General features: G+C 63.1%; 111 protein-coding genes, 1 tRNA gene and 2 pseudogenes (2 of these 114 only partly in view). 41 read left to right on the forward strand and 73 right to left on the reverse strand.

The window, feature by feature from the left end:
- Window positions 1–263, forward strand: the end of a protein-coding gene (locus CCOS191_RS17635) for an NAD(P)/FAD-dependent oxidoreductase (protein ID WP_046856329.1). 802 nt of this gene lie to the left of the window's left edge; 263 of the gene's 1065 nt are visible here — the last part of the coding sequence; its start codon lies off the left edge, out of view; it ends in the stop codon at window positions 261–263.
- 20 nt (window positions 264–283) lie between these two features.
- Here CCOS191_RS17635 and CCOS191_RS17640 read toward each other — a convergent pair whose 3' ends face one another.
- Window positions 284–1360 carry a hypothetical protein gene (locus CCOS191_RS17640; RefSeq protein WP_046856330.1) on the reverse strand — a complete coding sequence of 359 codons (1077 nt, stop codon included), beginning with the start codon at window positions 1358–1360 and terminating at the stop codon, window positions 284–286.
- A gap of 494 nt (window positions 1361–1854) precedes the next feature.
- Window positions 1855–2586, reverse strand: a complete 732-nt coding sequence (locus tag CCOS191_RS17645) for a hypothetical protein (protein WP_046856331.1) — start codon at window positions 2584–2586, stop codon at window positions 1855–1857.
- 456 nt (window positions 2587–3042) lie between these two features.
- On the opposite strand from CCOS191_RS17645, the gene CCOS191_RS28770 reads away from it, so the two are divergent.
- From CCOS191_RS28770 to CCOS191_RS17660, 3 genes are all read left to right on the forward strand, one after another.
- On the forward strand, window positions 3043–3546 hold the full coding sequence (locus CCOS191_RS28770; RefSeq protein WP_442963680.1) for a hypothetical protein: 504 nt from the start codon (window positions 3043–3045) through the stop codon (window positions 3544–3546).
- A gap of 138 nt (window positions 3547–3684) precedes the next feature.
- Window positions 3685–3942, forward strand: coding sequence for a DUF3077 domain-containing protein (locus CCOS191_RS17655; protein WP_046856333.1), 258 nt, complete (start codon window positions 3685–3687; stop codon window positions 3940–3942).
- Between the two features lie 386 nt (window positions 3943–4328).
- Window positions 4329–4829, forward strand: coding sequence for a hypothetical protein (locus CCOS191_RS17660; RefSeq protein ID WP_046856334.1), 501 nt, complete (start codon window positions 4329–4331; stop codon window positions 4827–4829).
- A gap of 228 nt (window positions 4830–5057) precedes the next feature.
- On the opposite strand, the gene CCOS191_RS28045 is transcribed toward CCOS191_RS17660, so the two are convergent.
- Complete coding sequence (locus tag CCOS191_RS28045; protein WP_156177654.1) at window positions 5058–5213, reverse strand: hypothetical protein; 156 nt, start codon at window positions 5211–5213, stop codon at window positions 5058–5060.
- Between the two features lie 709 nt (window positions 5214–5922).
- Here CCOS191_RS28045 and CCOS191_RS17665 point away from each other — a divergent pair.
- The gene (locus tag CCOS191_RS17665) at window positions 5923–6510 is read left to right on the forward strand and encodes a hypothetical protein (protein ID WP_046856335.1); all 588 of its coding nucleotides are present in this window, start codon (window positions 5923–5925) and stop codon (window positions 6508–6510) included.
- A complete protein-coding gene (locus CCOS191_RS17670; protein ID WP_046856336.1) occupies window positions 6511–7578 on the forward strand; it encodes a DUF262 domain-containing protein in 1068 nt (355 codons plus the stop codon). It abuts the gene before it with no gap.
- 231 nt (window positions 7579–7809) lie between these two features.
- On the opposite strand, the gene umuC is transcribed toward CCOS191_RS17670, so the two are convergent.
- On the reverse strand, window positions 7810–9081 hold the full coding sequence (umuC, locus tag CCOS191_RS17675) for a translesion error-prone DNA polymerase V subunit UmuC (protein WP_046856337.1): 1272 nt from the start codon (window positions 9079–9081) through the stop codon (window positions 7810–7812).
- Window positions 9071–9499, reverse strand: coding sequence for a LexA family protein (locus tag CCOS191_RS17680; RefSeq protein ID WP_046856338.1), 429 nt, complete (start codon window positions 9497–9499; stop codon window positions 9071–9073). The genes umuC and CCOS191_RS17680 overlap by 11 nt, the downstream gene beginning before the upstream one ends.
- Window positions 9500–9606: 107 nt before the next feature.
- On the opposite strand from CCOS191_RS17680, the gene CCOS191_RS17685 reads away from it, so the two are divergent.
- Window positions 9607–10284 carry an SOS response-associated peptidase gene (locus tag CCOS191_RS17685; protein WP_046856339.1) on the forward strand — a complete coding sequence of 226 codons (678 nt, stop codon included), beginning with the start codon at window positions 9607–9609 and terminating at the stop codon, window positions 10282–10284.
- Between the two features lie 477 nt (window positions 10285–10761).
- On the opposite strand, the gene CCOS191_RS17690 is transcribed toward CCOS191_RS17685, so the two are convergent.
- The 33 genes and pseudogenes from CCOS191_RS17690 to CCOS191_RS17850 form a co-directional block, all read right to left on the reverse strand.
- Window positions 10762–11556, reverse strand: a complete 795-nt coding sequence (locus CCOS191_RS17690; protein WP_046856340.1) for a DNA adenine methylase — start codon at window positions 11554–11556, stop codon at window positions 10762–10764.
- Window positions 11557–11707: 151 nt separating this feature from the next.
- Window positions 11708–12250, reverse strand: coding sequence for a lysis system i-spanin subunit Rz (locus CCOS191_RS17695; RefSeq protein ID WP_046856341.1), 543 nt, complete (start codon window positions 12248–12250; stop codon window positions 11708–11710).
- On the reverse strand, window positions 12250–12801 hold the full coding sequence (locus CCOS191_RS17700) for a glycoside hydrolase family 19 protein (protein WP_046856342.1): 552 nt from the start codon (window positions 12799–12801) through the stop codon (window positions 12250–12252). Before CCOS191_RS17700 ends, CCOS191_RS17695 begins: the two co-directional genes overlap by 1 nt.
- Before the next feature lie 23 nt (window positions 12802–12824).
- Window positions 12825–13883, reverse strand: a complete 1059-nt coding sequence (locus tag CCOS191_RS17705; RefSeq protein ID WP_046856343.1) for a phage late control D family protein — start codon at window positions 13881–13883, stop codon at window positions 12825–12827.
- A 57-nt stretch (window positions 13884–13940) separates the two neighbouring features.
- Complete coding sequence (locus CCOS191_RS17710) at window positions 13941–14147, reverse strand: tail protein X (protein ID WP_046856344.1); 207 nt, start codon at window positions 14145–14147, stop codon at window positions 13941–13943.
- On the reverse strand, window positions 14122–14964 hold the full coding sequence (locus tag CCOS191_RS17715) for a phage tail protein (protein ID WP_046856345.1): 843 nt from the start codon (window positions 14962–14964) through the stop codon (window positions 14122–14124). The genes CCOS191_RS17710 and CCOS191_RS17715 overlap by 26 nt, the downstream gene beginning before the upstream one ends.
- 9 nt (window positions 14965–14973) lie before the next feature.
- A complete protein-coding gene (locus CCOS191_RS17720; protein ID WP_046856346.1) occupies window positions 14974–17574 on the reverse strand; it encodes a phage tail tape measure protein in 2601 nt (866 codons plus the stop codon).
- Window positions 17575–17705: 131 nt separating this feature from the next.
- A complete protein-coding gene (locus tag CCOS191_RS17725; RefSeq protein WP_046856347.1) occupies window positions 17706–18002 on the reverse strand; it encodes a phage tail assembly protein in 297 nt (98 codons plus the stop codon).
- Window positions 18003–18029: 27 nt separating this feature from the next.
- A complete protein-coding gene (locus tag CCOS191_RS17730; RefSeq protein ID WP_046856348.1) occupies window positions 18030–18539 on the reverse strand; it encodes a phage major tail tube protein in 510 nt (169 codons plus the stop codon).
- A 12-nt stretch (window positions 18540–18551) separates the two neighbouring features.
- The gene (locus tag CCOS191_RS17735; protein ID WP_046856349.1) at window positions 18552–19718 is read right to left on the reverse strand and encodes a phage tail sheath subtilisin-like domain-containing protein; all 1167 of its coding nucleotides are present in this window, start codon (window positions 19716–19718) and stop codon (window positions 18552–18554) included.
- 109 nt (window positions 19719–19827) lie between these two features.
- On the reverse strand, window positions 19828–20208 hold the full coding sequence (locus CCOS191_RS17740) for a phage tail assembly chaperone (RefSeq protein ID WP_046856350.1): 381 nt from the start codon (window positions 20206–20208) through the stop codon (window positions 19828–19830).
- A 1214-nt stretch (window positions 20209–21422) separates the two neighbouring features.
- Window positions 21423–22484: pseudogene (locus CCOS191_RS28605) on the reverse strand (phage tail protein); the annotation flags it as partial.
- A complete protein-coding gene (locus CCOS191_RS17750; RefSeq protein ID WP_046856351.1) occupies window positions 22477–23085 on the reverse strand; it encodes a phage tail protein I in 609 nt (202 codons plus the stop codon). The gene CCOS191_RS17750 and the pseudogene CCOS191_RS28605, both read right to left, overlap by 8 nt.
- Window position 23086: 1 nt before the next feature.
- Window positions 23087–23968, reverse strand: coding sequence for a baseplate assembly protein (locus CCOS191_RS17755; RefSeq protein ID WP_046856352.1), 882 nt, complete (start codon window positions 23966–23968; stop codon window positions 23087–23089).
- Window positions 23965–24291 (reverse strand): GPW/gp25 family protein, encoded by a 327-nt coding sequence (locus CCOS191_RS17760; RefSeq protein ID WP_046856353.1) that lies wholly within the window; start codon window positions 24289–24291, stop codon window positions 23965–23967. Before CCOS191_RS17760 ends, CCOS191_RS17755 begins: the two co-directional genes overlap by 4 nt.
- A gap of 2 nt (window positions 24292–24293) precedes the next feature.
- Window positions 24294–24509, reverse strand: a complete 216-nt coding sequence (locus CCOS191_RS17765; RefSeq protein ID WP_046856354.1) for a hypothetical protein — start codon at window positions 24507–24509, stop codon at window positions 24294–24296.
- Window positions 24510–24553: 44 nt separating this feature from the next.
- The gene (locus tag CCOS191_RS17770) at window positions 24554–25135 is read right to left on the reverse strand and encodes a phage baseplate assembly protein V (protein WP_046856355.1); all 582 of its coding nucleotides are present in this window, start codon (window positions 25133–25135) and stop codon (window positions 24554–24556) included.
- The gene (locus tag CCOS191_RS17775) at window positions 25132–25662 is read right to left on the reverse strand and encodes a hypothetical protein (RefSeq protein WP_046856356.1); all 531 of its coding nucleotides are present in this window, start codon (window positions 25660–25662) and stop codon (window positions 25132–25134) included. The genes CCOS191_RS17770 and CCOS191_RS17775 overlap by 4 nt, the downstream gene beginning before the upstream one ends.
- Complete coding sequence (locus CCOS191_RS17780; RefSeq protein ID WP_046856357.1) at window positions 25655–26317, reverse strand: hypothetical protein; 663 nt, start codon at window positions 26315–26317, stop codon at window positions 25655–25657. Before CCOS191_RS17780 ends, CCOS191_RS17775 begins: the two co-directional genes overlap by 8 nt.
- Window positions 26314–26628: a head-tail joining protein gene (locus tag CCOS191_RS17785; RefSeq protein WP_046856358.1), complete on the reverse strand. Its 315-nt coding sequence runs from the start codon at window positions 26626–26628 to the stop codon at window positions 26314–26316. The genes CCOS191_RS17780 and CCOS191_RS17785 overlap by 4 nt, the downstream gene beginning before the upstream one ends.
- Window positions 26629–26630: 2 nt before the next feature.
- Window positions 26631–27626 (reverse strand): major capsid protein, encoded by a 996-nt coding sequence (locus CCOS191_RS17790; RefSeq protein ID WP_046856359.1) that lies wholly within the window; start codon window positions 27624–27626, stop codon window positions 26631–26633.
- A 61-nt stretch (window positions 27627–27687) separates the two neighbouring features.
- Entirely contained in the window at window positions 27688–28035 is a 348-nt protein-coding gene (locus tag CCOS191_RS17795; protein WP_046856360.1) for a head decoration protein, read from the reverse strand.
- Window positions 28032–29183 carry a head maturation protease, ClpP-related gene (locus CCOS191_RS17800; RefSeq protein ID WP_046856361.1) on the reverse strand — a complete coding sequence of 384 codons (1152 nt, stop codon included), beginning with the start codon at window positions 29181–29183 and terminating at the stop codon, window positions 28032–28034. Before CCOS191_RS17800 ends, CCOS191_RS17795 begins: the two co-directional genes overlap by 4 nt.
- The gene (locus CCOS191_RS17805) at window positions 29180–30661 is read right to left on the reverse strand and encodes a phage portal protein (RefSeq protein WP_046856362.1); all 1482 of its coding nucleotides are present in this window, start codon (window positions 30659–30661) and stop codon (window positions 29180–29182) included. The genes CCOS191_RS17800 and CCOS191_RS17805 overlap by 4 nt, the downstream gene beginning before the upstream one ends.
- Window positions 30658–30864, reverse strand: coding sequence for a phage head-tail joining protein (locus CCOS191_RS17810; protein ID WP_046856363.1), 207 nt, complete (start codon window positions 30862–30864; stop codon window positions 30658–30660). Before CCOS191_RS17810 ends, CCOS191_RS17805 begins: the two co-directional genes overlap by 4 nt.
- A 1-nt stretch (window position 30865) precedes the next feature.
- The gene (locus tag CCOS191_RS17815; protein ID WP_046856364.1) at window positions 30866–32899 is read right to left on the reverse strand and encodes a phage terminase large subunit family protein; all 2034 of its coding nucleotides are present in this window, start codon (window positions 32897–32899) and stop codon (window positions 30866–30868) included.
- Window positions 32900–32903: 4 nt separating this feature from the next.
- Window positions 32904–33485 (reverse strand): hypothetical protein, encoded by a 582-nt coding sequence (locus CCOS191_RS17820; protein WP_046856365.1) that lies wholly within the window; start codon window positions 33483–33485, stop codon window positions 32904–32906.
- 160 nt (window positions 33486–33645) lie between these two features.
- Window positions 33646–33993, reverse strand: a complete 348-nt coding sequence (locus tag CCOS191_RS17825; RefSeq protein WP_046856366.1) for a phage holin family protein — start codon at window positions 33991–33993, stop codon at window positions 33646–33648.
- A 208-nt stretch (window positions 33994–34201) separates the two neighbouring features.
- Complete coding sequence (locus CCOS191_RS17830; RefSeq protein ID WP_082120454.1) at window positions 34202–34750, reverse strand: hypothetical protein; 549 nt, start codon at window positions 34748–34750, stop codon at window positions 34202–34204.
- Window positions 34751–35075: 325 nt separating this feature from the next.
- Window positions 35076–37853, reverse strand: a complete 2778-nt coding sequence (locus CCOS191_RS17835) for a bifunctional DNA primase/polymerase (protein WP_046856367.1) — start codon at window positions 37851–37853, stop codon at window positions 35076–35078.
- Complete coding sequence (locus CCOS191_RS17840) at window positions 37850–38053, reverse strand: TraR/DksA C4-type zinc finger protein (RefSeq protein ID WP_046856368.1); 204 nt, start codon at window positions 38051–38053, stop codon at window positions 37850–37852. Before CCOS191_RS17840 ends, CCOS191_RS17835 begins: the two co-directional genes overlap by 4 nt.
- Window positions 38046–38534, reverse strand: coding sequence for a phage regulatory CII family protein (locus tag CCOS191_RS17845; protein ID WP_046856369.1), 489 nt, complete (start codon window positions 38532–38534; stop codon window positions 38046–38048). Before CCOS191_RS17845 ends, CCOS191_RS17840 begins: the two co-directional genes overlap by 8 nt.
- Window positions 38535–38750: 216 nt before the next feature.
- A complete protein-coding gene (locus CCOS191_RS17850) occupies window positions 38751–38987 on the reverse strand; it encodes a transcriptional regulator (RefSeq protein ID WP_046856370.1) in 237 nt (78 codons plus the stop codon).
- 98 nt (window positions 38988–39085) lie between these two features.
- Between CCOS191_RS17850 and CCOS191_RS17855 the strand changes: the two genes are divergently transcribed.
- From CCOS191_RS17855 to CCOS191_RS17895, 9 genes are all read left to right on the forward strand, one after another.
- Entirely contained in the window at window positions 39086–39736 is a 651-nt protein-coding gene (locus CCOS191_RS17855; protein WP_046856371.1) for a S24 family peptidase, read from the forward strand.
- Between the two features lie 297 nt (window positions 39737–40033).
- Window positions 40034–40543 carry a hypothetical protein gene (locus CCOS191_RS17860; protein WP_046856372.1) on the forward strand — a complete coding sequence of 170 codons (510 nt, stop codon included), beginning with the start codon at window positions 40034–40036 and terminating at the stop codon, window positions 40541–40543.
- The gene (locus tag CCOS191_RS17865; protein ID WP_046856373.1) at window positions 40540–40785 is read left to right on the forward strand and encodes a pyocin activator PrtN family protein; all 246 of its coding nucleotides are present in this window, start codon (window positions 40540–40542) and stop codon (window positions 40783–40785) included. The genes CCOS191_RS17860 and CCOS191_RS17865 overlap by 4 nt, the downstream gene beginning before the upstream one ends.
- An 85-nt stretch (window positions 40786–40870) precedes the next feature.
- Entirely contained in the window at window positions 40871–41362 is a 492-nt protein-coding gene (locus CCOS191_RS17870; RefSeq protein ID WP_046856374.1) for a hypothetical protein, read from the forward strand.
- Window positions 41359–41604 (forward strand): AAA family ATPase, encoded by a 246-nt coding sequence (locus tag CCOS191_RS17875; RefSeq protein WP_046856375.1) that lies wholly within the window; start codon window positions 41359–41361, stop codon window positions 41602–41604. The genes CCOS191_RS17870 and CCOS191_RS17875 overlap by 4 nt, the downstream gene beginning before the upstream one ends.
- Complete coding sequence (locus tag CCOS191_RS17880) at window positions 41601–42644, forward strand: DHHA1 domain-containing protein (RefSeq protein WP_231867448.1); 1044 nt, start codon at window positions 41601–41603, stop codon at window positions 42642–42644. The genes CCOS191_RS17875 and CCOS191_RS17880 overlap by 4 nt, the downstream gene beginning before the upstream one ends.
- A gap of 189 nt (window positions 42645–42833) precedes the next feature.
- Window positions 42834–43019, forward strand: coding sequence for a hypothetical protein (locus CCOS191_RS17885; protein WP_046856376.1), 186 nt, complete (start codon window positions 42834–42836; stop codon window positions 43017–43019).
- The gene (locus tag CCOS191_RS17890; RefSeq protein ID WP_046856377.1) at window positions 43016–43531 is read left to right on the forward strand and encodes a hypothetical protein; all 516 of its coding nucleotides are present in this window, start codon (window positions 43016–43018) and stop codon (window positions 43529–43531) included. The genes CCOS191_RS17885 and CCOS191_RS17890 overlap by 4 nt, the downstream gene beginning before the upstream one ends.
- A 186-nt stretch (window positions 43532–43717) precedes the next feature.
- Complete coding sequence (locus CCOS191_RS17895) at window positions 43718–43978, forward strand: pyocin activator PrtN family protein (protein ID WP_046856378.1); 261 nt, start codon at window positions 43718–43720, stop codon at window positions 43976–43978.
- 33 nt (window positions 43979–44011) lie between these two features.
- On the opposite strand, the gene CCOS191_RS28050 is transcribed toward CCOS191_RS17895, so the two are convergent.
- On the reverse strand, window positions 44012–44989 hold the full coding sequence (locus CCOS191_RS28050) for a DUF6602 domain-containing protein (RefSeq protein WP_156177657.1): 978 nt from the start codon (window positions 44987–44989) through the stop codon (window positions 44012–44014).
- Window positions 44986–46107, reverse strand: a complete 1122-nt coding sequence (locus CCOS191_RS17900; protein WP_046856379.1) for a site-specific integrase — start codon at window positions 46105–46107, stop codon at window positions 44986–44988. Before CCOS191_RS17900 ends, CCOS191_RS28050 begins: the two co-directional genes overlap by 4 nt.
- Window positions 46108–46238: 131 nt before the next feature.
- Between CCOS191_RS17900 and dusA the strand changes: the two genes are divergently transcribed.
- The 3 genes from dusA to CCOS191_RS17915 all read left to right on the forward strand — a co-directional run bounded on the left by dusA (window position 46239) and on the right by CCOS191_RS17915 (window position 50351).
- The gene (dusA, locus tag CCOS191_RS17905; protein ID WP_269451422.1) at window positions 46239–47219 is read left to right on the forward strand and encodes a tRNA dihydrouridine(20/20a) synthase DusA; all 981 of its coding nucleotides are present in this window, start codon (window positions 46239–46241) and stop codon (window positions 47217–47219) included.
- 213 nt (window positions 47220–47432) lie between these two features.
- On the forward strand, window positions 47433–48353 hold the full coding sequence (tal, locus tag CCOS191_RS17910) for a transaldolase (protein WP_046856381.1): 921 nt from the start codon (window positions 47433–47435) through the stop codon (window positions 48351–48353).
- A gap of 144 nt (window positions 48354–48497) precedes the next feature.
- Complete coding sequence (locus tag CCOS191_RS17915; RefSeq protein WP_046856382.1) at window positions 48498–50351, forward strand: alkaline phosphatase D family protein; 1854 nt, start codon at window positions 48498–48500, stop codon at window positions 50349–50351.
- Window positions 50352–50454: 103 nt separating this feature from the next.
- On the opposite strand, the gene rssC is transcribed toward CCOS191_RS17915, so the two are convergent.
- On the reverse strand, window positions 50455–50937 hold the full coding sequence (gene rssC / locus CCOS191_RS17920; protein ID WP_023631332.1) for an anti-sigma factor antagonist RssC: 483 nt from the start codon (window positions 50935–50937) through the stop codon (window positions 50455–50457).
- Entirely contained in the window at window positions 50934–52118 is a 1185-nt protein-coding gene (rssB, locus tag CCOS191_RS17925) for a two-component system response regulator RssB (RefSeq protein ID WP_046856383.1), read from the reverse strand. The genes rssC and rssB overlap by 4 nt, the downstream gene beginning before the upstream one ends.
- Window positions 52119–52387: 269 nt before the next feature.
- Between rssB and CCOS191_RS17930 the strand changes: the two genes are divergently transcribed.
- Window positions 52388–52687, forward strand: coding sequence for a PilZ domain-containing protein (locus tag CCOS191_RS17930; protein WP_046856384.1), 300 nt, complete (start codon window positions 52388–52390; stop codon window positions 52685–52687).
- 145 nt (window positions 52688–52832) lie between these two features.
- Here the strand turns inward: CCOS191_RS17930 and CCOS191_RS17935 are convergent, their stop codons facing one another.
- Complete coding sequence (locus tag CCOS191_RS17935; protein WP_046856385.1) at window positions 52833–53540, reverse strand: MlaA family lipoprotein; 708 nt, start codon at window positions 53538–53540, stop codon at window positions 52833–52835.
- A 344-nt stretch (window positions 53541–53884) separates the two neighbouring features.
- On the opposite strand from CCOS191_RS17935, the gene CCOS191_RS17940 reads away from it, so the two are divergent.
- Together CCOS191_RS17940 and CCOS191_RS17945 are read left to right on the forward strand one after the other, a co-directional pair.
- Complete coding sequence (locus CCOS191_RS17940; protein WP_046856386.1) at window positions 53885–54436, forward strand: hypothetical protein; 552 nt, start codon at window positions 53885–53887, stop codon at window positions 54434–54436.
- 123 nt (window positions 54437–54559) lie between these two features.
- Window positions 54560–54823 (forward strand): DUF4404 family protein, encoded by a 264-nt coding sequence (locus CCOS191_RS17945; protein WP_031315272.1) that lies wholly within the window; start codon window positions 54560–54562, stop codon window positions 54821–54823.
- Window positions 54824–54942: 119 nt separating this feature from the next.
- Here CCOS191_RS17945 and queF read toward each other — a convergent pair whose 3' ends face one another.
- A complete protein-coding gene (gene queF / locus CCOS191_RS17950) occupies window positions 54943–55773 on the reverse strand; it encodes an NADPH-dependent 7-cyano-7-deazaguanine reductase QueF (protein WP_046856387.1) in 831 nt (276 codons plus the stop codon).
- Between the two features lie 68 nt (window positions 55774–55841).
- A complete protein-coding gene (locus CCOS191_RS17955) occupies window positions 55842–56360 on the reverse strand; it encodes a cupredoxin domain-containing protein (RefSeq protein ID WP_046856388.1) in 519 nt (172 codons plus the stop codon).
- Between the two features lie 158 nt (window positions 56361–56518).
- On the opposite strand from CCOS191_RS17955, the gene CCOS191_RS17960 reads away from it, so the two are divergent.
- Both CCOS191_RS17960 and CCOS191_RS17965 read left to right on the forward strand, forming a co-directional pair.
- Window positions 56519–57199 (forward strand): heavy metal response regulator transcription factor, encoded by a 681-nt coding sequence (locus CCOS191_RS17960; RefSeq protein ID WP_038705756.1) that lies wholly within the window; start codon window positions 56519–56521, stop codon window positions 57197–57199.
- Complete coding sequence (locus CCOS191_RS17965; protein WP_172670899.1) at window positions 57199–58542, forward strand: heavy metal sensor histidine kinase; 1344 nt, start codon at window positions 57199–57201, stop codon at window positions 58540–58542. Before CCOS191_RS17960 ends, CCOS191_RS17965 begins: the two co-directional genes overlap by 1 nt.
- Window positions 58543–58573: 31 nt before the next feature.
- On the opposite strand, the gene CCOS191_RS17970 is transcribed toward CCOS191_RS17965, so the two are convergent.
- The 3 genes from CCOS191_RS17970 to CCOS191_RS17980 form a co-directional block, all read right to left on the reverse strand.
- Window positions 58574–59818, reverse strand: coding sequence for a lipoprotein-releasing ABC transporter permease subunit (locus tag CCOS191_RS17970; RefSeq protein WP_046857854.1), 1245 nt, complete (start codon window positions 59816–59818; stop codon window positions 58574–58576).
- A gap of 62 nt (window positions 59819–59880) precedes the next feature.
- The gene (gene lolD, locus CCOS191_RS17975; RefSeq protein WP_172670900.1) at window positions 59881–60564 is read right to left on the reverse strand and encodes a lipoprotein-releasing ABC transporter ATP-binding protein LolD; all 684 of its coding nucleotides are present in this window, start codon (window positions 60562–60564) and stop codon (window positions 59881–59883) included.
- 7 nt (window positions 60565–60571) lie between these two features.
- Window positions 60572–61822, reverse strand: coding sequence for a lipoprotein-releasing ABC transporter permease subunit (locus tag CCOS191_RS17980; RefSeq protein WP_046856390.1), 1251 nt, complete (start codon window positions 61820–61822; stop codon window positions 60572–60574).
- A 93-nt stretch (window positions 61823–61915) separates the two neighbouring features.
- Here CCOS191_RS17980 and CCOS191_RS17985 point away from each other — a divergent pair, with 93 nt between their 5' ends.
- The gene (locus CCOS191_RS17985) at window positions 61916–62500 is read left to right on the forward strand and encodes a PilZ domain-containing protein (protein ID WP_046856391.1); all 585 of its coding nucleotides are present in this window, start codon (window positions 61916–61918) and stop codon (window positions 62498–62500) included.
- Window positions 62501–62530: 30 nt separating this feature from the next.
- Window positions 62531–63247 (forward strand): glycerophosphodiester phosphodiesterase, encoded by a 717-nt coding sequence (locus CCOS191_RS17990; RefSeq protein WP_038705752.1) that lies wholly within the window; start codon window positions 62531–62533, stop codon window positions 63245–63247.
- 48 nt (window positions 63248–63295) lie between these two features.
- Here the strand turns inward: CCOS191_RS17990 and sthA are convergent, their stop codons facing one another.
- From sthA to CCOS191_RS18005, 3 genes are all read right to left on the reverse strand, one after another.
- Complete coding sequence (gene sthA / locus CCOS191_RS17995; RefSeq protein ID WP_023631920.1) at window positions 63296–64690, reverse strand: Si-specific NAD(P)(+) transhydrogenase; 1395 nt, start codon at window positions 64688–64690, stop codon at window positions 63296–63298.
- A 203-nt stretch (window positions 64691–64893) separates the two neighbouring features.
- Window positions 64894–65928, reverse strand: a complete 1035-nt coding sequence (locus CCOS191_RS18000) for an FAD:protein FMN transferase (protein WP_442963650.1) — start codon at window positions 65926–65928, stop codon at window positions 64894–64896.
- Window positions 65929–66079: 151 nt separating this feature from the next.
- Window positions 66080–67543: a glyceraldehyde-3-phosphate dehydrogenase gene (locus CCOS191_RS18005; RefSeq protein ID WP_046856393.1), complete on the reverse strand. Its 1464-nt coding sequence runs from the start codon at window positions 67541–67543 to the stop codon at window positions 66080–66082.
- 167 nt (window positions 67544–67710) lie between these two features.
- Here CCOS191_RS18005 and mfd point away from each other — a divergent pair, with 167 nt between their 5' ends.
- The 3 genes from mfd to CCOS191_RS27545 all read left to right on the forward strand — a co-directional run bounded on the left by mfd (window position 67711) and on the right by CCOS191_RS27545 (window position 75046).
- On the forward strand, window positions 67711–71160 hold the full coding sequence (gene mfd / locus CCOS191_RS18010) for a transcription-repair coupling factor (protein ID WP_046856394.1): 3450 nt from the start codon (window positions 67711–67713) through the stop codon (window positions 71158–71160).
- Between the two features lie 9 nt (window positions 71161–71169).
- Window positions 71170–71730 (forward strand): CsiV family protein, encoded by a 561-nt coding sequence (locus tag CCOS191_RS18015; protein WP_046856395.1) that lies wholly within the window; start codon window positions 71170–71172, stop codon window positions 71728–71730.
- 415 nt (window positions 71731–72145) lie between these two features.
- Window positions 72146–75046, forward strand: coding sequence for a DEAD/DEAH box helicase (locus tag CCOS191_RS27545; RefSeq protein ID WP_442963674.1), 2901 nt, complete (start codon window positions 72146–72148; stop codon window positions 75044–75046).
- Between the two features lie 67 nt (window positions 75047–75113).
- Here CCOS191_RS27545 and nagZ read toward each other — a convergent pair whose 3' ends face one another.
- Both nagZ and CCOS191_RS18030 read right to left on the reverse strand, forming a co-directional pair.
- Window positions 75114–76112 (reverse strand): beta-N-acetylhexosaminidase, encoded by a 999-nt coding sequence (nagZ, locus tag CCOS191_RS18025; RefSeq protein WP_172670930.1) that lies wholly within the window; start codon window positions 76110–76112, stop codon window positions 75114–75116.
- Window positions 76113–76292: 180 nt separating this feature from the next.
- On the reverse strand, window positions 76293–76997 hold the full coding sequence (locus tag CCOS191_RS18030) for a TetR/AcrR family transcriptional regulator (RefSeq protein WP_046856397.1): 705 nt from the start codon (window positions 76995–76997) through the stop codon (window positions 76293–76295).
- A 209-nt stretch (window positions 76998–77206) separates the two neighbouring features.
- Between CCOS191_RS18030 and lexA the strand changes: the two genes are divergently transcribed.
- Both lexA and sulA read left to right on the forward strand, forming a co-directional pair.
- A complete protein-coding gene (gene lexA, locus CCOS191_RS18035; RefSeq protein WP_023632613.1) occupies window positions 77207–77815 on the forward strand; it encodes a transcriptional repressor LexA in 609 nt (202 codons plus the stop codon).
- A 13-nt stretch (window positions 77816–77828) separates the two neighbouring features.
- Window positions 77829–78305 carry an SOS-induced cell division inhibitor SulA gene (gene sulA / locus CCOS191_RS18040; RefSeq protein WP_038705746.1) on the forward strand — a complete coding sequence of 159 codons (477 nt, stop codon included), beginning with the start codon at window positions 77829–77831 and terminating at the stop codon, window positions 78303–78305.
- Window positions 78306–78356: 51 nt separating this feature from the next.
- On the opposite strand, the gene CCOS191_RS18045 is transcribed toward sulA, so the two are convergent.
- From CCOS191_RS18045 to CCOS191_RS18075, 7 genes are all read right to left on the reverse strand, one after another.
- Window positions 78357–78590, reverse strand: a complete 234-nt coding sequence (locus CCOS191_RS18045; protein ID WP_023630868.1) for a hypothetical protein — start codon at window positions 78588–78590, stop codon at window positions 78357–78359.
- A 51-nt stretch (window positions 78591–78641) separates the two neighbouring features.
- Window positions 78642–79163 (reverse strand): DUF6586 family protein, encoded by a 522-nt coding sequence (locus CCOS191_RS18050; RefSeq protein WP_046856398.1) that lies wholly within the window; start codon window positions 79161–79163, stop codon window positions 78642–78644.
- A gap of 109 nt (window positions 79164–79272) precedes the next feature.
- Complete coding sequence (gene topA, locus CCOS191_RS18055; protein ID WP_038705745.1) at window positions 79273–81882, reverse strand: type I DNA topoisomerase; 2610 nt, start codon at window positions 81880–81882, stop codon at window positions 79273–79275.
- 100 nt (window positions 81883–81982) lie between these two features.
- Window positions 81983–82234 (reverse strand): DUF1653 domain-containing protein, encoded by a 252-nt coding sequence (locus CCOS191_RS18060; RefSeq protein WP_046857856.1) that lies wholly within the window; start codon window positions 82232–82234, stop codon window positions 81983–81985.
- A gap of 78 nt (window positions 82235–82312) precedes the next feature.
- A complete protein-coding gene (fadA, locus tag CCOS191_RS18065) occupies window positions 82313–83488 on the reverse strand; it encodes an acetyl-CoA C-acyltransferase FadA (RefSeq protein WP_023629457.1) in 1176 nt (391 codons plus the stop codon).
- Between the two features lie 30 nt (window positions 83489–83518).
- On the reverse strand, window positions 83519–85666 hold the full coding sequence (fadB, locus tag CCOS191_RS18070; protein WP_046856399.1) for a fatty acid oxidation complex subunit alpha FadB: 2148 nt from the start codon (window positions 85664–85666) through the stop codon (window positions 83519–83521).
- A gap of 476 nt (window positions 85667–86142) precedes the next feature.
- Window positions 86143–86580 carry a hypothetical protein gene (locus CCOS191_RS18075; RefSeq protein ID WP_046856400.1) on the reverse strand — a complete coding sequence of 146 codons (438 nt, stop codon included), beginning with the start codon at window positions 86578–86580 and terminating at the stop codon, window positions 86143–86145.
- A gap of 110 nt (window positions 86581–86690) precedes the next feature.
- On the opposite strand from CCOS191_RS18075, the gene CCOS191_RS18080 reads away from it, so the two are divergent.
- The gene (locus tag CCOS191_RS18080; protein ID WP_046856401.1) at window positions 86691–87134 is read left to right on the forward strand and encodes a universal stress protein; all 444 of its coding nucleotides are present in this window, start codon (window positions 86691–86693) and stop codon (window positions 87132–87134) included.
- 81 nt (window positions 87135–87215) lie between these two features.
- On the opposite strand, the gene CCOS191_RS18085 is transcribed toward CCOS191_RS18080, so the two are convergent.
- Complete coding sequence (locus CCOS191_RS18085) at window positions 87216–89147, reverse strand: ATP-binding cassette domain-containing protein (protein ID WP_046856402.1); 1932 nt, start codon at window positions 89145–89147, stop codon at window positions 87216–87218.
- A 206-nt stretch (window positions 89148–89353) separates the two neighbouring features.
- Here CCOS191_RS18085 and CCOS191_RS18090 point away from each other — a divergent pair, with 206 nt between their 5' ends.
- Window positions 89354–91282, forward strand: a complete 1929-nt coding sequence (locus CCOS191_RS18090) for a transglycosylase SLT domain-containing protein (protein ID WP_046856403.1) — start codon at window positions 89354–89356, stop codon at window positions 91280–91282.
- Between the two features lie 347 nt (window positions 91283–91629).
- Here CCOS191_RS18090 and CCOS191_RS18095 read toward each other — a convergent pair whose 3' ends face one another.
- Both CCOS191_RS18095 and CCOS191_RS18100 read right to left on the reverse strand, forming a co-directional pair.
- Window positions 91630–92433: an MOSC domain-containing protein gene (locus tag CCOS191_RS18095; RefSeq protein WP_046856404.1), complete on the reverse strand. Its 804-nt coding sequence runs from the start codon at window positions 92431–92433 to the stop codon at window positions 91630–91632.
- A gap of 55 nt (window positions 92434–92488) precedes the next feature.
- Window positions 92489–93424, reverse strand: a complete 936-nt coding sequence (locus tag CCOS191_RS18100; protein WP_046856405.1) for a chemotaxis protein CheV — start codon at window positions 93422–93424, stop codon at window positions 92489–92491.
- A 338-nt stretch (window positions 93425–93762) separates the two neighbouring features.
- Between CCOS191_RS18100 and CCOS191_RS18105 the strand changes: the two genes are divergently transcribed.
- The 3 genes from CCOS191_RS18105 (at window position 93763) to CCOS191_RS18115 (ending at window position 96200) form a co-directional block, all read left to right on the forward strand.
- Window positions 93763–94275 (forward strand): hypothetical protein, encoded by a 513-nt coding sequence (locus tag CCOS191_RS18105; RefSeq protein WP_046857857.1) that lies wholly within the window; start codon window positions 93763–93765, stop codon window positions 94273–94275.
- Window positions 94276–94651: 376 nt separating this feature from the next.
- On the forward strand, window positions 94652–95548 hold the full coding sequence (locus tag CCOS191_RS18110) for a sensor histidine kinase (protein WP_046856406.1): 897 nt from the start codon (window positions 94652–94654) through the stop codon (window positions 95546–95548).
- Window positions 95538–96200: a response regulator gene (locus tag CCOS191_RS18115; RefSeq protein ID WP_046856407.1), complete on the forward strand. Its 663-nt coding sequence runs from the start codon at window positions 95538–95540 to the stop codon at window positions 96198–96200. Before CCOS191_RS18110 ends, CCOS191_RS18115 begins: the two co-directional genes overlap by 11 nt.
- Here CCOS191_RS18115 and yegS read toward each other — a convergent pair.
- Window positions 96184–97071, reverse strand: a complete 888-nt coding sequence (gene yegS / locus CCOS191_RS18120) for a lipid kinase YegS (RefSeq protein WP_046856408.1) — start codon at window positions 97069–97071, stop codon at window positions 96184–96186. The two genes, CCOS191_RS18115 and yegS, sit on opposite strands and share 17 nt — an antisense overlap.
- A gap of 273 nt (window positions 97072–97344) precedes the next feature.
- On the opposite strand from yegS, the gene CCOS191_RS18125 reads away from it, so the two are divergent.
- Together CCOS191_RS18125 and CCOS191_RS18130 are read left to right on the forward strand one after the other, a co-directional pair.
- Window positions 97345–98802 (forward strand): mannose-1-phosphate guanylyltransferase/mannose-6-phosphate isomerase, encoded by a 1458-nt coding sequence (locus tag CCOS191_RS18125; protein ID WP_046856409.1) that lies wholly within the window; start codon window positions 97345–97347, stop codon window positions 98800–98802.
- A 63-nt stretch (window positions 98803–98865) separates the two neighbouring features.
- Window positions 98866–100101: a glycosyltransferase family 4 protein gene (locus CCOS191_RS18130; RefSeq protein ID WP_046856410.1), complete on the forward strand. Its 1236-nt coding sequence runs from the start codon at window positions 98866–98868 to the stop codon at window positions 100099–100101.
- Here the strand turns inward: CCOS191_RS18130 and CCOS191_RS18135 are convergent.
- Window positions 100090–101277, reverse strand: coding sequence for a molybdenum cofactor synthesis domain-containing protein (locus CCOS191_RS18135; RefSeq protein ID WP_172670931.1), 1188 nt, complete (start codon window positions 101275–101277; stop codon window positions 100090–100092). The genes CCOS191_RS18130 and CCOS191_RS18135 overlap by 12 nt on opposite strands.
- Window positions 101278–101293: 16 nt before the next feature.
- On the reverse strand, window positions 101294–101833 hold the full coding sequence (moaB, locus tag CCOS191_RS18140) for a molybdenum cofactor biosynthesis protein B (RefSeq protein ID WP_046856412.1): 540 nt from the start codon (window positions 101831–101833) through the stop codon (window positions 101294–101296).
- 180 nt (window positions 101834–102013) lie between these two features.
- Between moaB and CCOS191_RS18145 the strand changes: the two genes are divergently transcribed.
- Both CCOS191_RS18145 and CCOS191_RS18150 read left to right on the forward strand, forming a co-directional pair.
- Complete coding sequence (locus CCOS191_RS18145; protein ID WP_023632528.1) at window positions 102014–102235, forward strand: YgdI/YgdR family lipoprotein; 222 nt, start codon at window positions 102014–102016, stop codon at window positions 102233–102235.
- An 82-nt stretch (window positions 102236–102317) separates the two neighbouring features.
- Window positions 102318–102394: transfer RNA gene (locus CCOS191_RS18150), tRNA-Pro, on the forward strand.
- 98 nt (window positions 102395–102492) lie between these two features.
- Here the strand turns inward: CCOS191_RS18150 and mqo are convergent.
- The 4 genes and pseudogenes from mqo to CCOS191_RS18165 all read right to left on the reverse strand — a co-directional run bounded on the left by mqo (window position 102493) and on the right by CCOS191_RS18165 (window position 107945).
- A complete protein-coding gene (gene mqo, locus CCOS191_RS18155) occupies window positions 102493–104058 on the reverse strand; it encodes a malate dehydrogenase (quinone) (protein WP_046856413.1) in 1566 nt (521 codons plus the stop codon).
- A gap of 311 nt (window positions 104059–104369) precedes the next feature.
- The gene (locus CCOS191_RS28775; protein ID WP_371919800.1) at window positions 104370–105137 is read right to left on the reverse strand and encodes a methyl-accepting chemotaxis protein; all 768 of its coding nucleotides are present in this window, start codon (window positions 105135–105137) and stop codon (window positions 104370–104372) included.
- A 165-nt stretch (window positions 105138–105302) separates the two neighbouring features.
- A pseudogene (locus tag CCOS191_RS28780) lies at window positions 105303–106082 on the reverse strand (methyl-accepting chemotaxis protein); the annotation flags it as partial.
- Window positions 106083–106181: 99 nt separating this feature from the next.
- Complete coding sequence (locus tag CCOS191_RS18165) at window positions 106182–107945, reverse strand: ABC transporter transmembrane domain-containing protein (RefSeq protein ID WP_046856414.1); 1764 nt, start codon at window positions 107943–107945, stop codon at window positions 106182–106184.
- Between the two features lie 246 nt (window positions 107946–108191).
- Here CCOS191_RS18165 and CCOS191_RS28245 point away from each other — a divergent pair, with 246 nt between their 5' ends.
- The gene (locus tag CCOS191_RS28245; RefSeq protein WP_172670901.1) at window positions 108192–108362 is read left to right on the forward strand and encodes a PA1571 family protein; all 171 of its coding nucleotides are present in this window, start codon (window positions 108192–108194) and stop codon (window positions 108360–108362) included.
- Window positions 108363–108455: 93 nt separating this feature from the next.
- Here CCOS191_RS28245 and pdxB read toward each other — a convergent pair whose 3' ends face one another.
- The 3 genes from pdxB to rlmM all read right to left on the reverse strand — a co-directional run.
- Window positions 108456–109598: a 4-phosphoerythronate dehydrogenase PdxB gene (gene pdxB / locus CCOS191_RS18170; RefSeq protein ID WP_046856415.1), complete on the reverse strand. Its 1143-nt coding sequence runs from the start codon at window positions 109596–109598 to the stop codon at window positions 108456–108458.
- Window positions 109599–109645: 47 nt separating this feature from the next.
- Window positions 109646–109888, reverse strand: coding sequence for a sulfurtransferase TusA (gene tusA / locus CCOS191_RS18175; RefSeq protein ID WP_023632607.1), 243 nt, complete (start codon window positions 109886–109888; stop codon window positions 109646–109648).
- Between the two features lie 107 nt (window positions 109889–109995).
- Window positions 109996–110489: the final stretch of a 23S rRNA (cytidine(2498)-2'-O)-methyltransferase RlmM gene (gene rlmM, locus CCOS191_RS18180; RefSeq protein ID WP_046856416.1), read on the reverse strand. Its footprint extends 571 nt past the window's final position; only the last 494 of its 1065 coding nucleotides appear in the window; its start codon lies off the right edge, out of view; the stop codon is at window positions 109996–109998.

The following is a 110489-nucleotide window of genomic DNA, read 5'->3' on the forward strand; positions in this document are numbered from 1 at the left end:
GAACCGCAGAGGCCATCAGAGCAGAGTTGCATGGCGCCGTTTCACTCAACATTGAAAACGCGTGTGTGGGTTTCAGGCCGATACCCAGCGATGGCGCACCGCTGGTTGGTTATCTGCCGGGTATCAGCGACGTCTACGTCTGTGTCATGCATCCTGGTGTCACCCTGGCCGCTACCGTGGGCCGCCTCGTGAGCATGGAAATCGCCAGTGGCAAGCCATCGCCCAATTTGGAGCCGTGCAGGCTTGGTCGCTTCAGCCAGTGAATAGGGGACCTGTCCCCTGCCTATTGTAACTTGATACCTAGGCTCACTAATGCGGCCAACTCCAGTGGGTTAAACTGGTTGAGGCTGGTGCTACGATCCGTGATGCTACGATCACCAGTGACTTTGAACTGCATATTAATATCGGGCATTTCAAGTTTCGCGCGAAGTAAACTGATCAGCTTGTCAGCCACGACCTCAGCGCGGGCCAGACGGCACAGGAGCTGATTATCATCATCGGCCTCTCCCACTAGCATGATAGCCGCCCCCACAACCTCATGTACCCGCTGACCGAAATGACCTTCTAGTTGCTCAAGAATCTTGTATGCCTCGTCAGCACCCAATTTATTTATATGCTCCTGAAACCCTTCGACAATGAAGCAACTTTGCGCTTCAGCATCCATCACCAGCTTGGAATTACTGGCTTTTTCGAACCAACGGCTTTCCTGCTCGTGTATGAATGCCACCAGTCCACCTAGAAAAACGCTTGTATTTGGACGCTGACTGGCCAAGTTCGCCAGTGTTGCCTTGATTGAAGGCTGATGGGAGTCAGTATCATGAGTCAAGCTCAACGCGAGGGTTCGCACCAACTGCAAGTCCCCACGGGTCTTCACCAACATCTCAATTTCTTTAAAATTTGCACTACCCTTGATAATCGCACCTTGCAAGTTATTAACCTGCTCGGCTTTCAGGGTTACATCGAAGCGGTTGTGATCAACTTGTGAGGCAGTAGTGAGCAGACTTACCGCATCCAGCACAGTCTTGAAGCCATTGCCAAAACCACGAGCGAAATGTGCTGCGTGGTCAGTCGGTTCGGCGTGCTGCATGCGGCGATCCTCCGACAACCCCTGAGCATCACCATCTCGACAGAGACGACTGAGCAACCGTTGGAGTAACTCCTTCAGCGGCTCTGTTATGGATACATTCAGGTGGTGGAGCAACCCCCTACCTGGGCTGTATTCGATTCGCTTGGCCAAACGATTGGCCTCTGGCGAGGTAGTGACCAATCGCACCTGCGCCTCAGCAACAGTACCGGAACGAGTCTGCTCGCCGATTTGGCTGGGCAGGTACTGGAAGCTCTGATAACCATTGATCAGCATAGGTAACTCCTTGGTTTAACCTAGCCATCACTGTATGACCCTAGGCAACGCACGGGCTATCAATGCTGATCGGTTTGTTTTAGGTGGTGCCTGTCCCCACACCCTGTTCCCGAAATGCGTCGATGTAGATCATCAACAATCAGATTTTATCCCTTCCTTGTAGTCCATTTCCCAAACATACTGCTGCCGCCTGTTTTCCGTTGCGGCTGCTCTGTGGGCGCTCTAGTCTCGGCCTGTCGTTGCACATCAACGACGCAGCTTTGACAGGCTGTAACGGTAGAATCACGCAGGCAGTCCCAGTCAATGGTGGTTGTACGTGTGGGCACGCTTGCGTGCGCCGGAACTTTTGCGTGATTTACCGCCGGTCTGTCAACCCACGTACAGCTGCCGCCTTTCTGTTTGACAGCAGGCTGGTGGTGGCACCAGGAAAATTACCGCCTAATAATAAAAGAGCCGCGCGGTGCGCGACTCTTTTATTTTAACTGATCGCCCTTCTAAAGTGACTGCAGAGAAATACTGGCGCTCGTAGAGTCTTGCTGACTATCAGCATCCATCCAGACCCACTGCGTGCCGTCGCCTTGCAAGTTATTACTGACACTTTGAATCTGAGTCGCAACGATGGTGACAGCGCCTTGTTCCGAAGCCGTAGGCCCAATATTGGTGACTTGACCTGACAGCAGACCATTGGAGGTTTCATTAACAACAAACACAGTAGCAGCCGCTTCTCGGAACTGGCACGAGATAAACTGGGTAATTTTGCTAACGATGGTCAAATTCATCCATTTTGACGGAGGCACCGAATAATAGCGATTATATTTGTTGAACGGATACTGCTCACCATTAGCCTGCAGCTGATTATTGTTCAGCCCGCTTGTATTGGTCGGCATGCTGGTACTGCCCAGCCACAGCTCGACCTGTGCGATGCCACTGTTGCTGGGCAGCGAAACCGAAATGGTCTGGGTATCGGTACCCGAAACAAAGCCCAGTGAGGCCAAGCCGGCATTGGCAGTGGTACCTGGAACAGTAATGCGTGCAGGGGGTTGGCTATTGCTCCATACCACATTGACAGTGGCATTGTTGTCACTACCTGCAGAGTTATAGATGAAAATCCCGTAAATCTGGCCAGGGCGCAACGTCGTACAGGTAGCCGTATCACCCGGAGTCAAAGTAATCCGTTGGCCACCGTTCCAGTTTATTTGTGAGGCTGCGATAGCGAAGCTTTCCATGGGATAGTCCTTTAGTAGATGCAGCATGATAGACGCGCGTACGTCCCTAACATCCGTTGCGCGTCTACGAGCTTAGTCATCACAAAAAAATATGCTACGGAGCAATTAGAACCATTGGCGATTAGCGAATAGTGGCTAAAAGCCATTTATCTTTCAGCGCAAACCTGAACACCACCTATACTAAAGTGAGTACTGGAATAGTACTTTCTACAACAGGCTGACACCCATTACTTTTTCAGCGCTCGTTGAAACACCAGACCATTTGGCTTTCACGATAGAAATATATGCGATAACGGTTGATCGTTTTATTCAGACCATCGTCCCGCCATAGATATCGCTTGGCGCTGTACGAAATCCCGAGAACGCCAATCGTCGTCCCTCGGCCGCTGAGATACTGTCAATTCCGTGCACGCCCTCACCTGGGCTGATAATTTTTGAAGGAAAACGGGGACAGACTTGTTTTTCTGCTATGCGCTTCAAACCTACAAGCGCAGGCACAACCAACGGTTGCCTGCCCCCAAGAGTCAAGCTCTCCTGCAAAGCGAACAGCCTGAAAAAGAGTCGATGAAGGTCATCAACAATCAGCTTTTACCCCTTCCTTGTAGTCCATTTCCCAAACATACTGCTGCCGCCTGTTTTCTGCGGCTGCTCTGTGGTCACTCTAGTCTCGGCCTGTCGTTGCACATCAACGACACAGCTTTGACAGGCTGTGACGAAAAATCGTGTATGGCTTGCCGTTTATGGCGGCTGTACGTGCGGGCACGCTTGCGTGCGCCGGAATTTTACGATTTTCGCCGGTCTGTCAACCCACGTACAGCTGCCACCCTTCTGAAGCCCAAGTCACCCGCCTCGATTCTGATGCTGGCCTCCATGCATGAGACGGAGGCACTCCGCGTGCTGCTTGAGTCGGCATTGATTCAGGTGCAGATGCCGAACGCGCAGCTGCGTACGTTGCACTAGGTCATACGGTATGTGGTGCCTGAGCTGACGTCATCGCGGGGCAAGCCCGCTCCCACGCCATTGCGTCCTGACGTGGGAGCGGGCTTGCCCCGCGATAGCGCCAGACCAGGCAGCAGAACACTTCAGGGAGATTCAACGATGACCACAGATACCACCCCGCCCCACACCACCGTGGGCAAGACCAAGTTCTACCAGACCGACCCGCTGTTCTGCATCGAACCCGGGATCCCTTGCCAGCATGCGCGGGACCAGGCTTCGGAATTGATGGGCTGCGTACGCGACCTGACCGTCACCGGCATCATGGAGGAAAAGCCTCAGCTGCTCTGGGCGTCGTATTACCTGAGCGCGCTGGCCAAGGCATTGATGGATGATGCGGAGTTGGGGATGAGTCGCTAGACAAAACGGCTGATTGGCCGGTGCCAGAAGCCAAGGCACCGGCTACCAGCAAGCCAGTTCCCACAGTTGCTGGGGAATGGTTTGCACAGGATGTTTGGTCTGGCGGACAAGCCCGCCTTGCCTTGCTGGCTAGACCAGTTCCTGGCGCACGTAGCGGGCAATGGCCTCCACGGTCGGGTGGATCCATATGAGCGCAGGCGGGGGCGGCAAACGCACAGCCAAACAATCAAATGAGTCACATTTGTCTCATTTGATTGATTTTAGATTCTTCGCCTTTTATCCTTGCGCCTCGACGCTGTTAACGCATGCCAGGCTGCGCGCTCCAAGCCGCCGCACTGCCTGCTGAAGTCCTTGAAACCCACATCACCCGCTCCGAGGAAATGGATATGCTGTTGCGCACTGTTGTCGCACTCCTGGCTTTTTGCAGCTTGCCGCTGATCGCCGCTGAAAGTGAAATGCCCACGGGCAAGGAGGTCATGAAACAGAACCAGGCGCTGATTCAAAACAATCTGGACGACGCTGACTACAAGCGTAAACAGATCGTCAAGGCCCACATGGACCTGGCGGGCGCGGAGAACGAAAAGTTCTGGCCGATCTACAACACCTATCGCGCCGAAGCGCTGAAGATCAACAAGGGCATTCTCGAAACCATGATCGACTACGGTCAGGCCTACAGCAAAGGCTATGTCACCGACGACCTGGCAACCGACCTGCTCAATCGCATTTACACCCTTCAGGAAGACCACATCCAACTGCGGGAAAAATACACGCGTCGCCTCGCCGATGAGATCTCCCCTAAGCGCGCCATGCGCTTCCTGCAGATCGAAACACAATTGGATGCCATGCTGGAAATAGATATCAGCCGGCAGGTCCCGCTGGCGGAATAGCCCCTCTCCTGGGCACGGCCCATGGCCAGAAAGACTCGCGCAACGCGCCCAGCCCTCATTTAGTTCCGAACGCGCACTTGTACTCGATGGCGGTGCCCGCTCGTAGCGCATCGTGCGCCCTTGGGTAACCTCTCGATGTCCACCAAGTCGCCATGGGCCGAGTGGATACCCGATCCTGCGGACAGATCAAAAGCCCAGCACGCAGCTGGGCTCGGCCTGACAACTCGCTCACTCAGGCCTGCGCGCCGGGTCGTCTGGATTGCGCTGCTGTCCCATGCCCTCGCCTTCCTCTTCCTCATCCATGAGCGGATCGTCCTCCACTGGGTCAGGCGTCGTGGGATCGTCTGGGTTGGTGCCACCCTGCTCTCTCGGATCGGTGCTCATCGCTGCATACCTCGGAAGGAATTGCTGGATACCACACCTGATTTGAAAAAGAGGCTCACGGGCTCGTTCGATTTTCCGTCGCGCCGCCGGTCGTCTTGGCGTCAGGCCCCGAAGTCGTAGGATTTTTTTCTTTGCCCCACCCATTGGTCATCATTGGCAAGAGGAAGAGCTGCCCATGCGACCGGTGGCGCGAAATACCGGTGTACACGTTCAGCGTAAGGCACCGGCCAGCACCTGATTGCCGATCAAACCGGACGAATCTCGCCATGCTTGGTAAACTGGCAGCCATTCATTCTTCACATTGCCTGCCAGCGCCCCTGCCGTCTGGCTTCGCTGAGTTCGTGCCCCTCACTTATGCATTCTCAAGCCGCTACCTCCACTGCACCACGCCCCGAGCCCTCCCGCCGCTTCTCCGTGGCGCCGATGATGGATTGGGCAGGTTTTTCCTGAAAGCCTTGATTCATGAGGCCTAGCGAACCTCTAACACGCAGGCGTACCAATTTTGTACCAACGACACCCTTAAGGTCTTCGCTGTGCGGTCCAGCAACCTACCCTCCACGCTCATCCCGATACGCTCTCCTCTTGATCATAAACGGCTGCTAGGTGACCATTGCCACCGAAAAGCGGGACGGGCCCACTGATGGGCTGGTGCCTGCAGCCAACAAGGAAAAGCGATGGCTGGACTTCAAGATATTGAAAGGAGCTAAAGTTGAAGCATATCGAGGCAATCGAGCGCTCACTTCGGGAAAGTGTTCCCTCGAATCTGATTGCCAGGAAAATCTTTTTAAGCTATCCCACAGCAGCATTCAAAGATGGCGAAGATCTCGAATTTGAGATTCTAAACAAAATCAAGGATTTTTTTGACATCCCATTTTCTGCCATCCAGATTGTAGGCTCCTCAAAAACTGAAAAGAGCCTTCACAAAGAAAACACTTTCACACCAAAAGTTTCAGATCTTGACGTAGCAATCATAGACCCCAGCCTTTTCCTCAAGTATGTTGACATTTCATACAAAGCAACAAATGGCTACTCCGACCTTACCAAGTTCAGGCGCGACTCAAACCAACGCCCAACATACCATTCATTTTTTAAATACACCACAAAAGGGATATTCAGGCCGGATCTAATGCCGCAGTGCAAGGAAGCGAGAGAGTGGCGAAAATTTTTTTCCAAAATCAGCGCCGACTACAGAAACACATTCAAATCAATAAATGCTGGACTCTACGCCTCGGAATACATTTTTGAGTCGAAGCACTCGCAACTTATTGAAGACTACAGAACATCAAAGGGAATTTAAATGATCGAATATCGAGTTCGCTCAGTATCATTGGTCACTCTCGTAAACGAAATCAAAGCAAAACGATTAATTCCAGATGCTTACTTTCAACGCAACCTAGTATGGCGAGAGATTCATAAAAAAGACTTTATCAAAACCATACTTCTGGGGTTACCCTTCCCTCAGATATTCATTTCAAAGGGAAAGGTTGACGTAGATACAATGCAGGCCACAGCATGCATTGTGGACGGCCAGCAGCGCACCAATGCGATCCTAGACTTCATCAATGGATTCTTTGAGGTGAGTGGCAAATATTATCAGGACCTCACAAATGAAGAAAAATCTGAATTTCTGAAATATGAAGTGGCTGTCATTGAACTCGACCTGGAAAATGACAACCCCAAAATCATCGAAATCTTCCAAAGAATCAACAGAACATCTAACTCGCTTACAACCATTGAAAAAGCCGCAACTCAATACGCTTCATCAGAGTACATGTGTGTCGCGAAGCTAATGACGGACGAACTGTACTTTCCTGAAGCTGTTGAATCTGAGCTTCACATAGACCCTAACGTTCCTTCCGAGTTTATAGACTGGGCAAAAAAACAAAAAGTACAAAAAATTCAGAAGCTGATGCTGGAAAAGGGAGTATTCACCCCTAGAGAACTTTCCAGGAAAGTCCATCTAATGCACGTACTAAACATAATGTCCGCCATTATCTCCGGATACTTCAACAGGAACGAAAAGACGAACGACCTGCTAGACGACTACGCATTTGAATTCGATGAAAAAGAAAGCATCGTCCAACTAATGAACAAGTCTGCAGAGATAATTCTGAGTACCAAATGGAATGCCAAATCCTACTGGCTCAATAAAGCTAACATTTTCACATTGATGGTTATTCTCTCTAATGCAATCAATGACGGTTTGAAAATCTCCCCGACAAAGCTTGTGGAAAACTTGAAAGACCTTGAAGAGAAGCTCCCCGACGATTACAAACTTGCGGCTTCAGAAGCCGTGAACAGCACGAGAGCTAGAAGCCTCAGGGCGCAATATCTCCAGCCGATTGTTAACGATTCGATTGCCTAAACTTAACTGACGACACCACGACTTTCTAGCGGAGTTCTAGACCTGGCCCAGGGCCAATACCCCAACACACCCCGATTGTGCTGGAGTATTGACGAGAAAATGCGCCCAAGCCCCATACGCAAAGGGCTTAGGCGCTTTTCTCTATCTGCCGATGAAGAGCCCAAAGGGCATAGAGGAGCATGGAATGGCGCTCAGTTGCCCCATTTTTGCCCCATGATCTGGACTGCCTTTCTACCGGACTCGCCATAACTGATCGATCCGCGTGGTGTACGAACGACTCATCATCTCGCGCCGCATCCCCCAGTCAGGGGTGTCGGGGACGCTGGCCGTGCGCATCGTTCCTCGGCCGTACTTGCCGTTGATTTCGTCCAGCATCGACATCAACCGATCACAAGCCGCCGGCTGCGTCACGGCGAACAGATCACCGCTAAACTCCCCCGGCTGCCGCAGATCCATCAGCAGAACCTCAGCCTTGCTATAGCGGAACCCCGAGCGGTAGACCTGCCCTGCCGCTTCGGTGGCGGCCCTGGTAAGCAGCAGCGTGTCATTGGTTGGGTATGGCAGCTCGACCAATGCGCCCTTGGCATACTTGGCTTCGTCCGGGTTGAACATCCCAGTACGGATGCTGACCCGCATGCGCTTGCATACCGATCCCTGGGCGCGCAGCTTTTCCGCCGCTCGCGCCGCGTAGGTGGCCACCGCCTGCTTGATCGGTGCCAGCTCCGTCAGCCGCTTGCCAAACATCCGACTGCAACAGATCTCCTGCTTCGGCGGGTCAGCCTCATCCAGCTCGAGGCACGGTGTGCCGGCGAGCTCGCGCGCGGTCTTCTCCACCACCACGCTGAATTTGTCGCGCAGCATCCGTGGGTCGGCCTTCGCCAGGTCCATGGCCATGCGGATGCCCATCGCCTCGAGGTGCGCAGTCATTCGCCGGCCGATGCCCCACACCTCTTTCACCTCCGTGTTGCGTAATACCCAATCGCGCTTGAAGTCATCGGTGATATCGACCACCCCACCCGTGTGTGCCTGCAGGCGCTTCGCGGTGTGGTTGGCGAGCTTTGCCAGGGTCTTGGTGCGGGCGATCCCCACACCCACTGGGATGCCGGTACAGCGCAGCACCTTGGCGCGCACCTCCCGGCCGAACTGGGTCAGGCTTCCCTGCATGCCGGTGAGATCAGCGAAGCATTCGTCGATCGAGTACACCTCGGCCGCCGGCACCATCGACTCGATCAACGACATGACCCGCTCGCTCATGTCGCCATACAGTGCATAGTTGGACGAGAACGCCACGATGCCATGCCGCCGCAGCTTCTCCTTGGCCTGGAAGTAGGGCTCGCCCATCTTCACGTAGGGCTTGGCGTCGTATGACCTGGCGATCACACAGCCGTCGTTGTTGCTCAGCACCACGATGGGTGTCTTGGCCAGATCCGGCCGGAACACCCGCTCGCAGCTCGCGTAGAACGAGTTGCAGTCGATCAGCGCGAACACTTGGTCACTGGGCATGGTCGCGCACGCTGTAGCGAACCACACCCCAGATGACCAGGTCGTCGCCCTCCATGACGTGCCGCGGAGGGTACGCGGGATTCTCCGACTGCAGGATCAGCACTCCGTCACGCCGGTACAGGCGTTTGCACACAGGCTCGGCGTTGATCGCGGCGATCACGATGTCGCCGTGCTCGGCCTCCTTGCTGCGGTCTACGATGAGAAGATCGCCCGAGAAGATCCCGGCCCCCTGCATGCTGTCGCCCTCCACCTGCACCAGGTACACGTGAGGAGCACGTAGGTCGAACAGCTCGTCAAGGGAGATATGGCGCTCCAAGTGATCCGCTGCCGGTGAAGGGAATCCGGCCGGTACACGGAACGAATAAACCGGCAGCAGCACAGGGCCGCCCGTCGGCGCGCCGAGGAAGGTGATGGTCATGGCAGATCAACTCGAATGAATAGCTGTATATTAATACAGTAAACTGTCAGACCTTTCCTGCGTCAATGCGCGGACACAATGTAGCCGACAAACGAGCGAGGTAGGTTATGTGTGGGAGGCTAAGCCAGTACCGCGGTATCCATGATTTCGTCGACACCCTGAGCATGCCGGAGGCCTGGAGGAACAACGTAGGTGACGCCCCCCTCGGCCGATACAACGTCGCGCCGACCACTCAAGTCGCCGTGCTTCGGGTAGATGACGCAGGCCCTAGGGTGGACCTGGTGAGATGGGGGTGGCGTCCCCACTGGGCGAAAGACCGAGCTGAACCAATCAATGCCCGGGTTGAGAAAGTGGCCCACGGCCCCTTCTTCCGTGCGATCTGGCCGCACCGGGCAATCACCCCGGTGGACGGCTGGTATGAATGGGTGGACGAAGGAGGACCGAAGAAGCAACCCTACTACATCCGTCGGCGAGATGGACGACCTTCCCTATGCGCCTCCATCGGCCAATTCTCCGGCAACGAGCACAACGGGTTCGTGATCATCACCGCGGACGCGCAGGGCGGGATGGTCGACGTACATGATCGACGGCCGGTCGTACTGTCACCCGACCTGGCTGTTGAATGGATCGCGGCCGCCATGCCCAGCGAGCACGCCGAACAGATAGCACTCAACCTTGGCGAACCAGCTCAAACCTTCGAGTGGTATCGGGTAAGCACAGCAGTAGGAAACGTACGGAACCAAGGCCCGCAATTAATTTTACCCATAACTGCCAGGGATACCTAACCAGTATCCTTCGAGTACTAAAAGGCTACCAAACTAGTACCCTTTGAATACTAGAAAGATATCCTTTAGGTATCTTCCGATAGCTAAAGATAACAAAAGATATCTAGAACCATGCTAAGCCATGCCCCTTGCAAAACTTACGCAAGTGAAGCAAGGTGCGCAGCCCACTTAAGTCACTCAGACTGCGTAACTTATACACCCCGCGATAGGTAACAGCATCGCTAACCTTTCGGCGAATAACCCCTTGACACCCATGGACTGCGGCTTAGAGACACACCCAATAAAATCAACGCGAGCAAGCATTGACAACTACTCGGAGCTGTAGCTTTAATCATCGAGCAGCACTAATTAACCTTCCACCCGGCGACTATAAACTGCCGGGCGGACCAACTCACCCAGGAGAATGCATATGACTATCGACCTCGCCCTAATCCTAGCCATCGAGATCGTAAAGTTACTTCAGATGTTAGTTCGTGATTAGAACAGCCCTCCCAATGATTCCGGGACCCAATTCAAAATCACCAGTTCACCGGTGACCTCGGCCTTGCCCTGCCGCTGGTTGGTGTTGCTGTAGCGGATATCCAGGTACTCGAAGTGGAAGCCGTCGAAGGCTCGACGGATGTCCGGGTGATCGTTGATGCTGACCATCACCCTGCCCTTACAGCGCCGCATGAAGTCGGCCATGCGCTCGTACTCCTCGAACGGGAAGTCGACGCCATAGCCGGCGGTCTGCCAGTAAGGCGGGTCCATGTAGAAGAACGTGTGCGCTCGATCGTAGCGCTCAGCGCAGTCGAACCAGGGCAGGTTTTCGACGTAGGTGCCGGCGAGACGCTGCCAGGCGGCCGAGAGGTTCTCCTCGATGCGCAGCAGGTTGATGGCCGGTCCCGTGGTGGCGGTACCGAACGTCTGCCCGGTGACCTTGCCGCCGAAGGCGTGTTGCTGCAGGTAGAAGAACCGGGCGGCGCGCTGGATATCGGTCAGCGTCTCGGGGCGGGTCATCTTCTGCCACTCGAAGATCTGCCGCGAACTGAGCGCCCACTTGAACTGGCGGACGAACTCCTCGAGGTGGTTCTGCACCACCCGGTAGAGCGTCACCAGGTCGCCGTTGAGGTCGTTGAGCACCTCGACCGGGGCGGCCTGGGGACGCATGAAGTACAACGCGGCACCGCCGGCGAAGACTTCGACATAGCATTCATGAGGGGGAAAGAGAGGGATCAAGCGGTCGGCCAAGCGGCGCTTGCCGCCCATCCAGGGAATGATTGGAGAGGTCATTGATTGCAAGTCTTTACTGTATGGATAGACAGGTGTTAGGCTCGCCGCGCTTTGTGCACAAGGCAGGGGCCACGGCTGGACTTGCAGGAAGGGTCTGCGGGTTCGGCGGGCCGGGCTGGATGTTGACGCATCCGCCCGGCTCGCCTCTTTACTACCTGATAACTTCGCGCACGTAGGCCTGACAGGCCTTCAGCGCAATCAGTCCTCGATCGCCTTCGTCGGTGATGGCGATAATTCGTCGAGCATGCGCTGGGTCAAGTTGGGCGCGTAGGGCTCCATCCACCACGCTTCCGGTGCCGGCGGGCGCTCGCCTCCTACCGTCACAACTCTGGGCGGCAACGGATCCGGCGTCGACCAGGACTGACAGCCGCAGATCAGCAGTAGCAAGCCGGTCGCGCAGGCGAGCCTGAGCTTGTTGAGCATCGTTCATCTCCTTCCAGTGGGTTTTATCTTGGGCCTGCAGGCGATCCTCCAGGGCACGCCTTGCCTTCTGCATCTGCTCGAGCTGGTCGAGCGCTGCCACCGCAGCCCCCTCCCGCTCTCGGCTATGCTCCAGATCCTTTGCCGCAAGCTGCTGCTCATAGCCCGCCGCCTGCGTGGTCAGCTCGTTGGCCTGCCACAACCAGGCAAGCCGTGCACCGATAACGGCCCCGAACACCAGGGCTAGCAGGGCGAGCCGCGATTCGAGGCCCATCAGATCAGCACCTGCTCGGCACGCCTGTAGATCGCCAAGCGATCCTCCAGGCCATTCAGGCCGCCGTTGATGCGCCGCGTGATGGCCTCGAACGCCGACGGCCCCTTGTCGGCCAGCGAGTTAAGCCCCGCCTGGTGCCAGAACCACCCGGCCGAGTCTGCGGCATGCTCAGGGCGCTCGAGGAGTTCGGGGTGGGCCAGCAGGTCCAGGCCCAGCGCCTCGCCACAGCGCTTGTAGTTGGCGCGCCCGGTGATCTGAATCAGGCCACGGCCACAGTACTTTTGGCCGTCGCCGTCGGCCTCGGGCGTGTTACCCAGGCGTGCAGCGAGCTTGCCGGTGTCGTACTTGCTCAGGTACTGGTAGCCGCCCAGCTCGCGAACGTAGCGCAGCTGGCCCGATTCATGGCCAACCTGGGCGAGCCACGCACGCTTGCGAAAGGGAGTGACGATCCCCCACTTCACCATCGCCGCGTTCAAGACAGGAAGAAAAACGCCGGCTTGGGTGCCGGCGTTGGGGAGGATCTGCTGCAGCTGCTTGAGTGTGACGGTCATCTTGAATCTCCTGTTGTGGCCGCTCAGGCCGGGTTCACCGCTACCACCCTCAGTGGCTGGTCGGATTTCTTTTTCTTGCCCTTACCTTTGGCCTTGGCCTTGCCCTTCTTCCCGCCGTTGCACTCCACCGCGGTCGACCAGCCAGAGGCATCGAACGTCTGCTCGACGCTGTCGACCAGGTACTGCCCATCCAGCCCATCCTTGAAGCCCTGGGCGGTGATCACCCGCTCAGCGAAGAGATCAGTTCGCCCGGGCATCTGCAGGCGCACGCTCGCCGTGCTGCGGTTGAATGCCGCGAGCTTGGCTTTGGCCGCCTGCTGGGCTGCCGACTTGTTCGGGTAGATGTGGCGATCGGTATGCACACCCGGCAAGCCGGAGGGGGCGTCGTCGTTGCTCAGCTCGATGACGGCCAACTCTCCAGTCTTCTTGTCCTGATGCGTGGTCTTCACGGCCGCCTGCGCGCTGCGATCGCCGAGTCGGAACTGCCACCGGCTCACATCCGCCGGGGTGACCGTGACCGTGCCAAAGGCCTTGCCGCTGGCACTCAGGCTGGCTTCACGGGGCATGACCAGCAGCTTTCCGTCGGCCACTTTCGCCGTGCAGTCGTACTGCTTGGCCAGGCGGGTGATGAAGTTGAAGTCGGATTCGTTGCGCTGGTCGACGCGATCGACCTTCGTCTGCACCGGGCAGACCGGCGTCCAGCCGTTGCGCGCGGCGAGGTCGCGGACGATCTGCGACAGAGGCACGCCCTCCCAGCTGCCACTGCGTGTGGTCTTGCCGGTGCCACGCATGTCGCTGGCCTTGCCACGGATCACCATGGTGCGGGGCGGCGCCGAGACCTCGATCTCGTCGACGGTGTATCGGCCCAAGCGAGCCAACGGCTGGCCAACGTAGCCCAGGTGAACCTCGATCCGCGCACCTCGAGCAGGCAAAGCCACCACTGCGTCGCGGTCATCGATTCGCAGCTCGAACTCGTCAGAGTCCATGCCGGGCTTGTCGGTGGTTCTCAGCAGGATCAGCCGGTCGTTGATCAGCATCGTGATGTCCCTGCCATCAGCGACGATGCGGAAAGTGGGTTGCATAGGCCCTCCAGAATGAAAAAGCCCCGCACTGGGCGGGGCTCGGAGTGTGGCGGTGGGTCATCCCCACAGCTCGATTGTCTCGATCGACGGTGCTGCCAGTTCGGGCAGCACGATGATCACCCCGGCGCGGTAGGGCTGTGGCTCATCCGCCAACCCAGGGTTCTCCTGCAGCACCAGCTCGACCGTGCCGTTGAGGTGCCCGTAATGCTGGTAGCACAGCGTGTCCAGCAGATCCCCGTCAGACGTTCTGCATGTCGTTGCCATACTTCACAAACTCCAGTGAGAAACCCTGCTTGCGCGGGATGCCGCCGGCCAGCAGCGCGCCCTGTTCTTCGTCCAGGTTGGTCAAACACCAGGTGCCCAGCACGTCGCCGTAACCGGTCACCAGGCTGACCGGTTGCAGTCGGCGGACGATGGTGCGCAGCGCATCCAGCTGCTTGATCCCGCCCCTGCTGGTGAAGATCACCCCCTTAAGCGTGATCTTGTCCTCGCCCTGCCCGACCGCCTGCTGCGCAATGGTTCGCGTCAGGCGCTCCTGGCCGGCCCAGCGCGCCGAGGTCTGCCGTCGCAGTTGGTCGAAGGCCGCGGTATCCAGGTTGAAGTAGTAAGGCTGCTGCTTGGCATCGAGCGGCTGCAGGATCAGCAGGTGTGGGAATGGCTTGATGGCATCGGCAGCCGGCGTGGCCAGCGGCGCGAGCGCACTGGTCGGCAGGATGTTGGCCAGCGTAGGGCTTGCCTGCCCAGCGATGCGGCTGATCGCCGCCGAGGCCCTGCCGGCCTGCTCCTTCAGCGAGCCGATGCGGTCTTGCACCGCTGCCGCTCCGCTAACCACCTGACTGTAGACTGATGCCACCTGCCCCACCGTGGACTGGGCCGCGTTGATGGCTCGCATCGTGCGCTGCAGCTTCTGGCCGAGGGCCGGGCCAAGGACTGGCAGGCTCTCAAGCTCCGAAGCGGCGCCGGTCATATCGCCAACGGCACCGGTCAGCGGGCCGAGCATACCGTCAAGGCTGGTACGGCCAGCCTCCCCCGCCGCAATCAACGACGACAGCGTCGATTGCATGGACGCCATGTAGGCCATGGCACCTCCTTAAACATGAGGTTGATCGAAGAGCTGACCAGCGGCCTGGCGAGCCAGGCTTTCCCGTGACCAGGTTTCCCAGCTGTTGCGGATCATCCCCTCAAGCGAGCGGAACACCTGCTGCGGGTCCTTGACGTCACCTTGCACCGTGATCGGCATGTTGGGCATGTAGGAGAACTGCTGGTCGACCTTGGGCGGGTCCGCTTTCGGCTTGGCCTGCTCGAGCGCCTGGGCCACGACGGGCGCCGTGGGAGCGGGCGCTGCGGCGGCGATCGATCGCGCGACATCCCCTGGCGCGGCTTTGTCCTTGTCGGACTTCGCCACCTGCTCGTCCTCGCCGAACAGCTTCTTGCCCAGCCAGCCGCCCAGGCCCTCACCGCCGAGGCCACCGATCGCAGCACCGATGGCTCCACCAATCGCCGTACCCAAGACCGGCACAACCGAACCGAGCGCCGCACCTGCAGCACCGCCCGCCAGCGCTCCGGCCAACCCGCCTGCCGCACTGCCGTAGCCCTCGGCCTTCTCGTCCTGGGTTTTCGCGTTCATGGCGGTCTCGACCACGGTCATACCCGCATCGAGCACCTTCCCGCCTGGGAGCCTGCCGACCACCTTCGACACTTTGCCGACGGCACCCAGCATTCGGCCCATCCGACCAACCTCGGAAACCGCCGACGCTGCAGCTATCCCGGTCGAGGTACCCGCGCGCGCCACTCGCCCGACTGCACTCGTAGGAGCGGACCGACGCGGCGCAAGCCCGCCACGCCCCTTGCGCTGCTGCCGGCGTCGGCGCCGACCGCCCGGTTCGCCGCCTCCCGTTGAGGATCCGAACCCGCCGAGGTCCTTGGCGTTGACGACAAATACACGCTGCGGCTCGCTCCCGAGGCCAACACGATCATCGTTCGCAGCACCCGCACCGAACACCTTGCCTAAGGCGCCGAGGCCTGCATCGACCATCGGGTTGCCCGTCTCCGGCAGCTCTCCCTCGCCACCGGCGCCACGCCCCATCCTGCGGCCCCGTGCGAGGTTGATCACCCCACGCCCAACCTTGATCGCACTGCGTGCCGTGAGGAACGCCATGGCCGCCGCAGCACCCCCCGAAATGCCCAACACCAGCCCAGGCAGCTTGTCCGACAGATAGGTGATGCCATGAGCGATCTTGGTCAACCCCGTCGCCAGCAGGTCAGTGGCCGGGCGGATCGCATCGCCGATGCTACGCATCGAGTCATCCACGGCCTGGCCCAACTCGCTCCACTGCTGCTTGGACGTTTCTCGACGCTCGGCCAGGTTCTTGTCGAGGATGCCCCCTACCTTTTTCGCATCAGCCGAATCGGCCTTGAGGGTGTTGTACAGCCCCCGGTTCTGCGCGTAGGCCGTAAGGGCTGCCTTGACTTGCATGTCGGCGAACACATCACCGGTGCGCAGGCTTCTTTCCAGCGCCTCGAGCGACGCCTTGACCTTCTCCGGGTTAGCCTCCTTATCGATGTTGGCCTGGGCGTCCTTCATCGCCTGGGCCTTCTTGGGGTCGGTCTTCTCGACGTACTGCATGGCCAGGCCCATGGACGCCTCGAAGACGTTCATGCCCTTTTGCAAACCGGTGTTCAGCGACTTCTGGTAGTCGATCCCCACCTTCTCGTAGTTCTTCTGGATGTCACCGGCGCCGATCTTCTCCATCCAGTTCTTGAAGTTGTTCGCCGCCTCGTCGGAGCTGCCGGCAGTCTTCATCTGCACCTGAAGCATTGCACCCAGCGAAGTGACCGCATCCAACCCCGTGACACCGCCCTTCTCCATGCCCGCCAACAGCTGCGGAAACCAGCGCGCCATGTCGCTGGCTTCAAAGCTACCGGCCTGGCCCTGGTAAGCGATGGCCTCGAGCGCCTGCTGCATAACCTTCGGATCGGTGATCTTGGCGTTCTGCTGCAGCGCCTGAATCATCGCCGCCGTGTCAACGCCCGAGGAGCCTTGGCCCACCGCGAATTTCGCCGCCGTCGGTGCATAGGCCATGGCCTTGTCCACCTCCATACCGGCGCCGACCAGCTGGTTGATCAGGTCCGCCACGTCGTTGCGCGACATTCCGGTATCACGCGCGGTATCGATTACCGCCCTGCTGAGCTGGGCCTCTTGCGGCTTGTTGACGATGTCCGACTTGATCGCGATGTCACGGATGATCGCTTGATAGTCCGCACTGATCTTCGTCGGGATCGCCGCCAGACCGGCGCCGACGACGGTGGCACCGATGTTGGACTTGAGCGACGACTTGCCCGCATCGATCTGTTGCCGGCCTTTCTGCTGCAGATCTGCAGCTTTCGCTTCACGCCCGAGTCGCTGGTACTCCTTGGACAGCCGGCCAACCTCGACGCCCTGTTTCTTCAGCGCATCGAGATTGCCCTCCAGGCGCCGCAGCAACCCGGAGGCCGCCGCCGCGCCGCTGTCGTGCGCTTTCTTCCATTCCTCCCGGAGCTTGATCGTTTCGCCGATGGTGTTCTTCAACACCTTCGCGCGGCTGCCGCTCTCTTCGAGCTTTTTGATATGACCCTTGGCGGTACCGAATGCCGAACCAAGCGATGCGGCAACGGCCCCGCCGATTTCCAGCGCGATCGCTAGCTTTGCCATGCGCTACCCTCCTGCAGGCTCAATCCGTGAGCCACCAGACGATGTCCATCCAGGGCATCGCAGAGATCTCTGCCGCCGAGAAACCCAACTCCTTCGCCAGCCGCTTGGCCAGCTGCTTCTGAGATCGCGGGTCAAAGCTCGTCGTCTTGCACCAGGCGAAAATAGCCGGCCTGCAAACGGCTGTAGTCCTTCAGGGTCAGGCCTTCGAGGTCCTTCAGGCCGACCTCGGCCAGCGAGGCGAACAGGTTCAGTTCGCGTTGTTCATCGTCACCATTGGTGAGCTGCTGTGCAGCACGGATGTCGCGCACCGTCGGCGCCCGCAGGTTCAGCTTGTCCACCTGCACGCCATTGCACTCGGCGGGCCTGCTCAAGGTGACGATGACGCGGTCGGTTTCAAGCTGCAGGTAAGCGGGGATCTTCTTGCTCATGAGGTGTTGTCCTTATCTGTGAGTACGTTAAAGGCCCAGGGCCTGGCGTTGCTGGGCGAGCTGGTCGACGCCGTCGATCACGCGCTTCATGCCCAGGGCATCAATCTCGTAGATCAGGCGCCCGTCGACCTCGAGCTTGTAGTAGGTCACCGCAACGTTGTGCTTGATCTCGGCCTTGTCGCCCGCCTTCCAGTCGCCCATGTCGACCTCCTTCAACGCGCCGCGCAGGGTAACGATCACTGGGGTGACCTTGCCCTTGAGGCCCTTGAAGGCGCCGCGGAAGGTGCCGTTGAAGGCGGTGCCATCGGCCAGGCCGAAGAACTTCAGCGACTCCCGGCGAACGCCGGTGGTGGTGAAGGCGGCCTCTTGCTTCTCCATGCCCTGCTCCATCTCGATGGGCATGTCCATGCCGCCCGGGCGGTGCTCTTCCATCTTCAGAGTGAGCTTGGGCAGGGTCAGGCTGGGCACATCGCCCTGGAAGCTGACGCCGTCGACGAACAGGTTCAGGTTGGCCAGTGTTTCGGGAATCATCGCCATGGGGTTCGCTCCTTATGCGTTGGCGTCGAGGACTTCGGTCAGCCATTGGTTGGTGACCTCGACGCGGAAGTTGGGGTTTTCTGCCGGCGGGACATCGGTGAAGCGGATGTTCCAGTACACCTTGCCCTGCTCCAGCTGGCTGGCGGTGTTCAGCTCAGGGTCAGCGAACACCTCGAAGTTGATGATCGCGCCCTGGTTCTTCAGGTCGCGCATGAAGGCCTGCAGGCCCTCGGTGACGTCCTTGACGTAGGTGGCCGTGATCGAGCGGTCGACGGCCCACTTGTGGCCGTAGAGGATCGCGTCCATGACGATGTCCATGGTCCGCACGCGGGTAACGAAGGCCCACTTCGGATCGCTGGACAGGGTGCGGTTGCCCCACAGGCGGTAGCCGTCGTCGCGGATGATGGTGGCGATGTTGGCGTTGTTCAGCAGGTTGGCCCGGCAGGTCTCATCGCCGTCGAGGAACTCGATCGGCCGCGAGGTCCCGGTGATGCCGACGAACTCCTTGTTTGACGGCGAGGCCCAGAACCCATACTCGCGGTCGGTCCAGGCAAACAGGCCGGCGACCCAGGCCGAGCTGGGGGCATTCACCGTCGTGCTTGCGTCGGTGTCCCAATACTGCATGCCGGGATCGACCAGGAACGCGCGCTTGGCGCCGAACTCGCCGGCATAGGCCGTAGCCGCTTCGTCAGTGGTGTTCGGCCCGTCGATGATGGCAATGCCACGCAGCTTGTCGGCCAGGGCCACCAGGGCGGTACCGACAGCCTGGGTGGCACTGTGCTTGGGCGCGACCAGCAGCCGCGGCTGAGCGTTGAACCGGCTCTTGCCGTCCAACAGTGCTTGCAGGCCGGTGCGCTTGCCGTCGGCCAGGGTGCCGCCGATGATCGCCGAGGTTTGCTCAGGGAGCGTTTCCAGCTTGGCCACGCCGCAGGCGACAATGACCGCCTTGGCGCGGGTGTAGATCGCCCGGCAGGCCTTGGTGATTGCCGCATTCGGGCCGAACGCGGCCACCGCCTCGCGCTCGCTGGTGATCATCACCAGGTCATTCGCCTTGGCCGTTGCGTCGGGGCCGGGGGTGAAGGTGTCGACCAGGCCGATGATCGAGGACGACGGCAGCGCGATGGTACGCGCACCGGTGTCGACGTTCGTTACGGTAACGCCGTGGAAAAAGCCACTCATGCAAAGTCTCCAGATGCGAAAAGGCCCCGCGCTTGCGAGGCCTGGGAAAGGTGCCGCCGGCAACTGCCGACACGCGCACAAAGAAAAGCCCCGGCAGTGCGGGGCTTCATCAGGTTTGTTCAGCGATCCAGGACGGCGCGACGGGACGGCGCTCGATCTCGGGAAACTGCGCTGACTGGGGCCAGTCGCGCAGGGACTGCAGGTAGGTGAGCAGCTCGGTGAATCGCTCGCCTGAAAGCGTGGTGCTGCGCTGCAGGTCCTGTTCGTCACGGTGACGCTCACGCAGCCAAAGCACCGTAGCCACAGCCGTATCGCGCCAAGCCCGCTCGGCGGCCTCTATCTGCTCCCGAGTCAGCGCCGGCTGACTCAAATGCGCTTCCACCTCGGCAGGATTCATGGGCACCAGATCCAGCCCGATGAACTCATCTTGGGAGCCGTCCGGTTCGAACGCAAAAACCTCACCCGTTACAAGGTTCCGAAAGTATTTCATCACCGAAGCTCCGACCACGCAGAAATAGTGATCCCCCCTGTGCCGTTAACCGAATAGGCATGGCCTGGGGGGACAATGAAAGCCAGAAAAGGAGGGGTGGCGTAGCCGGCGTTTGTAAAGTGCATCGCCGCAACAACGCCATTCACCACTGCCGTCAACGACACGCCGGCCGCGATGCTGCCCGTCACCGTGACCGCTATAGGCCTACCGGTGCTGTTGGTGTACGTCGTGCTAAGCGCTCGCCACGCCTTAACGTCTTGCCAGCTCTGACCCATCCCGAGCGTGAGCAACGCCGTATTGCGCACTGTGCCCTGCACAAACGCCGTCGTCGCGAGCCGTGTCGATTCGTCGCCACCGGGTGGAGTATCGGCACGGGGTAAGCCGGTAAAGATCGGGCTATCAAGCGTTGCCAAGGGCCTGCCCTGCCATTTCAGGACGCCAGTGACATCCATATGCAGCTTGCCGCCGTACTTGCCGGCCCAGTGGAACGCTATAGCGGGCCCCCATTGCTCGCCAGTCTGGTCTGGAGCCCACTCCCCCACTTGCTGCACTTCTCGAATTTCGAGCGCCGTAGAGTCCCAGTTTCCTGTATTAGTCGGCGAGGCCATCCGGGGGCGCTGCTGGCTGACCCCACCAACAAGCAACCGCTTACTCAGCTCGTCAGCCATGAGCTGGCCGTCAGCCTTGGTCGACAGGGCATCCGAAATGACCTTGATAGCCGCATCGACAACAGCCTTGGACGGTTGCTCGTCCCAGGTCGAGTACACGCCCGCCGTCGAAAAGCGCCGCCATGCTTTCGACCCGCTATAGAACTTCTGGATGGCCTCATTGCCTGAATTCGGCAAAACGTCCAAGTACCCGTAGGCCGTGCCAGGTGGTAGCCCGGTGCAGCCCGAGCCGATAAAAAACTGGCCACCAGTAAACATGGTTTTCAGGTCGGTATTAACCACGTCCGGCATGTTGTCAGTGCCGATCCCCCACCGGGACAGCTCTTGCGCCACCCACAACGCGGAAACGGCCTGAGCATCACGCGCGCCGGCTGGTGGCATCGGCACCACGGGCTTACCACTAAAGGCAGGGCTATCCAACGGCGCTTTCTTCGCCAGCTCGCTCAGCACCGTGGTCGAAAAGTTCGGGTCATTGCCTAGGGCCGCCGCCAATTCTTTCAGCGTATCGAGCGCCCCCGGCGCCGAATCGACCAACCCCAGGACCTCGGACAACACAAACGCGGTGGTCGCCAGCTGGCTGGTGTTCGTGCCCTTGGCCGGGGTCGGGGCCGTCGGGACGCCGGTCAGGGCCGGGCTCGCCAACGGCGCCTTAAAGGCCAGCGCCGCGTCGACCTGGGTCTTGGTGTACACGTCGGTCAACCCGTAGCCGGCGACTGTCGTCGGGTTGGTACCGGCCAGCACGCGACCATTAGCGTCCACCTGCACACTGCGATAAGTGCCAACGGCTACCCCAGTTCGGCCGAAAGCCATTTCGAAGGCCAAGCCCGTAACGCCCAGGGTGATCGGGGCGTCTGTGACCAACTGCCAAGCGCTGTCGGCATTGACAGTGCCGCGCTCGACCAGCACCAGCAAGCCGGGCGTGACCTTCGCGGCGGAGTCGGCATCGGTGCAGCGCGTCCAGGCGCTACCGGCGACCACGGTGTACAAGCCGTTATCCTTCGCGGCGTCCTGATTCTTGACCAGCACCCGCGCCCCGGCCGTCAGAGCCACCCCGTCGACCGTCTGCAGGCCGCTCAGGTTGATGGCAGCCGTCGTCGCAGCCAGCACCGTGTGCTTGAAGTCCTGGCGGGCCAGCTCCTCCAGCACAAACTCACGGGTGGCCAGCACGACACTGGGGTCAACTTTGAGCTGCACATTGCTGGAACTGCTCACCACCAGGTTCATGCGCACCACCTGGGTGCGCCCCGAGCCCTGCGACAGCAGGGGCTTATAGGTCGGCGCACAGTTGGCCACTGCCACCATGTCGCCGTCGGCGTCGTACAGGGCAATTTCGCGAATCCAGTGGCCGCCCACGTCCGCCGGAATCACCTGCTCCGCAACAATAATCGCGGGGTCTTTGTCGTCCACCTTCAACTGGTTCAGCGGCGCCCGGCGCCACTCATTGAGCAGGCTGGTTTGGGTCGCGTTCGGCGTTGGGTCGGTGCCGTTGGCATCGCCGACCGCCATCTGCGTGATTTTCCACGGCACGCCCAGGGCGTCCGCGTTCGCTTGCTTCGCCGCGCCCACATTCGTGAGGATCGCGTAGAACTGGGAATTTTGATCAACCATGTGCAATGTCCAGGGTGTCGATAGTGGTTTCACGGCCACCGCGCCCAATCGCGCCTGTGACCTCAATGTCCAACTGCACGGGCGGGTAAACGTCCAACACGTCGCCCTCGCTCAGTGCCCCGGCCAAGAAGAAAGCGCCGTTGCTCTCGAGACTGATCTGGAGGGCGGTAAGGTGTCGGCTTACAGGACGAGCGTCATCCAGCAGCGCGGCCAGCTCCCGGTAGGTTTCCTCATCGATGCCCCCATCCGAAACGCCGATCTTTAACCCGAAGGTGCCCGGCGTGGCCGGGGGCAGTTGCTCCCACCACTCGTTGATTTCGATCAGGTAGCCGAATGGCTCCACGACGCGGCGAAGCGCGCCAATCGTGCCCTTGTGCGCATGCACGAAGAACGCGGAGCGGATCACTGACCGCTTGACCGACTCCGGCCAGGTGTCGTCCCAACGGTCCACCGACCAGGCCCAGGCCAGCTGGTACAACAGATGCGCCGGACAGGTGTCGGGGTTGTACAAAGTCCGCAAGGGGATGTCGGTCAGCTCGTCCGTGGCGACCTCGACGGCGCGTTCCAGCTGGGTGCTGTTCACGGGGAGCAGGCTTTTCATGTCAGCCACCCCATGCCACGTCGATCGCCTCGCACCAGGCTGCCTGTTCCTTCGTGGGGCGGATGTCCATCCAACCCACCAGCTCCACGCGGCTCACGCCGTCAATGTGCAACTGGGCATCGATCCCCGACCGCGAAACCTCAAGGCCCAAGCGGCGCCGGGGGTTAACCCACGCCTGCAGCCGAGCCCGGCACGCCGCCAGGATGGCCTCGTTCTCCGGCCCCGCACCAGCCTTGTACAGCACGGCCTCGACTCGATACGGCAGGATCTCGGCCGCCTGGACGGTGAGACGGTCCGCCACCGGCCGCACATCGTCGTCGCTCAAGTGTGCGCGCACCGTCTCCAGCAACTCCGGCGGCGGCACGCCCATGCCCTCCAGATCCAGCACCGTGACCACCACCTCGGCCGGGGCCGGGCTTTCGGCTGTCGCGTCTGCTACCCGGCCGGAGGCATTGCGCGCGTGCAGGATGTAGCTGTTACGCGGGCCGGCAGTAGTCAGCCCCTCATAGACCAGCTGCACGCGCTCACGCAGCGCATCGTCCGCCTCAAGCACACGCTCAACCGGAGGCACCGCATTCAGGTCCTCGGCCTGCACCACGAGCCGCTGCAGGTTCACATTGGCGGCCAGCTGGTCAAGGTCAGCGCCGCGTGCATAGGCCAGCATCAAGGCCTTGGCCGCGTCGTTAACCCGCGCCCGGTTCTGCATACGCCGGTAGGCGCCCAGCTCGAGGAGCTTGGTGACCGGGTCACTCTCGAGCAGCGCGTCCCATTTGTCCCCCATGTACTGGCGAAAGCGCTGCAGCTCTTCGTCGTACACCCCTTCGAAATCGAGGCTCTCCAGCACCTGCGGCGCCGGGAGCTGCGACAGATCCACTACGCTCATGCACTCACCTCCAATACTGCACTGTCGCCCAGGTACATGCCGGTCAGTTGCAGGTCGATCCTGCCGTCGATGACCGCAAGCACCCGCACCCGCTCCAGCTGCAGCCGCGGTTCCCAACGGCCCAGGGCACGGGCGACCTCGGCTTGCACCGCACTTTTCCAGCCTTCGTTCACCGGCAGGTCGACGTAGCGGCGCAACTGGCAACCGTACTCAGGGCGCATCCGGCGGCTGCCTACCGTGGTAGTGAGGATGTCCTCGATGGACTGCCGCAGATGCCCCAGGCCGGAGACTGGCTGGCCCGTTCGACGATCCATGCCGATCACGATCAGGCTTCCTTGAAGTCGGACCGGTTGCGCATGTAGGCCAGGCCCACCGCGTCATCGCCGCTGATCGTGACCTGGCCCTGCACCACCTCAAGCTCCACCCAGTCGGGCAGGATCAACTTGCGGCGGGTGTACTCCTGATCGATGAAGGTCACCGGGCCGCGCGGCACCAGCGCTGCTTCGCCGCCTTCATCAGGCATTTGCTGTGTTCTGGCCATGCTTTCCTCCAGGCATGAAAAAGCCCGCACTCGGCGGGCTATAGTCAGTGTTTGTGGTTTGCCGTGTTGCCGGCGGTGTCGATGATGCGGCCCCCGCCGTTGATGTCGCCCGTGACCATCAGTGTTCCGTTGATCGTGACCGCGCCGCTAAGCGTGATCGTGTCACCCTGGGCGGTGATGCTCGAGGACTGTGCCGTGATGGCGTCGTCCGTCAGCACTGCCCGGGAAGCCCCGACCTTCACCGCAACCGTGCCGCTGGGCAGCTCGATCGTGTAGCTGTTGGCCTGCCAGTCGTAGACCAGAGAACCACCGTCGTCGAAACGCCAGACCTCGACATGGTCGCGGTTGTCCGGCGCCGGACCGGCGTTGCCGTACAACCCTGGAACGAACGTGCCCTGGGCAGGCTCACCACTGGGACTGATCAGTGCGCCCTGCTCGTCCAGGCTTGGCGCCCGCCAGTGGCGTGCCTTGCCGGCGGCCTGGCTGTGCCAGCGTACCCAGGCGCTGGTCCAGCCGCTGCCGTCCGACACCCGCACCATCGCGGCGACCAAGTCGACGGCGACCACCCGGCAGGGGATCACCAGACTGGCCAGCATGCGGTCGTGCATCGCGCTTGCGTAGCTCATTCCATGGCCTCCGGCGGCTGGTAGTTGCCTTCGCTGCCTGGCCCGGTGTCGGGGACGAAGCCCCAGACGATCGAGCCAGGCGGCTGATTCGGCCAGGGCCATTCCTCCTCGCCGAGGTAGATGACTTGGGTCCACTCGACCACCCAGACGGCGTATCCGTCCAGCTCCGGCCGGGTCCAGTCCTGGGCAGCCCGGACAAACTTGGCCGGTTCGACTTCGATGCCCCATGTCTGCATACGCAGCAACACGGTCAACTGAGCCGCCGAGAACGCGGCGATACGGAGGCTAAAGTCTTCCTCCCCCGCGACAATAACTCGCGCCTCGAATCTCGCCTCCACCCCAACCTCGCCAGTACCAGGGTCCGGCCCCGGCTCCCACTCGACCAACTCGATCACCACTGCGGGGATCGCAATCCGATCAAGCCGGTCAGGCATGGTGCCGACGTATTCCAATGCAGGCAGCGCCTCGGCGATGTGCGCCTCGATCGCGGCGTACAAACGATCAAGTGGGATCGGATCCTCAGCCATTACCAACCCTCCCCAACAGTTTCTGCAGCTCGTAGTTGAGCTCTTGCCTCATGACCTCCAGCAGCCGCTGGTGAGCCTTCTGTGTCCACGACTCGAAGTGCGGCTTCACGTCTTCCAGGGAGATCATCGCCTTGGCCAACGGGAAGCGACTGCCGTTCTCGGCGATCCAGCCGGAGCTGGCCCCACCGGCCCCTGATACTTCGCTGGCCGGGTAGTCGCTCGCCTTGAAATGCTTGCTGGCCGTGCGGATCCAGATATCGGGGTTGCTCCCGTAGACCGCTTTGAAGAACGCGCCCTGGTAGCGGCGCCCAGCCACCGAGACCCCGTTGCGGGTTTGCCGTGGCCGACCCGCGCGACTTGCCGCGATCGGATCAAGGCCGAACCACAGCTTGCCGCGACCATCACCGCCCACCGGATAGGCCCGCAGGCGCTGACGAACCGAGGCCACAGCGATCCGCTCCTGCACAGCGACCGCCCTGCCCACGTGGGTGCGCAGCCAGCGCAGGGTCTTGTTGATCGCTCGACGCTGAGCTTTGGCGATGGCCTTGGGAGCCAAGGCCACAAACTCATCGAACCGTGCGACCTGCTGGGGCACCGCCTGCAGGGTGATCATCCCGGTGCTGGAGGACACCTTGTGATAGCTGCCGACGCTCATGGCGTCTTCCTCAGCACCAGGGCAACCAGTCCGTCACCGCCTGGCTCGACGCTAGCGATCGTGTACGAGCCGCCGCCGTCCTCCGCCGACAGGTCGATTTCTACCCGCTGCCGGGCTTCGACCCCGGCGTTGTCCTTCACACGGATAACCAGATGCGGCTCCCGCAGCGACGTAGTGATGCGGCCGAGCTTCGGCTGCAGCCACGGTGCAGAGAACATCCCCTGCACTTCGCGCCCATCGATCAGGGCGCGATCGCCCAGGACATCGAACACCGTATCGTCCACTTCATCAATCAGGTCCCGGAAGGCCATGATCAGAGCGTCAGCCGGATTACTGCACGGGGACGAGTGCAGATGTGCAGCGGGTTGGACTGCGCCTCGCCGTCGACACCTTTGCCGAACGGCATCTCCTCGATCTTGCTGTAGTACGGCAGGCCTTCGGTGTTAACCGTCTCGATGTAATCCGCCGGTGCGTAGATCGAAAGGAACAGATCCGAGACGCCCTCGGGCACCAGGCGGGCTTCGTCGTCGGCAACGTAGGCCTTGCCACCCACCTTGCCGCGATAGCGCTCCCAGCTGATGCCGCCAAATTCGAACGACGCACGCCCGTCACCCCGCAGGGATGCGGCCTGCTCGCTGCCCTTGTAGGTCTCAACCACCGAATTGTGAGCGATCAACTTCTTCCAGAACGTCTTGCCGCAGAAGGCACGTGCACCAGTGGTGGTGACGTTGCCGAGCGCGTCTTCCTGCATGTCCAGCGCATCGACGCACTGGGCCTGGACGTTGGCGTTCTGATCGTTGAGGCCCATCGACATCGTCTGCCGGGAAACACCAAAGGTTTTGTAGATGTCCAGCAGCACCGAGGTGCCGTCGGCGTCCAGCACCTGGCCATTCACAGCACCCATGCGGTGATACTCATGGGTGGCATCCAGCTGGCTGCGCACCTTGCTCAGGCGTTTGTTCACCACTGCCTGAACGGCCTGGAGCTCGGTGGTGGTACCAAACGCACGAATGCCCTGAATCTCGTCAGCCTTGATCGAGAAGCGCTGCGGCAGGTGGATGGTATTGAACGGGATCAGCTTGCGCTTGCTGCCGCCGACCACAAGGCCAGAGGTCCCACGTTCACCTGCAGGAACCAAGGCCAGCGTATCGCCGTCCTTTTCGATCTGAACGGTCAGGGTCGGTACCCCCTCCTCGCGGAACAGGCCGAGGGCGGCCAGACGGCCCGGCACGTACTCCTGCTCGTTGATGGCGGCGGTCAGGGCCGCAACGCTGAAGGCATCGTCTTGAAAAATGGCAATCTCAGCCATGGGGTACTCCAGAAAGTAAGAACCCCGCACAAGGCGGGGCTGGGAGAAAGAGAGGGTTGGGTCAGCGCAGGATGATGAACTGCTTAGCCAGGGACTTTTCGGCATCAGCATCGACGCCCGTCAGCAACGCCTCGGTAACCTCGGCCAGCCGCACGACAGCGCGCCCCCGGCGCGAGATGTCCGACTCACCGAGCGGGGCGAAGAGGATGCAAACGGCGTTTTCAGTACCGTCTTCAGCCGCAGGGGCGTAGGGCGCGAACTCGCCGGTTGCAGTGATCAGGCCGAGCAACTGCCCAGCGACCAGGGCCGGGCCAGCGGCAATGTTGATGGCTTCGCGGGAGATCTTCCCCGCGCCCTCGGAAAGCAGGAACTCACCCGCGTGGACTGGTTCCTCTTGAATGCTGCTCATGGTCGTGCTCCTTTGTTGGCGGCCTGCCGACGGGCAGCCCAGATGCTGGATGGGTTGGGGAGTTGCGCCTTGACCTTCTCCGGCTCGTCGTCGGCCGGTGGCAGGCTGTTGTCGATCTCAAATCCTTTGCCGGAGCTGACCAGCTTTTCGAACAGGCGCGCTCGCACCGCATCAGGCTCCAGGCCGGTGTTGACGTACTCCGCTGTAAGCTCGGGCAAACGCGCCGCGACGCAGAGGTCGTGAACACCCTTGGCCCGTGTCAGCGCGGCCTGCACCGTGGCCTGGTCGATCAGTTTGGTGGAGGCGATCAGGGTCTCGGCCAGGTTGCTGATACCGGCCTTGGCGCAGCCCTGGGTGATCATCAGCGCCAGCGCCGTGGAGGCTGCTGGATCTGGCGGGGTTACTTCAGGTGGAGTTGCTGGGTCATCGTCCGGCGCCTGACCGGCCAGTTGATCCAGCAGCGCCTGCGGCGTCTGGCGGTACCGCTTCATCGCTGCGCCCTGCGCGAGGCAGGCTTTGACCTCGACCCCGTTGCCCACCTCATCAGCCAGGCCCAGCGCCAGGGCTTCCTGAGCCGTCAGCCAGGTCTCATCGTTGACCATGCGGCGCAGCTCGACGTCGTCGATGTCTGGGGCCTTGGCCCGGTATGCCGCGATGATGGCTTCGAAGGTCTGGTCGAGGACGTCAGCGACGCGGCGCAGGTCCTCGGCATCACCGCTGGTCCAGGTCCAAGGGTTGTGCACCATCAGCATGGCGTTGGAAGCCATGACCAGGCGGTGGGCGCCACAGGCCGCGACACTGCCGGCACTGGCGGCCAGCGCATCAATACGCGCGGTGCAGCGCTCACCGAGGCGATTCAGCGCGTTGTGAATGGCCAGGCCGTCAAACAGATCACCACCAATGGTGTTGAACGCCACCACGACTGGCGATACACCGTCGTCGATCGCCTTCAAGTCCTTGATGAACTCGTTCGCGGTGATGCCCCACCCACCGATCTCTCCATAGATGTAGATCTCGATTGGGGCAGGCTCGGTGTTGGCTGTGCCTTCGCCTTCGGCCGCTGCGCTGATCTTGTACCAATGCTGGTCTTCGACCTTCGGCGCTGAGGGCACCTTGTTGAAGATGCGGAATGGCATCAACGGTTTCATGATTTCTCCTTCTCGTCGGGATCGTCATCGATCGCCGACAACGCGCTGTAGGTGAGGCCCAAGGACTTCGCCCGGGCGAGATCGGCGGCGTTCTCTTCGTCCACCACCTCGGCATCGGTACCGCCTCGCAGGCAAACCTCGCTGCGTGACGCGAAGCCCGCGGCGATTTCCATGGTGCGCGACTGGACGTCCTGCACCGGGTGGATGTAAGCCCAGCCCTGCGGAACCCAACGGGTGCGCTGGTAATCGCGGCGGCGCTGCGAGTAGTTCGGCAGGTCGAGCGCACCGGCGAGTACCGACATGTCCATCCAGGCCTTACGCACCGGCCGACACAGCTGATGGACGTAGACCTGGAACTGCAGTTGCTCCAGCCTGCGACGGAACTCAGTCAGCACCACGCGGATCGCGCGATCGTTCACGCCCTGCATGTCACCGGTCATCAGCTCGTAAGGCAGCCCCGAGCCGGCGGCAGCGGCCATCAGCTGCTGCCGCATGAAGTCGGGGTAGTTGTTGCCGGCATCGGGCGGGTCCGAGAACTCGACCTGCTCACCGGGTAACAGCTCCTGCATCGTGCCGGGCTCCAGCCCCACCATCGGTGTGAAACCGTCACGGTCGTATTTCACCGGTGCGCCAGTGAGCGGGTCTATCTGCGGCGGACCGTCCGGGGTGGGTTTGCGAACGAAGCCTGCGAAGAGGTTGGCCACTTCTTGGCGGAACAGCACCGCATCGTCGAAGTTGTCCAGGCTGCGCAGACGCTTCAGCACCGGCGCCAGGCGCGGTACGCCACGCAGTTGCCCCGGCTCCAGCGGCTCGAAGACATGCAGCATCTGCTCGGCTGGTATGCGCACCAGCTGGTTGTAGCCGACGTTCAGCGCCGACTTGTCGCTGGGATGGTTGCGGTAGCACCAGTACGCTACCCGCCGCCCCATGCCGTTGAACTCGATCCCGGCGCGGATAACGTTGCCAAAGCGTGTCAACTCGAACTTGTCGTGGGGGACGAATTCAGGCGCCAGGCACTGCAGCTGGAGCGGCACCGCGTAGCCATCCTCCAGCCGGCGTGGGCGCAGGCGGATGAAGCATTCGCCCGACTGCTCGACCGTCCGCGCCACCAGCGCCTGCAGGCCGTAGAAGTCGGTGAGCTGATCGGCGTCAGCTTCGTCCACCCAATCCTCCCACAGCACCTGCATCGCCTTGCGCACCGCCTTGTCGAGTAGCTGCGGATGCGGCGTGATGCCGGTGCCGATCAAGTTGCTTACGCGCTTGTCGATGACGTTGGCGGCGTAGGGATCGTTGCGGACCGCGCTGCGGGAGCGAGAACGCAGGTTGCGCAAGGCCGGCATGATCAAGCTGTTCACGCCGGTGTCCGGCGCATCCCAGTTCGATGAGCGCCGTCCCTCAGCGGCGCCTTCATAGCTGGCCTTGATCCGCTCGGGCACAAGAATGCCGGAGCGGCCAAGGGTCAGATAACGTCCGCTCACAGGCCTTTGCCCCCGTGGTAGACGCGCACGACGCGCGAGCGCGGCCCGGAGGCCTTCACCAGTTCGGACTTGATCAGGTCGCGGGCCTTGATCAACTCGTCGACGGTTCGATACTCGACGGTACGGTCCGAGTAACGGACGATCTTTTCTCCGCGCGCGATCGCCCGCTCGACGGTGGCGAGGTCTGCTTTTGTATAAGCCATGTCAGCGTCTCTTCAGATAGCCGCTGCTGGAGCTGCGGCGTTGCATAGGTTGAGGCGCGGCTCGCGGAGCCGGCGGTGTTGACGGATCGGGGCGCCTAATCGGTGCCGATGTCGGCTGCTCGACCTCTTCGTTCTGGTCGTCGCCGTCTGGCTCGCTGGCCTGGGGCCGGGCTGGCTGCTGCTCGCCCTGGTCGAACAGGCTGGCCTGCGCAAGCGCCTGCCGCAGCTTGTCCCAGTCCTGTTCGCCGTAACGGTGCAGGCCGAGGAAGTTGGCCATGGCCAGGTTGTACACCATGAGGTCCAGCGCCTCGTTGCGCTCGGCCTTGCTCTTGACCCACTCGATCCGCTTGTAGCCTTTCACGTAGCGGGCGATCTTGCGTTCGGCCACGCACTGCTGGAAGAACTCGTCCGGCAGGTCCTTGGCGAAGTGCAACGCGCCCGGCCCCGTCTCGAAGCTGTAGCGGTTGTAGATCCAGTCCTTGGCCGTGTCGGTACCAACGATCCACAGCTCGGCGCCGTTGCGCTCGGTCTGGCCCTTCCAAGTGACGTCCACCTGCGACGGGCGCTGGGCGATCACTGGCCGGCCCGGCTTGCTTGCTCCCTTGAGCGCAAAGACGTTGCGCCAGCGGCGCACGCGGGTGAACTGGTAGACCTCATGCGTGTGGTGGCCGCCGGAGTCGATGCCGGTAGCCAGGATCCCCAGGCTGACGCCGCAAGGGTGCCGGTAGCGGATCTTGAGGCGGTCATCCAGTAGAGCCCAGGTACGCTCGTCGGCCGGGTCGCCAGGGATCACCTGGTGATCGACCACCCAGCGCTCCATGCCGGTGCCCCAAGCCATGACCATCAGCTCAAGGCGGTTGGCCTGGACGTCGACGGAGGCCGTCAGCGCAAGCGCCCCCACGGGCAAGGTGCCCAGCACGTAGTCTTCCTGAAGCGCACGGGCCTGGAGCACCTCGGCCTTGGTCTGCTCGATCGCGCTATCCCAGACCTCGGCCAGACGGGTGTTGTAGAACACCTGCATGGGTTCAAGGTCGCCGCGGTCCTGGGCGCGCTTGGCCTCCTCGAACTCGCGGGCCAGCATGGCCCAAGAGTGCCAGCCGAGCGGGGCGTACAGTGCATTGAGGTGGAAGCTCACCGTTTCGCCGTCGCCCTGGGCGTGGGCACGCCACTCGCCCTTCGCCAGCATATCGGCCTTGTGATGCTCTTCGATCAGCACGTCGCAGTCGGCGCCTTCGCACTGGTAGTGCACGCGGCTGAAGTCAGGCGAGTACAACAGGCGATCCCACTTCAAGACCTGCATCGTCCCGCACGTTGGGCAAGGCACGTAGTAGTGCCGCTGATCCCCCATCAGGAACAGGTCGTCGATCCTCGAGGCGCCTTTGATGAGCGGCGAACTGGAGAAATAGAACTTGGCGTTGCGGCCGAAGGTACTACCCCGCGCCTCGGCCAGCTTGATCGGGTCGCCCTCTTGATCGACATCGACATCCCAGCGGTCGACCTCATCGCCATACACGTAGCGGGCGGACAGCTCCGACAGGTTGGCAGCCGAGCCAGCGGTGGTGGCGTACAGCGTGCCGCCCTCGAACTCTTTGGTGTCCATCGTGTTGCGGGCATCCCTGGAACGGTTAGCCGCCACGCGCGCCTTGAGTTCTGGCGTTGCGTCGATCGTCTTGCCAATCCGCGAGGACACCCGCTTGGCCAGGGCCAGGCTGGGCAGCAAGGTCAGGATGTTGGAAGGCGCCATGTGGATCAGTGCGCCGATCCAGTTCAGGGCGATCTGGGTTTTCATCAGCTGCGATGCAACCTTGGTCACAACCCGTTTGCAGGGGTGGGCAGGCGACAGGCAGCGCATGGGTTCGCGGGCATACGGTGTACGCGCGGTGCGGTACTTGCCGGGCTCGGCGGCGCCGGTATCACGCGGGATCCGCATGTACTCGTCCGCCCACTCGTCTACCCACAGCTCGGGGTCAGGCGTCAGCCCTCGGCAATACGCTTCGCGGTACACCTTGGCACCGTCTGCGTATCCGGTGGGCATAGGCTCAGCTCTGTGTGATGGCTCGGTCGAGATCGGCACTGCTCATCTTGTCGACCTCGGTGAAAACGCGGCGGAACGCGGTGGCAAGGTGCTTCTCGATGTCCCATGGATCGTCCATCCCCACCAGCTCGGCAGCGAGCTGGGGTGCAAGGCCGAAGAACTGGTCGCGAAGCATCCGGCCTGCGGCGTAGGCCGCGTCTACCACCGCCTTGCGCTCGACCAAGTCGCCCTGGACCTTGTGGAACTCGGCCTCGGCCAGCTGCGCCAGGTAAAACTCGCGATGAGCTTTCGACCGCTGGAAGTTGTGGCCACTGCCCGGCGCCGGATCCGGCTGCTGCACCGCAGGTGTGTCGCGGCCTGGCTGGAGCTGGCTACGCACGTCGCGTTCTATCCGGGCTTCTTCATGCCGGGCCGCGACCGGCGCCTTGGCCGGGTCCGCCGATTCGGCCAGCAGTACCTCGGTGGCTTCGACGTCGACCTTGCCGTCGGCAGTCAGCACCAGGCGTTCTTGCTTGGCCAGTTTGGAAACGTAGGATTTCGACCATCCATTGCGGGCGGCGAACTCCGATTTCGTCAGATGGGTCATTTCGAAAAGTCCAGTTCACCCAATGAATTCGAGGGGTTAACCAGTTCACCGCAGTTCACTAAGCGGGTGAACCGTCCGCTAACAAAGAATCGCGGGTTCCCGGTCCCGTACCCCGCCCATATCGCCAGGGTCCCCGGCCCCACCCAGGATTCCGGCCGGGTCACTGCCCCGCCTCGGTGCCAGCTGGCGGCACCTGCGCCAGACCCAGCCGCTTGGCGGCCCAGCGCTCGTAGAGGTTGATCGCCACATCGGCGCCGGCCATCGCGGTCAAGCAACCGACCGCCGCCGCCATCCACACCGATGCGCCGAGGGCGTACAGCAGCATGTTGGCAGAGAGCCCGCAGGTAACGCAGGCACCCGAGCGCAGAGCGAGCCTGCGAACCAGCCCCCAACCTCGAGCACCCGCCTTGTCGGCCCGCCACATTTCACCCGACACCCCGCCGACCAGGGACAGTACGATCACCATCCAGATCGGCATCTCGACTAACGCTTGTTGCTCGCTGTTCATGCAGGCCTCAATTGGCAAAGCACGGCGCCGGAAAAAGAAAACCCCGCCAGTTGGCAGGGTTTTCGATGCGCCGACAGGTCGGAGCGGGTTGCACAGCACAGTGCTTGTTGGGGAAGCGCCTAAGCGCACTTTTGATATCGTGGCGCCTTTTTACATGCCACCGGAAAAACCGAAAAGAGGTGATTTTCGGTTCGTCAGAATGTGGTCGCTATGTAGCCTCAATGTTGCCAGAAAGTTGCATTCTTACCCGACGAACGGTCTGTTGGCGAACCCGGCCAGAACGCGCCGCCAGGATGGCCAGCACCTGCAGGTGCAGCGCTTTCACCCAGTTGCGGTAGGTCCGGTCGGCATGCTCGGCCAGCCCTATTTCACGCATCTGCTCCCTAATCGTGGCGCGATGGAGGTAGCGCAGCTCGGCGAGCTTGGCCAGCGTCACACCGCGGTCATTGCGCCGGGCAAGCTCGGCGACCGCCGCGTCGACCTCGGCGGCTGCGTGATCGAGCCCGGCACCGGAGATCAGAATGCGCGAACCCGATGCACCCGTGCGCGGTGCCGACCCCTTCCATTCCATGATTGTGCCCATCTGGCTGCCCAGGCTCGCATCCAACCCCAGCTGTCCACGTTGATCCCCCCAATGCTGCATCAGGTCACCAACCAGGCGCAGGCGCTCGACCGGGTCGATCAGTGGCGCCATGTCGCTCTGGTGCTGGGCCAGTTGCGCCAGGAGCTGAAGGCGCAATCCCGTGTCCATCGTCATCGCAACCCCTCCAAATTCGATACCCAACACACATTCAGCCAACCCGACACAAACCCAACACAGATAAAAACCAGTAAATTCAATGGATTGAATGACAACGTGTTGAGTGTGTTGGGTGTGTTGGGTTTATCGAGCCTCGCATAGGAAATAATCGCCCGTTCGGAATCATCGTTAAAAAAAGCGCGCCTGCGCGCGCGTGCGCGCAAACCCAACACACCCAACACACATGCCCGCCACATCACAGAATCCGGGGCCTGAACCTGTGTTGGCTTGCCAAAACCAACCCGACACCAACCCAACACACCCAACACACCTGCCGATAGAGTCATGCTGCAGCCCTCTTGATCTTGATGTGGTCCCAGGCTTCCACCGCCCAGCCCGCGAGCCTCGCTCGCTCGCGCCACTCTTGAACGTTCTTGCCCAGCACGGCCGCATTAGAGGATGGGGGCAGGGAAGGGTCACCATCGCCGGGCATGAAGAACGCAGCAAAACGCCGGATGTCCTTCTCCGTAGAGAAGTCCGTCCAGGGGATAGCCTTCGTCTTCTCCACCTTCGCGCTCAGCATTAGCGAGAACTTGGTCTGGCTCATCGCGTGCTCTTTGTTATGGGCACACCACTCGATGAACATGGCGTACACATCCGAAGTCAGGCAGCAGCCCCACAGGCCGTACCCAAGTTCACCGCTCCGCCAAAGGTGGAAGAAGGTCTGCCAGGCCGTGCGGCTCAGCTCCACCAGGCGCTGGCGAGCCTCGGTTTCGGGCGGGCGCGTGCGCTGGTCGAACTCGCCCAGTTCAACGTCCAGCAGCCAGCCGTACAACGCCGCCACGCCACCGTTGGCCAGCTCACGGGCAATCGCTTTCTGCCGCTCGGGCGGCAACGTCTCCAGTGGCCACATCACCAACATTCGCCGGTCACTCTCGCTGATCGGCCAGGGCATGATCTCGTTGCTCAGAAACACCGAGTTCATGTGGTTGGCCTCCTCCCAGCCGTTGATGAACTTCGACTCCATGCGCACCGTCTTGCCCGTGATCATGTGCTTGATTTTTCCCACTTGGTTGTAGCGCTGGTCGCGGCTCACAACCTCTTCGAACACCGCCCACAGCTTGCCGCTCTGCCAGGCGTTGAAGTTGCCTTCGAGCTGGGTCTGCCCGACCGTGGCGCCGTAGCGGCCGTACAGCTCGCCCATGATGTCGGCGAACAACAGACTCTTGCCCGAGCCTTCCATCGTGGAGTGGAACAGCACCGCCGTGTCCATCTTGGCGCCCATGTGCTGCAGCGGGTAGGCCAGCCATTTGACCAGCCATTCCAAGGCCACCGCGTCGTGGTTGCACAGGAACGAGATCAGCCACCGCAGGTTCTCGCAGGCAGCATCATTTCGCACAGGCTCCAGTGGTAGGCCCTCGAAAGTGTTGATGTAGATCGCTGGGTCCTTGGTCATCGTCGGGTCGAACACGATGTGGTCGACATCGACCACCCGCCGGCTTGGGCTGTTCAGCCACAGCTGATAAGCGTCGCCCATGGCCATCTTGACGCTGCCCTCGGGCAGGCGCCGCTTCTTCTCCCGGTCCCAGGCCTCCTTGGTACCGTCGATGTAGACATAGCGATCAAGCGGATCGAGGTTCAGCGCACCGCCCTTCTTGCTCGACATCTTGCGGGCCTGCTCGAGTTCCTTGACCTGCTCAGACGAGACCAGCTTCTTGTCAGTGCTTTCCATCCACTGCTTTGCAAGGGGCTTGCCGACCAGGGCCTCAAAGCCTGACCGCTTCATCGACTGCCCCTTGTCCATGTCCCACACGTTCGTGGTCCCTTCGACCAGGGCGAAGCGGCGCTTGGCACTCTTCAGGACCAAGCCCTCTCCCCCCTCCCCCCCGTTGGCCGAGGAGGCGGCCGGGCTGGGCTCGATTGGATTTGGGTCAGCGGCTGCAGGTTCGTCAGGGTTAGCGTCCACTCCGGCATGCTCGGCCTGCTTGACGGCAGATGGGGTGCGGGGAAGCTCACCCAGAGGCGGGGGCGCCGGTGGGCGTGACTTTGCGTCGATACCAAGGATCTGCGCTGCCGCTCTGGTCGCCGCCTTCTGATCGCCGTCGTGCATCAGAATGCAGAACACGTCGAAGGCATCATTCTTGTGTCCGTTCGCCAGCGGGTCCGACGTGTGATGGGAAAAGAGCTTGCCGTCGGTGATCGTCACCCCAGGCATGCCGGAGCTGCTGTGCGGGCTCAGCCACTTCCCGTCGATGCGCTTGTAGCCATGCGCCTCGATCATCGTGGCGATGTCATGGATACGATTGAATTCCGGGATGACCTCGGGAAGCTTGTCACCAGATCGAGCAGCAGCTGGAGATGGCCTTGGCAAGGGCCGAGCTGCGGGCATAGCCGGCTTCGGCCTCCATGGGCAAACGGCCTCCCCTTTGGGCTTGAACTCGTCCCAGCCCTGCCAGATCGCCAGCAGTTCGGGCGGAAGCACCGGCAAGCCGCTGGCGACTGGTGCAGTGCGCCATGTGTAGGGCTTGCCCGTACCTGGGTGAATAGAAGGCGGCAGCACGTCCTGCACCAGGCCACCCCGCAACTCGAAGACGGTCACTTTCTTGAAGGGCTCAGCCGCCATGCGGAAAGCCGCTTCGCGGTCGGCATCTTCCTGGTCTACAGCTGCTTGGACCTGCGCCATGAGCCCCTTGTAGATGGTGCCATCGGGGTCGTTCTTGTTGGGCCACACCAAGGCGTGACGGCTCAACTCCACACCCTCGGGAACGCGGAACATCACACGGAAACGTTCAGGGTTACCCACGGAGGTCGGGTATGCGTCTGCAAGGGCGTCAACGTCGAGTCCAAGCGTCTGCTGCAGGACCTGCCGCGTCAGCTCGACATCATCAACGTCCAGCGAACAGACACGACTAGGCCCGAGCACCACCCCTAGGTTGTGACTCGGGCGCTTCATCCAGAACGCTTCGGCATCAGCGGCGACAGTGAAGTAGCGACCGGGCTGGTTCCAACCTTTACCCTTCGGCCCCTTCTCGCCTGGCTCGATGGGAACCAGGGCTAGGTTGAAGGTTTCAATGTAACGCCGCGCCCAATCAGCTGTGGTAGGAGTTGGGCGCCCGATCATCTCCGGCGCTCCCGCAACCCCTGGCAGTCGACGCAGGTTTCGCAACCCGCGACCGACTGCTGACGGGCCAACGGAATCGGCTCGTCGCAATCCTCACAGAACTGTGCGCTCGGCTTTTCAGGAAGGCGCGCAAGGCGCTGCAACGACAGCTGCAGGAAGTACTCAGCATGATCGTTGGCGAAATCAACGGCGTCAGCCATGAGCTTCGTCCTCCATGGCCTGGCGAGCGCCCGCCATGATCGCGAGCACCTGGCGGATCACGTCCATCCCACGCTTCTCAAGATCCACCACCTCGGCAAGCGTCCATACATTGTCGGCTGCACCGTCGTGCAGACTGCCCACGAACTGACTGGACTCATCCAAGAGTTTGGCTACAGCTTGCAGTGCTTCGTTGGTGGCAGGCACTGGCTCTGGCCGGTACCAGACCGCCCCCGCCGGACGAACTAGGGCATCGAGCAGCCGCGGGTCTGAGGTCCACTGCACGATTTCTTCCAGCTCATCAGGGGTCGGCCAGCGGCGCTCCTCGTTGTGGTGGAGCTTCTTCTGCAGCGTGTCCACCTCAAGGCCCATGTCGAAGGCCAACTTGGTGATACCACCGTGATAGTCACGACCTGCGCGGTAGAGCGCCTGCCGCAATGTAAGGACCGGACCTGCGCCCGGCAATAGATCAACTCGACTCATAACCGTAAATCCTCGGTTTACGGCCTAGTCACAGGGTTAGGTAAGACCTATCCTACGACCACGACCTGTGTGCTGTGCCTTGCGTGCTGTGCGGGCATGGCATGCGGTAATAGTCGTCCGGCTGTACTTGTGAGAGAGGGTGCCGGACGACGAGAGTGACGGTGCTTTGTACTGTCATAGCTGGGCCGGGAGGTCAGAGTCCTGGCTCAGCGTTCTTTACTGCCTTGTGTCTTTGTTTGATTGCCTTAAGTAGGCCCAATCGATATCCGGCCTAAGCTCTTCGCACGCGACCTGCCCCCCCGTTTCCCGCTCAAGATTGATAGCCAACCCGGCATTTGCCCGACGATTGCCGTAGGCGATCTGTTTCAGTTGCCCTGCAGTTGTCTGGCAACGCCTGGCCAGATCATCCAGTGCTGCCCTGTCCAACGCCTTGATGTATGCGTGCAAGCTCATATGCACCTCCAATTTGGGCGAGAGACTAGCAGCCGCTAACGCGACAGACAATAGCCGGGCGTAATTTACAAAACGCTAACCGCCCCTAAGATAGACGGATGAACATCAGCCAACTCCGTGTCGAAGCCCTAAGGGCCCTCATTGGCGACCTCCGAACTAAAGAGTTTGCCGACCGCTACAACCTAGATGCCTCCTACCTGTCGCAGTTGCTCAACGGGCATCGCCCCCTGGGCGATAAAGCGGCAAAAAACCTGGAGGACAAAATTGGCCTACCTGGCGGAACTCTGTTGATGCCCGCGCACGCAGCCCAGGAAGGCACATCGCTCGAAATCAAGCCAGGACCAAGCTTGAGTACACCGTTCCGGTGGGCGCATATCCAAGGAATTGCCCAATTGAAACAGGACGGCAGCTGGGACGAGCTCACCCCGATGACTGGGTGGGTAGAGACCCCCTCAACAGATGCGAGCGTGTACTCGCTTCGGATTAAAGGGGACGCCTTGGCACCAGCAATTCGTAATGGATGGGTGGTGTGGTGCGAACCGCACCACAGGCTGGTACCAGGGGAATACGTAGTGGTGAAGCTCGCGTCAGGTGAAAGCTTGATCAAGGAACTTCTTTATGAAAATGCCGAAGAAGTAAGCCTAATGTCGGTCAATGACACTTTCGGACGTACCACCCTCCACCGCTCCGAGATCTCCACCATCCACTACGTTGGGGGGATTGTCCCTCCAAGCCAGATCAAGGCCTGAAGTCTCCCGATTCAAGAAACCGCCTCCATGGCGGTTTTTTTTCGGCCCCACTTCGAAGAAAAATAGCCGAAGCTATTGTCAATTCAGTTAGCCATTGCTAACGTTTTGCTCCGTACCCCCTCTCACATGAGTACGAAGCATGAACAACGCAAAGCACTCACCGATTTGCAAAATCTACTTGCACCCCGTCACCAGTAGCCGCCGAGCCACGGTCGTCGCGTTTCAACGTCAAACCGGCCTCAGAGTTGTGGTTACCCCCGAAGGAGCCGCGCAAGCCATTCCGTCTGGAGGTGCCGCATGAGCGAGTTTTGCATTCCCCTGACTCGTGTCATGGGCCTGGAGCGCACCTTTGAAGCCGGGGGCATCACTAAGTGCACTCTGCGCCGACCCGAGACCACCCTGGACGCACGGATCACTGTCGAGAACGACGACGCAATCCACTACATCAAGGTGGAAATCGGAGAGCTGATCAGCTCGATGACCCTCCCCCGGAAGTTGGTGACCAAGTGGCAATCGTTGCGGGACTTCCTGCAGGACCTGGCCAACGGCCGGGCTGACAGCGGCGCCATGCCTGAAGAAGCCCTTGCTCTCTTGGAGGCCCAGGACAGCATTGACCAAGTGCTGCTGGACGGCCAAATCGCCTATGTCATCAACACCGTCAACCGAGACTTCCCTCTGGGCGCAGTCGTGACCAACGACCATGGCGAGATCTGCGCTGCAGTTATCGGATCCAGCAAAGAACACCTTGTGGGCGCCCTACGCGCGAAGCTCCAGCCCGGCCAAGAGGGGCTTGGGGAGTGCGCATGAGCACGCTGGATCAACTTTACAGAGAGTGGCCGACGCTCTGCCCGACATTGACCGAGGTTAGAGAGCGCTACTTCCCTCATATCGGCTCGGACCGTTACTTCAAAGCACTAGTCCGCAAGGGTCGCATTGATCTTCAACTGAGCAAGATCGAACCCTCAGGGAAGGCTCAGATCGTGGTTTACCTGCACAACTTGGCGGCCTACCTCGACCGCCAACAAGAACGCAGCACCCAAAACGCTTGAACTAGGCCGCCCCGGCCACCAGGGGCAACAAGCCCGCCACCGACTCTGACATTTACCGGTGGCGGGCCTTCTCGGAGCACAGCACATGCAACCGCATCAACAAGTCCTCGCCATGGGCATCATTTGGCTTGCCACCTTGATCGTCGCGTCATACCTGTTCTCGAAGGCCCGCAGCCGCGCCTTCAGTCGTGGCGTGGAGATCGGCAAGGAACATCATAGAGCTGACCTAAAGCTGCAGCTCAAGACGCTCCGAGAGGAACTGGACGAAGCGCGCGTCCAGACCGAGGCAGACCAGCGTAGGCACCATCTGGCTGTAGCGTCCCTCAAGCGAACCATCACGGAGCTTGAAGAACGGATCATGTCCTACACAGGCATGCCGGTGACCAGAGCAGACTACGACAAGCTACTCGGCACGGCTGAGATGCTACGCCTGGCCCAACGCACGATGAGCGCCTTGATGGCGGCCCCGCAAGCCGCCCGCGCTGCCGAACAAGCCACCGCCATAGACAACCTCGCCAAGCGAGTTCATTCCCACCTGCGTGCAACACCGGCAGCCACCACGGAGGCCGCAGCATGAGCACCAAAAGCGTACTCGTGATTGGCCCCCAAGGGTGCGGTAAGACCACTCAAGCCCCCGCGATCGCCAAGGCCCTGGGCCTCAGCAACATCCACGACAACTGGGAGCCCGGAGCAGCAGTTGCACTTCTGGACACCCTGGTACTAACCACCGCACGCGAGACTAATTGGCACTTCAAAGGGCGGACGATGACTTTCGACCAGGCCATGCAGATCGTCCAGCACGGAGGTGACGCAGCATGAAGACCCTATGCATCTATCACGGTAACTGCGCCGACGGATTCGGCGCTGCCTGGGCTGTGCGTCACTGCTTGGGCGCAGAGGATGTCGAGTTCCTCGCTGCTCACCACGGCATGGCCCCACCTGAAGTAACTGGCCGCGCCGTGATCATCGTCGATTTCTCCTTCCCTCTGGAAACGCTTCAGGTGATGGCCCAGCACGCCCAAGCCGTACTGATCCTCGACCACCACAAAACCGCTGCCGAGGCCCTGGCCGACGTGGAGACCGCCCCAATCCACTATCATGCCTGGACAGAAACCCTGCCTAAGCTCAGCGCCTTGTTAGACATGAACCGCAGCGGCGCCGGCCTCACCTGGGACTTTTTCTTCCCCTACAACCAGCGCCCGGCCCTAATTAACCACATCGAGGACCGTGACCTCTGGCGCTTCAAGCTGGCAGGCACCAGCGAGATCCTGGCCAACCTGTTCAGCTACCCACAGGACTTCGAGGCCTGGGACAAGCTGATGCAGCAGCCAATGAATGCTGCCATCGCTGCTGGGACGGCCATTAACCGAAAGCACCACAAGGACGTAGCCGACCTGGTGGCCAGCAGTAAGCGCCGGATGATCATCGCCGGTCATGATGTGCCAGTGGCGAACCTGCCCCATATCCATGCCAGTGACGCCGGTCACCTGATGGCACAAGGCGAGAAGTTTGCTGCCTGCTACCAGGACAGAACCGACCACCGCTACTTCTCCCTCCGCAGCAGCGATGAGGGAATGGATGTAAGCGAGATCGCCAAGCAGTACGGCGGTGGCGGACACCGCAATGCGGCGGGCTTCAAGGTGCCGTTAGACCATGAACTGGTACAAGGCGGCAAAGCCAATGATGCCCTAGCGCTGGACGTAGTTAACAGCGCAGTCGCTTGGCTCGGCCAGGCCGGGCTGTATCGCACTCGCCTGGAAGCCTTGCAGAACGGCGAACAGCACCTCGAACCAGTTTCCGCCGACGAGCTATTCGAACTTGCTCGTAGCCACGTTCGCGAGGGCCACATCCATGCCTAATCCAACCCGCACCTGGCAGCTGGTCAGCCTGATCTTGGCCTGCGCCCTGATCTCTGCGCTGATCCAATTGCACCAGCCAGCCCCTGTTAACGCACAGAAAGGCACGTCACCGACTGTAAACAAAATCACCGGCTACGAGCACTTAGCCCTGAGCCCGAACGCCCGCCGCGCCCATGAGAGGTATTCGCTGTGATCACAACACAGGCCTACACCCCGAACACTCGCGACGCAAAGGGCGTGCAGACCTTCATGCGTCCCGCCATGGGCGTGTTCTGCGACGTCTGCGCCATCCCACGCACACGTGGCAACCATGAACGCTGCAGCAAGATCCGCCAGGCGGCAGGCTTCACCACCCTACAGGAGCGCCAGGCATGAATGTAGACCTCTCAGAACTGAAGGCCCTCGCCACCGTAGCAAAACGCGCCCCGTATGATCACGTCGCCGCGAACGACTACGGCATGGCGATGCCGCCAGCGGTAACCCTGGAGCTGATCGCCGAGATTGAGCGCCAACGCCTGATAAACGCCGAGGGCTGTAAGCCCGACAGCACCATCCAGCCCTTCGGCATGACCTCCGCCAGGGCAACGTCTTGCCACAGCCTCGACACAGCGGAGGGCTGCAAGCCCGACTTCATTCTCTTTCCCCCCACCCTCCCAAGCTTCGTGGCATCGAGCATTCGCAAAGCCATGGAGCACAGCGCTGCCGGCGGGATTGATGCGGAGATAAGCATTGGCACCACGCGGTTACGGGTGACTTACCACGGGATCAAGTGGTACCACGACCTCCGACACTGCAATCAATGGGAGCCGCTGGCCATCGAGGAGTTCGACAATCACCTCAGCGCCGCACTGAACTACCACCAAGCCTTCGACGTGGATCATGACTGAAATGCTCACTCGGCCTCGTCTAACCACCCACAGCCTCGACCTACCTGCCATCTGTGATGTCTGCGGCAATAGCAGGTCAACCCGGCGCCACGTCAACTGCAGTCAGATTCGCCAACAGCGTGAGAGCGAAAAGTGGTCAGCGTACATGGCCAACGTAGCTGCAAAACGAGCACTAAGGGGGCGAGCATGAACACAGCTTTCGTGCTGATGGCGCAATATAACAGCCAAGCAATTATCCCACTGGAGATAGTATGTAAAGACTATTTCAGGCACCTAACACCTGAGATGCTCCAACGAAAGGTACTTGCTGGAAAAATCAAACTCCCCATCACTCGCATCGAAAACAGTCAGAAAAGTGCAAAAGGAATACACTTGGGCGATCTAGCTGACTACTTGGACGAACAGCGGCGCATTGCCAACCGCGAATTGCAACAGCTAACCCGCTAACTAGTGCCCGGCGCATGATTTGCCGGGCACACCTCACTTGATCACGCCAACATCATCCCAACCCAAATTATATCCATCATATTTATACGGCAAGCGCTCGCCAGACTTCGCTTCGTCAAGGTACGAAAAAAATCGATTAAAATTATCTAGCCCTAAAGTCAAGTGAAGCTCAGCAAGCAGCCAAGCCACAGTACGATCCTTATCTCTATATAGCTCCCCCGTACTTGCAACCCTGGCAAAACGACCATCCTGGCTATACCAACCCAGGCCCGTTCGAGTGAAGTCTTGATCGCCACCAACTCCAGTTGGGAAATAGCAAAGCTTTATCAGTGACTCATTATAAATCATCATGCTATTAAGCAAGGGGAAGTGATCCAACTCTTCTACCGTAACTGCCTCACTGTAACGTTTGGCAATTGCTGCGCGAATTTTCGCAGGATTAGTTACCGCCCGCCCATCACGCTCATAAATACTCCACCCCATCGCAAGAAGAGTAGGAGATTCTACTTTTCCGGGCACATGATGGGACTTATAAAACTTCTGAGTTTCCTTCCACTTTCTAGCGAAATCTATAAATCCATCTACAACACCATTAACCTCCGGAATAGTCAGGCTTCCTTTGACCTCAATTACAGCTCTGACAGACTCCGGCCTTAAAACAACAAAATCTTTATCCCTAAATACGGGGGGATACATATTCGCATCGAAAATCAGAATGTCACACTGTCTAGATATCGCGAAAGCACTTTGATTCAAAGGATCAAAATATTCATGAGGCTGATCATCTTCGTGCGGAAACAGGACGAAACCTGTCCCCACCTCAAGCGATCTAGGCAAATAGTTCCGGATAGTCTCTGAGAGAATTCGCTCTTTATAGCTTCCCAAGCTTGGGTAGTGTGCACCCTTAATTATTTGAGCAAGCAGATCAATACGAGAAGAAAAGCTTTCCCCTAAAAGGGCAGCAAAACCCGTTAGGTCACTTCGTCTGAGCATTTTTGCATTCATACTCATCTCACCCGCGCCCCCAAGACGACCTGACTTTTGACTATTCTGTGTAGCCACTCCCACCCCTCATATCGATCTCCGCGACCACGTAAGTGAGTATATCGTCGCAATGAATTCCAGTCGCGATGACCGGAAACACTAGACACCCTCGGAATGTCCCAGTCCATCTCAAACAGCCGACTCACTCCCTCGTGGCGCAAGTCATGGAAGTGCAGATCCTCAATGCCAGTCATCTTGCATGCTTTGGACCAGGCAGTGCCGATTGAATCCGTGTTGTACGGAAATATTTCTGCGCACTCTCGCGGCATACTCTGCACGATAATCCAAGCCTCATCTGGCAAATAACACCACACGTCGTTGCCGATCTTCTGACCAGGGTTCTTCATATCCCGGACTTTCACTGCCTGCCGGTGCTCATCCAGATCCTCCCACAGGATGCGGGTGATCTCATCCATCCGCCGGGTTGAATAAATCGCGAACGCCACCACCTTCGGCATGTGGATCACGCTGGGCCGGCGCTCCAGCATCTTGAAGAAGTGCTCCAGCACTTTATCGATCTCATCCAACGTCGGGCGCCGATCTCGCTCACGGCTTCTCATGTTGTAGCCGAACTTCTTCAACACCAGGCGGGCATCAGACATTGCCTGGGGATCGATCTCAGCCCCCCACGCCGCCCTGGCCAGGGACAACACCGATCCCAGATGTGCCAGGTCATTGCCCACCGTCTGCGGCTTGACTTCTCCCCCTTCTAAACCCATGCGCCACAGCGCATAGTCCACCAGTACCTGCTGGGTGATATCGGAGTCCACGATCTCACCCAGGTAGCTGTTCTTGATGGCATTCAGCGTGCGCCGCTTCGTCTCACCCAGCGGCCGGGCTTTCTCGGCCTCGACCAGGTAGCGGTCGATCATCTGCTTAACCGTATGCCCTACCCGGCTCGCCCGCTCGATTGCACCAGGTTCAGCCAGCTCCGTCTCCCGTCGCTTCGCCCAGGCTACTGCCGCCTGTTTGCGGGCGAACGTCTGGCTCTCTTGGTAGACTGTCACCTTGTCGCGGTTGATGCGGATCTGAGCTGTGTAGCTGATGGTGCCGTCTGCCTTCTTACGGGGTCTGATCGTTGCCATGAGAATTGGTACACGTCCTGATTCGATTGGTACATTGTACCAAGCGCTTGGTAAAAACGCCCCAAAACCCCCGAAAATCGGTACGAAATACGTTGAACGAAAACACCGTAAAATCAGTCGCCAAGCCAGATATCACGCGCCCTGAACCGTCCCGTCGCTTCTCCGTTGCGCCCATGATGGATTGGACAGACCGCCACTGCCGCTTCTTCCTGCGCCTGCTCTCCCGGCACGCCCTGCTCTACACCGAAATGGTCACCACCGGCGCCCTGCTGCACAACGACGCCCAGCGTTTCCTGCGCCATGACGACTCCGAGCACCCGCTGGCCCTGCAACTGGGCGGCAGCGTGCCGGCGGACCTGGCCGCCTGCGCGCGCCTGGCCGAGGATGCCGGCTACGACGAGGTCAACCTCAACGTCGGCTGCCCCAGCGACCGGGTGCAGAACAACATGATCGGCGCCTGCCTGATGGGCCACCCGGCGCTGGTGGCCGATTGCGTCAAGGCCATGCAGGACGCGGTCAGCATTCCGGTCACGGTCAAGCACCGCATCGGCATCAATGGCCGCGACAGCTACGCCGAGCTGTGCGACTTCGTCGGCCAGGTGCGCGACGCCGGGTGCCGCAGCTTCACCGTGCACGCGCGCATCGCCATCCTCGAAGGCCTGTCGCCCAAGGAAAACCGAGAGATCCCGCCACTGCGCTACGACGTGGCGGCGCAACTGAAGGCCGACTTCCCGGACCTGGAGCTGGTGCTCAATGGCGGCATCAAGACCCTCGACGAATGCCGCACCCACCTGCAGACCTTCGATGGCGTGATGCTGGGGCGCGAGGCGTACCACAACCCGTACCTGCTGGCCGAGGTCGACCAGCAGCTGTTCGGCAGCGCGGCGCCGGTGGTCAGCCGGGCCGAGGCCATTGAAAAGCTGCGCCCGTACATCGTCGCGCATATGGAAGGCGGCGGCGCGATGCACCATATCACCCGGCATATCCTCGGGCTGGGCCAGGGTTTCCCGGGGGCGCGGCGCTTCCGCCAGCTGCTGTCGGCGGACATTCACAAGGCCAGCGAGCCGCTGAAAGTGCTGGACCAGGCCGCCGAGCTGCTGCAGGGGCGCTGAGGGAACCTGCGGCGGGGTTGGCACTCGAAGGCAATGCCTTTTACCGCAGGCCCGGTGTGAGCCGGGGCTGCTATGCAGCCTGATGCGGGCAAGCGCGCGCCGACTGAAGGATCGCGTTGCCTGCGAAGGCTTTCCCGATACGCCTGCGACGGGCCTTGAGTGGCTGTCGGGGCTCGGGTAATGTCGAGTCATTGCACAGGACAGAGCACGCCCATGACCTCCAAGCTGGAACAACTCAAGCAGTTCACCACCGTGGTCGCCGACACCGGCGACCTGGACGCCATCACCCGCCTCAAGCCGGTCGACGCCACCACCAACCCGTCGCTGCTGCTCAAGGCCGCAGCCATCCCGGGCTACGCCGACCTGCTCAAGCAGGTCAAGGCCGACGCCAAGGGCAATGTCGACCTGGCCTGCGACAAGTTCGCCGTGTCGGTGGGCTCGGGCATTCTCAAGGTCATTCCGGGGCGCATCTCCACCGAGGTGGACGCGCGGCTGTCGTTCGACGAGCCGGCGCTGCTGAAAAAGGCCCGTCAGTTGATCGAGCTGTATGAAGCGGCCGGTGTGCCCAAAGACCGCGTGCTGATCAAGCTGGCCTCCACCTGGGAAGGCATCCGCGCCGCCGAGAAGCTGGAGAAGGAAGGCATCCAGACCAACCTCACCCTGCTGTTCTCCTTCGCCCAGGCCCAGGCCTGCGCCGATGCCGGGGTGTTCCTGATCTCGCCGTTCGTGGGGCGCATCTACGACTGGTACAAGAAGAGCACCGGCAAGGAATACGTGGGCGCCGAGGATCCGGGCGTGGTATCGGTCACGCGCATCTACGACTACTACAAGACCAATGGCTACAACACCGTGGTCATGGGCGCGAGCTTCCGTAATATCGGCCAGATCGAACAGCTGGCCGGCTGCGATCGCCTGACCATCAGCCCCGAGCTGCTGCAGCAGCTGTCGGACGACCAAGGCGATCTGCCGCGCATCCTCAAGCCGGGCAATGCCGGCGAGGCCAGGCAGCAGTTGAACGAGAGCCAGTTCCGCTGGGCAATGAACGAGGACGCCATGGCCACCGAGAAGCTGGCCGAAGGCATCCGCCAGTTCGCCCGCGACCAGGAGAAGCTGGAAGCGCTGATGGCTGGCTGACAAAGCCTGATACATCTTCGGCTTGATCGACGGGCGGTTAATGCAGAGCATTTCCGCCCGTTTTCGCTGCGGCCGCATTCCCCATAACCTGTGGGGGCGGGCTTGGCCCGCGATAGCGTCATACCAGACAAAGCCGAGCCATAGATGATCCCCAGCACCACCCTCCCCCTCGTCCTTGCCGGCCCGGTACTGCGCCGCCTGGAGCCGCAACGCCTGGCGATATGGCTGGTCGGCTCGCAACCGCTGCAAGCCGAATTTGTCCTTGAACAGGCCGGCATCAGTGCCACTGCGCATTGCGAGGTGATCGCGGTCGGTACGCACGCCTTCATCCACCTGCTGGATATCCACTTCGATCAGCCGCTACCCAGCGACGTGGCGCTCGAATACGACCTGCGCCTGGCCAACGGCCAGGGCATCGCCGACTGGGCCCCGCACCTGCTCTATCCCGGCGCCAGCCGCCCCAGCTTCGTGCTGCGCGAGCGCCTCGACCAGGTGCTCCACGGCTCGTGCCGCAAGCCCCATCATCCGGCTGCCGACGGCCTGCTGTGCGCCGACCGCCTGCTGGCCGCCGGCCCGCGCCCCGAGGAGCGCCCTGCCGTGTTGCTGATGAGCGGCGACCAGGTCTATGCCGACGATGTCGCCGGCCCCATGCTGCGCGCCATCCACGGGTTGATCGAGCGCCTGGGCCTGTTCGACGAGGCGCTGGACGGCGCCTTGGTCGACAGCGGCGCCGCGCTCTACCAGCACCCGGCCTGCTATTACCACCGCGCCGACCTGTTGCCGGCCCAGGAAGGCAACGAGACCCTGCGTGAACGCTTCTTCGGCGGCAAGCGCAAGCCGATCTTCTCCTCCAGCAATGCCGACAACCACCTGGTGACCTTCGCCGAAGTCATGGCCATGTACCTGCTGGTCTGGTCGCCGCTGCCGTGGTCGCTGGTGGGCATGCAGATGCCATCCGGCCTCACCGACAAGCGCCAGGCGCGCTACCGCCACGAGCTGCCGCTGATCGAGGCCTTCCGCAACGGCCTCGGCCAGGTGGCGCGGGTCATGGCCCACCTGCCCTGCCTGATGATCTTCGACGACCACGACATCACCGACGACTGGAACCTGTCGGCGCAGTGGGAACAGACCGCCTACGGCCACCCGTTCTCGCGGCGGATAATCGGCAACGCGCTGCTCGGCTACCTGCTGTGCCAGGGCTGGGGCAACGACCCGGACGGCTGCGCGGCGCTGGTCCAACAGTGCCGCCAGTTGCACGAGGCGCGGGATGAACTGATCGGCGAACTGCTGCGCTTCCAGGGCTGGCAATACGCGCTGCCGAGCAACCCGCCGCTGCTGGTGCTGGACACCCGCACCCGGCGTTGGCGCAGCGAAAGCAACCTGGCCAAGCCTTCAGGCCTGCTCGACTGGGAGGCGCTGAGTGAACTGCAGCAGGCGCTGCTCGATCACCCCTCGGCGATCATCGTGTCGCCGGCGCCGATCTTCGGGGTCAAGCTGATCGAGACCGTGCAACGGGTGTTCAGCGCACTGGGCTACCCGTTGCTGGTCGATGCCGAGAACTGGATGGCGCACCGCGGCGCGGCGCAGGTGGTGCTCAATATCTTCCGCCACTCGCGCACGCCGGGGCATTACGTGGTGCTGTCGGGCGATGTGCACTACTCATTCGTCTACGAAGTACTGATCCGCCATCGCCAGCGCAGCCCGCACTTGTGGCAGGTGACCAGCAGCGGGATCAAGAACGAGTTCCCCCGGCGCCTGCTGGATGTGCTCGACCGGCTCAACCGCTGGCTGTATTCGCCACGCTCGCCACTCAACTGGTTTACCAAGCGTCGGCAGATGGAAGTAGTGCCGCGCACGCCCAGCCGGAGCAAGGCCGGCGAGCGGCTGTGGAACAGCGCGGGGCTGGGGCAGGTGTTCTTCGATGACCAGGGGCGGCCGGCGCGGGTGTATCAGTTGAATGCCGATGGCTCGCCAGCCACGGCGTTCATCAAGGACTGAAGCCATCGCGGGGCAAGCCCGCTCGCACTCAGCCCCCTCGCACTGCTTGTGGGTGGGCTGAGCGGGAGCGGCGGTGCGCCGATGCGACTTGCCCCGCGATAGGTCAGGATCTTTCCAGCGCGCTCACCAGGTCATGGAACGCCTCGCGGTTGGAGTCATTCAAGCCCATGAGGATCTTGTGCGCCTCCAGCACCTTGGAGCGCACCACGCTTTCGTCCTGGTCCTGGGACGGCAGGTCGGTCAGGCACTCCGGGCACGGCACCGGGCGGTCGACGATGTTGAACACCTGGTCGAAGCCCATGGACTGCAGCAGCCGGGAAATGTCCGGGTTGGTGGTGACCACGGTCGGCAGCAGGCCGACCTTTTGCCGGGACAGGATCGACAGCTTGGCCAGCAGGCCCAGGGTGGTGCTGTCGATGCTTTCGGTTTCGGTCAGGTCGATGACGATGGCCGAGAAGTTCAGCGCGGTGAAGATCTTCTCGATCGTCGCATCCAGTGCCGAACACAGGGTCAGGCGCACTTCACCGACAAATTTCAGAACGAAGGTCCCGCTTTGCTCGGCGAACTGGATTCTACCAGTACTCATTCAAGGTTCCTGCTCAACACCAATAGGGCGATATCATCCGGCATCTCCCCAAGCGTAGCCAATTCGAATCGTTGGCGCAGCCCCTCCAGGCTGCCACCCGCCGCCTTGACGATTTCCGGCAAGGCAGCTTCCTTATCTTTGAGTGTGTCCCCGGGCAAAAGGTCCAGAATGCCATCGGACATCAGGGTGAGGCTGAACTGCTCTGGCAGCTCCAGCACCAGGTCCTGGTAGCTGGCCTCGTCGAACAAGCCCACCGGCAGGCCGCGGCCTTCGAGGTAGCGGGCCTGCCCTGGGGTATACAGCACCGGCAGCGGCAAGTGGCCGCCGACGCTGTAGGTGAGCAGGCCGGTGTCCTCGTCGATGACCCCACCGACCATGGTCACATGCTTGCCCAGCTTGCAGTTGATCAGGCCACGGTTGATGTGGCTGAGCACCTGCGAAGGCTTGAACTCGCGCATCTTGCCGCCACGCTTGAATTCGAACAGCAGGCGCGTGGTCATGAACTTGAGCAGCACCGTGACGAACGCCGACGAGGCGCCGTGCCCGGACACGTCCGCCAGGTAGAAGGCAATGCGCCGGTCGTCCACGCGGAAGTAGTCGGCGAAATCCCCCGACAGGTACAGCGACGGGATGATCTGGTGCTCGAACGCGAAATCGCCGGCCACCCAGGGGTTTTCCGGCAGCATGTTCATCTGCACCTGGCGCCCGGCGGTCTGGTCCTCCTGCAACAGGTGCAGGCTGGCCTCCAGTTCGCGGTTGGCGGCTTCGAGCTTCTCACGGTAGCGCTGGTTCTCCAGCACCAGGCGCGAGCGGTCGAGCGCGCGGCGCACCGAGTGCTCGAGCACGGCCAGGTCTTCCAGGGGCTTGATCAGGTAATCCGCCGCGCCCAGGCGCAAGGCTTCGACCGCGTCGCTCATCACGCCGGCACCGGACACCACGATCACCGGCAACTGCGGCGCGCGCTCGCTGATCCGGCGAATCAGTTCGAGGCCGCCCATCTGCGGCATGCGCAGATCGCAGATCACGAGGTCGGGCTGGTGTGCTTCGAAGACCTGGAGGCTCTGCTGGCCATTGCCGGCCTGGAGGACGCTGAAGCCGCTGTCTTCCAGATAGGCGGCGAGGCTGGCACGGACCACCTCGTCGTCATCGATGATCAGCAGCGTTGCACTGGGTTTCTGCATGTGGGCGAACGGCGCCAGATTTGGGTTGGCGTAGCGACTGTGGAGAACCGACAGACGGCTACTGGAATGCTCTCTAGCCACTCTCTACTTGAGTTGTAGGACAAGAAGACTGGTCCGGCAAATAGCGAGGTGCCCTGTAAGGCGCTGACGGTACTCCCATCCGCCTGGCGTTTCAAGCATGGGTAGGTAGACTTCCCTGCACTTTACAGGGCAAATCACCCGGCGTTATAAGAATGTCGAGCAGCGCAACCTGACGAAAGGATGCAAGCATGTCCCAGCACCCCGTGGATTACAGCGAAAAACGTGATTTCATTCGCATGCGTATCGATGCCGATGTCCAGCTGCTGCAGGCCGACCAGGTGATCAGCGCTGTGTGCATCGACCTCTCCAGCACCGGCATGCAGGTGCAGGCGCCGCAGCGCTTCCAGGTGGGTGACCGCCTCGAGGTGCGCATCGACTCCGACCACACCGCCCTCGCCGGGCTGCATGCCAGCACCGAAGTGGTATGGATCGCCGACCAGCCAGGCGGTGCGCAGCGCTTCGGCTTGCGCATCCTGGCGATGCATTGAACCGTTACATATTCGCGTAATGCAAAAGGGGCCGCCCTGCGGCCCATCGCCGGCAAGCCGGCTCCCACAGGGTTATGCGATCCCCTGTGGGAGCCGGCTTGCCGGCGATGGGCTGCAAAGCAGCCCCATTACCTGACCGAAGCGGTCAGAAGTCGTCTTCGACCTGCCCGTCCTTGACCTTGAACTCGCGGTTCTGCAGGTAGGCGTTGCGCAGGAAGATGTACTTGTCTCCCTGCATCAGTTTCTCCGCCGACAGCAGGCTGGCGCGGGTGTCGATCACGTCCAGGGCGAAGATCGAGTTGCGCGTCGGCACATGGTCGATGTAGCGGTAGGGTTCGGTGTAGGTGTCCGGGTACTTGGCCAGGCCGTCACGCACGGTGCTTGGACCAAGGAACGGGATGACCACGTACGGTCCGCTGGGCACGCCCCAGTAGCCGAGGGTCTGGCCGAAATCTTCGTCATTGCGCTGCAGGCCCATCTTGGTGCCGACGTCGAAGAAACCACCCAGGCCGAAGGTGGTGTTGACGATCAGCCGCGCCGTGTCAACGCCCGCCGCACGGGGCTTGAGCTGCAACACGTTGTTGGCCAGGTTGGTGACGTCGCCCAGGTTGCGGAAGACGTTGTGGATGCCATCTTCGAGGAACTGCGGGGTGACGAACTGATAACCCTGCGCCAACGGCTTGAGGGCATAGGTGTCGAGGACGTCGTTGAACCGGAAGATTGGCCGGTTCACCGCTTCCCAGGGATCCTCCTCGGTGGCCGCCTGGGTGGCTGCCACGGGCGCCAGCAGCAAGCTGGCGCAGACACAGGCCTGGGTGACTCGCTCGATCACTCCGGCACCGATCCTACGCATAGATGTTTCTCCATCGGATTTCACGGCGGCAACGGCCTTTGGCACGCTGCTCGATAGGGCGCAAGTATACTGGCTTGCTGCCCGAACGATAGTTTTACATATCGGCGTCAAGAATTTGTGAACAACTGTAGGCTCTGTACGAAATGTATCTGCACTCGCCCATACTGCGTTGAAACGGGGCTCGGAATGCTCATGTACTCCAGTACAGTCGGGCGCGACCCCGGCCGTTCCTCCCCCCGTTTCGCCTTGTCTGGCCGTCGCGCAGACACATTTCGTACAGACCCTGGCCGTCATCCGTCGGTAACAATCGCTGGATAGCCTGCGGGTTATTTAGGGACGTTGCCATGCAAGACGCACCCGCCTTCACCGCTGTGCTGTTCGGCCTGCGCGGCTGCCTGGTCCAAGCGACCGACGGCAGCCCCCTACCCGCCCCCGGCGCCCTGGATTCCCTGCTTCGCCTGCGCTCGCAGCAGGTGCCGTGCATCTGGCTCGACGAACTCAGCGCCACCCTGGGCAAACGCCTGAGCAGCGTGCTGCCCGACTGGCTGCCGGGCCACTGCGCCAATGGCAGCAAATGGCCGACCCCCAATGCCTGCTGGCAGGCGCTGATGAACTTGCAGAGCCAGCGCCTGGACGGCTGCGTGCTGGTCAGTGGCGAGCCGCTGCTGTTGCAGTCGGGGCTCAACGCCGGCCTGTGGACGGTGGGGCTGGCGGCCTGCGATCAGGGCTCGGCGCAATGGCAGGCGCTGAGCCGGCAGGAACAGGAGCTGGCCCGCGGCAAGGCCACCCTGGCGCTGTTCGGCCTGGGTGTGCATTCGGTGATCGACCACCTCGAATCCCTCGATGCCTGCCTCGCGGATATCGCCCAGCGCCGGCACAAAGGCGAGAAACCCTGATACATCCCCGTTGATACGGGTCATGCAAAGCGCCGGCAGGTGGATTACGCTAGAGGACAGGCCCGAACCTTTGCCGCTTCGCTGAGGTCCATGCCTTGCCAAGTCATTGATGGAGTAAGAACAATGCCTGCCCGCGAACTGCAAGAGCGCCTGAATAGCCTGCGCGAGCAACTGGATCGCAATGTGCCGCTTTCGGAAGAGGAGCTGGCCAGCCTGCATGAAGAAGCCAGGCAGATCGAGGCCCAGCTGAAGCTTGAGGAAGCCACCCCGGACAACAACCTCGTCGACGGCGTGAACCTTGCCATCGAACGCTTCGAGGCCGAACATCCCGACCTTACCGCCACCCTGCGCAGCATTGCCAACTCGCTGCACAGCATGGGGATCTGAACCCAACGGGGCTGCGTTGCAGCCCATCGCCGGCAAGCCGGCTCCCACAGGGATTGCGCCAATCTGCTCTCTGTAGGAGCCGGCTTGCCGGCGATGGGCCGCTTCGCGGCCCCGTTACATTACTGCCGCACCAACCGCAGGTTCTGCGGATTGATCGCCCCGGTGCTGCGGTACGGGTTGATATCCAGCCCACCCCGGCGCACATACCGTGCATACACCGTCAGGTGCTCAGGCTTGAGCAGGTTCTTCAGGTCCAGGTAGATCCGTTCCACGCACTGCTCGTGGAAGTCAGCATGCTGGCGGAAGCTGATCAGGTAGGTCAGCAGGCTGGCATGGTCCAGCGCCCGCCCCTTGTATTCAACCACCACGCTGCCCCAGTCCGGTTGGCCGGTAACCGGGCAGTTGGATTTGAGCAGGTGGCTGTGCACGGTCTCTTCCACCACGCGATCCGCCGCGCAGCGCAGCAGTTCAGGCTGCGGTTGCTCGTAGTTGCTGATGCTCACATCCAGCGCATCGATGCACTGCCCCGGCAGGGCAGTCACGCCTTGGCCTTCGACTTCGGCCAGGGTGCTGACCTTGACCGCGACCGGCTTGCCCGCGGCGGCGGACAGGTCTTTCACCAGGCAGGCCTGCAACTCGGCCACCGAGGCGAACACGGTCTGGTTCAGCGAGTTGAGGTACAGCTTGAAGGACTTGGACTCGATGATGTTCGGCGAGTCGCAAGGGATGGCGAACTCGCCGATGGCCACCACCGGCTTGCCTGAAGGCAGCAGCCAGGACAGCTCGAAGCAGTTCCAGAAATCCACGCCCTGCCACGGCAGCGCGTCGCCACTGAGACCTAGCTCGGCCCACTTGGCCAAGCGCGGGATGGGGAACAGCAGCGAGGGGGTGTAGGTGGCGACGTATTCGCTGGACTTGCCCAGCGGGGAGTGTTCGGCGGCGGGATGCATGGAAACTGACCTGAAGGTTCGAAATTGCCCCTAGTCTACCGGTTTTGCACCCCGCCTTGGAGCCGATGTCACTCGATGGTCAACGGCCCGACCATGCCGGCCTGGTAATGGCCCGGCACGTTGCAGGCGAACTCGATGGGTGCCGATTTGCGGAAGGTCCAGGTCAGCTCCGCGCGCTGGCCAGGCTGCACCAGCACGGTGTTGCCAGTGTCGTGGCCATGATCGCCGTCCATCATCTGGCTGTGGTCCATCTGCCCATGATCCATGCCTTCGTGATTCATGCCGGCGGTAAAGATCTTGCCTTGCATGGCGATCATTTCCTTTTGATGCTCGGCGTGCATGGCCTTGTCGCCCAGGTTGAACTCGTGGGGCAGCTTGCCTTCGTTGACCAGCACGAAACGTACGGTTTCGCCGGCCTTGACCTTGATGCTCTTGGGTTCGAAGGCGATGTCCTTGAGCACCACCTCGACAGTGCGGGTGGCCTTGGCTGCCGGCGCCGGCTCGCCGAAGGCGAAGGGTTTGGCTTCGCCAGCGAAGGTAGGCAGGCTAGTCAGGGCAAGCGCGGCGGTGAAGAACAGGTGTTTCATGGGTGACTCCAGATCAATGCAGCAAAGATGGCGCCATTGTCGAAAAGGCTGGCTGGCAGCTGGCTGACGGGAAGATTACAACTTTGTCAGCTTGGGCAGGCCGCCAGATCGTCACGTATCATTTCGGCATCACGTTGGCCCGAACCGTTGGTAAACACATGAAACTGCTGATCGTCGAAGACCAGGCCAAGACCGGCCAGTACCTGAGCCAGGGCTTGAGCGAGGCCGGCTTCGCCACCGAACTGGCCAGCGACGGCGACACCGGCCAGCACCTGGCCCTGAGCGGCGACCACGACCTGCTGATCCTCGACGTGATGCTGCCGGGGCGCAACGGCTGGCAGATCCTCCAGGCGGTGCGCCAGGCCGGGCTGGACACCCCGGTGCTGTTCCTCACCGCCCGCGACGCCGTCGAGGACCGCGTGCACGGCCTGGAGCTGGGCGCCGACGACTACCTGGTCAAACCCTTCGCCTTCTCCGAGCTGCTGGCCCGCGTGCGCAGCCTGCTGCGCCGTGGCGCCAGTGCCAGCCAGGATACCTGCCTGGCCCTGGCCGACCTGCGCCTGGACCTGATCCGCCGCCGCGCCGAGCGCGCCGGCCAGCGCATCGACTTGACCGCCAAGGAGTTCGCCCTGCTCGAACTGCTGCTGCGCCGCCAGGGCGAGGTGCTGCCCAAGTCGCTGATCGCCTCGCAGGTGTGGGACATGAATTTCGACAGCGATACCAACGTCATCGAGGTGGCCATCCGTCGCCTGCGCCTGAAGATCGACGACAGCCATGCCACCAAGCTGATCCACACCGTGCGCGGCATGGGCTACGTGCTCGAAGAGCGCCACGACTGATGCGCCGCCTGTCCCTGGGCAGCCGCCTGGCGCTGCTGTTCGCCGCCTGCACCGCCGCCGTGTCGCTGGGCGCCGGCCTGCTGTTCAGCCGCGCCAGCGAGCAGCATTTCGTCGAGCTCGACCAGCAATTGCTCAGCGGCCGGCTTTCGCTGATGAGCAGCCTGCTCGCCGGCGTCGCCACCCAGGAGCAACTGGCCATGCGCCTGCCGGCGCTGCTCAACGAGCTGAGTCACCAGTCCGACCTGGCCTTGCGTGTGCGCGGCGCCGACGGCACGCTCTGGTTCGCCAGCCGCGGCGAGCTGCCGCAAGCCCCCGCCCCCACCGGCCTGGCCACGCTACACAGCCACGGGGTCGATTATCGCAGCCTCAGCGCGCCACTGATCGACGGCCAGCCCGCTGCGCCACAACTGACCCTGTTCCTCGACATCACCCACCACCAGCATTTCCTGCAAGGCATGCAGCGGCTGATCTGGTTCACCGTCGGCCTGTCGGCGCTGGCCACCGCGCTGCTCGGCGCCTGGGCCGTACGCCGTGGCCTGAAACCGCTGCGGCAGATGGGCAAGGTGGCCGCCAGCGTCACCGCCGGCTCGCTGACCACGCGCTTGCCGGCCGCCGAGATGCCCGAGGAACTGGCCGAGCTGGCCGGCACCGTCAACGCCATGCTGCAGCGCCTGGACGATGCCTTCCAGCGCCTGTCGGCGTTCTCCGCCGACATCGCCCATGAGCTGCGCACGCCGCTGTCCAACCTGCTGACCCACACCCAGGTCACCCTCACCCGCCCGCGCAGCCTGGAGGAGTACCGCGAGGCCCTGCACGGCAACCTCGAGGAGCTGCAATGGATGGCCCAGCTGGTCAACGACATGCTCTACCTGGCCAAGGCCGACCACGGCCTGCTGATGCCCAGCCGCCAGCCGCTGGACCTGGCGACGGAGGTCGATGCGTTGCTGGAGTACTACGCACCGCTGGCCGAGGACGCTGAGGTACGCTTGCTGCGTGAGGGCCAAGCCCACACCCAGGGCGACCGGCACATGTTGCGCCGGGCGCTCTCCAACTTGTTGGACAACGCCCTGCGCTTCACCCCTGCCGGTGGGGAGATCCGGGTAAGCCTGGAGCCTGGGCTGCGCATCGTGGTGGCCAACACCGGGCCGGCGATTGCGCCGCAACTGCTTGAGCGATTGTTCGACCGCTTCTACAGGGCGGATCCGGCGCGCCAGGAAGGCAGCAGCGAGCATGCGGGGTTGGGGCTGGCGATCACCCGCTCGATCGTGCAGGCACACGGTGGGAAAATTCGGGCGGAGTGTGAAGATGGCTGGACGCGGTTCGTGATCGAGTTGCCCGCGTAGGGGCGCAAAGCGCCCCCGGTGTTGCAATGTCTTACTCGTAACGCAACGCCATCGCCGGTTCGATCTGCGAGGCGCGGTAGGCCGGGTAGATCGTCGCCAGGAAGCTCATCACCAGCCCCGCGATGCAGATGATCGCCACATCGCCCCATTGCAGCTCCGACGGCAGGCTGCTGATGAAGTAGATGTCGGAGGTGAAGATATGCTGGCCGCTGACTCGCTCGAGCCAACCGACCACCGCGCTGACGTTCAGCGCCAGGATCACCCCCAGCACTCCGCCAAGCAAGGTGCCGACGATACCGATCAAGCTGCCCTGGACCATGAAGGTGCCCATGATCTGCGCCGGCGTGGCGCCGATGGTACGCAGGATGGCGATATCCGCGCCCTTGTCGTTCACCACCATCACCAGGGTGGCGATGATGTTGAACGCGGCCACGGCGATGATCATCATCAGCAGCAGGCCGATCATGGTCTTTTCCATCTTCATCGCGCTGAACAGGCTGCCCTGGGTGTGCGACCAGTCATCGGCGCGGTAGCCTTCGCCCAGGCCCGCGGCGATGGCCTTGGACACTGGCGGCGCGGCATACAGGTCATGCAGCTTCAGGCGCACGCCCTGCACCTGGCCCGGGGCCCAGCGCTGCATTTCGCCGGCATCGGCGACGTGGATGTAGGCCTGCGAGCCATCCAGCTCGGCACCGACCTTGAAGATGCCGACCACGGTCAGGCGCTGCATGCGCGGGGTGATGCCGCCCGGCTCCTTGCTGATCTCCGGGACGATCAGGGTCAGCTTGTCGCCGGTGTTCAGGCGAAAACGCCGCGCGGTCAATTCACCGATGACCACGCCATACTCGCCCGGCACCAGGTCCTGCAGGCTGCCCTGGACGATGTGCTGGGTGACGATGGAGACCTTGCCTTCCTCGGCCGGGTCGATGCCGGCGACCTGGATCGGCTGCATCGCCCCCTTGTACGAGAGCATGCCTTCCATTTCGGTGATAGGCGCGGCGGCCATCACCGCCGGGTTGCCTTCGGCAGCGGTGGCGACCTTGCGCCAGTCATCCAGCGGCTGCGCGCCAAGGATCGCAGCGTGTGGCACCAGGCCAAGCACCCGCGAACTCATTTCGCGCTGGAAGCCGTTCATCACCGACAACACCGTGATCATGGCCAGCACGCCGAGCGACAGGCCGATCATCGAGGTCATCGAGATGAACGAGATGAAGTGATTGCGGCGCTTGGCACGGGTGTAGCGGGCACCGATGAACAAGGACAAGGGTCTGAACATGAACGGGAACACCCAAGTAGAAAAAGAACCGGGGCCGCCTCACGGGGCCCCGCGCAAGCGACTCAGATCGCCACCAGGTGCCCGTCTTCCAGGCTCAGCACACGGTCCATCTGGCGCGCCAGGTTGAGGTCGTGGGTCACCACCAGGAAGGCGGTCTGCGAGTGGGTAGACAACTCGCGCATCAGCTCCTGGATGCCCTGGGCGGTATGGTGGTCGAGGTTGCCGGTGGGCTCGTCGAGCATCACCAGGCCCGGGCGGTTGACCAGGGCGCGGGCAATCGCCACGCGCTGGCGCTCACCACCGGACAGCTCGGCCGGCTTGTGATTGAGGCGGTGGCCCAGGCCAACGCGCTTGAGCAGCGCCTCGGCGCGCTCGCGAGCCTCGCTGATCGGGGTCTTGCCGATCAGCAGCGGCATGCAGGCGTTCTCCAGGGCGGTGAACTCTGCCAGCAGGTGGTGGAACTGGTAGACGAAGCCCAGCGCGCGGTTGCGCAGCAGGCCGCGGGCCCGCTCGCCCAGTGCCGACAGCTCTTCGCCGGCCAGCCAGACACTGCCCTGGGTCGGCGTGTCGAGGCCGCCCAGCAGGTTGAGCAGGGTACTCTTGCCCGAACCCGAGCTGCCGACGATGGCCACCCGCTCGCCCGGGTGCAGTTCGAGGTTCAACCCCGACAACACCTGCACCGACTCCGGGCCTTCCTCGTAGCTCTTGCCCAGGTTGCGGCAGCTCAACACGGCTTTATCACTCATGCGCGACTCACTCATAACGTAGCGCCTCTGCAGGCTGGGTGCGCGAGGCGCGCCAGGCCGGGTACAGGGTGGCGAAGAAACTCAGGACCAGCGCCGCACCGCAGACCATGTACACGTCCTGGGCCTGGATCTGCGACGGCAGGTAATCGATGAAGTACACGTCGGCATTGAGGAACTTGTGCCCGATCAGGGCTTCGATGCCGGCGATGGCCGCGCTCACGTTGAGCGCGCCAAGGATGCCCAGCACCGCGCCGATCAGCGTGCCGACCACGCCGATCACCGTGCCCTGGACCATGAAGATGGCCATGATCTGCCCGGGCGTGGCACCCAGGGTGCGCAGGATGGCGATGTCGCCGCGCTTGTCGTTGACCACCATTACCAGGGTGGAAATGATGTTGAACGCCGCCACCGCGACGATCAGCAACAGCAGCAGGCCGATCATGGATTTCTCCATGCGGATTGCCTGGTACAGGTTGCCGTGGGTACGGGTCCAGTCCCGCGGGTAGTACTCCTGCTCGCCCAGCTGCTGGGCGATGGCCCAGGTGGCACGCGGCGCCTGGAACAGGTCGTCGAACTTCAGGCGCACGCCCTGCACCTGGTCGGCCTTCCAGCGATGCAGGCGCGACAGGTCGGCGATGTTGGTCAGGCCGAGGTAGCCGTCGATCTCGCCGGCGCCGACATGGAAGGTGCCGACCACGGTGAAGCGCTTCATGCGCGGGAACATGCCCGCCGGGGTCACGCTGACCTCGGGGGCGACGAAGGTCAGCTTGTCGCCTATGGCCACGCCCAGCTTCTGCGCGGCCTTGTCGCCGATCATGATGCCCCACTCGCCCGGCGCCAGCTTGTCGAGGCTGCCGTCGAGGACGAACTTGTCGATGATCGACACCTCGCGCTCGCGGGCCGGATCGATGCCGTTGAGCAGCACCTTCTGCACCTTGCCCTCATGGGTCAGCAGGCCCTGCATCTGGGTGAAGGGCGCGACCGCCAGCACCTGCGGATTCTGCTTTACTTTAGAGGCGAGGGCCTGCCAGTCGTCGATCGGCTGGCCGGTCTCCAGCGTGGCGTGGGGGATCATCCCCAGCACGCGGGTACGCATCTCGTGGTCGAACCCGTTCATCACCGACAGCACCACGATCATCACCACCACGCCCAGGGCGAGGCCGATCATCGAGGTGAGCGAAATGAACGAGACGAAGTGATTGCGGCGCTTGGCACGGGTGTAGCGCGTACCAATGAATACGAATAGAGGTCTGAACATGTCGGGGCTTGTTCGGATGAAAGGGAACGTCCTTGTGGCGAGGCGCCTACGGCGGCTTTACACTCGGACCACCGCCGTAACCTTGGGTTCGCCATGACGACATTAGACGAAGAAGATCGCCGCGAATACTACCGCATCGAAGATCGGATCGCACTTCAAATCAGCCCCCTCAGCGCGGCCGAAGCCCTTGAGACAGAACTGTTGCAGGATGATTCTGAGCTGTTCAACCTGCTCAGCGAACTGCACCTGTCGGACTTCGAGTCGCAACACCTTCTGCGCCAGTTGAGCGAGAAGGACCGCACCCTGGCCGCCTTCCTGCGCGCCCAGAACAAACGCCTCGACCTGCTCAGCGCCGTGGTCGCGCAAACCCTGATCGGCGAAATCGGCCAGCCGACGCCGGTGATCATTTCCGAAGGCGGCATCGAGTTCGCCCAGGCGCAGAAGATCGCGCCCGGCACCCGGGTCAAGGTGAAGATGGTGCTGATGCCCCGTGCCCATGGCCTGCTGCTGCGCGGCCGGGTCACCCATTGCGACCCGCGCCCGGACGGCGACTTCGAGGTCGGCACCGAATTCATCGACATGACCGACGCCCAGCGCCAGCTCCTGGCCCGCTACATCCTGCAGCGCCAGCAACAGCAACGGCGCCAGGCGCTGGAGCAGAACGAGCCGGACGCATAAGCCCTTTTTCTCTGATTTGAAGGAACGAACGTGACCCTGATCTATGGCCACCGCGGCGCCAAGGGCGAAGCACCCGAGAACACCCTGCAGAGTTTCCGTCAGTGCCTGTCCCATGGCGTGGACCGCTGCGAACTCGACCTGCACCTGTCGGCTGACAACGAGCTGATGGTGATCCACGACCCGACCCTCAAGCGCACCACCGGCCGGCGCGGCAAGGTGGTCGAGCACACCGCCGCCGAGCTGGTGACCTACGATGCCCGCAAGGGCGGGCCGGGCCATGTGCAGCCCTGCCCCATCCCACGGCTCGAGGAACTGTTCGCGAAGTGCCCGTTCGAGCATTGGCAGCTGGAGGTCAAGAGCGCCTCGCGCACCCGCGCCGCCAGCACGGTGCTGGCGATCCGCGAACTGGCCCTGCAGCACGGCCTGCTGGACAAGGTGACCATCACCTCGAGCTCACGGGAAGTGCTCGGCGCCGCGCAGGAACTGGTGCCGGACGTGAAGCGCGGGCTGGTCGCCGAGTATGCCTGGCTCGACCCGTTGAAGGTCGCGCAGAACTACGGCTGCGAGATGTTGGCGTTGAACTGGACGCTGTGCACCCCCGAGCGCCTGATCAAGGCTCAGCGCCAGGGTTTGCACGTGTCGGTGTGGACGGTCAACGAACCGGCACTGATGCGCCGGCTCGCTGACTTTGGCGTGGACAGCCTGATTACAGACTTTCCCGGTTTGGCCAGGACCACCCTCGGGTAGGGCTGAAATCGGTCTCCCCGACCGGCTCAGGCCACCGGTCGGAGCCGCTCAAAAAAGCCGGTTCAGACCATCATAGGCAGCTACCCGATAGGCCTCGGCCATGGTCGGGTAGTTGAAGGTGGTGTTGACGAAGTATTTCAGGTTGTTCTGCTCGCCCGGCTGGTTCATCACCGCCTGGCCGATGTGGACGATCTCCGAAGCCTGGTAGCCGAAGCAGTGCACGCCCAGGACCTCCAGGGTCTCGCGGTGGAACAGGATCTTCAGCATGCCTTGCGGCTCGCCGGCGATCTGCGCGCGGGCCATGCTCTTGAAGAAGGCCTTGCCCACTTCGTAGGGCACCTTGGCCTGGGTCAGCTCCTGCTCGTTCTTGCCGATCGAGCTGATCTCCGGAATGGTGTAGATGCCGGTCGGCACGTCGTTGACGAAGCGCCAGCTGCCGTTGTCGACGATGCTGCCGGCCGCCGAGCGGCCCTGGTCGTGGGCGGCGCTGGCCAGGCTCGGCCAGCCGATCACGTCACCGGCACCGTAGATGTTCGGCACGCTGGTGCGGTAGGTCTCGTCGACCTCGATCTGGCCACGGCTGTTGACCTTGATACCGATGTTCTCCAGGCCCAGCTTGTCGGTGTTGCCGGTACGCCCGTTGCACCACAGCAAGGCGTCGGCCTTGATCTTCTTGCCCGACTTCAGGTGCAGGATCACCCCGTTGTCCAGGCCTTCGACACGGTCGTACTCCTCGTTGTGGCGCACGGTGATGTTGTTGTTGCTGAAGTGGTAGCTCAGCGCCTGGGAAATCTCCGAATCCAGGAAGCTCAGCAACTGGCCGCGGTTGTCGACCAGTTCCACCAGCACACCCAGGCCGCTGAAGATCGAGGCGTATTCGCAACCGATCACCCCGGCGCCGTAGACGATCAGCTTGCGCGGGGTATGGCTGAGGCTGAGGATCGTGTCGCTGTCATAGACGCGCGGGTGGTGGAAGTCGATGTCGGCCGGACGGTACGGGCGCGAGCCAGTGGCGATGATGATGTGCTTGGCGTTGAGCTTCTCGACCACACCGTTGGGGCAGACCACTTCGACGGTCTGCTCGTCGGCGAAGCTGCCGGTGCCGACGAACACATCGACGCGGTTGCGCGCGTAGTAGCCGGTGCGCGAGGCGACCTGCTTGCTGATGACCTTCTCGGCGCTCTTGAGCACGTCGGGGAAGGAGAACCAGCGCGGCTCGCCGATGGCGCGGAACATCGGGTTGGTGTTGAACTGCATGATCTGCCGCACGGAGTGACGCAGTGCCTTGGACGGGATGGTGCCCAGGTGGGTGCAGTTGCCACCGACCTGGCGACGGCTGTCGACCATGGCCACCTTGCGTCCTGCTTTGGCGGCGTTCATTGCCGCGCCCTCACCGGCCGGGCCGGAACCCAGCACCACTACGTCGTAGTTGTAGACAGCCATGCGTACTCCTTCAGAACTGGCCCGCCGGCCGGGTGGCCGCGGGGCGCGATCATGTCGCCGGGGCGCCATGAGAAAATTCGGGTGCAGTCTAATCAAGCGTGAACGCCGCGCACATTAACCCTTGGTCGCGTCGTAGGCCATTATTGCCTGCACTACATGTCGTTTCACCGTTTCCCTGGCTTCGATCATCCGTGGCTTGCCTTTCACTCGCCTTTCACCCGCCGCTCGAAGGCCGGCGTGGAACGGGAGACGAAACCACCCTCGACCCGGGTCACCAGCACCGCGGCGATACCGTGGACGATGGCGAAATCCCAGCCTTGCTGCGGCCCGAGGATCAACAGCAGGGTCGAGTAGCCGTCGGCCAGCAGCGCCGAGGCGTCGAGCACCGTCACCGCCGCCAGGTCGTGGGCGACCGGGCGCCCGAGGCGGGCATCGAAGGTGTGCGAATAGCGCCGGCCATTGTCCTCGAAATAATGCCGATAGTCACCCGAGGTCGATACGGCCAGGTCCTGCACGTCGATGACCTGGCGGGCGATCTGGCGATCCTCGCGCGGCAGCTCCAGCGCCACCCGCCAGGCACTGCCGTCGGGCTTGCGGCCCACGGCCTTGAGTTCACCGGTGGCCTCGGCGAGGAAGTTGTCGATGCCCATGGCGCGCAGGCGCTGGGCGATCAGGTCGACGGCGTGGCCGGCGGCGATGCTGTTGAAATCCAGTTCGATGGCGGCGTCCTTGCACAGGGCCTCGCCCTCGAGGCGCAGGTGGCGGTAACCCACGCGCAGGCGCGCCCTGGCCAGCGCCTGCGGCTCCGGCACCTGCATTTCGCGGGCCTGCGGGCCGAAGCCCCAGAGGTCGAGTAGCGGTTCGACGGTAAGGTCAAAGGCACCCTGGCTCTGTTCGGCCAGGTGCTGGCCGAAAGTAACCAGTTCCAGCATGTCGGCATCGATGGGCAGACACTGGTTGGCCGGCAACTGGTTGAAACGACTGACGATGGAGTCGCCGCGGTAGGTGGAGTAATGCGCGTCGATGGCCTGCAGGATGCCTTCGACCGCCGCCTGCACCTGCTCCGGCGCCGGGCCGCCGGGCTGGCGCACGTACTGGATGCTGTAGCTGCTGCCCATGGTCGGGCCGCCGAAGCGCTCGAGGGTCGGGGTTGGCTCGCAGGCTGAAAGCAGCGTAAGGATGGACAACAGTAGTATCGCGCGCAAACGAGAGCTCTCAGGAGACTGCACTGGCCTCATCGCCGGCAAGCCGGCTCCCACAAAAGGCTTGGCGCCAGCGCCTCTGTGGGAGCCGGCTTGCCGGCGATGAGGCCGGTACAGGCACAGCAGTTATCAGGCAAAAAAAACGGGAACCCGAAGGCTCCCGTTTTCTCAACGCATTACAAGCGGATCAGCGTGGAAACGCTGGCGGGTTCACACCGGCCATGTCTTCCATCACGCGCACCACCTGGCAGCTGTAACCGAATTCGTTGTCGTACCAGACGTACAGGACAACGCGGTTGTCGTTGCAGATGGTCGCCTCGGCGTCGACCACACCTGCGTGGCGCGAACCGACGAAGTCGGTCGATACCACTTCCTGGGAGCTGACGTAGTCGATCTGCTTGTGCAGCTCGGAGTGCATGGCGGTCTGGCGCAGGTACTCGTTCAGCTCTTCGCGGTTCGTGGCCTTCTCGAGGTTCAGGTTGAGAATGGCCATCGACACGTTCGGCGTCGGAACACGGATCGCGTTACCGGTCAGCTTGCCCTTGAGCACTGGCAGCGCCTTGGCGGCGGCAGTGGCGGCACCGGTCTCGGTGATGACCATGTTCAGCGGCGCGGCGCGGCCACGGCGGCTGCCCTTGTGGAAGTTGTCGATCAGGTTCTGGTCGTTGGTGAACGAGTGAACGGTTTCGACGTGGCCGTTGACGATGCCGTACTGGTCGTTGATGGCCTTGAGCACCGGCACGATGGCGTTGGTGGTGCAGGACGCCGCCGAGATGATCTTGTCGTCGGCGCTGATGTCGCCGTGGTTGATGCCGTGCACGATGTTCTTCAGCGCGCCCTTGCCAGGTGCGGTGAGGATCACGCGGGCGGCGCCCGGGCAGGCCAGGTGCTGGCCGAGGCCGTCGGCGTCACGCCAGACACCGGTGTTGTCGACGATCAGCGCATCGTTGATGCCGTACTGGGTGTAGTCGACTTCGCTCGGGCTCTTGGCGTAGATCACCTGGATCAGGTTGCCGTTGGCGGTGATGGTGTTGTTGGCTTCATCAATGACGATGGTGCCGTCGAACGGACCGTGCACCGAGTCGCGACGCAGCAGGCTGGCGCGCTTGACCAGGTCGTTCTCGGCACCCTTGCGCACGACAATGGCGCGCAGGCGCAGGCCGTCGCCGCCACCGGTCTTCTCGATCAGGATGCGCGCCAGCAGGCGGCCGATGCGGCCGAAGCCGTACAGCACGACGTCGGTGCCCTTGCGTGCGGAAGCGTTCTGCTGACCCACGACGTCGGCCAGTTCGTCACGGACGAACTGCTCGGCGCTGCGGCCATTGCCTTCAACCTTGAACTTGTTGGCCAGCTTGCCCAGGTCCACCGAGGCGGCGCCCAGCTTCAGCTCGCTCATGGCCTTGAGCAGGGGGAATGTCTCGTGGACGGACAGCTCGGTCTCGTCGGTCTGACGGTGACGGGCAAAGCGATGGGCTTTGAGGATCGAGATAACCGAACGGTTGATCAGGCTGCGGCCATAGATCGAGCTCACCACGTTGTTGTTGCGGTAGAGCTGACCGATAAGCGGGATCATCGCTTCAGCCAGGGCTTCACGATCGATCCACTCACCAAGACACTGGTCGGGCTTCTGAGTCACGGTAACCTTCCACATGTAGGGGAACAAAAAAGGGGCTACATTATGACGCCCCGCGGCGTATCGGGCAATGAGCGCCTGTCGCCGGCGCCAACCCCCGTCGCCAAGCCCTTTCGAACCTGACAGCGCGCCTCGTCACCGGTACAATCGACCTCTTTGCCGCAACGCTTGGAGTCCGATCTCCCGTGTCAGTTCTGCGCCTACCGCAAATGTCGGCCACGGCCGGCAAACAAACCTGGGGCAACCTGCCCGGCGCGGCCTTGAGCCTGGCCGTCGCCGAGGCTGCCAGTACCGCCGGTCGCTTCACCTTGCTGCTGACCGCCGACAGCCAGGCGGCCGACCGCCTGGAGCAGGAGCTGCGCTTCTTCGCGCCTGAACTGCCGGTGCTGCCTTTCCCCGACTGGGAAACCCTGCCCTACGACCTGTTCTCGCCGCACCAGGACATCATCTCCCAGCGTATCGCCAGCCTCTACCGGCTGCCGGAGCTGGACCACGGCATCCTCGTCGTGCCGATCACCACCGCCCTGCACCGCCTGGCCCCCACGCGCTTCCTGCTGGGCAGCAGCCTGGTGCTGGACGTGGGCCAGAAGGTCGACGTCGAGCAGATGCGCGCGCGCCTGGAAGCCAGCGGCTACCGCTGCGTAGACACGGTCTACGAGCACGGCGAGTTCGCCGTGCGCGGCGCGCTGATCGACCTGTTCCCCATGGGCAGCAAGCAGCCGTACCGCATCGACCTGTTCGACGACGAGATCGAGACCCTGCGCACCTTCGACCCGGAGAGCCAGCGCTCGATCGACAAGGTCGACTCGATCCGCCTGCTGCCGGCGCGCGAGTTTCCCATGCAGAAGGACGAGGTGACGCGCTTCAAGGCGCGCTTCCGTGAACGCTTCGACGTCGACTTCCGCCGCAGCGCGATCTTCCAGGACCTCACCAGCGGCATCATCCCCGCCGGCATCGAGTACTACCTGCCGCTGTTCTTCGAAGAAACCGCCACCCTGTTCGACTATCTGCCGGCCGACACCCAGGTTTTCTCGCTGCCGGGCGTGGAACAGGCCGCAGAACACTTCTGGAACGATGTGCGCGGGCGCTATGAAGAGCGCCGCGGCGACATGACCCGGCCACTGCTGCCGCCGGCGGAACTGTTCCTGCCGGTGGAGGATTGCTTCGCCCGCCTCAAGCAATGGCCACGGGTGGTGGTCAGCGCCGAGGACCTCGACGCCGGCGCGGGGCGCGAGCGCTTCCCCGCCCGCGCCCTGCCCAACCTGGCCATCGAGGCCAAGGCCCACCAGCCGCTGGCGGAACTGGCCAACTTCCTCGACCAGTTCAGCGGCCGCGTGCTGTTCACCGCCGAGTCCGCGGGCCGGCGCGAAGTGCTGCTGGAGCTGCTCGAACGCCTCAAGCTGCGCCCGCAGACCGTCGACGGCTGGGCCGACTTCGTCACCGGCGGCGAACGCCTGGCGATCACCATCGCCCCCCTGGACGACGGCCTGTTGCTGGACGACCCGGCCATTGCCCTGGTAGCGGAAAGCCCGCTGTTCGGCCAGCGCGTGATGCAGCGCAGACGCCGCGAGAAACGCGGCGAGGCGGCCAACGACGCGGTGATCAAGAACCTCACCGAGCTGCGCGAAGGCGCGCCGGTGGTGCACATCGACCATGGCGTGGGCCGCTACCTGGGCCTGGCCACCCTGGAAATCGACGGCCAGGCCGCCGAGTTCCTCACCCTCGAATACGCCGAGGGCGCCAAGCTCTACGTGCCGGTGGCCAACCTGCACCTGATCGCCCGCTACACCGGCAGCGACGACGCCCTGGCCCCACTGCACCGGCTGGGCTCCGAAGCCTGGCAGAAAGCCAAGCGCAAGGCCGCCGAGCAGGTGCGCGACGTCGCCGCCGAGCTGCTCGACATCTATGCCCGCCGCGCCGCGCGCAAAGGCTATGCCTTCGCCGACCCGGCCGCCGACTACGCCACCTTCAGCGCCGGCTTCCCGTTCGAGGAAACCCCCGACCAGCAGACCGCCATCGAGGCCGTGCGTGCCGACATGCTCGCCGGCCAGCCCATGGACCGCCTGGTGTGCGGCGACGTCGGCTTCGGCAAGACCGAGGTAGCCATGCGCGCCGCCTTCATCGCCGTGCACAGCGGCCGCCAGGTGGCGGTGCTGGTGCCCACCACCCTGCTCGCCCAGCAGCACTACAACAGCTTCCGCGACCGCTTCGCCGACTGGCCGGTGAAGGTCGAGGTGATGAGCCGCTTCAAGTCGGCCAAGGAAGTCGCCAGCGCCGCCGCGGAGCTGGCCGAAGGCAAGATCGACATCCTCATCGGCACCCACAAGCTGCTGCAGGACGATGTGCGCTTCAAGGACCTGGGCCTGGCCATCATCGACGAAGAACACCGCTTCGGCGTGCGCCAGAAGGAACAGCTCAAGGCGCTGCGCAGCGAGGTGGACATCCTCACCCTGACCGCAACGCCGATTCCGCGCACGCTGAACATGGCGGTGTCGGGCATGCGCGACCTGTCGATCATCGCCACGCCCCCGGCGCGGCGCCTGTCGGTGCGCACCTTCGTCATGGAGCAGAACAAGAGCACGGTGAAGGAAGCGCTGCTGCGCGAACTGCTGCGCGGCGGCCAGGTGTACTACCTGCACAACGATGTGAAGAGCATCGAGAAGTGCGCCGCCGAGCTGGCCGAGCTGGTGCCCGAGGCACGTATCGGCATCGGCCATGGGCAGATGCGCGAACGCGAGCTCGAGCAGGTGATGAGCGACTTCTATCACAAGCGTTTCAACGTGCTGATCGCCTCGACCATCATCGAGACCGGCATCGACGTGCCGAGCGCCAACACCATCGTCATCGAGCGCGCCGACAAGTTCGGCCTGGCGCAATTGCACCAGTTGCGTGGTCGGGTCGGGCGCAGCCACCACCAGGCCTATGCCTACCTGCTGACGCCACCGCGCCAGCAGATCAGCGCCGACGCCGAGAAACGCCTGGAGGCCATCGCCAACACCCAGGACCTCGGCGCGGGCTTCGTCCTGGCCACCAACGACCTGGAGATCCGCGGCGCCGGCGAACTGCTCGGCGAAGGCCAGAGCGGGCAGATCCAGGCGGTCGGCTTCACCCTGTACATGGAGATGCTCGAACGCGCGGTCAAGGCCATCCGCAAGGGCACCCAACCTAACCTCGAACAGCCGCTGGGCGGCGGCCCGGAGATCAACCTGCGCCTGCCGGCGCTGATCCCCGAGGACTACCTGCCCGACGTGCATGCGCGCCTGATCCTCTACAAGCGCATCGCCTCGGCGGCCGACGAAGAGGGCCTCAAGGACCTGCAGGTGGAGATGATCGACCGCTTCGGCCTGCTGCCGGAGCCGACCAAGAACCTGATGCGCCTGACCCTGCTCAAGCTGCAGGCGGAAAAGCTCGGCATCAAGAAAGTCGATGCCGGCCCCAACGGCGGCAAGCTCGAGTTCGAGGCCGAAACCCCGGTCGACCCGCTGACCCTGATCAAGCTGATCCAGGGCCAGCCCAAACGCTACAAGTTCGAAGGCGCGACCCAGTTCCGCTTCCTGGTGCCGATGGAACGCCCCGAAGAACGTTTCAACACCCTGGAAGCGCTGTTCGAGCGCCTCACCCCACAAAATCCATAAGGAAGCTTCATGCGTGCCATCCGTTGCCTGACCCTGCTGCTGGCCCTGCTCGCGCCAGCTGCCTTCGCCGCAGGCCCCTACCAGGTGGAAATGATCCTGGTGCGGCAGAACGCCGTACCGGCCATCACCAGCCCGTTCGCCCCGGAAGACTGGAGCGCCGGCGCGCCGCGCCTGGAAAAAGGCGCCGAACGCCCGACCGGCCTGGGTGACGAAGTCACCCGCCTGCAGGCCACCGCCGACTACACCGTGCTGCTGCACAAGGCCTGGCAGCAGGATGGCGAAACCGTTGCCCTGAGTGCCGGTGACGAACAGTTCGGCCACTTCCCGATCGAGGGCAACCTGAGCATCCAGGAAAGCCGCTTCATCGCCGTGGACGCCAACCTCTGGGTCAACCAGCTCGACAGCAATGGCAGCGTGCTGCGCAGCGAGCAGTTCAAGCAGAGCAACAGCAACATGAAGGCCGGCCAACTGACCTTCCTCGATGGCGGCCACCTGGCCGTGCTGCTCAAGGTTTCACCGGCCGGCATGCGCAAGATGCCGCTGCCCGACCCGGAAATGATGGAGCAGTGAAACCGTGAACGCCGATGTGCAGAAGCTGGCAGCCGAGAATCCGAGCTGGAAGCGCGATTTTTCCGCGGCCACCCTGCAACGTGGCGAGCGCTACGCCGAACAGGGCCTGGTGCAGATCCAGTCCCACGGCGATTCACGCATCGAGTCCACCTGCCGCGGCAGCGGCGGCAATGTCTACCGCCAGCGGATCATCATCACCACAGGGCCATCCGGGCAATGCCACGTGCGCGGCAACTGCTCCTGCCCGGTCGGCGAGAACTGCAAGCACTGCGCCGCCGCGCTCTACACCCTGGCCAGCAGCTACGGACGCGGCGCGGCCAGCGGCGAGCAACTGCCCCATCACCTGCAGCATTGGTTGCAAGGCCTGGAGCAGCCCGTCCCCAGGCAAGACGGCGCTGAAGACCGGCGCGGGCGCATGGTCTGCTACCAACTCATGCTCAAGGACGACAAGAGCTGCGCCTTGCGCGTACGCAAAGGCACCCGCGAAGAGCATGGCATTCGCTTCAGCCGCATCCATTCGCTGTACGAACTGCTCTACGAGCCGCCGAAATACGTCAAGGAAGAAGACCTGCGCATCCTGCGCCAACTGTCGGCGCAGAACGCGCCCTTCGGCCAGGAGCGCGGTTTCGCGCTGAAGGGGCACGAGGGCGGCGAACTGCTGCAGCGGGCGCTGGATACCGGGCGCCTGATGTTCATCGAAGACTTTCCCTTGCTGGTTCAGGGCGCCCCGCGCCAGGCGCAATTCCGCTGGGTACGCCTGAACAGCGGTGACTATCGGGGCATGTGGTACAACGGCGAGGAACCGCTCAATTGCGTGCTGCCGCTGGTGCCGCTGTTCTACTTCGATGTCGACAACCAGGAAGTCGGCACCGTCACCCACACCCTCGACCCGCACACCGCCCTGCAGCTGTCCCTTGCCCCCGATGTACCGGAACACCTTATCGTGCCCCTCAGCCACAAGCTCAACGCGCTCAACCATGGCCTGCCGACCCCCACCGCCGTGCAGGAAGAACAGCTCGACGGCATCGAGCCAACCCCGCACCTGACCCTCGGCAGCCTCGAATTCAGCGCCTACACGCCCAAGACCGGGCGCATGCAACGCCAGATGCAGCACCGCGCCGCGCTGGCGTTCGACTACGACGGCCTGCGCGCCAGCGGCAGCGACGACAAGTCACTCAGCCGCCTGGTGGGCACCACCAGCCAGCGCATCCAGCGCCTGCCACAGGCCGAGCAGGCCCTGCGCAAGGCCCTGCGCGACCACGGCTTCAAGGTGGCCACCCGCCAGAGCAAGGCCCTGCCCGACAGCGCCGGCGAAATGTACCAGCTGCCCGACGACGAAGCCTGGCTGCGCTTCGCCCGCGAGGGCCTGCCGCGCCTGCGCGAGGCAGGCTGGGTGATCGACGTGCACCGCGACTTCGCGTTCAACCTGCACGAGGTCGACGACTGGTATGCGACCATCGAGGAAGCGCCAGGCCACGAATGGTTCGACCTCGAACTGGGTATCGTGGTCGACGGCCAGCGCCACAGCCTGCTGCCGATTGTCCTGCAGTTGCTGCGTACCAGCCCGGAACTGCTGCGGCCCAGCGAGCTGGCGCGGCGCAATGACGACGAGCACCTGCTGATCGACCTCAACCGCGCCCGCCATGACGGCCCGGCGTTGCGGGTCGCCCTGCCCTACGGGCGCATCAAGGCGGTGATGGGCACCCTGGGCGAACTGTACCTGCACGACGACGCCGTGGGCCCGAGCCTGCGCCTGGACCGCACCGATGCCGCGCGCCTCAACGACATCGACCACCTGCCGCTGCAATGGGAAGGTGGCAGCCATGTGCGCGACCTGGGCCGGCGCCTGCGCGACGCCCGCGACCTGCAGGTGGCGCCGCCCGAAGGCCTGAACGCCACATTGCGCCCCTACCAGCAACAAGGTCTGAACTGGCTGCAAGCCCTGCGCGAAATGGGCACCGGCGGCATCCTCGGCGACGACATGGGCCTGGGCAAGACCCTGCAGACCCTGGCCCACCTGCTGCTGGAGAAGGAAAGCGGGCGACTGGTACATCCGGCGCTGGCGGTGATGCCCACCAGCCTGGTGCCCAACTGGCTCGACGAAGCCCGGCGCTTCGCCCCCGGCCTGCGCGTGCTGGCCTTGCATGGCCCGGGCCGCAACAAGCACTTCGCCAACCTGGCCGACCATGACCTGGTGCTGACCACCTACGCCCTCGTCCCCCGCGACCTGGAGCCACTCAAGGCGCAGCCCTGGCACCTGCTGGTGCTGGACGAGGCGCAGTACATCAAGAGCAGCACCAGCAAGGCCGCCCAGGCCGTGCGCGAGCTGCAGGCCAACCAGCGCCTGTGCCTGACCGGCACGCCGATGGAGAACAACCTCGGCGAGCTATGGTCGATCTTCCACTTCCTGATGCCCGGCTGGCTGGGCGACAGCAAGCGCTTCACCCAGGACTACCGTACCCCGATCGAGCGCCACGGCGACGCTGAGCGCATGGCCCACCTGGCCAGCCGCATCCGCCCGTTCCTGCTGCGCCGCACCAAGGAACAGGTGGCCACCGAGCTGCCGGCCAAGACCGAGATGATCCACTGGGTCGAGCTCAGCGACGCCCAACGCGACACCTACGAGGCGCTGCGGGTGGCAATGGACAAGAAGGTCCGCGACGAGATCGCCCGCAACGGCGCCGCGCGCAGCCAGATCGTCATCCTCGATGCGCTGCTCAAGTTGCGCCAGGTGTGCTGCGACCTGCGCCTGGTCAAGGGCACCGAGGCCAAGGGTTCGTTCGCCGACAAGGGCAAGCTGGGCAGCCTGCTCGAGATGCTCGAGGAGTTGCTCAGCGAGGGGCGCAAGGTGCTGCTGTTCTCGCAGTTCACCTCGATGCTGGCACTGATCGAGTTCGAGCTGGAGAAGCGCGGCATCCGCTATAGCCTGCTGACCGGCGATACCCGCGACCGTCGCGCCCCCGTGCAGCAGTTCCAGAATGGCGACAGCGAGGTATTCCTGATCAGCCTCAAGGCCGGCGGCACGGGGCTTAACCTGACCGCCGCCGACACCGTGATCCACTATGACCCGTGGTGGAACCCGGCCAGTGAAAACCAGGCCACCGACCGCGCCTACCGCATCGGCCAGGACAAGCCGGTGTTCGTGTTCAAGCTGATCACCCGGGGAACGGTGGAAGAGAAGATCCAGCAATTGCAGCAAGAGAAGGCGGCACTGGCAGCCGGACTGCTCGATGGCGGGCAGGCCGGGCAATGGCGGTTGGGGGATGAAGAGATCGAGGCGCTGTTCGCGCCACTGCCGGGCAAACGAAGTAAGTAAAAGCCCGCTGCCACGAACCCTCAGGGCTTCGTGGCAGCGGGCTTGCCCCGCGACAAGGCCAGCGAGGTCAGTCGACCAGCTGGGCTTCCTTCAACGCCCCCAACGCCTCCAGCCAACGCGGCTGCTGGCGGTAATCGGTACGCGCAAAGCCCTGCCCGCGCATCCGTGCAATCCGCGGCGACGGCTTGACCTTCATGCGCTGCGCCGCGCTCAGCGCCAGCTCGGCCGAAGCCCGGTCATTGCACACCAGGCCCATGTCGCAGCCCGCGCTCAGTGCAGCCTCGATGCGGCTGGCGGCATCGCCCACCACGTGGGCGCCAGCCATGGACAGGTCGTCGCTGAAGATCACCCCGTCGAAGCCCAGCTCGCCGCGCAGGATGTCCTGCAGCCAGCGCCGGGAGAAGCCGGCCGGCTGGTTGTCGACCTGCGGGTAGATCACGTGAGCCGGCATCACCGCCGCCAGCTGGCCGCTCAGGCGGGTGAACGGCACCAGGTCGGCCGCGCGCAGCTGTTCCAGGCTGCGCTCATCGACCGGGATCGCCACATGGGAATCGGCCTCGGCCCAGCCGTGACCGGGGAAATGCTTGCCACAGGCGGCCATGCCGGCGGCATTCATGCCACGGATGAAGGCGCCGGCCAGTTCGGTAGCCCGCTGCGGATTGCCTTCGAAGGCGCGGCTGCCGACCACCGCACTGCGCTGATGGTCGAGGTCCAGCACCGGCGCAAAGCTCAGGTCCAGGCCTACCGCCAGCACCTCGGTGGCCATCAGCCAGCCGCACTGCTCGGCCAGGTATTCGGCATTGGCGTTGTCGGCGATGGCGCGCATGGCCGGCAGGCGCACGAAGCCCTGGCGCAGGCGCTGGACCCGCCCGCCTTCCTGGTCCACGGCGAGAATCAGCTCGGGACGGATGGCGCGGATCGAGGCACACAACTCGCGCACCTGGCGCGGGCTGTCGATGTTGCGGGCAAAGATGATCAGGCCGGCCACTTCGGGCTGGCGCAGCAGATGGCGGTCTTCGGCGGTCAGCCATTTACCGGCGATGTCCACCATCAGGGAGCCTTGCAGGCTGGCAGTCATTGGGAATCCTTCATTGGAGATCCGGAGGTCGCGCAGACGCACGCACACATCGGACAACGTGGTGTCCGATGGTTCAGTGGCGAAGTTGCCGTGCTGACGGGAATTGCGGCGGGGGCGAGTTCAGGCATGGGCGCTAGCTTAGCGCAAGCGCCCTGCCCCGCCCAGTGCTCAGGCCTTGGCGGGCGCGCCGGACTTGCTGCGTGGGCGCAATTGCGCCGCGGCCATGGCCTGGTCGGTGACACCGCTGTCGGCACGCATGCCGGCGGCCAGGAACGGCACCATCAGGCGCATCACCTGCTCGATCGAGGTGTTGATGCCGAAGTCGGTTTCGGCGATGGCGCGCAGGGCCTTGATACCCGACATGCTGAACGCCGCGGCGCCGAGCATGAAGTGCACGCGCCAGAACAGCTCCAGTGGCGGAATGCGCGGCGCGGCCTCGTTGACCAGCAGCATGTAGCGGCGGAACACCTTGCCGTACATGTCTTCCAGGTAACGGCGCAGGTGCCCCTGGCTCTGGCTGAAGGCCAGGCCCAGCAGGCGCATGAAGATCGACAGGTCGTTGTTGCTGCGTGGTTGCACGACCAGGGCCTGCTCCACCAGCATTTCCAGCAGTTCCTCGAGCGAGGCCTTCTGCTCGGGACGCGCCTGGTGACGGTCGAGCTCACGCTCCAGGCTGGCGCAGAACGGGCCCAGGAAGCGGGAAAAGACCGCCTGGATCAGGGCTTTCTTCGAACCGAAATGGTAGTTCACCGCCGCCAGGTTGACCCCGGCCTTGCTGGTGATCAGCCGCAATGAGGTTTCCGCGAACCCGCGCTCCGCGAACAGCTGCTCCGCCGCATCGAGGATGCGCTCAACGGTTTCCGATTGGGCCATGACTACTCCGCCTGACAAACAGTTGTTTGAAACATACGTTTCAAGCCTGATTATGTCAAGGCTCAGTGACTGGGTGGTCGCTCATTTAAACACAGCCACAAGGCATTGAATGCGCACGCTTTGCAGCGGTTGTGCGGCAAGGGTGCTTGCAGCTTGCCAGCCACTGTATATAATTCCAGTCACTGTATATAAAGACAGAGCCCTCGCCCATGCTGAAACTGACGCCACGCCAAGCCGAGATTCTGGCTTTCATCAAACGCTGCCTCGAAGACAACGGCTTCCCGCCGACCCGCGCCGAAATCGCGCAGGAGCTGGGCTTCAAGTCGCCCAACGCCGCCGAGGAGCACCTGAAAGCCCTGGCCCGCAAGGGCGCCATCGAGATGACCCCTGGCGCTTCCCGCGGCATCCGCATCCCCGGCCTCGAACCCAAGCAGGAGGACAGCGGCCTGCCCATCATCGGCCGCGTCGCCGCCGGTGCACCGATCCTCGCCGAGCAGCACATCGAGGACTCCTGCAGCATCAACCCGGCCTTCTTCCATCCGCGCGCCGATTACCTGCTGCGGGTGCACGGCATGAGCATGAAGGACATCGGCATCTTCGACGGCGACCTGCTCGCCGTGCACACCACCCGCGAAGCCCGCAACGGCCAGGTGGTGGTAGCCCGTATCGGTGACGAAGTGACCGTCAAGCGCTTCAAGCGCGAAGGCAGCAAGGTCTGGCTGATCGCCGAGAACCCCGAATTCGCCCCCATCGAAGTCGACCTGAAGGAACAGGAGCTGGTGATCGAGGGCTTGAGCGTCGGCGTCCTGCGCCGCTGAACCAGGAGGCGTCATGCAGCCGTTCACCCATGCACCCCAGCAAGCCCAGTTGCCGCTGTTCGAGGCCTTCCTTGCCCAGCCGGTGCTGCCAGGCCTCAAGCCCAGCGAGGCGCCGCGCAAGAGCAGCCAGCCAGAGCTGTTCAGCGAGCTGGCCCTGCGCGGCGCGCCAGGGCACTGCCAGAGCCTGCTGGCGCCGATCCTGCGCGAACTCAGCGAAGAAGACGACAGCCGCTGGCTGACGCTCATCGCCCCACCCGGCAGCCTCACCCAGGCCTGGTTGCGTGATGCCGGCCTGAACCGCGAACGCATCCTGTTGCTACAACCCGGCGGCAGGCAGACGGCCCTGCAACTGGCCTGCGAGGCGCTGCGCCTGGGGCACAGCCATACCGTGGTCAGCTGGCTGGGCACCATCAACAGCAACGCCCGCCAACAGCTGCAGCGCGCAGCGGCCAGCGGAAACGCACAAAGCCTGAACATCCGCCTCGGCTGATGTTCAGGCTTTGCCTGTCAAACGCTTGAAACCCTGGGCCGCTACCTTGGCTCAGTGAAGGACGCGCGGCCCCTCTTCACGCTCGAAGTCGCCTTCAACCAGGCGGCCGGCCATTTGCACGCCAACGCTGAGCATGGCCTTGGCCACTTCCACATGCTGTCCTTGCAGGAATGCCTTGGCATCCTCGGAAAAATCCAGGGTTACCAGGGAGCCTTCATCTTCGGCGCGGCGCAGCTCGATCCGGCCATCAGGCAACTCGACAATTTCTAGAAAGGACGTTGACATAAAGGGCCTGCTTTTCACGAAAGGCCGTTAGTGTACCAGCCATGGAAGCGCTCAGCACTCACTCAGCGCATCGCGGAATCGTCTCACCAGGCTTTTCAGGTTCTGCCGCCAGGCCTCCAGCTCCTCCCGGGAAAGCTCGACCGGCTCAGGCTCGTCCAGATTGACGGCCTGGATCAGCGGCTGGGTAACGTCACCCTTCACGGTTTTCTTCGCGACCGGTGGTCGGAACAAATCGGCATAAGCCGCCAGCAGACGCGCCAGCCAGGTTTCCGGTTGGCGGGCCAGCTCCAGCAGCTCGGCCATTTCCGGGATCGCCACGCTCTGCAGCACCTCGTCGCTGAACAGCAATTCCGCCCGTGCCGCCGAGGCCTGGGGCAGGCGGTAGAAGCCGGCGATCTCGTGGCACAGCCCAAGCAGCGCGCCATATAGGTGGAACAGCGCCGACTCGCGCTCGGCCTGGAGCAGCCCCTGGGCATTCAGCGCCTGGCTGTCCGCGGCCTTGGCCATGGACTCCAGCGCGAGGCCGGCGAAGAACAGTTTCTGGTTGGTGCGGGTGTAGAGTTCCTGGGCCATTTCGACTGACTCCTGAAGGCTGCAAGGCGATTGCCTGCAGTTTCAGGGATTGCGCTTTGCTTGTCATCAAATGACTGGGGCGCGGAGCGGCCCCAGTCTCGCCTTCAGATCAGCGCTTGTCTTCGACCTTCCACGCCTTGCCGTCGTAGAACGCCTTCCAGCCGGTAGGCTTGCCGTCAACCTCGGACTGCACGTACTGCTCCTTGGTCTTGCGGCTGTAGCGGATCACCGTTGGGCGCCCTTCCGGGTCCTTCTGTGGCGCTTCGCAGAGGAAGTGATACTTCGGATCGATCTCGTGCTTGTGCGGGACGATCTCCAGCACCAGCGGCGCACGGGTTTCGCGGTTTTTCGGGAACTGGCTGGCAGCCAGGAACAAGCCCGAGGCGCCGTCACGCAGCACGTAGGTATCGTCGACCTTCTCGCACTTGAGCTCTGGCATGTCCACCTTGTCCATCTTCGGTGGCGCCGCCTCGCCGCTCTTGAGCAGCTTGCGGGTGTTCTTGCAGCTTGGGTTGGTGCAGCCGAAGAACTTGCCGAAACGGCCGGTCTTGAGCTGCATTTCGCTGCCGCACTTGTCGCATTCCAGGCTCGGGCCTTCGTAGCCCTTGATGCGGTAGTTGCCTTCCTCGATTTCGTAGCCAGCGCAATCCGGGTTGTTACCGCAGATGTGCAGCTTGCGCTTCTCGTCGAGCAGGTAGGCATCCATCGCCGTCGAACAGATCGGGCAGCGGTGCTTGCCGCGCAGCACCAGCGACTCGGACTCGCCCTCGTCGTCGGCGGCGATTTCGTCGCCCGGCACCAGGTTGACCGTCGCCTTGCAACGCTCCTTCGGCGGCAGGCTGTAACCCGAGCAGCCGAGGAACACGCCGGTGGACGCGGTACGGATCATCATCGGCCGGCCACATTCCTTGCACGGAATGTTGGTCAGGGTCGGCTGGTTGGCGCGCATGCCGTGCTCGCTGGACTCGGCGGTCTGCAACTTCTTGTTGAAGTCGCCATAGAACTCGTCGAGGACGTTCTTCCAGTCACGCTCGCCCTGGGCCACGTCGTCGAGGTTCTCCTCCATGCCGGCGGTGAAGCCGTAGTCCATCAGGTTGGCGAAGCTCTCGGACAGGCGCTCGGTGACGATGTCGCCCATCTTCTCGGAATAGAAACGGCGGTTGTGCAGCGTGACGTAGCCGCGATCCTGGATGGTGGAAATGATCGCCGCGTAGGTGGATGGGCGGCCGATACCGCGCTTTTCCATTTCCTTGACCAGGCTGGCTTCGGTGAAGCGCGCCGGCGGCTTGGTGAAGTGCTGGCTGGGATCGAGCTGGATCAGCTTGAGCGCTTCACCCTGGGCCATTTCCGGCAGCACGTCGTCTTCGCCCGGCTTGCTCTGCTGCGGCAGGACACGGGTGTAACCATCGAACTTGAGGATACGGCCCTTGGCGCGCAGCTCGAACTCGCCCGCCACCACGGTGACGCTGGTGGACAGGTACTGCGCCGGCGGCATCTGGCAAGCCAGGAACTGGCGCCAGATCAGCTCGTACAGGCGCTCGGCGTCACGCTCCATGCCACTGAGCTTGGTCGGATGGGTGCTGACGTCGGACGGGCGGATCGCTTCGTGCGCCTCCTGGGCCCCTTCCTTGCTGCCATAGACGATGGGCGCGGCAGGCAGGTACTGCTTGCCGAACTCCTTCTCGATGTAGCTGCGCGCCATTTCGACAGCGTCGGTCGACAGGTTGGTCGAGTCGGTACGCATGTAGGTGATGTAGCCGGCTTCGTACAGACGCTGGGCCATCATCATGGTCTTCTTCACCCCGAAGCCCAGGCGGTTGCTTGCGGCCTGCTGCAGGGTGGAGGTAATGAACGGTGCCGAAGGCTTGCTGCTGGTCGGCCGGTCTTCGCGCTTGCTCACGCTGTAGCTGGAGGCCTTGAGCTTCTCCAGCGCGGCCATGGCCTGGGCTTCGTTGAGCGGCTTGAATGCCTCGCCCTTCTCGCGGGCCACTTCGAAGCGCACCTTGGCGTTCTTGGCAGTGCCCAGGTCGGCGTGGACTTCCCAGTATTCTTCCGGGTTGAAGGCACGGATCTCGCGCTCGCGCTCGACCACCAGCTTCACCGCCACCGACTGCACGCGGCCGGCGGACAGGCCACGGGCGATCTTCGCCCACAGCAGCGGCGAGACCATGTAGCCGACCACGCGGTCGAGGAAACGCCGCGCCTGCTGGGCATTGACCCGATCGATATCGAGCTCGCCCGGCTGGGAGAAGGCTTCCTGGATGGCTTTCTTGGTGATCTCGTTGAACACCACGCGCTTGTAGCGGCTGTCATCGCCGCCGATGGCCTCGCGCAGGTGCCAGGCGATGGCTTCCCCCTCGCGATCCAAGTCGGTTGCGAGATAGATGGTGTCGGCATCCTTGGCCAGGCGGCGCAGTTCCTCGATGACCTTCTCCTTGCCGGGAAGGATCTCGTACTTGGCCTTCCAGCCCGCCTCGGGGTCGACGCCCATGCGTGCGACCAGGGTGCGGCGCGCCTTCTCCTTCGGCGACAAGGCCGGAGCCTCGGCCGCGGCCTTGCCGCGCTTGGCCGCCGGTTCCTTGCTCGCACTGGCGGAACCGCTGGTGGGAAGGTCACGGATGTGGCCGATACTCGACTTCACCACGTACTGGCTGCCCAGGTACTTGTTGATGGTCTTGGCCTTGGCCGGGGATTCCACAATGACCAGCGATTTGCCCATGGATCGGAGTATTCCTGAATCTGAAGATGAAAAACGCGTCAGGTGCCGGACGCGGCACCGCTATATATAGTGGCAAAAGAGTGAGGTCAAGCGCGGTCTATCACTCGTGCGCCTTGCCCAGCTGCTCACCAAGGCCCTCTTCGGCCTTGACCAAAGCAAAGCGTGGCACCTGCTCGCCGTCAACCTCGACGGACTCCTGGAACATCGAAAGTGGCCTGACCCAGAAGCTGTAGTCACCATACAGGCACTGGTAGAACACCATCCACTCCTCGCTCTCGGAGTGTCGCGCAGCGCTGAAAACACGGTACTCAGGGCCTTTGTAATGCCGGTACACACCAGGTTGTATCTGCATGTCGCTCGCCCTCTTGAACAAATCCTGTAAAAAACAAAAGCCGGGGCACATGGCCCCGGCTGCTGTCCTGCGCCGCGATCAGACGCGTTCGAAGACAGTGGTGATGCCTTGGCCCAGGCCGACACACATGGTGGCGACGCCCAGGGTACCGCCATTCTGCTTCATGACGTTGAGCAGGGTGCCGGAAATCCGCGCCCCCGAGCAACCGAACGGGTGACCCAGGGCGATAGCGCCGCCGTGCAGGTTAACCTTCTCATTCATCTTGTCGAGCACTTTCAGATCTTTCAGCACCGGCAGGGCCTGTGCGGCGAAAGCTTCGTTGAGCTCGAAGAAGTCGATGTCGGCGATGGTCAGACCAGCGCGCTTGAGGGCTTTCTGCGTCGACGGGACCGGGCCGTAGCCCATGATCGCCGGATCCACACCGGCGACCGCCATCGAACGGATGACCGCCAGTGGCTGGATCCCCAGGTCCATGGCGCGCTGGCCGGACATGACGATCATGCACGAGGCGCCGTCGGTGATCTGCGACGAGGTGCCCGCGGTGACGGTGCCACCTTTCGGGTTGAACGCCGGCTTGAGCGACGCCAGGCCTTCGAGGGTGGTTTCCGGGCGAATGGTCTCGTCGTAGTCGAAGACCTTCAGGAAGCCGTTCTCGTCGTAACCCTGCATCGGGATGATCTCGTCCTTGAACTTGCCTTCGACCGTCGCCTTGTGGGCGAGCTGGTGCGAACGCACACCGAACAGATCCTGTTGTTCACGGGTGATGCCGTGCATCTTGCCCAGCATCTCGGCGGTCAGACCCATCATCCCGGAAGCCTTGGCAGCGTGCAAGGACAGGTGCGGGTTGGGGTCGACGCCATGCATCATGCTGACGTGGCCCATGTGCTCGACACCACCGATGACGAACACGTCGCCGTTGCCGGTCATGATCGCCTGGGCGGCGGTGTGCAGCGCGCTCATCGACGAGCCGCACAGGCGGCTGACGGTTTGCGCGGCGGAGGTGTGCGGGATCTGGGTCATCAGCGACGCCATGCGGGCGATGTTCCAGCCCTGCTCCAGGGTCTGGTTGACGCAGCCCCAGATCACGTCCTCGACTTCTTTCGGGTCGACCTTGTCGTTGCGCTCCAGCAGCTTGCTGATCAGGTGCGCGGACATGTCTTCGGCACGGGTGTTGCGGTGCATGCCACCCTTGGAGCGGCCCATCGGCGTGCGACCGAAGTCGACAATCACCACGTCTCTTGGATTCAGGCTCATATCAATATTCTCGCTCTAGCTCGTGGGCGCTCAGTTGAAGAAGCGCTGGCCGTTCTTGGCCATTTCGCGCAGCTTCGCAGTGGGGTGGTACAGCGGCCCCAGGTCGGCGTACTTGTCGGCCAGTGCGACGAACTCGGCGACCCCGATCGAATCGATGTAGCGCAGCGCGCCACCGCGGAACGGAGGGAAACCGATGCCGTAGACCAGGCCCATGTCGGCTTCGGCGGCGGTGGCGACGATGCCGTCTTCCAGGCAGCGCACGGTTTCCAGGCACAGCGGCACCATCATCCAGTTGATGATGTCTTCGTCGGTGACTTCACGCTGCTCGAAGATGACCGGCTTGAGCACGTCGAGCACGCTGGCATCGGCGACTTTCTTCGGCTTGCCGCGCTTGTCGGTCTCGTAGGCGTAGAAGCCCTTGCCGTTCTTCTGGCCCAGGCGGTTGGCTTCGTACAGGGCGTCGACGGCGGAGCGACGATCGTCCTTCATGCGGTCCGGGAAGCCTTCGGCCATCACGTCGCGGCCGTGGTGGCCGGTGTCGATGCCGACCACGTCCATCAGGTAGGCCGGGCCCATCGGCCAGCCGAACTTCTCCATCACCTTGTCGATGCGCACGAAGTCGACGCCAGCGCTGACCAGCTTGGCGAAGCCGCCGAAGTACGGGAACAGCACGCGGTTGACCAGGAAGCCCGGGCAGTCGTTGACCACGATCGGGTTCTTGCCCATCTTCTTGGCGTAGGCCACGGTGGTGGCCACGGCCACGTCGCTGGACTTCTCGCCACGGATGACTTCCACCAGCGGCATCATGTGCACCGGGTTGAAGAAGTGCATGCCGACGAAGTTTTCCGGACGCTTGAGCGCCTTGGCCAGCAGGTTGATGGAGATGGTCGAGGTGTTGGAGGCGAGGATCGCATCCTCTTTCACCTGGCCTTCCACTTCAGCCAGCACGGCTTGCTTGACCTTCGGGTTCTCGACCACGGCCTCGACGATGATGTCGACGTTGCCGAAGTCACCGTAGGACAGGGTCGGGCGAATGGCGTTGAGGGCCTCGGCCATCTTGGCCGGGGTCAGGCGCCCCTTCTCGACGCGCTTGCCGAGCAGCTTGGAGGCCTCGTTCAGGCCGAGCTGGATGGCTTCCTCGCGGATATCCTTCATCAGGATCGGGGTGCCCTTGACCGCCGACTGGTAGGCGATGCCGCCACCCATGATACCGGCGCCGAGCACGGCGGCCTGCTTCACGTCGTGAGCGATCTCGTCGTGGGCCTTGGCCTTGCGCTTGAGCTCCTGGTCGTTCAGGAACAGGCCGATCAGGCTCTCGGCGACCGAGGTCTTGGCCAGCTTGGCGAAGCCTGCGGCCTCGACTTCCAGTGCCTTGTCACGGCCGAAGTTGGCGGCTTTCTGGATGGTCTTGATGGCCTCGACCGGCGCCGGGTAGTTCGGGCCGGCCTGGCCGGCAACGAAGCCCTTGGCAGTCTCGAAGGCCATCATCTGCTCGATGGCGTTGAGCTTGAGCTTTTCCAGCTTGGGCTGGCGCTTGGCCTTGTAGTCCAGCTCGCCGCTGATGGCGCGCTTGACCAGGTCCAGGGCACCGGCCTGCAGCAGCTCGGGAGCGACCACGGCATCGACGGCGCCGACTTTCAGGGCGTCCTCGGCGCGGTTTTCCTTGCCCGAGGCGATCCACTCGATGGCGTTGTCCGAGCCGATCAGGCGCGGCAGGCGCACGGTGCCGCCAAAGCCTGGGTAGATGCCCAGCTTGACTTCCGGCAGGCCGATCTTGGCGCTGCTGGCCATGACCCGGTAGTCGGCGGCCAGGCACATCTCCAGGCCGCCGCCCAGGGCGATGCCGTTGATGGCGACCACGGTCGGCACCTGCAGGTCTTCGAAGTCACTGAAAATGCGATTGGCTTCCAGGTTGCCGGCGACCAGTTCAGCCTCGGGCAGCTTGAAGTTGTCGACGAACTCGGTGATGTCGGCGCCGACGATGAACACGTCCTTGCCACTGCTGACGATCACGCCCTTGACCGAGGCATCGGCCTTGATCACGTCCACGGCCTGACGCAGCTCGTTCAGAGTGAGACGGTTGAACTTGTTGACGGACTCACCCTTGAGGTCGAACTTCAGTTCGACGATGCCGCTTTCAAGAGCCTTAACCGTGATGGCTTTACCTTCGTAAATCATCAACTGATCTCCACGATATGGAAGCTGAACAGTACACGTCGATCGCTGGCAGCGAGAGCCGGTCTACCGGTCCCTCGCCCCAGGCACACCCGTCGACGCGCTAATCGGGATTCTGTAAGAGCCGTCTGACATACAAACGCTCAATTCATACGCCCGTTTGACTTGGGTGTGCACACATTCCCCGAAAAGAACCGCGTTGTCAAATACTCGCGAAGGCCGTGAAAACGCGACTTTCCAGTCATCTTCTACCCTCTGGGTACGAAACATGATGACAGTGATCGCCCTCCATTCATGTCAGCGATAGGCCACCCCCGACGGCACACGTGCTTTTTTTCTAAACACATCCGGCCAGGATGGCTACACTGCGACTGATTGAAAGTATTTCCGGCCTGCCTGGCCCTGTGCTTGCACGCACAAACGCAAAACGGCGCACAGGAGCATCTTTGCTCCTGTGCGCCGTTTTGCGTCACACGGGCTCAGGCGAGGGTTTCGAGGGTCTGGGCAATATCCTGCAAAACAGATTTGTCGCCCCGCTCGCTCCAGTACAGGGCAATCATGCGACTGTCGGCCTCGACCTTGTAGACCGTTGCCGGCAGGCGGGCGAAGGCCTCGGCCAGGCGCTGATCCTCGCAGGGCTCGCGCCACTGGTTCCACCACACGCCCGGAGTGATCTGCCAGTAGCACCAGCTGTCCGCGCGCCCTTTGCGCCGCGCCCGATGGTACTGCGGGCAGGGGCTGGGCGGCTCGTTTACCAGCCAGTGCGGCCACTGTTGCGGCGCCAGTTGCATGGCCAGCCCCATGCGCCGCCCCTCCAGGCGCAGGCTCATCTGCTCGCTCTGTTTGCGCGAGGGGCGCAACCAGGCCAACGGGCTGAGAATCAGCGCAAGGATTGACACCACCAGCCATACCGTCATATCTGTAGACCTTATAAAGCGTTGCAAATGAGCGGGTTAGTCAGGTTTCACGGAAGATCCGCGCGAAAGCGACCATACTTCTACTATCGCGATTGTCAGGAGTACTGCACATGTCCTATGAACATCTTCTGGTCGCTGTCGACCTGACCGAAGAATGCGACCCGGTGATCAAGCGGGCCAAGGCCATCGCCCTGGCCAGCGGCGCCAAGGTCTCCCTGGTGCATATCGTCGAGCCCATGGCCATGGCCTTCGGCGGCGACGTGCCGATGGACCTGTCGCAGTTGCAGCAGCAACAGTTCGACCAGGCCAAGGAACGCATGGAGCGCCTGTACAACAAGTACCCGGATATCAATCGCGGCGACTCGCACCTGGTCTACGGCCAACCGCGCCAGGAAATCCACCAGTTGGCGAAGGATCAGAAGTGCGACCTGATCGTGGTCGGCAGCCATGGCCGCCACGGCCTGGCCCTGCTGCTGGGCTCCACCGCCAACGACGTGCTGCACGGCGCGCCGTGCGATGTATTGGCGGTGCGGTTGCAGAAGAAGGCCGAGTAATACTTTCATCGCGAGGCAAGCCCGCCCCCACAAAGCCCGTCAAACAGGGCTGCGTGGGGGCGGGCTTGCCCCGCGATGGCTTCAGCCTTCCAGCTCGGCCCAGCGCTCCACCAGCACGTCCAGCTCGCCCTGCAGCTTCTCGATCTTGGCCAGCACCGCCGCAGTCTCGGCAATCGGCCGCTGATAGAAGCCCGCCGCACTCACTTCTTCCTGTGCCTCGGCCATCCGCTGCTCCAGCGCATCGATCTGCCCCGGCAGCATCTCCAGCTCACGCTGCAGCTTGTAGCTGAGCTTCTTCTTGCTGGCATCGACCGCAGGCGCAGCGGCGGCAACAGGCGCCACCTCCTCCACCGGCGCCTGCACCACGGCGCTGTTGAGCTCGGACTTGCCGCCCTTGCTTTCGGTCACGCCGAGCAGCTTCGGCGAACCGCCCTGGCGGATCCAGTCCTCGTAGCCGCCGACGTACTCGCGCACGCGCCCCTCACCTTCGAACACCAGGGTGCTGGTCACCACGTTGTCGAGGAAGGCCCGGTCGTGGCTGACCATCAGCACCGTGCCCTTGTAGTTGGACAGCACCTCTTCGAGCAACTCGAGGGTCTCGACGTCGAGGTCGTTGGTCGGTTCGTCCAGCACCAGCAGGTTGGCCGGCTTGCTGAACAGCTTGGCCAGCAGCAGGCGCGCGCGCTCGCCCCCGGACAGCGCCTTGACCGGCGTGCGCGCACGCTGCGGGCTGAACAGGAAGTCGCCGAGGTAGCTGAGCACATGGCGGTTCTGGCCATCGATCTCGATGAAATCGCGGCCTTCGGCCAGGTTGTCGATGACGGTCTTTTCCAGGTCCAGCTGATGGCGCATCTGGTCGAAGTAGGCCACTTCCAGCTTGGTGCCACGCTCGACCTTGCCACTGGTGGGCTCCAGGTCGCCCAGCATCAGCTTGAGCAGGGTCGTCTTGCCGGTGCCGTTGGCACCCAGCAGGCCGATACGGTCCTGGCGCTGCAGCACCATGGAGAAGTCCTTGACCAGCTTCGGTCCATTCTGGTGGGCGAAGCTGACGTCCTCCAGCACCATCACCTGCTTGCCGGACTTGTCCGCCACCTCGATCTGGATATTGGCCTTGCCCTGGCGTTCGCGACGCTCGCCGCGCTCCACGCGCAGCGCCTTGAGCGCGCGCACGCGGCCTTCGTTGCGGGTACGTCGGGCCTTGATGCCCTGGCGGATCCACACTTCTTCCTGGGCCAGGCGCTTGTCGAACAGCGCGTTGGCAGTGGCCTCGGCGGCCAGCTCGGCCTCCTTGTGCACCAGGAAGCTGGCGTAGTCGCCGTTCCAGTCGATCAGCCCGCCACGGTCCAGCTCGAGGATGCGCGTGGCCAGGTTCTGCAGGAAGGAACGGTCGTGGGTGATGAACAGCACCGCGCCACCGAAGCCTTTGAGCGCCTCTTCCAGCCAGGCGATGGCGCCGATGTCCAGGTGGTTGGTCGGTTCGTCCAGCAGCAACAGGTCGGGCTCGGACACCAGCGCCTGGGCCAGCAGCACGCGCCGGCGCCAGCCGCCGGACAGCTCGGCCAGGGTCTTGTCGGCCGGCAACTGCAGGCGGCTCAGGGTACTTTCGACCACCTGCTGCAGGCGCCAGCCGTCACGGGCTTCGAGCTCGTGCTGGACGTGCATGAGCTTTTCCAGATCCTCGTCGCCGTGGATGTTCTGGCTCAGGTGATGGAACTGCGCCAGCAGCTCGCCGACGCCGTCAAGGCCAGCGGCTACCACATCGAATACGCTACGCTCGTCGGCCACCGGCAGCTCTTGCGGCAGCTCGCCGATCTTCAGGCCGGGGGCGCGCCAGATATCACCGTCATCGCCCTTCTGCTCGCCCTTGACCAGGCGCAGCATGCTCGACTTGCCCGTGCCGTTGCGGCCGATGATGCACACCCGCTCGCCACGGGCGATCTGCCAGGACACTTTGTCCAACAGCGGCATGGCGCCGAACGCGAGGGACACATCGCTGAATTTGAGCAGGGTCATGATCATCTCCAAAAACCGGGCGCGCATTCTACCTGACTTACCCCTTCAGGGCATCAAAAGCCCGTCGCCGCGACAGGGCGTCGGATAACAACTCGATACAAGCACAGTGCTTTCGCCGGCCACCGGCAAACGGCTAAGCTAAGCAGTAATACCCAACAGTGCTGGCTCCGCCGTCACTTTCCATGGTTCCACTGCCCGGACGTATCATGCGCAGCCGCCTGTTACAAATTGCTTCCTGCCTGTTGCTGACCACCCTCGCCGCGAGCGTCGCACAGGCCGCCGACATCACCCAGCAACGTCAATACTACGACGAGGCCAAGCGCGCCCTGGCCAAGGGCGACAAGGGCCCCTACCTGCGCTACGCGCAGGCGCTGCGCGATTACCCGCTCACGCCCTACCTCACCTACGACGAGCTGACCGCCCGCCTCAAGAGCGCCAGCAACGAAGAGATCGAGGGCTTCCTCAAGGCCCATGGCGACCTGCCCCAGGCCAACTGGATGAAATTGCGCTGGTTGCGCTGGCTGGCCGAGCGCGGTGAATGGAACACCTTCACCCGCTATTACGACCCCAAGCTGAACTTCACCGAACTGGACTGCCTCAACGGCCAGTACCAGCTCTCCCACGGCCAGCGCGCCGAAGGCTTCGCCAGCGCCGAAAAATTGTGGAACGTCGGCAAATCCCAGCCCACCGCCTGCGACACCCTGTTCGCCATGTGGGCCGCCGAAGGCCAGCTGACCGAGGCCAAGCGCTGGCAGCGCGCGAAGCTTGCGGCACAGGCGCGCAACTACGGCCTGGCCAACAACCTGGTGAAAACCCTCACCACCCTCGCCCCCCAGGGCAAGCTGCTGATCGACGTGGCGCAGAAGCCCGAGCTGCTCAACCAGCCTTCGCGCTTCACACCGGTCAACGAGGCCATGTCCGACGTGGTCAGCCTGGGCCTTCGTCGCCTGGCCCGGCAAAATCCGGAACAGGCGATGGCCCTGCTCGACGATTATGCCCAGCGCATGCACTTCTCCCGTGACGAGAAGGTCGCCATCGCCCGCGAGATCGGCCTGACCCTGGCCCGCCGCTACGACCCGCGCGCCCTCGACCTGATGACCCGCTACGACCCGGAACTGCGCGACAACACCGTCAGCGAATGGCGCCTGCGCCTGCTGCTGCGCCTGGCCCGCTGGGAAGAAGCCTACGAACTGACCAAGCGCCTGCCCCAGGACCTGGCCAGCAGCAACCGCTGGAAGTACTGGCAGGCGCGCAGCCTGGAGCTGGCCCAGCCGAACAACCCGCAGGTCCCGCTGCTGTACAAGACCGTCGCCCGCGAGCGTGATTTCTATGGCTTCCTCGCCGCCGACCGGGCGCAGACGCCCTATCAGCTGAACAACAAGCCGCTGGCGCTGAGCCAGGCGGTGACCAACAAGGTCCGCAACACCCCCGGCATCCGTCGCGCACTGGAGTTCCACGCCCGTGGCCAGATCGTCGAAGGGCGCCGCGAGTGGTACCACGTCAGCCGCCACTTCAACCGTGACGAAATGGTCGCCCAGGCCCGCCTGGCCTACGACATGCGCTGGTACTTCCCCGCCATCCGCACCATCAGCCAGGCCCAGTACTGGGACGACCTGGACATCCGCTTCCCGATGGCCCACCGCGACACCCTGGTGCGCGAAGCCAAGGTTCGCGGCCTGCATTCGAGCTGGGTGTTCGCCATCACCCGCCAGGAGAGCGCCTTCATGGAGGACGCCCGCTCCAGCGTCGGCGCCAGTGGCCTGATGCAGCTGATGCCGGGCACCGCCAAGGAAACCGCGCGCAAGTTCAGCATCCCGCTGGCTTCGCCGGCCCAGGTGTTCAATCCGGACAAGAACATCCAGCTCGGTGCTGCCTACCTGAGCCAGGTGCACAGTCAGTTCAACGGCAACCGCGTGCTGGCCTCGGCCGCCTACAACGCCGGCCCCGGGCGTGTACGCCAGTGGCTCAAGGGCGCCAAGCACCTGAGTTTCGATGTGTGGGTCGAATCGATTCCGTTCGATGAGACGCGCCAGTACGTGCAGAACGTGCTGTCGTATTCGGTCATCTACGGGCAGAAACTCAATTCACCGCAGCCGCTGGTGGATTGGCATGAGCGGTATTTCGACGATATGTGATCATTCGCCGAGGGTGCTGCAGCGCCTACGAGACCGAGCGCCGCCCGCGCGGCGCATCGCTGGCAAGCCAGCTCCCACATTTTTTTCGGTCCAATTACGTCTGCGCCGACGCGGCTGTACGCCTTGTTTGTACGACGCGGTTTCAGCGTGGGCACCACTGCCGCCCCACCTATCTCAAGACATGCGCCAAGGCGGGCAGCGATAACATCACAGGAGTGATTGGCCCGAAATAGATGTGGGAGCTGGCTTGCCAGCGATGCGCCGCGCGGGCGGCGCTCGATTTCGAAAACGCTGCAAGACTATCGCCCAGCACCTTGCAGCCCTCACACAATCACACTCGCCCTGCCTTACTCGATAACCTCAACCGCCATCCCCACCTTCAGCTCCCCCTCGCCATCCACCGCCAGGTTCTGGCCAAACAGCACATCGCCTTCCTTCTCGCGGAACGTCTTGAGCGTGGTCAACGGCTCACGGTCCGGGCTGCGTTCGCCCGTGGCGGGATCGAGGGTGGTGAGGATGCAGCGCACGCTCGGCTTGAGCACGCGGAAGGTCATGTCGCCAATACGGATGCGCTTCCAACGGTCCTCGGCAAAGGCCTCGGCCCCCTCTACCACAAGGTTCGGGCGAAAACGCAGCATCTCCATGGGGCGCCCCACCCGACGGCTCAACTCATCCAGCGAGGCCTGGCCGATCAGCAGCAGTGGAAAACCATCGGGAAAGGCGGCCCGGTCACTGTTGAGGCCGTAGCCGCTGGGCAGGTAGCGGGCCCGCTGCTCGGGGCAGTACACCAGCCTTACCGCCTTGCCCAGCAGCTCGCTGAGCCAGGCCGCAGCGGCATCGCCGGCATCGGGCACGCGCAAGGTGTCGCGCCAGATGGTGATGCCGCGCAGGGCCTCGTCGGCGGGCGGTACCGGCACCTCCAAGGGTGCCTGTCCCGGCGTCTGGAGCAGCAGTTGGCCCTGCTCGCCGTAACTGGCGCCAACCTGCCCCAGCCGGGGCCAGGCGCGCTGGGTCAGGAAGCGGCCGTTCTCCTCCTCCACCACCAGCCAGCGCCGGTCACCGTCCAGGCCCATATGGCCGACCACAGACGCCTGCAGGCACTGGGCCTGGGCCGATTTCACCGGGTACCGATACAACGCACTCAGAAACATCCCTGCCACCTTGCGCCAGTCGAAACACCAAGCTTATACCGGACCGGTACCGCCGTTACACCGTGGCGTGGTCCAGGGTCAGGCGTTGACGTACCACATCCACCAGGCGATCGGGCTGGAACTTGGAAAGGAAGTTGTCGCAACCGACTTTCTTGACCATGGATTCGTTGAAGCTGCCCGACAGCGAGGTGTGCAGTACCACGTAGAGGCCACGCAGGCGCGGGTCGTTGCGGATTTCGGTGGTCAGCCGGTAACCATCCATCTCGGGCATCTCGGCATCGGTGAAGACCATCAGCAACTTCTCGCAGACATTCTCCCCTGCGTCCGCCCAGCCCTTGAGCAGACGCAGGGCCTTGAGGCCGTCGCTGGCCACGTGCAGCTTCACTCCCAGCTGCGAGAGGGTATCGCGCAATTGCGCCAGGGCCACGGTGGAGTCGTCCACCAGCAGCACCTCGCGGCCACGGGCGCGGGCCAATACCGGGTCTTCGAGCTTGTCGCGGGAGACCTTGGCGTTGTAGGGGACGATCTCGGCCAGCACTTTCTCCACATCGATGACCTCCACCAGCTGCTCGTCGACCTTGGTGATCGCCGTGAGGTAGTGTTGGCGACCAGCGCTGGCCGGCGGCGGCATGATGGCTTCCCAGTTCATGTTGACGATACGATCCACGCCACCCACCAGGAACGCCTGCACCGAGCGGTTGTACTCGGTGACGATGATGGTGCTGTTCGGCCCCGGCTGCAGCGCACGCATGCCGATCGCCTGGGACAGGTCGATGACCGGCAGCGTCTGGCCGCGCAGGTTGACCACGCCGCAGACGAAGGAATGGCGTTGCGGCATGAGGGTCAGCTTGGGCAACTGCAGCACCTCCTGGACCTTGAACACGTTGATGGCGAACAACTGCCGGCCGGCCAGCCGGAACATGAGGATTTCCAGGCGGTTCTCACCCACCAGTTGCGTGCGTTGGTCTACCGTGTCGAGAATGCCAGCCATTGAAAGCCCCCAGGCGTGAGTCGGGAAAAAGTGAATGCATCCCCCTGTATCGGCGGACACGGGCACAGCTTGACCCCTGATGGAAAAAGCCATGCGGGGTGATTGATATCACTTTACCATCATGCTTTACTGCTGCCACATCCCGCCACGTCCGTCGCTCGCAACGAACGACCCGCCTGAAACCGCATCAGGGAAACCCCTAGTAGCAATCGGGTGCAACCTGATGTTCGCAATATCCATTAGCCATTAATGTGACGCCATTCTCACTGCATGAACGGAGTCAGGCTTTTGCGAGCGATCATCTTGGTACGGCCAATCCCTGAAGACGGGGCGCCATGATGGATAGCACTCCACTGCACAACGCCGCCGTGGCGGCCTTTTTGCAGGATGCGCAGGTCCTGCTGGCCAGGTCCCAGGAATGCCTGCAGCACCTGGAGCTGATCACCAACGATCCGGATGCCTGCCATAGCCTCAATGCCGCGCTCGACACCCTCGCCCGGCGAGCGGTCGCGCTCGACCTGCTCGAAGTGGCCCACCATGCCCTGGCCCTGCAACGACTGCTCGCGCCCGCGTGCGCCCAGCAGCATCTGCACGGTACCAGCCTGCCCGCGCTTGCGGCCTGCCTGACCCTGCTGGACTGGCAACTGGAGCTGCTCGACCCGCAGACCGGCCGCCTGGACATGGACACCGAGGAGCAACGACGACTGCTGGCCGAGCTTGCCACCACCCTGGGCCAACCGACAGCGCAACTGTGCGCCGATTGCCAGGAAACCGGCACGTTCTGCGACCACCCCCACGCCCAGGATGCACTTGCGGAGCAAAGCCTCGGCGCAGCCGACCGCCAACATTAACCTGACTAATTGCGCGGCAACTAAACCCACTCAGGGTTTAACTTGCAAAGTTTGGCAAGTTTTTCCAAATGTTTTTGCCCGCTGGGTTTTTTAGTTGATCGAGGCGTACTGGAAACATCTTTTAATAATGGCACTCTGCTAGCCAGCGCCTCGCCCGCCAGACCCGCCACAGCCCGGAAAATCCGAGGTTTCAAGCAGTTATCCCCCCGCGACCAAATTCAATCAAAGTGATAACATGTGCACATTCGAACATGCGCACCCAGATTATCGGGTGATTGGATACGTGCCCGGTGCTTGATTGAATGCACGGCACCAGCACCTCTGGCCAGGCATGTGCAATACCCTCAACTGCAATAACTCAGTGGCTTCCCTATCTATGCTCCCACGCTTGAAGTTCCTCCAGCGTTGCCGCTCCAGAGTTGCCCTGCTCCGCTGGACGACCACGCTGCTGTGCATTGCATCGCTGGCGGCAAACCTGGTGGTGTACCTGCGCACCCTGCCATTGTCGGCCAGCCTGCTGTTGCTCCAGTTGCTGGCGATGATCGGCGTCGGCTGGCACCTGCGCCACTGGGCGCGCTCGATCAACCTGCGCCCGGCGGAACTGGCCACGCGCATGCTCAAGGTGCAAGAGAGCGAGCGTCAGCGCCTGAGCCGTGAACTGCATGACGATATCGGCCAACTGCTGACCGCCGCCAAGCTGCAGGTCGACTGGCTGCAACGCCGGGTGCCGGCGGACCTGCAGGAGCACTGCGCTACCTTGCGCAGCACCCTGGACCATACGCTGGGCAACGTGCGCGACGTTTCCACCATTCTCAACCCTCGACAACTGGCCAGCCTGGGCCTGGAGGCGAGCCTGCGCGCGCATTTGCTGCGCACCCTGGAAAATACCGAGGTGCACTGGAGCCTTGAATGCAACCAACGCCTGGGCGGCATCAGCGAAGAAGTGACCATGGCGGCCTTTCGCATCACCCAGGAGGCGGTCACCAACATGCTCCGCCATGCACACGCACGCAACCTGGTGGTCCGCCTGCAGCGCACCTCGGCCGGCCTGGCGCTGTCGATCCAGGATGACGGCGGCGGCTTCGTGCCGGCGCAGACGCCAGCAGAAAGCGGCCTGCGCGGCATGGCTGGCATGCAGGAACGGGTGACAGCGCTGCAGGGCAGCCTGAGCATCACCAGCCAGCCCGGCCAGGGCACCCGCATCGACGCCCTCTTCCCATGGCCACCCCGCAACCAAGAACGTGCCAGGACTCCCGCTCCCGATGACCTGTAGATTATTGCTGGTGGACGACCATTCCCTGATTCGCGCTGGCGTCAGGGCACTGGTAACGGATATTCCCGGCTATACCGTGATTGGCGAAGCCGACGATGGCAGCCAACTGCTGGAGCAGGTCCGGCGTCTCGCGCCGGACATCGTCCTGCTGGATATTTCCATGCGCTCGACCAGCGGCCTGGACGCCCTCACGCAGCTGCGCGCAAGCGGCTGCACCTGCAAGGTGCTGATCCTGTCGATGCACACCGACCCGGAGCTGATCATGCGCGCCCTGGAGAGCGGCGCCCATGGCTACCTGCTCAAGGACACCACGGCCACCGAACTGGAGCAGGCACTGACCGCCCTGCGCAACGACGAACGCTACCTCAGCCCGGCCATCGCCCACACCGTGATCAACCAGGCGTTGTTGCGCGCCCAGAGCGGCCGCCAAGCGAACAACGAAGGCCATCACAACCTGACCGCCCGCCAGCTGGAGATCCTGCGCCTGATCGTGCGCGGCAAATCCACCCGGGAGATCGCCGGCGGCCTGGGCCTGTCGATCAAGACCGTGGAAACCCACCGCTCGCAGATCATGAAGCGCCTGCAGATCTACGATGTGGCGGGCCTGGTGCTGTTCGCCGTGCGCGAGAAAATCATCAGCCTGGACGACTGAGCAACGGCGAATCCGCCGGCAGGTGCACGCGCAGCGCCTTGGGTACGGCCTCGAACCGCAGGCTGGCCGCTTGCAGGGGCTCGCCGTCGAGATTCATGTCCAACCCCTGGGCGCTCTTGATCTCCACCCACGGCAAGCGGGCGCGCACGAACAGCCCCTCACCGGCCAACAGATCGCGCAAGGCCCCGGCCATCTCCTGGGGCGCCGGCAGGATGCCGACGTCCAGCAAACCATCGTCCACGCTCGCCTCGGGGCATAGCACGTGCCCGCCGCCGGCCTGACGACCATTGCCGATGCCCAGCGCCAGCAACTCGCCCTGCCACTGGAACCCCGGACCCTGCAGCTCGACCGAGGCCGCCTGCAGCTCACTGAAGCGCGACAGCCCGGTGAACAGGTAGGCCGCGGCGCCCAGCACTTTCTTGAGGTCTTCAGAGGTACTGGCGGTGACCTGGGTGCCGAATCCGCCGGTAGCCATGTTCAGGAACAGCTGGTCACCCACCCGGCCCAGATCGATCGGCCGTGCCGGTACGTCCAGCAGGTCTAGGGCCGCTTGCGGCTCAAGCGGCACACCGGCCGCCTTGGCAAAGTCGTTGGCCGTACCCAGCGGCAGCAGCGCCAGGCTGGCCTGGGTAGCCGCCAAGCCCATGGCCTCGGCCACGTCGCGCAACGTGCCATCACCGCCGCCGGCCACCACGTGAGGATAGCCCGCCGCCAGTGCTTCCCCGACCAGGCGCTGGGCATCACCGCCCTCCCAGGTCAGGCGCACGTCCAACTCCCAGCCACGCTCACGCACCTGGCCTACCGCGGCCCGCACGTCTTCGTTGGTGGCCTGCTTGCCATGCAGGATCAGCAATGCCTTGCGCTCGCTCATGTCGCCCTCCCGGAAAAATGCACAGAAATGCCCTACTGCAATCTCGACCATGAACGCGCACGGATTGCTGCATGCCCCGCCCAAAAACCGCCGTTTCCCGTAATTGCCATTGAAAGCCGCTCGCGACAGGCGCATCATTCGACAAATATTTGGCCTTCATGGAAGATGACGCCCGAAAAAGTCATTTTATTGACTTTGCGCCGCCAGACGCCTGACAGGTCGTGATTTCCTTGTATTGCGCTGCCCGCAGCGCACCGATTCGAGGCTGTGACTATGAGCGTTCTGATCCCTTGCATCATCGCTGGCGGCGCCGGCACCCGATTGTGGCCGGTCTCGCGCGAAGCGATGCCCAAGCCCTTCATGCGCCTGCCCGACGGCATGAGCCTGTTGCAGAAGACCTTCAGCCGCGCCAGCAGCCTGCCCGGGGTCGAGCGGGTGCTCACGGTGACCAACCGCGAAGTGGTGTTCCGCACCCAGGACGAATATCGCCAGGTCGGCGCTGCACGGGTAGCCCTCGATTTCATTCTCGAACCCCTGGGCCGCAACACCGCACCCGCCATCGCCGCCGCGGCGCTGCACTGCGCCCGCCTGCACGGCGAGGACAGCCTGCTGCTGGTGCTGCCCGCCGACCACTTGATCCAGGACCAGGGCGCTTTCGAGGCGGCCGTCCGGCAGGCCATGCCGCTGGCCGGGCAAGGCTGGCTGACCACCTTCGGCCTGCAACCGACCCGTGCCGAAACGGGGTTCGGCTATATCGAGCAGGGCCAGCCGATCGCTGACGGCGGCTACCAGGTCGCCCGCTTCGTCGAAAAGCCCGACGCCGACACCGCCCAAGCCTACCTCGACGGTGGCCGGCACCTGTGGAACGCCGGCATGTTCTGCCTGCGCGTCGGCACGGTGCTACAGGAGCTGCAGGCCCATGCCCCTGAGGTCCTGCGCAACGTGGCCGACTGTCTGGAACAGAGCCATGTCAAGGAAGGCGCGGGCGGCCTGCAGGTGGAACTCGACCCCGAACGCTTCGCCCTGGTGCCGGATATCTCCATCGACTATGCCCTCATGGAACCGTCCGCCCAGGTGGCCGTGGTGCCATGCGACATCGGCTGGAGCGACATCGGCTGCTGGGAAGCGGTACGTGAGCTGCGCCCGGCCGACGGCCAGGGCAACCACTGCAACGGCGAAACCGTGCTGCTAGACGTGCGCAACTGCTACATCGACTCGCCTCGGCGCCTGGTCGGCGCGGTCGGCCTGGACAACCTGATCGTCATCGACACCCCCGACGCCCTGCTGATCGCCGATGCCGCGCGCAGCCAGGAAGTCAAGGTGATCGCCCAGCAGCTCAAGCGCCAGGGCCATGACGCCTACCGCCTGCACCGCACCGTGACCCGCCCCTGGGGCCTGTACACGGTGCTCGAGGAAGGGCCGCGGTTCAAGATCAAGCGCATCATGGTCCGCCCCGGCGAATCGCTGTCGCTGCAGATGCACCATCATCGCAGCGAGCACTGGATCGTGGTCAGCGGCATGGCCTGCGTGACCAATGGCCAGGAAGAGTTCCTGCTCGACACCAACGAGTCCACCTTCATCAAGCCCGGGCGCAGCCACCGCCTGACCAACCCCGGGGTCATCGACCTGGTGATGATCGAGGTGCAGAGCGGCGAATACCTGGGCGAAGACGACATCGTACGCTTTACTGATATCTATGGACGCGCCCCGGCGGCAGCAGCACCTGCCTGACTGCCAGAGGGCGCGTTTTTTCATCCAGGGCCGACACCCGGCCAACCGCGAGGATTCGGGCTCATGCGCATACTCTGGACCCTGCCCTACCTGCCCTGGCCCACCACCAGCGGCAGCAAGACCCGGCAATACCACCTGCTGCGCGCCCTGGCGCAGCATGGCCACCGGATCACCTTGCTGGTGCAGTCGAAGGTCCCCTTGAGCGACACCGCGCGCGAAGCCCTGGAGCCCCTGGTGGAGCGCCTGATCGTACTGCCCAGGCGAGCCCTGAACAGCCCGCTCAACCTGCTCGCCTCACCCATCATCGACTATCCCATGCGGGCCATCATCAACGGCCTGGCGCCTTGTTTGCGGCATCGCTTCGAGCAACTGCTGGACGAACCCTGGGATGTGATCCAGATCGAGCACAGCTACAGCTTCCAGCCATTCGAGCGGGCCCTGCAGGCCCGGGGCTTGCCCTACATGCTCAGCGAGCATTACCTGGAGTCGGTGATGGGCGCCGCCTGCCATGACCGCCTGCCCTTGTGGCTGCGCCCGCTGAACGCCTTCGACCGCTGGCGCTATCGGCGCTGGGAACAACGGGTACTGCGCCAGCCCACCGAGGTAGTGGCAGTCAGCGCCCAGGATGCCGAGCTGATCGGCCAGATCAGCGGCCGCCCGGTGAATGTGGTGGTCAATGGCGTGGACTGCGACCACTACCAGGACGTGCGCCCTACCGCGCACAGCCAACGCCTGCTTTTTGTCGGCAACTTCGAGTATGGCGCCAACCTGGAGGCAATCGAGTGGGCGCTGGAGGAAATCCTGCCGCAGGTATGGATGAGCAATCCGGCGGTGCGCCTGGCCATTGCCGGGCACGCGTTGCCGGCCAGCTGGAAGCTGCACTGGAACGACCCACGTATCGAGTGGGTAGGTTACCGTCCCGACCTGCGCGAGCTGCAGCGCCGCTCGGCGCTGTTCTTCGCGCCACTGCGCCATGCCGGTGGCTCCAAGGTGAAGATCCTCGAGGCCATGGCCGCCGGGCTACCGGTCATCACCACCAGCAAGGGCGCCTCGGGCCTGGCCATGAACAACGGCGAACACTACCTGGGCAGCGACGACAGCGGCCAGCTGGCGCTGTTGGTCACGCAACTGCTCAACCAGCCGTGGCGCATGTGCCAGCTCAGCGAGGCCGGGCGCCAGTTCGCCCGCCAGCGCCATGACTGGAGCGTTGCCGCCCAGCAACTGGAGAACGTGCACATGCGCCTGACCCAGCTGGCACCGGCAGGCGCAGGCGCCCCCGGCGGCGTGCTAGCCAAGTAGCTCGCTGAACGGGATGAATGCCACGGGGTCGTCCTGCCGTGGCGTGCTGCCCTCAAGCACCTCCACCACCCCGTCGGCCCAGGCCGCGCTGCGCAGCACACCGGAGCTCTGGTTCTTGTAGATGCGCACCCGGCCATCCTCGATGCGCGCGCGCAGGAATTCGCGCCGCGTCCCGGCCTTGGGCCAATCGAAACCCGCCGGCACGCTGAAACGCAGCGGCGCGACATCGTGCACACCCAACCGGCGCAGCAGGTAGGGCCGCGCCAGCAGGCCGAAAGTGACCAATGTCGAGGCCGGGTTGCCCGGCAGGCCGATCACCGGCACACCTTGGTAATGGCCGAAGGTCAGCGGCTTGCCCGGCTTGATCGCCAGCTTCCACAGCGCCAGCTCGCCCGCTTCGCGCAGGGCCAGGCCAAGAAAATCGGCCTCGCCCACCGACACGCCACCGGTAGACAGGATCAGGTCGACATCGCCCAGCCCGGCCAGGCACTGGCGGGTGCGCTCGAGGTCGTCGGGCAGGATCCCGGCATCCACCACCTCGCAGCCCAGGCGTTGCAGCCAACTGACCAGCAGGCGCCGGTTGCTGTTGTAGATCTGCCCGGGCCCCAGCGGCAATCCCGGCTCGACCAGTTCGTCACCGGTCGACAGCACCGCCACCCGTGGCCGGCGCCGTACTTGCAGGGTGCCGAAACCCAGGGTCGCGGCCAGCCCGAGCTGGATCGGACCCAACCGCGTGCCGGCGCTCATCACCTGTTCGCCGACACGGGTTTCCTGGCCTTTGGGGCGAACGTTCTGTGACAGTGCCAGGGGTTCGAGGAACCGTACCCGGCCATCCTCGAGCACTTCGGTGTTTTCCTGCATCTCGACGCAATCGGCGCCTTCGGGCAGCGGCGCGCCGGTGAAGATCCGTGCGCAGGTGCCAGGCTCCAGGGGTTGTGGCGCATGGCCGGCGAAGATGCGCTGGGTCACCCGCAGCGGCTCGCCCTGCCAGTCGGCCAGGCGCAGGGCGTAGCCGTCCATGGCGCTGTTGGGCCACGGCGGCAGGTCGAGGCCGGCCACCAGTTCATGGGCCAGGACGCGCCCTTCGGCTTCGGCCAGCACGACGTGTTCGGTCTCGGCGATGGGTGCCTTCTCGGCCAGCGCCAGCAGGCGCTCCAAGGCCTCTTCCACCGGCATCAACGGCCGGGCCACGTCAACCACGGCTGTCACAGGCCGCTGCCTGCTTCAGGTGCGGCACGAAGTTGCACGGCCGGTGACGGGCATCGAGCTGCTCGGCGAGGATGCCGTCCCAACCGGTGCGCACGGCATTGGTCGAGCCCGGCAGGCAGCAGACCAGGGTGCCGTTGGCAAGGCCTGCCAGGGCGCGGGACTGCACGGTGGAGGTGCCGATGTCGGCCACCGAGATCTGCCGGAACAGCTCGCCAAAACCCTCGACCTGCTTGTCCAGCAGGCACGCCACGGCCTCCGGGGTGCTGTCGCGCCCGGTAAAGCCGGTGCCACCGGTGATCAGCACCACCTGCACCTGGTCATCGGCGATCCAGGTCGCGACCTGGGCGCGGATCTTGTACAGGTCGTCCTTGAGCAGCACGCGCTCGGCCAAGCGGTGGCCGGCGGCGCTCAGGCGATCGACGAACAGCTGGCCGGAGGTATCGGTGTCGAAGGTACGGGTATCGCTGACCGTCAGCACGGCGATGTTCAGCGCTACAAAAGGGGTATCTGCCTTGGCTTTCATGGGAGTCCGTCGCAGGGGAACAGGGAATGTGCGCTGTTATATCACAGGCCACGGCGCCCCGACCGCGACGTTGTTCTTGGTCAATGCCGGTGCGATGGCGCTATGCTGCACTGTGCAAGGAACTTGCGTGGACGCCCTGCGTCTTAATGACATCTAGCACCATCGCACTGGAGAAACACGATGATCCAACGGACCCTTCCCGCCTTCCTGCTTGCCCTGGGCCTGGGCGCCCTCGCCGGCTGCGCCTCGCCAACCGTCATCACCCTGAACGACGGCCGCGAGATCCAGGCGGTGGACACCCCGTCGTATGACGACGACTCCGGCTTCTACGAATTCGAACAGCTCGACGGCAAGCGCACACGCATCAACAAAGACCAGATCCGTACCGTCAAGGAGCTGTGATCCAGCCCTGCGTTTTTGGCGCAACTCCTTTTTGCAACAAGGGGTTGCGTTGAAAAAATCGATGCAGTAGCATTTCGGACATCGGAGTGTAGCGCAGCCAGGTAGCGCGTCTCGTTCGGGACGAGAAGGCCGCAGGTTCGAATCCTGTCTCTCCGACCAAATCCTGCAAAAAACCCGCCTTGCGCGGGTTTTTTGTTGTCTGCGAAAAAAGCCAGTCACCGGTGGGAGCAGGCCAGCCCGCTCCCACGCTTGTGCGCTTACTCCGGCAACACCGGCACATGCAGCAGTTGCAGGCGCGCACTGCTCCATTCGCGGGTCTTGTTGGTCAACTCAAGGTCGTTGTTCAGCTTCTGGCCGTAGGTCGGCACGATTTCCTTGAGCTTGGCCTGCCACTCGGCGCTCTTGATCCGATCCTTGAAGGTCTTCTCGAGCACGGTCAGCATGATCGGCGCGGCGGTCGAGGCACCAGGGGAGGCACCCAGCAGCGCGGCGATGCTGCCATCCTCGGCGGCCACCACTTCGGTACCGAACTGCAGCACGCCACCGTGCTCGGCATCCTTCTTGATCACCTGCACGCGCTGGCCGGCCTGGAGCAGCTGCCAGTCTTCGTTCTTGGCGTTGGGGAAGTATTCGCGCAGGGCCGCCATGCGGTCGTCGAAACTGAGCATCAGCTGACCCATCAGGTAGGTGCTCAGGTCGATGTTGTCGATGCCGGCATGCATCATCGGGCTGATGTTGTGGGTGGTCAGCGAACTGAGCATATCCAGCAACGAGCCGTGCTTGAGGTACTTGGTGGAGAAGGTCGCGAACGGACCGAACAACAGAACCTCCTTGCCATCGATCACCCGGGTGTCCAGATGCGGCACCGACATGGGCGGCGCGCCGACCGAGGCCTTGCCGTACAGCTTGGCCTTGTGGCGGGCGACCAGGTCGGCATTGTCGGTCATCAGGAACTGGCCACCGACCGGGAAGCCGGCATAGCCCTCGGCCTCCGGGATGCCGGACTTCTGCAGCAGCTTGAGCGCGCCGCCACCGGCGCCGATGAAGACGAACTTGGCTTTGACCGCAGTCTCCTTGCCACCTTTGGCCAGGTCGGCTACCACCACGCTCCAGCTGCCGTCGTCGTTGCGCACGATGTCGCGCACTTCATGGCCCAGGTGCAGTTGCACGTTCGGGTTACGGGTCATGGCGGCGAACAGCTGCCGGGTGATCTCGCCGAAGTTCACGTCGGTACCGATGCCCATGCGGGTCGCGGCCACCTTCTGCCCTGGGTCACGGCCTTCCATCACCAGCGGCACCCACTGGCGGATCTGCTCGTGGTCCTCGGTGATCTCCATGCCGCGGAACAGCGAGCTGTGCCGCAGGGCCTCGACGCGCTTGTGCAGGAAGGCGACGTTCTCGTCACCCCAGACGAAGCTCATGTGCGCCACGTTGTTGATGAACGAACGCGGGTTGCTCAGCACGCCCTGCTCGACTTGGTAGGCCCAGAACTGCTTGGACACCTCGAACTGTTCGTTGACGTTGACCGCCTTGCTGATGTCGATGCTGCCGTCCTTGCCGACGCTGGTGTAGTTCAGCTCGCAGAACGCCGAGTGGCCAGTACCGGCATTGTTCCAGGCATTGGAACTCTCTTCGGCGACCTGGTCCATGCGCTCGTAGACGTCGACTTTCCAGCTCGGTTCCAGTTCGGTTAGGTAGGTCCCGAGGCTTGCGCTCATGATGCCGCCGCCGATCAGCAGGACATCGACGGACTTTTGGGGCTCCGCGGGCTTGGAGCAGCCGATGACACTCAGGCACAGGAGCGTCAGCAGGATTTTTTTCATTAGCTCAATCCAATTGAAGTGAAGGATTGGCAGTCGTTGCCCCCGGTGTGCACGCCCGGTTGTTGTTGTGGTTGGCAGGAGTTTCGCGAAATCGGGGCACGATCGCCTCGGGCCTTGGCCCGGGGCGCCGTAAAGCAGGGAGTGTGCCAGCATGGCCTGGGCCAGGGCTGATGCCGCCCACAGCGTCCTCGGCCACCCAGTGGATGGCGACAATCCGCCACAGGTAACTGATGCGACATGCGAAAATGGCGGATTTCCCCACCCTCAAAAGCATCGCGGTGCGAGTCGCATCGGCGCACCGCGATGGCGATTCAAGCGGTCAATCGGGAAGTCACTTCGCCCAACTGACCCGACAGTCCGTGCAGGCGCTGTCCGGCCTGCTCGGTGTGCTGCACCGCCTGCTGGTTGGCGGTGGCGATGCGGGTGATCTCGACCAGGTTGCGCGAGATGTCCTCGGCGACGCTGGTCTGCTCCTCCGCGGCGGTGGCGATCTGGCGGTTCATGTCGCGGATCGCCTCCACCGCCGTGGTGATGCGCTGCAGCATCTGCCCGGCCTGCTGCACCTGCTCGGCGCCCTCCTCGCTGCGCTGCTGGCCACTCTCGATGGCCTTGACCGCCTCCACCGCGCCCGACTGCACCGCCTCGATGATCTGGTGGATCTCGGCAATCGATGCCGCGGTGCGCTGGGCCAGGCTGCGTACCTCGTCGGCTACCACCGCGAAACCCCGCCCGGCCTCGCCGGCACGGGCGGCTTCGATGGCGGCGTTAAGCGCCAGCAGGTTGGTCTGTTCGGCGATGCCGCGAATCACTTCAAGCACCTTGCCGATGCGCGTGCTGTCGTTTTCCAGGTGGCGAATCACCGCTGCGGTGCCGGCGATCTCGCGGTTGACCACGGCAATGGTGTCGATGGTGCGCTGCATGACCTGCTCGCCCGCCTGGGCGCTGTGGTCGGCCTCGTCCGCCGCGCGGGCGGCATCGGCGGCATGGCGGGCCACTTCCTGGGCAGTGGCGGACATCTCGTGCATGGCCGTGGCGACCTGGTCGGTACGCTGGAACTGATCATGGGTGCCGTGAGCCATGTCGCCGGCGATACGGCTGAGCTGGCCGCTGGCGCTCTCCAGCTCCTCGGCGTTGTCCTTGAGCCGGCCGACGGTGTCGGCAAGAAAATCACGCAGGGTGTTGGCCGCCAGCGCCAGGCGCCCGAGTTCATCCTCGCGACGGCTGTCGACCCGGGCGGCGAAACGCCCCTGGCTGAGCTGGGCGACGTAGTCGATCAACTGGCGGATCGGCTCGACCAGGCTGCGGTTGACCAACCACAGGCTGAATAGCCCGACCAGCACGGCCGAGGCCAGCATCACCAGCACGCCCAACCACACCGTGCGCTCGGCGCTGGCGCTGATGGCGTCGGCACGCCCGTGGGCATCGAGGCGCAGTTGCTCCACCAGTGCACTCATCTGGTCGCTGGTGGCGCGGTCCACGCCCTTGACCGCCAGGTCGCCGGCCACCGGGTCGCCACCGGCAGCCAGGAATGCCTGGCGCCCTTGCTCGTAGGCCGAACCCAGCTGGCGGTGGCTGGCCTTGAGTTGCTCCAGGCGCGCCTTGAGCGCAGGATCGCTGCTGTCGATCAATTGCCCCAGCAATTGCTGCACCTGCTGCTCGCGAGCCTGGAACTGCTGCCAGTATTTGTCCAGCTCCGCCGGCTGGCGACCACGCAGCAGCACGTTCTTCCATTCCTGCACCTGGATCTTGAACTGCAGGTTGGCTTCGTCGATCAGCTGCGAGGCACGCAACGGTCCGTCCACCAGTTCGGCGTAGCCGCGCACACTGGAGGACAGGAACTGGAAGCACACCAGGGCGATCAACAGGATCGCCACCAGGCTGCCACCGAGCAGGGAGAGAATTTGCACTCTGAGGGATTTACGCAAGATTGCGGATCTCGGAACAAGGAAGAGGGAAACGGCGCACGCCGGCACCGCCGACAGAGGCGTCCTTGTCCTCGTTCGCTGCCCCATCAACGCCGCCATCGGGCGATGGCAACCAGGGCAAGCACCTGCGCAACAGCCGAGGCAGATAGTCTCAGGCAATTGCTACAGATTTGTTACAAAACAGCGACAGCAAGACACTCAGCCCGAGTTGAATTGCAGTGCTGCCAGGCGGGCGTAGAGTGGGCTTTGCTCGATCAGTTGTCGATGGGGCCCGACTGCCGCCAGTCGGCCTTTGTCGATCACCGCGATACGGTCGGCATGCTGCACCGTCGCCAGGCGGTGGGCGATGACCAGTGTGGTGCGCCCGGCCATCAGTTGTGGCAATGCCTGCTGGATCAGATACTCGCTTTGCGCGTCCAGCGCGCTGGTGGCTTCATCCAGCAGCAGGATCGGCGCATCCACCAGCAGAGCCCGGGCAATCGCCAGGCGCTGGCGCTGGCCACCGGACAAGCCTACGCCACCCTCGCCCAAGGGTGTCTGGTAGCCCTGGGGCAGCTGGATGATGAATTCATGGGCATGGGCACCGCGCGCCGCCGCCTCGACCTCGGCCAGGCTGGCCTCGGGGCGACCGTAGCGGATATTGGCCTCGACCGTGCCGCGAAACAGCGCCGGCTGCTGGGCCACCAGGGCAAACTGGCGACGCAGGTCGACAGGCGTCAGCCCGGTGATCGGCTGGCCATCGAGCAGAATCGCGCCAGATTGCGGGTCGTAGAACCGCAGCAGCAGGTCGAACAGGGTCGACTTGCCGGCCCCCGACGGCCCGACCAGCGCCACGGTTTCGCCGGGGCGGATATGCAGGCTCAGGCCGTCGACGGCCGCCACCGCGGGCCGTGACGGGTAGGCGAAGCGCACCTCGCGCAGTTCGATGTCGCCACTGGCGCGCCCGTCCACCAACCCCGCCGGCTGTGTCGGCGCCAGGATCGCCGTCTGCGCCGCCAGCAGCTCGGCGATGCGCTCGGCGGCACCGGCGGCCCGTTGCAATTCGCCGATCACCTCGCTCAGGGTGCCGAAGGCGCTGCCGACGATCAGGCTGTAGAACACGAACGCGGCGAGCTCACCGCCCGAGATGCGCCCGGCGATCACATCCATGCCGCCGACCCACAGCATCACCCCCACCGCACCGAGCACCAGCACGATCACCAGGGTAATCAGCCAGGCACGCTGGGCGATGCGCCGCCGCGCCACGTCGAACGCCGCCTCCACGGTGTCGCCAAACAGTGCCTGGTCACGCGCCTGGTGGTTGTAGGCCTGCACCGTCTTGATCTGGCCAAGGGTCTCGGCGACATAGCTGCCCACATCGGCCACCCGGTCCTGGCTCTGCCGCGACAGGCTGCGCACGCGCCGGCCGAACAGCAGGATCGGCGCCAGCACCAGGGGCAGGGCCAGCACCACGATGCTGGTCAGCTTGGGGTTGGTGACGAACAGCAGGATCACCCCGCCGACCACCATCAGCGCATTGCGCAGAAACAGCGACAGCGACGAGCCGATGACGGACTGCAGCAAGGTGGTGTCGGCGGTCAGCCGCGACTGGATCTCCGAACTGCGGTTGTCCTCGAAGAACCCCGGATGCAGCCAGACCAGGTGGTCGAACACTGCCCGGCGGATATCGGCCACGCAGCGCTCGCCGATCCACGACACCAGGTAGAAACGGGCGAAGGTCCCCACCGCCAGCGCCACCACCAGCAGCATGAACAGGCCGATGGTCTGGTTGAGCTGGTGCGCCGAACCGGTCATGAAGCCCTGGTCGACCAGCAGGCGGATGCCCTGCCCCATGGACAGGGTGATGGCGGCGGTGACCACCAGCGCCAGCAAGGCCAGCAGCGCCTGGCAGCGATAGGGGCGCACGAACTGCCAGCCCAGGTGCAGGGCACGGCGTTGGCGGGGGGAGATCGGATCGGGCATGGCAAAGGTCGTTCCACAGGGGATTGGTAGCAGACTACCACTCGTCGGCGCTGTGCAACGCTCGGGAATGCGAGGCCGTCCCATGCTCGGACGGAGCGGCAGTGGCTATGCCCATTCGTTCTAAAGCGTGACTGGAGCTTTGCCGCGCTTTCTGGTGGACTGATCCAGCATGAAGCCGAAAAGCTGTCACAGACCAGTCACGGCGAAGCGATACCTTGAGCTTGAACCTGAAAGAGGAGACAGGACATGAGCTTGCAGCACACCGATACGCCCAAGAATCAGAACCGCTCGCAACCTCAGGTCTGCGGCTCGATCATCGATGCCCAGGGTCGCGAGGTCCCGATCACCGAGCAGATGATCCAGAAGGCCTGCAAGGACCTGGAAGAGAGCCGAGTCAAGAAGATCGGCAAGGCCTGACCCCCGAATTGCGTGCAACCCGGCGCCCGCGCCGGTTTTTTATTTTTGCCCGCGAAGCTCACCCTCACCTGTGGTTTGCCCCGCGCTACCCCCTCAGACCAACACCGCGCCTAACGCACTGACCACCTGCGCCAACTGCGGTGCCTCCCCCCGCACCCGCACCGCCAACCCTTCGATCTCGCGGCGTACCGGATAATGCTTGCGCAGCAGGTCGAACGCGGCGCGTTGCTCGGCCGGGTCGTCGCTGAGGCTGCGACGAAAATCCGCATCGTCGCGACGCGGGTCGTACACCGCGCGGCACAGGGTGGCCAACGTCCACGCCGGCTCCGCGCTGGCGTCGAACTCGATCTGCGCCAAGCCCGTTGCCGGCAACAGGTCGGCCAGTCGCACCTGCTCGGGCAAGCCCTGCCAGCGGCAGAACGCCTGGTAGATCTGCGCCGTGCCACGCTGCTTGCCATCCAGGCTGTAGCCGGCGATATGCGGCGTGGCCAGGGTGCACAGGTCGGCCAGCGCCAGGTCCACCTGCGGCTCGCCCTCCCACACGTCGAGCACCGCATGCACATCCTCTCGGTCCAACAGCAGTTCACGCAGGGCAGCGTTGTCCACCACAGGCCCACGGCTGGCGTTGATCAGCCAGGCGCCTGCGCGCATGCGGGCCAGGCGCGGCTGGTCGAGCAGGTGCCAGGTCGGGTGCTCGCCGCCGCGTTGCAGCGGCGTGTGCAGGCTGATCACATCGCATTGCTCGAGGATCGTCTCGAGATCGACAAAGTCGCCGCCCTCGCTGGCCTGGCGCACCGGATCGCACACCAGCACCTTCCAACCGAGACCGCGCAGCACCCGCACCAGCCGCCCGCCGACCTCACCCGCGCCTACCACGCCATAGACGCGCTTGCCCAGGTCTGCACCCTCGAGTTCGGCCAGGGTCAGCAGGCTGCCCAGCACGTAGTCCACCACGCCACGGGCGTTGCAGCCCGGCGCGCTGCTCCAGTGGATACCGGCTTCGGCGAAGTGTTCGAGGTCGAGGTGATCGGTACCGATGGTGCAGGTGCCAACGAAGCGTATCCGACTGCCCTCGAGCAGTTGCCGATCGACGCGAGTCACCGAGCGTACCAGCAGCACGTCGGCGTCCTTGACGCAGGCGGCGTCGATGGCCCGGCCGGGATAACGGCGGATTTCACCGAAACCGGCAAAGAAGGCATCGAGCAGCGGGATATTCTCGTCGGCAACTATCAGCATGGCGCTCTCCTGTCAGGGGAGCGCAGTGTAGCGCGATCGCGGCGGGCTCAGTCGGCCTTCTTGCGGATCCAGTACAGGTAGGTTCCGGCGTCTTCTTCCTGGCCGAGCAGCTCGTGGCCGAGGAAGATGCAGAACTTGGGGATGTCGCGGCGGGTCGACGGGTCGGTGGCGATGACCTTGAGCACGCCGCCGGATACCAGCTCGCGCACATGCTTGTGCAGCATCATCACCGGTTCCGGGCAGTTCAGGCCGGTGGCGTCGAGGATCGCGTCGTGGGTGAAATCGGTCATGAAAGGCTCCGCAAAATGCTCGTCATTGTGGCGTATCGGCCGAAGGGCGCCAAGCCCACTCCCACAAGGGCCGGGTACCGTGGGAGCGGGCTTGCCCCGCGATGGCCTCAGCGCGGCTTCAGGTCCAGCCGGCGCAGGTGGCAGGTGACTTCCTCACGGTCGTGATACAGCTGCTTGCAGGCGATCGACACCTTCACCTTGCGCGCCTTGAACCCAGCCTCGATACGGTCCAGCAGCTTGCGAACCTCGGCATGGCGTTGCTTCATCGGCAGCTTCAGGTTGACCACCGCTTCGCGGCACAGCCCTTCGCCCAGCCAGGTCTCGATCAGCGAAGCGGTGCGCGCCGGCTTCTCGACGATATCGCAGACCATCCAGTCCACCGTCTGCTTCGGCTGCCAGGTGAAACCGTCGGCCATCAGATGGGTGACCAGGCCAGTATCCATCAGGCTCTCGGCCATCGGCCCGTTGTCGATGGCGGTCACCAGCATGCCACGCTTGACCAACTGGTAGGTCCAGCCGCCGGGCGAGGCACCCAGGTCGACACCGGTCATGTCGTCGTTCAGGCGCGCGTCCCATTGCTCGCGCGGGATGAACTGGTGCC

The sequence above is a fragment of the Pseudomonas sp. CCOS 191 genome (assembly GCF_001007005.1).
GTDB lineage: Bacteria > Pseudomonadota > Gammaproteobacteria > Pseudomonadales > Pseudomonadaceae > Aquipseudomonas > Aquipseudomonas soli.

Excerpts from the sequence above, each read along its gene's own strand:
- CCOS191_RS17640 (WP_046856330.1), bottom strand. The coding sequence starts at position 1,360 with ATGCTGATCAATGGTTATCAGAGCTTCCAGTACCTGCCCAGCCAAATC.
- CCOS191_RS17645 (WP_046856331.1), bottom strand. The coding sequence starts at position 2,586 with ATGGAAAGCTTCGCTATCGCAGCCTCACAAATAAACTGGAACGGTGGC.
- CCOS191_RS17655 (WP_046856333.1), top strand. The coding sequence starts at position 3,685 with ATGACCACAGATACCACCCCGCCCCACACCACCGTGGGCAAGACCAAG.
- CCOS191_RS17660 (WP_046856334.1), top strand. The coding sequence starts at position 4,329 with ATGCTGTTGCGCACTGTTGTCGCACTCCTGGCTTTTTGCAGCTTGCCG.
- CCOS191_RS28045 (WP_156177654.1), bottom strand. The coding sequence starts at position 5,213 with ATGAGCACCGATCCGAGAGAGCAGGGTGGCACCAACCCAGACGATCCC.
- CCOS191_RS17670 (WP_046856336.1), top strand. The coding sequence starts at position 6,511 with ATGATCGAATATCGAGTTCGCTCAGTATCATTGGTCACTCTCGTAAAC.
- umuC (WP_046856337.1), bottom strand. The coding sequence starts at position 9,081 with ATGCCCAGTGACCAAGTGTTCGCGCTGATCGACTGCAACTCGTTCTAC.
- CCOS191_RS17680 (WP_046856338.1), bottom strand. The coding sequence starts at position 9,499 with ATGACCATCACCTTCCTCGGCGCGCCGACGGGCGGCCCTGTGCTGCTG.
- CCOS191_RS17685 (WP_046856339.1), top strand. The coding sequence starts at position 9,607 with ATGTGTGGGAGGCTAAGCCAGTACCGCGGTATCCATGATTTCGTCGAC.
- CCOS191_RS17690 (WP_046856340.1), bottom strand. The coding sequence starts at position 11,556 with ATGACCTCTCCAATCATTCCCTGGATGGGCGGCAAGCGCCGCTTGGCC.
- CCOS191_RS17695 (WP_046856341.1), bottom strand. The coding sequence starts at position 12,250 with ATGGGCCTCGAATCGCGGCTCGCCCTGCTAGCCCTGGTGTTCGGGGCC.
- CCOS191_RS17700 (WP_046856342.1), bottom strand. The coding sequence starts at position 12,801 with ATGACCGTCACACTCAAGCAGCTGCAGCAGATCCTCCCCAACGCCGGC.
- CCOS191_RS17705 (WP_046856343.1), bottom strand. The coding sequence starts at position 13,883 with ATGCAACCCACTTTCCGCATCGTCGCTGATGGCAGGGACATCACGATG.
- CCOS191_RS17710 (WP_046856344.1), bottom strand. The coding sequence starts at position 14,147 with ATGGCAACGACATGCAGAACGTCTGACGGGGATCTGCTGGACACGCTG.
- CCOS191_RS17715 (WP_046856345.1), bottom strand. The coding sequence starts at position 14,964 with ATGGCCTACATGGCGTCCATGCAATCGACGCTGTCGTCGTTGATTGCG.
- CCOS191_RS17720 (WP_046856346.1), bottom strand. The coding sequence starts at position 17,574 with ATGGCAAAGCTAGCGATCGCGCTGGAAATCGGCGGGGCCGTTGCCGCA.
- CCOS191_RS17725 (WP_046856347.1), bottom strand. The coding sequence starts at position 18,002 with ATGAGCAAGAAGATCCCCGCTTACCTGCAGCTTGAAACCGACCGCGTC.
- CCOS191_RS17730 (WP_046856348.1), bottom strand. The coding sequence starts at position 18,539 with ATGGCGATGATTCCCGAAACACTGGCCAACCTGAACCTGTTCGTCGAC.
- CCOS191_RS17735 (WP_046856349.1), bottom strand. The coding sequence starts at position 19,718 with ATGAGTGGCTTTTTCCACGGCGTTACCGTAACGAACGTCGACACCGGT.
- CCOS191_RS17740 (WP_046856350.1), bottom strand. The coding sequence starts at position 20,208 with ATGAAATACTTTCGGAACCTTGTAACGGGTGAGGTTTTTGCGTTCGAA.
- CCOS191_RS17750 (WP_046856351.1), bottom strand. The coding sequence starts at position 23,085 with ATGAAAAGCCTGCTCCCCGTGAACAGCACCCAGCTGGAACGCGCCGTC.
- CCOS191_RS17755 (WP_046856352.1), bottom strand. The coding sequence starts at position 23,968 with ATGAGCGTAGTGGATCTGTCGCAGCTCCCGGCGCCGCAGGTGCTGGAG.
- CCOS191_RS17765 (WP_046856354.1), bottom strand. The coding sequence starts at position 24,509 with ATGGCCAGAACACAGCAAATGCCTGATGAAGGCGGCGAAGCAGCGCTG.
- CCOS191_RS17770 (WP_046856355.1), bottom strand. The coding sequence starts at position 25,135 with ATGAGCTACGCAAGCGCGATGCACGACCGCATGCTGGCCAGTCTGGTG.
- CCOS191_RS17775 (WP_046856356.1), bottom strand. The coding sequence starts at position 25,662 with ATGGCTGAGGATCCGATCCCACTTGATCGTTTGTACGCCGCGATCGAG.
- CCOS191_RS17780 (WP_046856357.1), bottom strand. The coding sequence starts at position 26,317 with ATGAGCGTCGGCAGCTATCACAAGGTGTCCTCCAGCACCGGGATGATC.
- CCOS191_RS17785 (WP_046856358.1), bottom strand. The coding sequence starts at position 26,628 with ATGGCCTTCCGGGACCTGATTGATGAAGTGGACGATACGGTGTTCGAT.
- CCOS191_RS17790 (WP_046856359.1), bottom strand. The coding sequence starts at position 27,626 with ATGGCTGAGATTGCCATTTTTCAAGACGATGCCTTCAGCGTTGCGGCC.
- CCOS191_RS17795 (WP_046856360.1), bottom strand. The coding sequence starts at position 28,035 with ATGAGCAGCATTCAAGAGGAACCAGTCCACGCGGGTGAGTTCCTGCTT.
- CCOS191_RS17800 (WP_046856361.1), bottom strand. The coding sequence starts at position 29,183 with ATGAAACCGTTGATGCCATTCCGCATCTTCAACAAGGTGCCCTCAGCG.
- CCOS191_RS17810 (WP_046856363.1), bottom strand. The coding sequence starts at position 30,864 with ATGGCTTATACAAAAGCAGACCTCGCCACCGTCGAGCGGGCGATCGCG.
- CCOS191_RS17815 (WP_046856364.1), bottom strand. The coding sequence starts at position 32,899 with ATGCCCACCGGATACGCAGACGGTGCCAAGGTGTACCGCGAAGCGTAT.
- CCOS191_RS17820 (WP_046856365.1), bottom strand. The coding sequence starts at position 33,485 with ATGACCCATCTGACGAAATCGGAGTTCGCCGCCCGCAATGGATGGTCG.
- CCOS191_RS17825 (WP_046856366.1), bottom strand. The coding sequence starts at position 33,993 with ATGAACAGCGAGCAACAAGCGTTAGTCGAGATGCCGATCTGGATGGTG.
- CCOS191_RS17830 (WP_082120454.1), bottom strand. The coding sequence starts at position 34,750 with ATGACGATGGACACGGGATTGCGCCTTCAGCTCCTGGCGCAACTGGCC.
- CCOS191_RS17835 (WP_046856367.1), bottom strand. The coding sequence starts at position 37,853 with ATGATCGGGCGCCCAACTCCTACCACAGCTGATTGGGCGCGGCGTTAC.
- CCOS191_RS17840 (WP_046856368.1), bottom strand. The coding sequence starts at position 38,053 with ATGGCTGACGCCGTTGATTTCGCCAACGATCATGCTGAGTACTTCCTG.
- CCOS191_RS17845 (WP_046856369.1), bottom strand. The coding sequence starts at position 38,534 with ATGAGTCGAGTTGATCTATTGCCGGGCGCAGGTCCGGTCCTTACATTG.
- CCOS191_RS17850 (WP_046856370.1), bottom strand. The coding sequence starts at position 38,987 with ATGAGCTTGCACGCATACATCAAGGCGTTGGACAGGGCAGCACTGGAT.
- CCOS191_RS17855 (WP_046856371.1), top strand. The coding sequence starts at position 39,086 with ATGAACATCAGCCAACTCCGTGTCGAAGCCCTAAGGGCCCTCATTGGC.
- CCOS191_RS17860 (WP_046856372.1), top strand. The coding sequence starts at position 40,034 with ATGAGCGAGTTTTGCATTCCCCTGACTCGTGTCATGGGCCTGGAGCGC.
- CCOS191_RS17865 (WP_046856373.1), top strand. The coding sequence starts at position 40,540 with ATGAGCACGCTGGATCAACTTTACAGAGAGTGGCCGACGCTCTGCCCG.
- CCOS191_RS17870 (WP_046856374.1), top strand. The coding sequence starts at position 40,871 with ATGCAACCGCATCAACAAGTCCTCGCCATGGGCATCATTTGGCTTGCC.
- CCOS191_RS17875 (WP_046856375.1), top strand. The coding sequence starts at position 41,359 with ATGAGCACCAAAAGCGTACTCGTGATTGGCCCCCAAGGGTGCGGTAAG.
- CCOS191_RS17880 (WP_231867448.1), top strand. The coding sequence starts at position 41,601 with ATGAAGACCCTATGCATCTATCACGGTAACTGCGCCGACGGATTCGGC.
- CCOS191_RS17890 (WP_046856377.1), top strand. The coding sequence starts at position 43,016 with ATGAATGTAGACCTCTCAGAACTGAAGGCCCTCGCCACCGTAGCAAAA.
- CCOS191_RS17895 (WP_046856378.1), top strand. The coding sequence starts at position 43,718 with ATGAACACAGCTTTCGTGCTGATGGCGCAATATAACAGCCAAGCAATT.
- CCOS191_RS28050 (WP_156177657.1), bottom strand. The coding sequence starts at position 44,989 with ATGAGTATGAATGCAAAAATGCTCAGACGAAGTGACCTAACGGGTTTT.
- CCOS191_RS17900 (WP_046856379.1), bottom strand. The coding sequence starts at position 46,107 with ATGGCAACGATCAGACCCCGTAAGAAGGCAGACGGCACCATCAGCTAC.
- tal (WP_046856381.1), top strand. The coding sequence starts at position 47,433 with ATGACCTCCAAGCTGGAACAACTCAAGCAGTTCACCACCGTGGTCGCC.
- CCOS191_RS17915 (WP_046856382.1), top strand. The coding sequence starts at position 48,498 with ATGATCCCCAGCACCACCCTCCCCCTCGTCCTTGCCGGCCCGGTACTG.
- rssC (WP_023631332.1), bottom strand. The coding sequence starts at position 50,937 with ATGAGTACTGGTAGAATCCAGTTCGCCGAGCAAAGCGGGACCTTCGTT.
- rssB (WP_046856383.1), bottom strand. The coding sequence starts at position 52,118 with ATGCAGAAACCCAGTGCAACGCTGCTGATCATCGATGACGACGAGGTG.
- CCOS191_RS17930 (WP_046856384.1), top strand. The coding sequence starts at position 52,388 with ATGTCCCAGCACCCCGTGGATTACAGCGAAAAACGTGATTTCATTCGC.
- CCOS191_RS17935 (WP_046856385.1), bottom strand. The coding sequence starts at position 53,540 with ATGCGTAGGATCGGTGCCGGAGTGATCGAGCGAGTCACCCAGGCCTGT.
- CCOS191_RS17940 (WP_046856386.1), top strand. The coding sequence starts at position 53,885 with ATGCAAGACGCACCCGCCTTCACCGCTGTGCTGTTCGGCCTGCGCGGC.
- CCOS191_RS17945 (WP_031315272.1), top strand. The coding sequence starts at position 54,560 with ATGCCTGCCCGCGAACTGCAAGAGCGCCTGAATAGCCTGCGCGAGCAA.
- queF (WP_046856387.1), bottom strand. The coding sequence starts at position 55,773 with ATGCATCCCGCCGCCGAACACTCCCCGCTGGGCAAGTCCAGCGAATAC.
- CCOS191_RS17955 (WP_046856388.1), bottom strand. The coding sequence starts at position 56,360 with ATGAAACACCTGTTCTTCACCGCCGCGCTTGCCCTGACTAGCCTGCCT.
- CCOS191_RS17960 (WP_038705756.1), top strand. The coding sequence starts at position 56,519 with ATGAAACTGCTGATCGTCGAAGACCAGGCCAAGACCGGCCAGTACCTG.
- CCOS191_RS17965 (WP_172670899.1), top strand. The coding sequence starts at position 57,199 with ATGCGCCGCCTGTCCCTGGGCAGCCGCCTGGCGCTGCTGTTCGCCGCC.
- CCOS191_RS17970 (WP_046857854.1), bottom strand. The coding sequence starts at position 59,818 with ATGTTCAGACCCTTGTCCTTGTTCATCGGTGCCCGCTACACCCGTGCC.
- lolD (WP_172670900.1), bottom strand. The coding sequence starts at position 60,564 with ATGAGTGATAAAGCCGTGTTGAGCTGCCGCAACCTGGGCAAGAGCTAC.
- CCOS191_RS17980 (WP_046856390.1), bottom strand. The coding sequence starts at position 61,822 with ATGTTCAGACCTCTATTCGTATTCATTGGTACGCGCTACACCCGTGCC.
- CCOS191_RS17985 (WP_046856391.1), top strand. The coding sequence starts at position 61,916 with ATGACGACATTAGACGAAGAAGATCGCCGCGAATACTACCGCATCGAA.
- sthA (WP_023631920.1), bottom strand. The coding sequence starts at position 64,690 with ATGGCTGTCTACAACTACGACGTAGTGGTGCTGGGTTCCGGCCCGGCC.
- CCOS191_RS18000 (WP_442963650.1), bottom strand. The coding sequence starts at position 65,928 with ATGAGGCCAGTGCAGTCTCCTGAGAGCTCTCGTTTGCGCGCGATACTA.
- CCOS191_RS18005 (WP_046856393.1), bottom strand. The coding sequence starts at position 67,543 with ATGTGGAAGGTTACCGTGACTCAGAAGCCCGACCAGTGTCTTGGTGAG.
- CCOS191_RS18015 (WP_046856395.1), top strand. The coding sequence starts at position 71,170 with ATGCGTGCCATCCGTTGCCTGACCCTGCTGCTGGCCCTGCTCGCGCCA.
- CCOS191_RS27545 (WP_442963674.1), top strand. The coding sequence starts at position 72,146 with ATGGTCTGCTACCAACTCATGCTCAAGGACGACAAGAGCTGCGCCTTG.
- CCOS191_RS18030 (WP_046856397.1), bottom strand. The coding sequence starts at position 76,997 with ATGGCCCAATCGGAAACCGTTGAGCGCATCCTCGATGCGGCGGAGCAG.
- lexA (WP_023632613.1), top strand. The coding sequence starts at position 77,207 with ATGCTGAAACTGACGCCACGCCAAGCCGAGATTCTGGCTTTCATCAAA.
- sulA (WP_038705746.1), top strand. The coding sequence starts at position 77,829 with ATGCAGCCGTTCACCCATGCACCCCAGCAAGCCCAGTTGCCGCTGTTC.
- CCOS191_RS18045 (WP_023630868.1), bottom strand. The coding sequence starts at position 78,590 with ATGTCAACGTCCTTTCTAGAAATTGTCGAGTTGCCTGATGGCCGGATC.
- CCOS191_RS18050 (WP_046856398.1), bottom strand. The coding sequence starts at position 79,163 with ATGGCCCAGGAACTCTACACCCGCACCAACCAGAAACTGTTCTTCGCC.
- topA (WP_038705745.1), bottom strand. The coding sequence starts at position 81,882 with ATGGGCAAATCGCTGGTCATTGTGGAATCCCCGGCCAAGGCCAAGACC.
- CCOS191_RS18060 (WP_046857856.1), bottom strand. The coding sequence starts at position 82,234 with ATGCAGATACAACCTGGTGTGTACCGGCATTACAAAGGCCCTGAGTAC.
- fadA (WP_023629457.1), bottom strand. The coding sequence starts at position 83,488 with ATGAGCCTGAATCCAAGAGACGTGGTGATTGTCGACTTCGGTCGCACG.
- fadB (WP_046856399.1), bottom strand. The coding sequence starts at position 85,666 with ATGATTTACGAAGGTAAAGCCATCACGGTTAAGGCTCTTGAAAGCGGC.
- CCOS191_RS18075 (WP_046856400.1), bottom strand. The coding sequence starts at position 86,580 with ATGACGGTATGGCTGGTGGTGTCAATCCTTGCGCTGATTCTCAGCCCG.
- CCOS191_RS18080 (WP_046856401.1), top strand. The coding sequence starts at position 86,691 with ATGTCCTATGAACATCTTCTGGTCGCTGTCGACCTGACCGAAGAATGC.
- CCOS191_RS18085 (WP_046856402.1), bottom strand. The coding sequence starts at position 89,147 with ATGACCCTGCTCAAATTCAGCGATGTGTCCCTCGCGTTCGGCGCCATG.
- CCOS191_RS18090 (WP_046856403.1), top strand. The coding sequence starts at position 89,354 with ATGCGCAGCCGCCTGTTACAAATTGCTTCCTGCCTGTTGCTGACCACC.
- CCOS191_RS18095 (WP_046856404.1), bottom strand. The coding sequence starts at position 92,433 with ATGTTTCTGAGTGCGTTGTATCGGTACCCGGTGAAATCGGCCCAGGCC.
- CCOS191_RS18100 (WP_046856405.1), bottom strand. The coding sequence starts at position 93,424 with ATGGCTGGCATTCTCGACACGGTAGACCAACGCACGCAACTGGTGGGT.
- CCOS191_RS18105 (WP_046857857.1), top strand. The coding sequence starts at position 93,763 with ATGGATAGCACTCCACTGCACAACGCCGCCGTGGCGGCCTTTTTGCAG.
- CCOS191_RS18110 (WP_046856406.1), top strand. The coding sequence starts at position 94,652 with ATGCTCCCACGCTTGAAGTTCCTCCAGCGTTGCCGCTCCAGAGTTGCC.
- CCOS191_RS18115 (WP_046856407.1), top strand. The coding sequence starts at position 95,538 with ATGACCTGTAGATTATTGCTGGTGGACGACCATTCCCTGATTCGCGCT.
- yegS (WP_046856408.1), bottom strand. The coding sequence starts at position 97,071 with ATGAGCGAGCGCAAGGCATTGCTGATCCTGCATGGCAAGCAGGCCACC.
- CCOS191_RS18125 (WP_046856409.1), top strand. The coding sequence starts at position 97,345 with ATGAGCGTTCTGATCCCTTGCATCATCGCTGGCGGCGCCGGCACCCGA.
- CCOS191_RS18130 (WP_046856410.1), top strand. The coding sequence starts at position 98,866 with ATGCGCATACTCTGGACCCTGCCCTACCTGCCCTGGCCCACCACCAGC.
- CCOS191_RS18135 (WP_172670931.1), bottom strand. The coding sequence starts at position 101,277 with ATGCCGGTGGAAGAGGCCTTGGAGCGCCTGCTGGCGCTGGCCGAGAAG.
- moaB (WP_046856412.1), bottom strand. The coding sequence starts at position 101,833 with ATGAAAGCCAAGGCAGATACCCCTTTTGTAGCGCTGAACATCGCCGTG.
- CCOS191_RS18145 (WP_023632528.1), top strand. The coding sequence starts at position 102,014 with ATGATCCAACGGACCCTTCCCGCCTTCCTGCTTGCCCTGGGCCTGGGC.
- mqo (WP_046856413.1), bottom strand. The coding sequence starts at position 104,058 with ATGAAAAAAATCCTGCTGACGCTCCTGTGCCTGAGTGTCATCGGCTGC.
- CCOS191_RS28775 (WP_371919800.1), bottom strand. The coding sequence starts at position 105,137 with ATGGCTCACGGCACCCATGATCAGTTCCAGCGTACCGACCAGGTCGCC.
- CCOS191_RS18165 (WP_046856414.1), bottom strand. The coding sequence starts at position 107,945 with ATGCCCGATCCGATCTCCCCCCGCCAACGCCGTGCCCTGCACCTGGGC.
- CCOS191_RS28245 (WP_172670901.1), top strand. The coding sequence starts at position 108,192 with ATGAGCTTGCAGCACACCGATACGCCCAAGAATCAGAACCGCTCGCAA.
- pdxB (WP_046856415.1), bottom strand. The coding sequence starts at position 109,598 with ATGCTGATAGTTGCCGACGAGAATATCCCGCTGCTCGATGCCTTCTTT.
- tusA (WP_023632607.1), bottom strand. The coding sequence starts at position 109,888 with ATGACCGATTTCACCCACGACGCGATCCTCGACGCCACCGGCCTGAAC.